General features: G+C 65.3%; 115 protein-coding genes, 2 tRNA genes, 1 other RNA gene and 1 pseudogene (2 of these 119 cut by a window edge). 60 read left to right on the plus strand and 59 right to left on the minus strand.

The window, feature by feature from the left end:
* The 5 genes in view from cysW to DNA98_RS05060 are tightly spaced (at most 12 nt apart) and all read left to right on the plus strand, a layout consistent with a single transcriptional unit that may run on beyond the window.
* Positions 1-142, plus strand: the 3' portion of a protein-coding gene (gene cysW, locus DNA98_RS05040) for a sulfate ABC transporter permease subunit CysW (RefSeq protein WP_110527143.1). The gene continues 710 nt to the left of window position 1, outside the view; 142 of the gene's 852 nt are visible here — the last part of the coding sequence; its start codon lies off the left edge, out of view; the stop codon is at positions 140-142.
* Positions 126-1,103 (plus strand): sulfate/molybdate ABC transporter ATP-binding protein, encoded by a 978-nt coding sequence (locus DNA98_RS05045; RefSeq protein WP_110527146.1) that lies wholly within the window; start codon positions 126-128, stop codon positions 1,101-1,103. The genes cysW and DNA98_RS05045 overlap by 17 nt, the downstream gene beginning before the upstream one ends.
* Positions 1,104-1,105: 2 nt before the next feature.
* Positions 1,106-1,762 carry a bifunctional precorrin-2 dehydrogenase/sirohydrochlorin ferrochelatase gene (locus tag DNA98_RS05050; RefSeq protein ID WP_110527149.1) on the plus strand — a complete coding sequence of 219 codons (657 nt, stop codon included), beginning with the start codon at positions 1,106-1,108 and terminating at the stop codon, positions 1,760-1,762.
* On the plus strand, positions 1,759-2,508 hold the full coding sequence (gene cobA / locus DNA98_RS05055; protein WP_110527152.1) for a uroporphyrinogen-III C-methyltransferase: 750 nt from the start codon (positions 1,759-1,761) through the stop codon (positions 2,506-2,508). Before DNA98_RS05050 ends, cobA begins: the two co-directional genes overlap by 4 nt.
* 12 nt (positions 2,509-2,520) lie before the next feature.
* Entirely contained in the window at positions 2,521-4,209 is a 1,689-nt protein-coding gene (locus DNA98_RS05060; protein ID WP_110527155.1) for an NADPH-dependent assimilatory sulfite reductase hemoprotein subunit, read from the plus strand.
* 167 nt (positions 4,210-4,376) lie between these two features.
* Here DNA98_RS05060 and DNA98_RS05065 read toward each other — a convergent pair whose 3' ends face one another.
* A complete protein-coding gene (locus DNA98_RS05065) occupies positions 4,377-5,099 on the minus strand; it encodes a GntR family transcriptional regulator (protein ID WP_110527158.1) in 723 nt (240 codons plus the stop codon).
* 129 nt (positions 5,100-5,228) lie between these two features.
* On the opposite strand from DNA98_RS05065, the gene DNA98_RS05070 reads away from it, so the two are divergent.
* The 36 genes from DNA98_RS05070 (at position 5,229) to DNA98_RS05240 (ending at position 41,038) form a co-directional block, all read left to right on the plus strand.
* On the plus strand, positions 5,229-6,383 hold the full coding sequence (locus DNA98_RS05070; protein ID WP_110527161.1) for an ABC transporter substrate-binding protein: 1,155 nt from the start codon (positions 5,229-5,231) through the stop codon (positions 6,381-6,383).
* 3 nt (positions 6,384-6,386) lie between these two features.
* Positions 6,387-7,241 (plus strand): branched-chain amino acid ABC transporter permease, encoded by an 855-nt coding sequence (locus DNA98_RS05075; protein ID WP_110527164.1) that lies wholly within the window; start codon positions 6,387-6,389, stop codon positions 7,239-7,241.
* The gene (locus DNA98_RS05080) at positions 7,228-8,904 is read left to right on the plus strand and encodes an ATP-binding cassette domain-containing protein (protein WP_110527167.1); all 1,677 of its coding nucleotides are present in this window, start codon (positions 7,228-7,230) and stop codon (positions 8,902-8,904) included. Before DNA98_RS05075 ends, DNA98_RS05080 begins: the two co-directional genes overlap by 14 nt.
* Positions 8,901-9,599: an ABC transporter ATP-binding protein gene (locus DNA98_RS05085; RefSeq protein ID WP_110527170.1), complete on the plus strand. Its 699-nt coding sequence runs from the start codon at positions 8,901-8,903 to the stop codon at positions 9,597-9,599. The genes DNA98_RS05080 and DNA98_RS05085 overlap by 4 nt, the downstream gene beginning before the upstream one ends.
* Positions 9,596-10,018 (plus strand): nuclear transport factor 2 family protein, encoded by a 423-nt coding sequence (locus DNA98_RS05090; protein ID WP_110527173.1) that lies wholly within the window; start codon positions 9,596-9,598, stop codon positions 10,016-10,018. The genes DNA98_RS05085 and DNA98_RS05090 overlap by 4 nt, the downstream gene beginning before the upstream one ends.
* A gap of 11 nt (positions 10,019-10,029) precedes the next feature.
* On the plus strand, positions 10,030-10,824 hold the full coding sequence (locus DNA98_RS05095; protein WP_110527176.1) for an SDR family NAD(P)-dependent oxidoreductase: 795 nt from the start codon (positions 10,030-10,032) through the stop codon (positions 10,822-10,824).
* Positions 10,821-12,188 (plus strand): FAD-binding oxidoreductase, encoded by a 1,368-nt coding sequence (locus tag DNA98_RS05100; protein ID WP_110527179.1) that lies wholly within the window; start codon positions 10,821-10,823, stop codon positions 12,186-12,188. Before DNA98_RS05095 ends, DNA98_RS05100 begins: the two co-directional genes overlap by 4 nt.
* Positions 12,181-12,588: a VOC family protein gene (locus DNA98_RS05105; protein WP_110527182.1), complete on the plus strand. Its 408-nt coding sequence runs from the start codon at positions 12,181-12,183 to the stop codon at positions 12,586-12,588. Before DNA98_RS05100 ends, DNA98_RS05105 begins: the two co-directional genes overlap by 8 nt.
* 47 nt (positions 12,589-12,635) lie before the next feature.
* Positions 12,636-13,655: a VOC family protein gene (locus DNA98_RS05110; RefSeq protein WP_110528255.1), complete on the plus strand. Its 1,020-nt coding sequence runs from the start codon at positions 12,636-12,638 to the stop codon at positions 13,653-13,655.
* A gap of 12 nt (positions 13,656-13,667) precedes the next feature.
* Positions 13,668-14,426: a cyclase family protein gene (locus DNA98_RS05115; protein ID WP_110527185.1), complete on the plus strand. Its 759-nt coding sequence runs from the start codon at positions 13,668-13,670 to the stop codon at positions 14,424-14,426.
* A gap of 2 nt (positions 14,427-14,428) precedes the next feature.
* On the plus strand, positions 14,429-15,361 hold the full coding sequence (locus DNA98_RS05120; RefSeq protein ID WP_110527187.1) for an amidohydrolase family protein: 933 nt from the start codon (positions 14,429-14,431) through the stop codon (positions 15,359-15,361).
* Positions 15,358-16,359: a fumarylacetoacetate hydrolase family protein gene (locus tag DNA98_RS05125; RefSeq protein WP_110527190.1), complete on the plus strand. Its 1,002-nt coding sequence runs from the start codon at positions 15,358-15,360 to the stop codon at positions 16,357-16,359. The genes DNA98_RS05120 and DNA98_RS05125 overlap by 4 nt, the downstream gene beginning before the upstream one ends.
* A gap of 17 nt (positions 16,360-16,376) precedes the next feature.
* Entirely contained in the window at positions 16,377-17,423 is a 1,047-nt protein-coding gene (locus tag DNA98_RS05130) for a fumarylacetoacetate hydrolase family protein (protein WP_233493094.1), read from the plus strand.
* On the plus strand, positions 17,420-18,547 hold the full coding sequence (locus DNA98_RS05135) for an FAD-dependent oxidoreductase (RefSeq protein WP_110527195.1): 1,128 nt from the start codon (positions 17,420-17,422) through the stop codon (positions 18,545-18,547). The genes DNA98_RS05130 and DNA98_RS05135 overlap by 4 nt, the downstream gene beginning before the upstream one ends.
* Positions 18,544-19,557 carry an SMP-30/gluconolactonase/LRE family protein gene (locus DNA98_RS05140; protein WP_110527198.1) on the plus strand — a complete coding sequence of 338 codons (1,014 nt, stop codon included), beginning with the start codon at positions 18,544-18,546 and terminating at the stop codon, positions 19,555-19,557. Before DNA98_RS05135 ends, DNA98_RS05140 begins: the two co-directional genes overlap by 4 nt.
* Before the next feature lie 73 nt (positions 19,558-19,630).
* A complete protein-coding gene (locus DNA98_RS05145; protein ID WP_110527201.1) occupies positions 19,631-20,590 on the plus strand; it encodes an NAD-dependent epimerase/dehydratase family protein in 960 nt (319 codons plus the stop codon).
* A 523-nt stretch (positions 20,591-21,113) separates the two neighbouring features.
* Positions 21,114-21,647 carry a DUF2939 domain-containing protein gene (locus DNA98_RS05150; RefSeq protein WP_110527204.1) on the plus strand — a complete coding sequence of 178 codons (534 nt, stop codon included), beginning with the start codon at positions 21,114-21,116 and terminating at the stop codon, positions 21,645-21,647.
* Between the two features lie 111 nt (positions 21,648-21,758).
* Complete coding sequence (locus tag DNA98_RS17755; RefSeq protein WP_158531605.1) at positions 21,759-21,926, plus strand: hypothetical protein; 168 nt, start codon at positions 21,759-21,761, stop codon at positions 21,924-21,926.
* Between the two features lie 23 nt (positions 21,927-21,949).
* Positions 21,950-23,545, plus strand: a complete 1,596-nt coding sequence (locus tag DNA98_RS05155; protein ID WP_233493096.1) for a tetratricopeptide repeat protein — start codon at positions 21,950-21,952, stop codon at positions 23,543-23,545.
* A gap of 180 nt (positions 23,546-23,725) precedes the next feature.
* The gene (locus DNA98_RS05160; protein WP_110527207.1) at positions 23,726-26,965 is read left to right on the plus strand and encodes a CRISPR-associated endonuclease Cas3''; all 3,240 of its coding nucleotides are present in this window, start codon (positions 23,726-23,728) and stop codon (positions 26,963-26,965) included.
* A gap of 47 nt (positions 26,966-27,012) precedes the next feature.
* Positions 27,013-27,759, plus strand: a complete 747-nt coding sequence (gene cas5c / locus DNA98_RS05165; protein ID WP_110528261.1) for a type I-C CRISPR-associated protein Cas5c — start codon at positions 27,013-27,015, stop codon at positions 27,757-27,759.
* Positions 27,759-29,600: a type I-C CRISPR-associated protein Cas8c/Csd1 gene (cas8c, locus tag DNA98_RS05170; RefSeq protein WP_110527210.1), complete on the plus strand. Its 1,842-nt coding sequence runs from the start codon at positions 27,759-27,761 to the stop codon at positions 29,598-29,600. Before cas5c ends, cas8c begins: the two co-directional genes overlap by 1 nt.
* Before the next feature lie 24 nt (positions 29,601-29,624).
* Positions 29,625-30,605 (plus strand): type I-C CRISPR-associated protein Cas7/Csd2, encoded by a 981-nt coding sequence (cas7c, locus tag DNA98_RS05175; RefSeq protein ID WP_110527213.1) that lies wholly within the window; start codon positions 29,625-29,627, stop codon positions 30,603-30,605.
* A 2-nt stretch (positions 30,606-30,607) separates the two neighbouring features.
* Positions 30,608-31,822, plus strand: a complete 1,215-nt coding sequence (cmr1, locus tag DNA98_RS05180) for a type III-B CRISPR module RAMP protein Cmr1 (RefSeq protein WP_110527216.1) — start codon at positions 30,608-30,610, stop codon at positions 31,820-31,822.
* A complete protein-coding gene (cas10, locus tag DNA98_RS05185) occupies positions 31,819-33,297 on the plus strand; it encodes a type III-B CRISPR-associated protein Cas10/Cmr2 (protein WP_110527219.1) in 1,479 nt (492 codons plus the stop codon). Before cmr1 ends, cas10 begins: the two co-directional genes overlap by 4 nt.
* The gene (gene cmr3 / locus DNA98_RS05190) at positions 33,278-34,411 is read left to right on the plus strand and encodes a type III-B CRISPR module-associated protein Cmr3 (protein WP_110527222.1); all 1,134 of its coding nucleotides are present in this window, start codon (positions 33,278-33,280) and stop codon (positions 34,409-34,411) included. The genes cas10 and cmr3 overlap by 20 nt, the downstream gene beginning before the upstream one ends.
* A 2-nt stretch (positions 34,412-34,413) precedes the next feature.
* A complete protein-coding gene (gene cmr4 / locus DNA98_RS05195) occupies positions 34,414-35,208 on the plus strand; it encodes a type III-B CRISPR module RAMP protein Cmr4 (protein ID WP_110528264.1) in 795 nt (264 codons plus the stop codon).
* Entirely contained in the window at positions 35,205-35,597 is a 393-nt protein-coding gene (cmr5, locus tag DNA98_RS05200; protein WP_110527224.1) for a type III-B CRISPR module-associated protein Cmr5, read from the plus strand. The genes cmr4 and cmr5 overlap by 4 nt, the downstream gene beginning before the upstream one ends.
* A gap of 170 nt (positions 35,598-35,767) precedes the next feature.
* Complete coding sequence (gene cmr6 / locus DNA98_RS05205; protein ID WP_233493098.1) at positions 35,768-36,610, plus strand: type III-B CRISPR module RAMP protein Cmr6; 843 nt, start codon at positions 35,768-35,770, stop codon at positions 36,608-36,610.
* Entirely contained in the window at positions 36,607-37,656 is a 1,050-nt protein-coding gene (locus tag DNA98_RS05210) for a putative CRISPR-associated protein (RefSeq protein WP_110527227.1), read from the plus strand. Before cmr6 ends, DNA98_RS05210 begins: the two co-directional genes overlap by 4 nt.
* Before the next feature lie 2 nt (positions 37,657-37,658).
* Positions 37,659-38,315: a CRISPR-associated protein Cas4 gene (cas4, locus tag DNA98_RS05215; protein WP_110527230.1), complete on the plus strand. Its 657-nt coding sequence runs from the start codon at positions 37,659-37,661 to the stop codon at positions 38,313-38,315.
* Positions 38,312-39,331 (plus strand): type I-C CRISPR-associated endonuclease Cas1c, encoded by a 1,020-nt coding sequence (gene cas1c / locus DNA98_RS05220; protein WP_110527233.1) that lies wholly within the window; start codon positions 38,312-38,314, stop codon positions 39,329-39,331. The genes cas4 and cas1c overlap by 4 nt, the downstream gene beginning before the upstream one ends.
* Before the next feature lie 2 nt (positions 39,332-39,333).
* Positions 39,334-39,633: a CRISPR-associated endonuclease Cas2 gene (cas2, locus tag DNA98_RS05225; protein WP_110527236.1), complete on the plus strand. Its 300-nt coding sequence runs from the start codon at positions 39,334-39,336 to the stop codon at positions 39,631-39,633.
* Positions 39,634-40,014: 381 nt separating this feature from the next.
* Positions 40,015-40,512, plus strand: a complete 498-nt coding sequence (locus DNA98_RS05230) for a hypothetical protein (RefSeq protein WP_110527239.1) — start codon at positions 40,015-40,017, stop codon at positions 40,510-40,512.
* On the plus strand, positions 40,473-40,760 hold the full coding sequence (locus tag DNA98_RS05235) for a hypothetical protein (protein ID WP_110527242.1): 288 nt from the start codon (positions 40,473-40,475) through the stop codon (positions 40,758-40,760). The genes DNA98_RS05230 and DNA98_RS05235 overlap by 40 nt, the downstream gene beginning before the upstream one ends.
* Before the next feature lie 5 nt (positions 40,761-40,765).
* Positions 40,766-41,038 carry a hypothetical protein gene (locus DNA98_RS05240; RefSeq protein ID WP_110527245.1) on the plus strand — a complete coding sequence of 91 codons (273 nt, stop codon included), beginning with the start codon at positions 40,766-40,768 and terminating at the stop codon, positions 41,036-41,038.
* 250 nt (positions 41,039-41,288) lie between these two features.
* On the opposite strand, the gene DNA98_RS18335 is transcribed toward DNA98_RS05240, so the two are convergent.
* From DNA98_RS18335 to DNA98_RS05265, 6 genes are all read right to left on the minus strand, one after another.
* Complete coding sequence (locus tag DNA98_RS18335; RefSeq protein ID WP_255418278.1) at positions 41,289-41,423, minus strand: hypothetical protein; 135 nt, start codon at positions 41,421-41,423, stop codon at positions 41,289-41,291.
* A 203-nt stretch (positions 41,424-41,626) separates the two neighbouring features.
* Positions 41,627-41,968, minus strand: coding sequence for a hypothetical protein (locus DNA98_RS05245; RefSeq protein ID WP_110527248.1), 342 nt, complete (start codon positions 41,966-41,968; stop codon positions 41,627-41,629).
* Positions 41,969-41,992: 24 nt separating this feature from the next.
* On the minus strand, positions 41,993-43,534 hold the full coding sequence (locus DNA98_RS05250) for a transcription antiterminator BglG (protein WP_110527251.1): 1,542 nt from the start codon (positions 43,532-43,534) through the stop codon (positions 41,993-41,995).
* Position 43,535: 1 nt separating this feature from the next.
* Positions 43,536-44,045: a hypothetical protein gene (locus DNA98_RS05255; RefSeq protein WP_110527254.1), complete on the minus strand. Its 510-nt coding sequence runs from the start codon at positions 44,043-44,045 to the stop codon at positions 43,536-43,538.
* Positions 44,045-44,737: a hypothetical protein gene (locus DNA98_RS05260; RefSeq protein ID WP_233493099.1), complete on the minus strand. Its 693-nt coding sequence runs from the start codon at positions 44,735-44,737 to the stop codon at positions 44,045-44,047. Before DNA98_RS05260 ends, DNA98_RS05255 begins: the two co-directional genes overlap by 1 nt.
* Positions 44,738-44,999: 262 nt before the next feature.
* Positions 45,000-49,994: a RecQ family ATP-dependent DNA helicase gene (locus tag DNA98_RS05265; RefSeq protein WP_110528271.1), complete on the minus strand. Its 4,995-nt coding sequence runs from the start codon at positions 49,992-49,994 to the stop codon at positions 45,000-45,002.
* A 290-nt stretch (positions 49,995-50,284) separates the two neighbouring features.
* On the opposite strand from DNA98_RS05265, the gene DNA98_RS05270 reads away from it, so the two are divergent.
* Positions 50,285-50,539, plus strand: a complete 255-nt coding sequence (locus DNA98_RS05270; RefSeq protein WP_233493100.1) for a thermonuclease family protein — start codon at positions 50,285-50,287, stop codon at positions 50,537-50,539.
* 462 nt (positions 50,540-51,001) lie between these two features.
* Here the strand turns inward: DNA98_RS05270 and DNA98_RS05275 are convergent, their stop codons facing one another.
* Together DNA98_RS05275 and DNA98_RS05280 are read right to left on the minus strand one after the other, a co-directional pair.
* The gene (locus tag DNA98_RS05275; RefSeq protein WP_158531606.1) at positions 51,002-51,640 is read right to left on the minus strand and encodes an SMI1/KNR4 family protein; all 639 of its coding nucleotides are present in this window, start codon (positions 51,638-51,640) and stop codon (positions 51,002-51,004) included.
* A 48-nt stretch (positions 51,641-51,688) separates the two neighbouring features.
* A pseudogene (locus DNA98_RS05280) lies at positions 51,689-52,554 on the minus strand (transposase).
* 403 nt (positions 52,555-52,957) lie between these two features.
* Between DNA98_RS05280 and DNA98_RS05290 the strand changes: the two are divergent.
* Positions 52,958-54,181, plus strand: coding sequence for an ATP-binding protein (locus DNA98_RS05290; protein ID WP_110527265.1), 1,224 nt, complete (start codon positions 52,958-52,960; stop codon positions 54,179-54,181).
* Between the two features lie 16 nt (positions 54,182-54,197).
* Here DNA98_RS05290 and DNA98_RS05295 read toward each other — a convergent pair whose 3' ends face one another.
* The 5 genes from DNA98_RS05295 to DNA98_RS05315 all read right to left on the minus strand — a co-directional run bounded on the left by DNA98_RS05295 (position 54,198) and on the right by DNA98_RS05315 (position 62,100).
* The gene (locus DNA98_RS05295) at positions 54,198-54,590 is read right to left on the minus strand and encodes a single-stranded DNA-binding protein (RefSeq protein WP_110527268.1); all 393 of its coding nucleotides are present in this window, start codon (positions 54,588-54,590) and stop codon (positions 54,198-54,200) included.
* A gap of 35 nt (positions 54,591-54,625) precedes the next feature.
* On the minus strand, positions 54,626-56,389 hold the full coding sequence (locus DNA98_RS05300) for a GMC family oxidoreductase (RefSeq protein WP_110527271.1): 1,764 nt from the start codon (positions 56,387-56,389) through the stop codon (positions 54,626-54,628).
* Between the two features lie 22 nt (positions 56,390-56,411).
* Complete coding sequence (locus DNA98_RS05305; RefSeq protein WP_110528274.1) at positions 56,412-57,194, minus strand: gluconate 2-dehydrogenase subunit 3 family protein; 783 nt, start codon at positions 57,192-57,194, stop codon at positions 56,412-56,414.
* A gap of 107 nt (positions 57,195-57,301) precedes the next feature.
* A complete protein-coding gene (locus DNA98_RS05310; protein WP_110527275.1) occupies positions 57,302-60,646 on the minus strand; it encodes an efflux RND transporter permease subunit in 3,345 nt (1,114 codons plus the stop codon).
* Positions 60,643-62,100, minus strand: a complete 1,458-nt coding sequence (locus tag DNA98_RS05315; RefSeq protein WP_110527278.1) for an efflux RND transporter periplasmic adaptor subunit — start codon at positions 62,098-62,100, stop codon at positions 60,643-60,645. Before DNA98_RS05315 ends, DNA98_RS05310 begins: the two co-directional genes overlap by 4 nt.
* A 347-nt stretch (positions 62,101-62,447) precedes the next feature.
* Between DNA98_RS05315 and DNA98_RS05320 the strand changes: the two genes are divergently transcribed.
* The gene (locus tag DNA98_RS05320; protein ID WP_110527281.1) at positions 62,448-63,380 is read left to right on the plus strand and encodes a site-specific integrase; all 933 of its coding nucleotides are present in this window, start codon (positions 62,448-62,450) and stop codon (positions 63,378-63,380) included.
* A gap of 8 nt (positions 63,381-63,388) precedes the next feature.
* Here DNA98_RS05320 and DNA98_RS05325 read toward each other — a convergent pair whose 3' ends face one another.
* Together DNA98_RS05325 and DNA98_RS05330 are read right to left on the minus strand one after the other, a co-directional pair.
* Positions 63,389-64,135 carry a GGDEF domain-containing protein gene (locus DNA98_RS05325; RefSeq protein ID WP_165363953.1) on the minus strand — a complete coding sequence of 249 codons (747 nt, stop codon included), beginning with the start codon at positions 64,133-64,135 and terminating at the stop codon, positions 63,389-63,391.
* Complete coding sequence (locus DNA98_RS05330) at positions 64,132-64,614, minus strand: carboxymuconolactone decarboxylase family protein (protein WP_110527284.1); 483 nt, start codon at positions 64,612-64,614, stop codon at positions 64,132-64,134. The genes DNA98_RS05325 and DNA98_RS05330 overlap by 4 nt, the downstream gene beginning before the upstream one ends.
* Positions 64,615-64,780: 166 nt before the next feature.
* On the opposite strand from DNA98_RS05330, the gene DNA98_RS05335 reads away from it, so the two are divergent.
* Positions 64,781-66,607, plus strand: coding sequence for a PAS domain-containing protein (locus tag DNA98_RS05335; RefSeq protein ID WP_110527287.1), 1,827 nt, complete (start codon positions 64,781-64,783; stop codon positions 66,605-66,607).
* Here DNA98_RS05335 and DNA98_RS05340 read toward each other — a convergent pair.
* The 3 genes from DNA98_RS05340 to DNA98_RS05350 form a co-directional block, all read right to left on the minus strand.
* Complete coding sequence (locus DNA98_RS05340; protein WP_110527289.1) at positions 66,498-67,481, minus strand: DUF4388 domain-containing protein; 984 nt, start codon at positions 67,479-67,481, stop codon at positions 66,498-66,500. The genes DNA98_RS05335 and DNA98_RS05340 overlap by 110 nt on opposite strands.
* Positions 67,482-67,545: 64 nt before the next feature.
* Positions 67,546-67,728, minus strand: a complete 183-nt coding sequence (locus DNA98_RS05345) for a hypothetical protein (protein WP_110527292.1) — start codon at positions 67,726-67,728, stop codon at positions 67,546-67,548.
* Positions 67,721-68,779, minus strand: coding sequence for an ATP-binding protein (locus DNA98_RS05350; RefSeq protein WP_233493101.1), 1,059 nt, complete (start codon positions 68,777-68,779; stop codon positions 67,721-67,723). The genes DNA98_RS05345 and DNA98_RS05350 overlap by 8 nt, the downstream gene beginning before the upstream one ends.
* Positions 68,780-68,888: 109 nt before the next feature.
* Here DNA98_RS05350 and DNA98_RS05355 point away from each other — a divergent pair, with 109 nt between their 5' ends.
* Together DNA98_RS05355 and DNA98_RS05360 are read left to right on the plus strand one after the other, a co-directional pair.
* Entirely contained in the window at positions 68,889-69,320 is a 432-nt protein-coding gene (locus tag DNA98_RS05355; RefSeq protein ID WP_110527295.1) for an antitoxin Xre/MbcA/ParS toxin-binding domain-containing protein, read from the plus strand.
* Positions 69,321-69,785: an RES family NAD+ phosphorylase gene (locus DNA98_RS05360; RefSeq protein WP_110527299.1), complete on the plus strand. Its 465-nt coding sequence runs from the start codon at positions 69,321-69,323 to the stop codon at positions 69,783-69,785.
* Between the two features lie 218 nt (positions 69,786-70,003).
* Here the strand turns inward: DNA98_RS05360 and DNA98_RS05365 are convergent, their stop codons facing one another.
* The 4 genes from DNA98_RS05365 to DNA98_RS05380 all read right to left on the minus strand — a co-directional run bounded on the left by DNA98_RS05365 (position 70,004) and on the right by DNA98_RS05380 (position 74,397).
* Positions 70,004-72,241 (minus strand): right-handed parallel beta-helix repeat-containing protein, encoded by a 2,238-nt coding sequence (locus DNA98_RS05365; RefSeq protein WP_110527302.1) that lies wholly within the window; start codon positions 72,239-72,241, stop codon positions 70,004-70,006.
* A gap of 20 nt (positions 72,242-72,261) precedes the next feature.
* Positions 72,262-72,855, minus strand: a complete 594-nt coding sequence (locus DNA98_RS05370) for a hypothetical protein (protein ID WP_110527305.1) — start codon at positions 72,853-72,855, stop codon at positions 72,262-72,264.
* A gap of 88 nt (positions 72,856-72,943) precedes the next feature.
* Complete coding sequence (locus DNA98_RS05375) at positions 72,944-73,831, minus strand: hypothetical protein (protein WP_110527308.1); 888 nt, start codon at positions 73,829-73,831, stop codon at positions 72,944-72,946.
* The gene (locus tag DNA98_RS05380) at positions 73,831-74,397 is read right to left on the minus strand and encodes a TetR/AcrR family transcriptional regulator (RefSeq protein WP_110527311.1); all 567 of its coding nucleotides are present in this window, start codon (positions 74,395-74,397) and stop codon (positions 73,831-73,833) included. The genes DNA98_RS05375 and DNA98_RS05380 overlap by 1 nt, the downstream gene beginning before the upstream one ends.
* Before the next feature lie 124 nt (positions 74,398-74,521).
* Here DNA98_RS05380 and DNA98_RS05385 point away from each other — a divergent pair.
* From DNA98_RS05385 to clpX, 5 genes are all read left to right on the plus strand, one after another.
* A tRNA-His gene (locus DNA98_RS05385) sits at positions 74,522-74,598 on the plus strand.
* A 60-nt stretch (positions 74,599-74,658) separates the two neighbouring features.
* Positions 74,659-74,743: transfer RNA gene (locus tag DNA98_RS05390), tRNA-Leu, on the plus strand.
* Between the two features lie 172 nt (positions 74,744-74,915).
* Positions 74,916-76,127, plus strand: coding sequence for a trigger factor (gene tig / locus DNA98_RS05395; RefSeq protein WP_110527314.1), 1,212 nt, complete (start codon positions 74,916-74,918; stop codon positions 76,125-76,127).
* A 146-nt stretch (positions 76,128-76,273) separates the two neighbouring features.
* Positions 76,274-76,864 (plus strand): ATP-dependent Clp protease proteolytic subunit, encoded by a 591-nt coding sequence (locus DNA98_RS05400; RefSeq protein ID WP_110527319.1) that lies wholly within the window; start codon positions 76,274-76,276, stop codon positions 76,862-76,864.
* Entirely contained in the window at positions 76,851-78,050 is a 1,200-nt protein-coding gene (gene clpX / locus DNA98_RS05405) for an ATP-dependent Clp protease ATP-binding subunit ClpX (RefSeq protein ID WP_110527322.1), read from the plus strand. Before DNA98_RS05400 ends, clpX begins: the two co-directional genes overlap by 14 nt.
* A gap of 440 nt (positions 78,051-78,490) precedes the next feature.
* Here the strand turns inward: clpX and DNA98_RS05410 are convergent, their stop codons facing one another.
* The 3 genes from DNA98_RS05410 to purH all read right to left on the minus strand — a co-directional run bounded on the left by DNA98_RS05410 (position 78,491) and on the right by purH (position 82,879).
* A complete protein-coding gene (locus tag DNA98_RS05410) occupies positions 78,491-79,774 on the minus strand; it encodes a hypothetical protein (protein ID WP_110527325.1) in 1,284 nt (427 codons plus the stop codon).
* Between the two features lie 19 nt (positions 79,775-79,793).
* On the minus strand, positions 79,794-81,089 hold the full coding sequence (locus tag DNA98_RS05415) for a hypothetical protein (protein WP_110527328.1): 1,296 nt from the start codon (positions 81,087-81,089) through the stop codon (positions 79,794-79,796).
* 281 nt (positions 81,090-81,370) lie between these two features.
* Positions 81,371-82,879 (minus strand): bifunctional phosphoribosylaminoimidazolecarboxamide formyltransferase/IMP cyclohydrolase, encoded by a 1,509-nt coding sequence (purH, locus tag DNA98_RS05420; protein WP_110527331.1) that lies wholly within the window; start codon positions 82,877-82,879, stop codon positions 81,371-81,373.
* A gap of 43 nt (positions 82,880-82,922) precedes the next feature.
* On the opposite strand from purH, the gene DNA98_RS05425 reads away from it, so the two are divergent.
* Both DNA98_RS05425 and rnpB read left to right on the plus strand, forming a co-directional pair.
* Entirely contained in the window at positions 82,923-83,327 is a 405-nt protein-coding gene (locus tag DNA98_RS05425; protein ID WP_110527333.1) for a GatB/YqeY domain-containing protein, read from the plus strand.
* A 51-nt stretch (positions 83,328-83,378) separates the two neighbouring features.
* An RNA gene (gene rnpB, locus DNA98_RS05430) (RNase P RNA component class A) lies at positions 83,379-83,769 on the plus strand.
* Positions 83,770-83,841: 72 nt separating this feature from the next.
* Here rnpB and DNA98_RS05435 read toward each other — a convergent pair.
* The 33 genes from DNA98_RS05435 to DNA98_RS18480 all read right to left on the minus strand — a co-directional run bounded on the left by DNA98_RS05435 (position 83,842) and on the right by DNA98_RS18480 (position 106,976).
* Positions 83,842-84,219 (minus strand): hypothetical protein, encoded by a 378-nt coding sequence (locus DNA98_RS05435; RefSeq protein ID WP_233493103.1) that lies wholly within the window; start codon positions 84,217-84,219, stop codon positions 83,842-83,844.
* Positions 84,220-84,404: 185 nt separating this feature from the next.
* Positions 84,405-85,040 (minus strand): hypothetical protein, encoded by a 636-nt coding sequence (locus DNA98_RS05440; RefSeq protein ID WP_110527339.1) that lies wholly within the window; start codon positions 85,038-85,040, stop codon positions 84,405-84,407.
* Positions 85,041-86,636, minus strand: a complete 1,596-nt coding sequence (locus tag DNA98_RS05445) for a phage tail protein (protein WP_129865623.1) — start codon at positions 86,634-86,636, stop codon at positions 85,041-85,043.
* Positions 86,636-87,736: a baseplate J/gp47 family protein gene (locus tag DNA98_RS05450; protein WP_110527344.1), complete on the minus strand. Its 1,101-nt coding sequence runs from the start codon at positions 87,734-87,736 to the stop codon at positions 86,636-86,638. Before DNA98_RS05450 ends, DNA98_RS05445 begins: the two co-directional genes overlap by 1 nt.
* Positions 87,729-88,112: a hypothetical protein gene (locus tag DNA98_RS05455; protein WP_110527347.1), complete on the minus strand. Its 384-nt coding sequence runs from the start codon at positions 88,110-88,112 to the stop codon at positions 87,729-87,731. Before DNA98_RS05455 ends, DNA98_RS05450 begins: the two co-directional genes overlap by 8 nt.
* Positions 88,113-88,114: 2 nt before the next feature.
* Positions 88,115-88,354 (minus strand): hypothetical protein, encoded by a 240-nt coding sequence (locus tag DNA98_RS05460; RefSeq protein WP_110527350.1) that lies wholly within the window; start codon positions 88,352-88,354, stop codon positions 88,115-88,117.
* A gap of 18 nt (positions 88,355-88,372) precedes the next feature.
* Positions 88,373-88,636, minus strand: coding sequence for a hypothetical protein (locus DNA98_RS05465; RefSeq protein ID WP_110527353.1), 264 nt, complete (start codon positions 88,634-88,636; stop codon positions 88,373-88,375).
* Positions 88,629-89,300, minus strand: coding sequence for a hypothetical protein (locus tag DNA98_RS05470; RefSeq protein WP_110527356.1), 672 nt, complete (start codon positions 89,298-89,300; stop codon positions 88,629-88,631). The genes DNA98_RS05465 and DNA98_RS05470 overlap by 8 nt, the downstream gene beginning before the upstream one ends.
* On the minus strand, positions 89,300-89,917 hold the full coding sequence (locus DNA98_RS05475; RefSeq protein WP_110527359.1) for a hypothetical protein: 618 nt from the start codon (positions 89,915-89,917) through the stop codon (positions 89,300-89,302). Before DNA98_RS05475 ends, DNA98_RS05470 begins: the two co-directional genes overlap by 1 nt.
* Positions 89,910-92,324 carry a phage tail tape measure protein gene (locus DNA98_RS05480; protein WP_110527362.1) on the minus strand — a complete coding sequence of 805 codons (2,415 nt, stop codon included), beginning with the start codon at positions 92,322-92,324 and terminating at the stop codon, positions 89,910-89,912. The genes DNA98_RS05475 and DNA98_RS05480 overlap by 8 nt, the downstream gene beginning before the upstream one ends.
* Complete coding sequence (locus DNA98_RS05485) at positions 92,321-92,818, minus strand: CHAP domain-containing protein (protein ID WP_158531607.1); 498 nt, start codon at positions 92,816-92,818, stop codon at positions 92,321-92,323. The genes DNA98_RS05480 and DNA98_RS05485 overlap by 4 nt, the downstream gene beginning before the upstream one ends.
* Positions 92,819-92,879: 61 nt before the next feature.
* Positions 92,880-93,110: a hypothetical protein gene (locus tag DNA98_RS05490; RefSeq protein ID WP_110527369.1), complete on the minus strand. Its 231-nt coding sequence runs from the start codon at positions 93,108-93,110 to the stop codon at positions 92,880-92,882.
* A complete protein-coding gene (locus tag DNA98_RS05495) occupies positions 93,107-94,348 on the minus strand; it encodes a phage minor head protein (protein ID WP_110527372.1) in 1,242 nt (413 codons plus the stop codon). Before DNA98_RS05495 ends, DNA98_RS05490 begins: the two co-directional genes overlap by 4 nt.
* Positions 94,335-95,903, minus strand: coding sequence for a DUF935 family protein (locus tag DNA98_RS05500; protein WP_110527375.1), 1,569 nt, complete (start codon positions 95,901-95,903; stop codon positions 94,335-94,337). The genes DNA98_RS05495 and DNA98_RS05500 overlap by 14 nt, the downstream gene beginning before the upstream one ends.
* A gap of 55 nt (positions 95,904-95,958) precedes the next feature.
* Positions 95,959-96,387 carry a hypothetical protein gene (locus DNA98_RS05505; RefSeq protein WP_110527378.1) on the minus strand — a complete coding sequence of 143 codons (429 nt, stop codon included), beginning with the start codon at positions 96,385-96,387 and terminating at the stop codon, positions 95,959-95,961.
* 155 nt (positions 96,388-96,542) lie between these two features.
* Positions 96,543-97,823: a terminase large subunit domain-containing protein gene (locus tag DNA98_RS05510; protein ID WP_110527381.1), complete on the minus strand. Its 1,281-nt coding sequence runs from the start codon at positions 97,821-97,823 to the stop codon at positions 96,543-96,545.
* Between the two features lie 232 nt (positions 97,824-98,055).
* Positions 98,056-98,589, minus strand: a complete 534-nt coding sequence (locus DNA98_RS05515; protein WP_158531608.1) for a phage protein Gp27 family protein — start codon at positions 98,587-98,589, stop codon at positions 98,056-98,058.
* Between the two features lie 184 nt (positions 98,590-98,773).
* Positions 98,774-99,118, minus strand: coding sequence for a hypothetical protein (locus DNA98_RS05520; protein ID WP_110527386.1), 345 nt, complete (start codon positions 99,116-99,118; stop codon positions 98,774-98,776).
* A gap of 18 nt (positions 99,119-99,136) precedes the next feature.
* Positions 99,137-99,394 (minus strand): hypothetical protein, encoded by a 258-nt coding sequence (locus tag DNA98_RS05525; RefSeq protein ID WP_129865622.1) that lies wholly within the window; start codon positions 99,392-99,394, stop codon positions 99,137-99,139.
* Positions 99,395-99,500: 106 nt separating this feature from the next.
* Complete coding sequence (locus DNA98_RS05530; RefSeq protein WP_129865621.1) at positions 99,501-99,893, minus strand: hypothetical protein; 393 nt, start codon at positions 99,891-99,893, stop codon at positions 99,501-99,503.
* A complete protein-coding gene (locus DNA98_RS05535; protein ID WP_110527391.1) occupies positions 99,890-100,678 on the minus strand; it encodes an HTH domain-containing protein in 789 nt (262 codons plus the stop codon). The genes DNA98_RS05530 and DNA98_RS05535 overlap by 4 nt, the downstream gene beginning before the upstream one ends.
* A complete protein-coding gene (locus DNA98_RS05540) occupies positions 100,665-100,937 on the minus strand; it encodes a hypothetical protein (protein ID WP_110527393.1) in 273 nt (90 codons plus the stop codon). The genes DNA98_RS05535 and DNA98_RS05540 overlap by 14 nt, the downstream gene beginning before the upstream one ends.
* Positions 100,915-101,178, minus strand: a complete 264-nt coding sequence (locus tag DNA98_RS05545) for a hypothetical protein (RefSeq protein ID WP_110527396.1) — start codon at positions 101,176-101,178, stop codon at positions 100,915-100,917. Before DNA98_RS05545 ends, DNA98_RS05540 begins: the two co-directional genes overlap by 23 nt.
* Positions 101,175-101,684: a hypothetical protein gene (locus tag DNA98_RS05550; RefSeq protein WP_110527400.1), complete on the minus strand. Its 510-nt coding sequence runs from the start codon at positions 101,682-101,684 to the stop codon at positions 101,175-101,177. The genes DNA98_RS05545 and DNA98_RS05550 overlap by 4 nt, the downstream gene beginning before the upstream one ends.
* On the minus strand, positions 101,681-101,980 hold the full coding sequence (locus tag DNA98_RS05555; RefSeq protein ID WP_110527403.1) for a hypothetical protein: 300 nt from the start codon (positions 101,978-101,980) through the stop codon (positions 101,681-101,683). Before DNA98_RS05555 ends, DNA98_RS05550 begins: the two co-directional genes overlap by 4 nt.
* A complete protein-coding gene (locus tag DNA98_RS17625; RefSeq protein WP_129865620.1) occupies positions 101,970-102,230 on the minus strand; it encodes a hypothetical protein in 261 nt (86 codons plus the stop codon). The genes DNA98_RS05555 and DNA98_RS17625 overlap by 11 nt, the downstream gene beginning before the upstream one ends.
* A gap of 96 nt (positions 102,231-102,326) precedes the next feature.
* Positions 102,327-102,635, minus strand: a complete 309-nt coding sequence (locus tag DNA98_RS05560; RefSeq protein ID WP_129865619.1) for a hypothetical protein — start codon at positions 102,633-102,635, stop codon at positions 102,327-102,329.
* A 67-nt stretch (positions 102,636-102,702) separates the two neighbouring features.
* Positions 102,703-103,131, minus strand: a complete 429-nt coding sequence (locus DNA98_RS05565; protein ID WP_110527409.1) for a hypothetical protein — start codon at positions 103,129-103,131, stop codon at positions 102,703-102,705.
* Positions 103,128-103,499 carry a hypothetical protein gene (locus DNA98_RS05570; RefSeq protein WP_110527413.1) on the minus strand — a complete coding sequence of 124 codons (372 nt, stop codon included), beginning with the start codon at positions 103,497-103,499 and terminating at the stop codon, positions 103,128-103,130. The genes DNA98_RS05565 and DNA98_RS05570 overlap by 4 nt, the downstream gene beginning before the upstream one ends.
* Before the next feature lie 63 nt (positions 103,500-103,562).
* Positions 103,563-103,793 (minus strand): hypothetical protein, encoded by a 231-nt coding sequence (locus DNA98_RS05575; protein WP_110527416.1) that lies wholly within the window; start codon positions 103,791-103,793, stop codon positions 103,563-103,565.
* Positions 103,790-104,641, minus strand: a complete 852-nt coding sequence (locus DNA98_RS05580; protein ID WP_110527419.1) for an ATP-binding protein — start codon at positions 104,639-104,641, stop codon at positions 103,790-103,792. The genes DNA98_RS05575 and DNA98_RS05580 overlap by 4 nt, the downstream gene beginning before the upstream one ends.
* A 47-nt stretch (positions 104,642-104,688) precedes the next feature.
* Positions 104,689-106,623 carry a DDE-type integrase/transposase/recombinase gene (locus tag DNA98_RS05585; protein ID WP_146237982.1) on the minus strand — a complete coding sequence of 645 codons (1,935 nt, stop codon included), beginning with the start codon at positions 106,621-106,623 and terminating at the stop codon, positions 104,689-104,691.
* A 107-nt stretch (positions 106,624-106,730) separates the two neighbouring features.
* Positions 106,731-106,976 (minus strand): helix-turn-helix transcriptional regulator, encoded by a 246-nt coding sequence (locus tag DNA98_RS18480; RefSeq protein ID WP_129865618.1) that lies wholly within the window; start codon positions 106,974-106,976, stop codon positions 106,731-106,733.
* 84 nt (positions 106,977-107,060) lie between these two features.
* On the opposite strand from DNA98_RS18480, the gene DNA98_RS05590 reads away from it, so the two are divergent.
* From DNA98_RS05590 to DNA98_RS05615, 6 genes are all read left to right on the plus strand, one after another.
* Positions 107,061-107,741, plus strand: a complete 681-nt coding sequence (locus DNA98_RS05590) for a LexA family transcriptional regulator (RefSeq protein ID WP_158531609.1) — start codon at positions 107,061-107,063, stop codon at positions 107,739-107,741.
* 121 nt (positions 107,742-107,862) lie between these two features.
* On the plus strand, positions 107,863-108,432 hold the full coding sequence (locus tag DNA98_RS05595) for a hypothetical protein (protein ID WP_110527428.1): 570 nt from the start codon (positions 107,863-107,865) through the stop codon (positions 108,430-108,432).
* 123 nt (positions 108,433-108,555) lie between these two features.
* Positions 108,556-108,891 (plus strand): hypothetical protein, encoded by a 336-nt coding sequence (locus tag DNA98_RS05600; RefSeq protein WP_129865616.1) that lies wholly within the window; start codon positions 108,556-108,558, stop codon positions 108,889-108,891.
* Between the two features lie 5 nt (positions 108,892-108,896).
* Positions 108,897-109,886 carry a phage protease gene (locus DNA98_RS05605; RefSeq protein ID WP_110527434.1) on the plus strand — a complete coding sequence of 330 codons (990 nt, stop codon included), beginning with the start codon at positions 108,897-108,899 and terminating at the stop codon, positions 109,884-109,886.
* Entirely contained in the window at positions 109,886-110,296 is a 411-nt protein-coding gene (locus DNA98_RS05610; RefSeq protein WP_110527438.1) for a hypothetical protein, read from the plus strand. The genes DNA98_RS05605 and DNA98_RS05610 overlap by 1 nt, the downstream gene beginning before the upstream one ends.
* 13 nt (positions 110,297-110,309) lie before the next feature.
* Positions 110,310-110,487, plus strand: partial view of a Mu-like prophage major head subunit gpT family protein gene (locus DNA98_RS05615; protein ID WP_129865615.1) — the start only. The gene runs 737 nt beyond the window's last position; 178 of the gene's 915 nt are visible here — the first part of the coding sequence; the start codon lies at positions 110,310-110,312; its stop codon lies beyond the right edge, outside the window.

A 110,487-nucleotide genomic window follows, 5' to 3' on the forward strand; every position in this document is an offset into this window, starting at 1 on the left:
CCTATACGTGGAAATGCTCTACAACGAGTATCAGGGGGTGGCCGCTTTCGCGGTCGCCTCGCTGCTGACCTTGCTGGCTTTAGGGACGCTTCTGGCCAAGAGCCTGTTGACCTGGAGGATCCGCCATGAACATCAGGGTTGAGAACCTCAGCAAGCGCTTTGGCAACTTCACCGCGCTAGAAGGGGTCAGCCTGGAGGTCCACAGCGGCGAGCTGGTGGCGCTGCTGGGCCCTTCGGGGTCGGGCAAGACCACGCTGCTCAGGGTCATCGCCGGCCTCGAGGTACCCGATTCGGGCCGGGTATGGCTAGACCATGAGGACGCCACCCGCCGGCCACCGGGGGAACGGCGGGTGGGCTTTGTCTTTCAGCACTACGCCCTCTTCAAGCACATGACGGTGTTCGAGAACGTAGCTTTTGGGCTTCGGGTACGCCCCCGGGCCAGCCGGCCTAGCCGGGGTGAGCTCGAGGCGAGGGTACACGAGCTCCTCCGCCTCGTCCAGCTTGATTGGGCAGCGCGTCGCTACCCCACCCAGCTCTCGGGCGGTCAGCGCCAGCGGGTGGCGCTGGCCCGGGCCCTTGCGGTCGAACCCAGGGTGCTCCTGTTGGACGAACCCTTCGGCGCACTGGACGCCAAGGTGCGGGAGGAGCTGCGCCGCTGGTTGCGCAGGCTGCACAGCGAGATTGGTTTGACCAGCATCTTTGTCACCCACGACCAGGAAGAAGCGCTGGAGATCGCCCACCGGGTGGTGGTGTTCAACCGGGGGAGGATCGAGCAAATCGGCACCCCCGAGGAGGTCTACGACCATCCGGCCACCCCCTTCGTATACCACTTCCTGGGACGCTCGAATGCTTTGGCCAGCGGCTTTGTTCGCCCCCACGAGTTCGCGGTTTCGGCCCGGCCCGCGGAGGGCTACCGCCCGGGCGTGCTCCGACACCTGCGCCTGATCGGGGCGGTGGCGCGGCTGGAGGTGGAAACCCCTGAGTCTGAGGGGTTCGTCGAGATCGAACTGCCCAGGGCGGAGCTGGGGCGCTTGGATCTAGGGGAGGGATCGGTCATCTATTACAGGCCTCAACGATTTAAGCAGTTTGCGGAGGTGAACTAACGATGCCCTACTACCCGGTGCTGCTGGACCTGCGGGATAAGCGGGTGCTGTTCGTGGGCGGGGGCTGGGAGACGGAGGCCAAGGTCAAGGGGCTCTTGGCGGTGGGGGCCAGGGTGACGCTGATCTCCCCCCTCGAGCACAAAGGCCTCGAGCCCCTGGCCCTCGAGGGTCGGATCCACTGGCTGCGGCGGGGGTATCGGCGGGGGGACCTGGCGGGCTTCTCCCTGGTGATCTCCCACCCCAGCGATAAATCGCTCAACGCCCGCATCGCCCAGGAGGCCAGGGAGCGGGGGGTGTGGCTCAACGCGGTGGACGACCCCGCCCACTGCGACTTCATCCTGCCCGCCGTCCACCGCCAGGGGGAGTTGGTGATCGCGGTCTCCACCGGCGGGGCGGCCCCGGCCTTGGGGGTGCGCATCAAGCAGCGGCTGGCCCGGGAGTTCGGCCCGGAGTACGCGGAGTACCTGCGGCTGCTGCGCTCGCTGCGAGCGGTGGTGCAGCAGACCTACCCCCAGGACTTCGAAGCCCGCAAGGCGGCCTGGTACCGCATGGTGGACAGCCCCGCCCTGGAGCGGGTGGCGCGGGGTGACCTCGAGGGGGCCAGGGAGGTCTTGCTGGCGGCCTTGCGCCACGGTCCTGAAGCGGAGGTGGCCTGGTGAGGGGCAAGGTGTACCTGGTGGGGGCGGGCCCGGGTGACCCCGAACTGCTGACCCTCAAGGCCCTGCGGGTGTTGCAGGAGGCCGAGGTGGTGCTCTACGACCGCTTGGTGGGCGAAGGGGTCTTGCAACTCGTCCACCCCGCCGCTCAGCTCCTCTACGTGGGCAAGGAGCTGGGCCAGCAAGAATGCGTGCAGGGCGAGATCTTCCGGCAGATGCTCCACCACGCCCGCGCGGGGCGGAAGGTGGTGCGGCTGAAGGGGGGCGACCCCATGGTCTACGGTCGGGGGGGAGAGGAGTGGGTGTTTCTGGCTCAGGAGGGCATCGCGGTGGAGCTGGTGCCCGGCGTCAGCTCGTCTTTGGCCCTGCCCGGCCTGGCGGGTATCCCGCTGACCTTGCGGGGGGTGGCGGGGGGCTTCGCGGTGCTCTCGGGGCACGCCCAGGGGGGGGTGCTGCCCGGGTTCAGCCCCTACGCCTCCATCGACACCCTGGTGATCCTGATGGGGGTCAAAGCGCGGGTCCAGATCGCCCGTGGGCTGATCGAGGCCGGACGCTCGCCGCAGGAGCCGGTGGCCTTCATCGAGAACGGCTCCACCCCCCAGGAGCGGGTGGTGACCGCCACGCTGGGGGAGGTGGCCCAAGGGGGGGTCGAGGTGCGATCCCCTGCGGTGTGGGTCATCGGAGAGGTGGTGCGCTTACGGGAGCGTTTGCGGGCGGCGGAGCAGGCCGCCGCGAGAGCTTTGGTTTAGGGAGAAAAAGCTATGTCAGAAGCCAAGCTGTCCAAAGTCGAATACGTAAAGATCGCCAGCCACCGCCTGCGCGGGCCGGTCGATGCCGAGCTCAACAACGGCAGCGACCACTTCAGCGAAGAGGGCTACCAGATCCTCAAGTTTCACGGCATCTACCAACAGGACGACCGCGACGTGCGCAAAGCGCGCAAGGCCCAGGGCCTGGGGCCGGACTACTCCTTCATGATCCGGGTGGCGATACCCGGCGGGGTGCTCACGCCCGAGCAGTACCTCGCCCTCGACCGGCTGGCCGACGAGCTGGGCAACGCCACCCTGCGCCTCACCACCCGCCAGGCCATCCAGTACCACGGGGTGCGCAAGGGCGGCCTCAAGCCGCTGATTCAGGTCTTGAACCGGAATCTTCTCACCACCCTCTCGGCCTGCGGGGACGTGGTGCGCAACATTGTGGCCTGCCCCGCGCCCTTCGTGGACCGCCAGCGTGCCGAGCTATACCGCTACGCCAAAGCGCTCTCCGAGCGGCTCAAGCCCAAAACCCGCGCCTACTACGAGATCTGGCTCGATGGGGAGAGGGCCGCCAGCCTGGAGGAGGCCGAGCCCCTCTACGGCGACACCTACCTGCCGCGCAAGTTCAAGATCGGCTTCGCCTTCCCCGGTGACAACTGCGTGGACGTCTACACCCAGGACATCGGCATCGTCCCGGTGATGGGGGAGGGGGGGCTCGAGGGCTTCACCCTGCTGGTGGGGGGCGGGCTGGGCCAGAGCCACGGGGCCAAGGAGACCCACCCCGTCCTGGCCAAACCCCTCGCCACCGTTCGGCCCGAGCAGCTATTCGAGGTCGTCGAGGCCATCGTCAAGGTGCAGCGCGACCACGGGCGGCGCGACGACCGCAAGTATAGCCGCATGAAGTACCTGGTTGAGGCCTGGGGCCTCGAGCGCTTCCGGGCCGAGGTCGAGCGCTACGTGGGCTACGCCCTGCCCGAAGCCCGGGCGCTGGAGTGGCTCTCCGGCGACGACCACCTGGGCTGGCACCCGCAGGGCGACGGCAAGCTGTTCTTCGGGCTGTTTGTGGAGAACGGGCGGGTCAAGGAAAACCTGCGCGCGGCGATCCGCGAGGTGGTCGAGCGCTTTGCCCCCGAGGTGCGCCTCACCGCCCAGCAGAACCTGCTCTTCGTCGGTATCGATCCTTCCGACCAGGCCGCCCTCGAGGCCATCTTCCGCGACCACGGGGTGGCCCTGCCCGGCACGCTCCCGCTCGTCGTGCAAAACGCCATGGCCTGCCCGGCGCTGCCCACCTGCGGCCTGGCCATCACCGAGAGCGAGCGGGTGATGCCCCAGGTGATCCGCCAGATCGACGCGCTGCTGGATAGGCTGGGGCTGAAGGACGGCCCCATCCCCCACGTCCGCATGACCGGCTGTCCCAACGGCTGTGCCCGGCCCTACAGCGCCGAGGTGGGCCTGGTGGGGCGCAGCCTGAACTCCTACACCCTCTACCTGGGCGGCAGCCCCTTGGGCACCCGGCTGGGGGAGGTTTACCTCGACAACGTGGGGCGCGAGGAGATCGCGGCTAGGCTGGAGCCCGTCCTCGAGGCCTACAAGCGCGAGCGGCGGGAGGGGGAGGCCTTCGGCGACTACTGCCACCGGGTGGGGGTGAAGGCGCTTCAAGAACGCTTTAGCGACCGGGAAGCTTCGTATGGGCGCTGATTGTTACCCGCCTACACCTTGGCTAAAGCCTTAGGCTTCTCTGGCGGGGCAGTTAGAGACCTTGCGACGTGAGGCGAGGAACCTTGGACTAGAAGCAAATTCGGCGGGGCGTTCACGCCAACCCCGCCTACAGGGGCAAGGCGTTGGTCTTGCCGGCGATGGGCTTGCTACGTCGAGGGGGTTTTGCGACAGAGCATATCCAGCACGGTGTTGAGTTTTTCAGGAACATAACCAGGCTCTAGCTGTGCAAATGCCACTAGGGCCGTATGGGTGTAATGGCGGGCCATGCATTCTATGGCGGCTTCCACATCATAGCGGATAGCGGCGTCTAACATGGCCCTATGTTCAGCTTGTCGAAGCTGGCCACCCTCGGGCCTGGCGCGGAAGAAAGAAAGACGGTAGCGCTCAGCATGGTCGTAAAGCTGGGCGATTTCTTCCAGCCAGCGCGGCCCTGCTGCTCGTACGAAACGTAAGTGAAAAGCCCGATGAGGAGCGTCCATGCGCTCGATATCCTGGGTGCGGATGTAGTGTTCTATTTGGGCATAAAGGCCTTCCAGCTCAGCGAAATCTTCCGAAGTGAGGAGGGGAATGGTCAGGCGCATGGCCATGGCCTCGAGAGTGATGCGCAGGGTATAGATCTCCTCGGCGTCGGAAACCGAAAGTTCGGCAATGCGCACCCGGCGGTTGGGTTCTTGTACCACCAAACCTTCCCGCTGTAGCAAGCGCAAAGCCTCGCGCAGGGGAGTACGGCCAACCCCTAAATCGCGGGCCAACTCCAGCTGGCTGGTGACTTGGCCTGGGGCCAAGCTGCCGCGCAGGATAGAGCTACGCAACCGGTCGTGGATGAGCAACACGTTCTGTCCATCGCGGCCTGCGGGTGTCTTATTCATAACCCACTGCTCCAGTTTAACATTGTTGACACAGAATCACAAAGTGTATATAGTTTTTGCAAATGCACACATAGAGGTGGATTGTGCTTAGAGACACCGCGGCTCAACGTTCGTCGAAAGGGGGAGGCCATGAACAGGTTTTGGCAGGCTGTCTTGGTGTTAGGCCTATCTCTGGGGGGGTTGGGGCAAGCCCAATCCCAGCCCATCCGGGTAGGGTTTATTGGAGGCCTGAGCGGGGGCTTCATCCAACCCGAACCTCCTCGCATTGTGGAGGCTTACTTTGAGCGGATAAACGCTCAGGGGGGGATTCAGGGACGCAAGCTCGAGCTGTACGTGGAAGACGACAAGACCGACCCCGCCGCGGCCAGCCAGGCTGCCCGGCGGCTGGTGGATAGCCTGGGGGTGGTGGCTCACGTGGGCAGCGCCAGCGCGCTGGACTGCAGCGTGAACGGGGCCTTCTATGCGCAGCGGGGCCTGGTCTCCATCCAGGGTACCGGGGTAGACCCCCTCTGCTTCCGTAACCCCAACATCTCCGCGGTGAACACCGGACCGTTTGTGGCCACTACGCTGGTGCTACAGTACGCCGCGCAAACCCTGAAAAAAGAGAAGATCTGCGCCTTTTTTACCCAGCTTCCGGGCCTCGAGCCGGCTTACCGCGAGGCGGTGGCCGAGTTCGAGCAGATTACCGGGAAGAAAATCTTGCTGCAGGACTACAGCTACAAGCCCGGGGACGACCCCACCCCGCTGGTGCTGCGGGTACGGCAGGCTGGATGTGAGGCCACGCTCTTTGCGGGAAGTGACGCCTTCGCCATCTCTTGGATGAACGCGGCTCTGGCCCAGAACCTCCTGCGGGCTACCCAATGGCTCTTCCTGCCTTCTACCTATACCGAGGCTTTCGCTCGGGCTATGGGCTCGCGGGCCAACGGGGTGCAGGTAGCCTCCGAGCTCGAGCCCTACCTGGGTAACAGCCCTGCGCTGAACGACTGGCGCGAGCTCTCCCGCCAGAACAACATCCCCCTCACCTCCTTTAGTCTGGCCAGCTACTTGGCCGCGGAGATCTTCGTCAACACCCTGAAGACCATCCAGGGGGAGATCACCCGGGAGAGCGTCACCGCGGCCTTCAAGCGCATGCGCCCCTATCGCACTCCCCTGCTGGGCGACCCCTACACCTTTGGTGATGCCCCGGCCCACCGCTCCAACCAGAGCATCAAGATGCTCGAGCTGCGCGACGGGACTTACCGCCTCGCCTATCCGGGCTGGATCCGCCTGCAACGCTCCCGTTAGGCCATGCTGCAAGCTGCGTTAGCCGGTCTGCTTTCAGGAGGCGCCTACGCCTTGCTGGCGGTGTGTCTGGTGCTTCTTTACCGCATGACCGGCACCCTCAACTTCGCCCTGGGGGCTACGGGGGTCTTCGGCACCTTTGTGATGTTCAGTCTCCACGAGCAAGGTCGGCCTCTGGGGCTTGCGGTGGGGTTGGGGCTGTTGGTCTCGTTGGGAATAGGCGGCCTGCTGGGTTGGGCGATGGTCCGCTGGTTCGGCGAGGCCCCGCTCCAGGTGCGCTCGAGCGTGACCATCGCCTACTTGATCGCCCTCCTCACCTTGGGCTTTTGGATCTTCGGCACCAACCCTAAGCCAGTGCCCCACCTGGTGGGGTTTGGCGGGGTGGAAATCCTGGGGCTGAGGGTTCCCTTCGCCACGCTGGTCACCCTGGGGCTAGCGGGCCTTTTGGCTGTTGGGGTAGGGCTTTTCTTGCGGCGCACCAGGGTGGGCGTCTGGCTGCGGGCCTTGGCCGAGCGGCCCACCGCCGCCGAGCTTTTGGGGGTGCCGGTCGGGGCCCTCACGGTGGGGGTCTGGGCCTTTGCTGGCGGGGTCTCGGCCCTGGCCATCATGCTCATCGCCCCCAACCGCTCGCCGGAGTTCGGGGTGCTCTCGCTGCTGGTGCTGCCCGCTCTAGCCGGGGCGCTGGTGGGCCTTTTTAGGAGCTTCCCGCTGGCCTTGGCGGGAGGGCTGGGCATCGGCCTCATCGAGGGGGTGGCCTCGAGCCTACCTATCGCCCCTTATCGGCAGGCCCTTTGGTTTTTGGTGATGCTGGCGGCCTTGCTCTGGTCGCAGCGCAAGGAAGTGTGGGATGCGGCGCGTTAGCGGGTTGGGTTGGGTGGGGCTGTTGCTGCTGGTCGCCCTGCCGGGGCTAATTTCGGGCTACTGGCTCTTCCTGGCTACGGGGATACTCATCGCCAGCCTCCTCACCTGGAGCCTGGGGCTTCTGGGCGGGATGGCCGGCTTGGTCTCGCTCTGCCAGCTTTCGCTGGCTGGGGTGGGAGGTTGGGTGGTGGCCTACTTCAACGCCAACGAACTGCCAGTACCCTTTGTGCTCCAGGTGCTAATTGGGTCCCTGACGGCTTTGGGTATCGGGGTGCTTATCGGCCTACCCTCGCTGCGGGTGCGAGGGATTCACCTGGCGGTGGTCAGCTTGGGCTTTGCCGCGGTGGCCGACCTCTTCTTTACCCTGCTCAACTTTCCCGGGGGGGTGATCGGCAAGCCGGTGGTGCGTCCGGGATGGCTGACCTCTGACGCGGCCTACTACTGGTTCTGCCTAGGGGTCTTGCTCTGCTGCATGGGCCTGGGTCTTTGGCTTTACCAAAGCCGCTGGGGCAGCGCCTGGCTGGCGGTTAAGCACTCAGAGCGGGCTGCCGCGGCCATGGGGATCAATGTGAGCGGGGCCAAGCTCTGGGCCTTTGCCTTGAGCGCGGGGATGGCCGGGCTCGCGGGGGGGCTGCTGGCCGGGCTCTTGGGGCTGCTCTCGGCCAGCAACTTCGCCCCCACGGGCTCGCTGGTTCTGTTCGCCAGCGCGGTGATGGTGGGGGCGCAGTACCCTGCGGGGGCTTTCTTGGCCGGGGGGATGAGCTGGTTGGTGCCGGAGCTCCTGAGTCGGCTGGGCCTCTCGCAAAACCTGGGCAACTTGTTCTTTGCCTTCGGGGTCTTGATGGCCCTCAAGGCCGGGGGCGGTGTCTTCGAGGTGGCGGTGCGCAACCGGGGGCGGCGCACCGAGGCCAGGCCGCTTCCCACCCCTGGCTCGAGCCTCCCCCCCCGGCCTGGCCCCAGGCCCGTCCTGGAGGTGCGGGGCCTCTCGATGAGCTATGGCCCGGTACAGGCCCTCCAGCGGGTGAGCTTCGCCCTCAGAGAAGGGCAGGTGCTGGGCCTAATCGGTCCCAACGGGGCGGGCAAGTCGAGCCTGGTGGATGCGGTGAGCGGCTTCGTGCCCTATCAGGGAGGGGTGCGCTTCTTGGGGCAGGCCCTGGAGGGACTTTCGCCCAGCCAGCGGGCCCGGGCAGGGCTGCGGCGCAGCTTCCAGCAGGACCGCACCATCCCCGAGCTCGGGGTGCAGGCCTACCTCGAGCTCGCCGCTGGCCGACGCCTCACCCCTGCCGAACTCGCCGAGGCCCAGGCCTTCGCCGGGTTAGACGATCCGAAGGTGCCCCTTTACGCCTTGGATGTGGGCACCCGACGGAGGCTGGAGGTGGCCGGAATCCTGGCCGCAAGGCCCCGGGTGGTGCTTTTGGACGAGCCCGCAGCCGGCCTTTCGGTCCACGAGAGCCGCGCTTTGGCCGAGCGCATCGCCCAGATACCGGCGGTGTACGGGGCGGCGGTCTTGCTCATCGAGCACGACATGGAGGTGGTGCGGCGGGCCTGCGACGAGGTGGTGGTGCTGGACTTTGGGGTGGTGATTGAAGCAGGCCCCACCGCTATGGTGCTCTCCAGCCCCAAGGTGGTGGCGGCCTACCTGGGCGAGGAGGTGGCGGTGTGAGCTTGGAGGTGCGCGGGCTGCATGTGGCTCGAGGCCAGGCCCCGGTGGTGCGGGGGGTGAGCTTCAGCGCACCACCGGGGGAGGTGACGGCGCTTTTGGGCCCCAACGGGGCGGGCAAGACCACGCTGCTCGAGGCCCTTTCGGGCATCCTGCCGGCACAGAGGGGAGAGGTATGGCTTTTGGGGGTTCGGGTAGAGCGAGCCTCGAGGGTAGCCCGCTCCCGGGCCGGGTTGGCCCATGTGGAGCAAGGCCGCTCGGTCTTTCCCGGACTCACGGTGGAGGAGAACCTGTGGGTAGGAGCCAGAGCTGGCTTGGAGGAAGCTTTTCGCCTGTTCCCCGAGCTGGAGAAGCGCCGCCGGGTACTGGCGGGACGGCTTTCGGGGGGGGAGCAGCAGATGCTGGTGCTGGCCCGAGCCCTCTTGGGCCGGCCACGGGTGCTGCTCCTCGACGAGATGTCGCTGGGGCTGGCCCCGCTGGTGGTGCGGCGGCTAATCGGGGCTGTGGAGCAGCTGGCCCAGGCCGGGTTGGCGGTGCTCTTGGTAGAGCAGTTCGCCCCCCTGGCCTTGGGCATCGCCCAACGGGCCTTGGTGATGAGCCAGGGGCGGCTTGTCTACAGCGGTCCAGCCCAAGGCCTGCTGCGCGAGCCCGAGCTATTGCAAGAGGCCTACTTGGGCCGCTTGGAGGCAAAACCATGACCCGCGAGCGCTACGAAACGTACATCTGGCGTTTCAACGCTCAGGACCTAAGCGTTTTTGAGGAGTTTCTCTCCCCCAGGGTGCGGGTGCTCAACGGCACCTTAGAGCTGCTAGGCCGCGAGGCCGTGCAGGCCCACTACGCCCGGATTTGGCACACCTTTCGCGAGACCCTAGATATAGAGCGTTGGGTGGCTGACGGCGAGGGCCTGGCGGTGCAGATGCGGGCCCACTTCCAGACCTTGCGCGACGACCCTGCCTCACCTTTCGGCCCGGTGGCCGCTGGGGAGTGCTTCGACTTCGAAGGCATCGTGCTGTACCGGGTAGAAGAGGGCCGCTTTAGCGAGATCCGGGTGGCCTACAACCGCTTCACCCGTACCGACCGGGAAGGCCGCCAGCGGGAGCTGGGCATCCCCCACTAGGAGGTGTGGCGATGCGGCTACCCCCTTCCGCCGACCCCAAGGCCTGCTCCGCGCGCTTGGCGGGCAAGGTGGCCATTGTGACCGGTATCGGCAGCGGTATCGGCAAGTCCTGCGCACTGATGTTCGCCCGGCACGGGGCCCAGGTGGTGGGCTGCGACCTAGACCCCGCCACTGCCCAGGCCACCTGGGAGGAAGCTCAGGCCGAGGGGCTCGAGCTAAAAAGCCTCCACCCCTGCGACCTAACCCGGCCCGAGGAGGCCCGCCGGCTGGTGGAGTTCACTTTGGCCTGCTTTGGACGCCTCCACATCTTGGTCAACGCGGCGGCCTGGGCGGCCTTTAAGCCGGTGGAGGAGCTCAGCTACGAGGAGTGGCGGAGAACCCTGGCGAGCGAGCTCGACCTGGTCTTCCTGCTCTGCAAGGCTGCCTGGCCTTACCTGAAGCAAGAGGGCGGAGCCATTATCAACTTTGCTTCGGCTAACGCCTACCGGGTGCTGGAAAAAAGCCCTGCCTTGGCTCACTGCGCGGGCAAAGGTGGGGTGCTGGCTATGACCCGACAGCTGGCGCTGGAGGGCGCACCTTTTGGCATTCGAGCCAATACCATCTCCCCGGGACTGGTGATAACCGGGGCTACTCGGCCGGTTATTGCCGACCCTGAAATTCACGCCCTGTGGCTCAAGGAACACATGCTACCCCGCTTTGGAACCCCTGAGGACGTGGCCTGGGCGGCGGTGTTTCTGGCCTCAGACGAGGCGGGCTGGATTACCGCCGCCGACCTTGCCGTGGATGGAGGCACGAGAGCGCTATGAGCTTTAGTGGAGCTGTTTTTCGTAAAGGCGAACCCGGCTATGAGGAAGCCCGTGTGGGGCGCATCTTCAACGGGCGCAGACCCGAGCGCTACCCCGAGCTCATCGTCTTTGCCGAGGACGAGGAGGACGTGGTGCGGGCGGTGCGGTTGGCCCGGTCCCAGGGGCTGCGGCTAGCTATACGGGCCGGAGGACATAGCTGGGCGGCCTGGAGCCTGTGGGAGGGGGCTTTGCTCCTCGATCTCTCCCGTATGCAGGAGATGGCCTACGACGAGGCCACCGGGGTGGTACGGGTGGCCCCCGCAGTTAAGGGAGGGGCTACCCTGGCCCCCTACCTCGAGGCCCGTGGGCGGATGTTCCACGGCGGGCACTGCCCCACGGTGGGGTTGGGGGGCTTCCTGCTGCAGGGTGGCATGGGCTGGAACTGCCGCGGCTGGGGCTGGGCTGCGGAGGCGGTGATGGCGCTGGAGGTGGTCACTGCCGAGGGAGAGCGGGTCTGGGCCGATGCCGAGAGGAACCCCGACCTCTACTGGGCCGCCCGTGGGGCCGGGCCGGGTTTCCCGGGGGTGGTGACCCGGTTTTACCTACAGACCCGCCCCCTGCCTAAGGCCCTTACCCAAACCACCCACATTTACCCGTTGGATTACACCGCGGAGGTGCTAGCCTGGCTCCAAGAGATCCACGCCCAGGTAGACCCCCGGGTAGAGCTGGTGGCCCTGAGTCTAGTGCCGCCAGGCTTAGGCCATCGGGCCTTAGTAGTGCACGGCCTGGCCATGGTGGATAGCCCCGAGGAGGGCCGGGCAGCGCTGGCTTTGCTTGAGACCTGTCCCGTGCGGGAGAAAGCCCTGGTACGCCAGGTGGCCGAGCCCACTAGCTTCGAGGATGAGCGGCGCGAACAGCTCAGGCAGAACCCCGAGGGGGCCCGCTACGCGGTGGACAACGCCTGGGTCGCTGGCCCCCCGGAAGCGGTGGTACCTCGCCTGGTGGAGACCTTCACCACCCCCCCTACCCCCGAGACTTTCGCCTTGTGGTTCAGCATGGCCCCGTTGCGTCCCCTGCCTGACATGGCCCTTTCCTTGCAGAGCGAGATCTACTTCGCTCTCTACACCATCTGGCGTGACCCCACCGACGACGTGCGCTGCCGGGAGTGGCTAGCCCAGCAGATGGGCCGCCTCGAGCCCGTCACCCTGGGGCAGTACCTAGGCGACTCCGACTTCACCACCCGTGCGCTGCGCTTCATGCAGGAGGCGCACTGGGCGCGCTTACAGGCCATCCGAGCCCAGCGCGACCCCGCAGGGCTGTTTGTCTCTTACCTGATCCAAGACGAGCGTACCTTGAATAAAAACCCCTGGGAGTGCCATGTTTGAGCTATACCCCCACCACCTGGGCCTGAGCGTGCCCAACCTGGAGGAAAGCCTCGCCTGGTACGAACGGGTGCTGGGTTTTGTCCGGGAGAAGACCCTCTACCTGGAGGCCATCCCGGCCCGGGTGGCCTTTTTGCGGCGGGGGGAGTTCCGCTTGGAGCTTTTCGAGGTTCCCGGCGCGAACCCCCTGCCCGAGGAGCGTAAGACCCCTCACGCTGACCTCAAAACTCATGGCACCAAGCACCTGGCCTTCGCGGTGGAGGACGTGGAAGCGGCAGTGGAGGAACTCAGGAGGAGAGGGGTGGAGGTGGTCATGCAGGCCCGCATCGAGGGGGGGTCCATGGCCTTTATCCGTGACAACGCAGGAAACCTGTTCGAGCTGGTACAGGCTTCCTCGTTCTAAGGAGGTTGGTATGCAAGGAGTTCAAGCCGCTTTTGCAAGGAGGCAACATGCCTAGGTGTTTTTTGTCCCAGCTTATCCACGTGGAGCTCATCACCCCAAAGCTCGAGGAGTCCTTGGCCTTTTTTACCCGAATCGGGGGGCTTTACCTGGTGCACCGCGAGGAGGGGCGGGCTTATCTGCGCTGCTGGGGTGATCACTACACCTACAGCCTGATCCTCAGCCAGGGCGAGCTTCCGGGGTTGGGGCACGCGGCCTGGCGCACCTGGAGCGCTGAGGACTTGGAACAAGCCGTGCGCAACATCGAGGCTAGCGGCGTGAGCGGAGAGTGGGTGGAGGGGAGCTTCGGTCACGGCCCGGCCTACCGCTTCCGCGCGCCGGGGGGCCACCCCATTGAGCTGGTTTGGGAAGTGGAGCGGTACCAGGCTCCCCCCGAGTGGGCCTCCACCTACCCTGAGCGGCCCCAGCGTTTCGCCGGAGGGGGGCTGGAGCCGCGCCAGCTCGACCACCTGACCGTGGCCAGCCGCGATCCGTATGGCGACGCGGAGTGGTTCCGCCGGGTGCTGGGCTTTCGCTTTATGTGCTACAACGGCCTGGAGGACAACCCCGACTTGGTGGTCTTTTCCATGGTCACCACCAACGAGAAGAACCACGACCTGGCCTTCGCCAAAGACATGTCTCCTATCCCCGGGCGGCTGCACCACTTGGCCTTCTGGGTGGACAACCGCGAGCTGCACCAGCGGGCCGCCGATCTCCTGCTGGAAGCAGGGGTGTCACTGGAGTATGGCCCCGGCATCCACGGCATGGGCGAGCAGACTTACCTCTATTTCCGCGAACCGGGCGGAGTACGCATCGAGGTAAACACCGGTGGGGTACGCAACTACGTACCGGATTGGGAGCCGGTGCGCTGGCGGCCTTCTCAGGGTTCCAACACCTTCTACCGCAACGCTGCCATGCCCGACTCCATGCTGGAGGCCTTCCCTCCCGCCGACAAGGTAGCCGCCGCTGACCTCGAGCTCCTCCCCGACCGCCAGCAGTTCAACCCCTGGGGCAAGCGCGGCCTGGGCTAAGGGAGGGGCGCCATGCGCTTGATTGACCTTTCAGCGCCCATTCAGGCCACCCCTCCTGAGATGCCGCCGTTCCAGCGCATCAGCATCGAGTTCTCCGACCACCAAGCGGGCCTAGAGGAAGTGAAGGCTCTTTTTGGCTTGGGGCCTGAGCACCTGCGCCGGGGTGAAGCCTGGGCGGTGGAGACCATCACTCACCTGGGCACCCATAGCTCCACCCATGTGGATGCCCCCTACCACTACAATTCTGTAATCGGCGGTGCGCCCGCACCCCGCGTCCACGAGCTGCCGCTGGAGTGGTTTTTTGCCCCAGGGGTGGTGCTGGAGTTCCGCCATAAGGCCGACGGGGAGGCCATCACTCAAGAAGAGGTGGAGGCCGAACTAAGGCGCATCGGCCACGCACTACGACCTTTGGATATCGTGCTCATGCGCACCGGGCGGGATGCCTTCTACGGTGCCCCCGACTACTGGACTAAGGGTCCCGGAGTCACGGTGGAGGCCACCCGCTGGCTCTTCGCCCAGGGGGTGCGGGTGATGGGGATTGACGCCTGGGGCTGGGACCGGCCCCTCCACCTGCAGGCCAAGGAAGCGCTCGAGAAGAACCAGCCCGGCATCTTCTGGGCTGCTCATCAGGCCGATCTGCCCTACGCCCAGATCGAGCGGCTGTGCAACCTAGGGGCCCTGCCCAGCACCGGATTTCGGGTGGCCTGCTTCCCCTTGCGCATCGTGGGGGCCAGCGCCGCCCCGGCCCGAGTGGTGGCCATTGTGGAGTGAGTATGCGCTTGGATCTGCATGGACACCTCGAGCCCCCCCTTTACACCCAGATGGTGGCCCGGGTTTTGGGCCCGGCCCCGGTACCGCCCTGGACGGCGGAAGAGCAGCTTGAGATGATGGCCCGTTACGGCATCGCCGCCACGGTGGTCTCGCTCCCCCCGCCGGGGGTCTTTCTGGGCGATGGGGCCCAAGCCCGCGAGCTGGCTCGAGCCACCAACGAGTTCTATGCCTCCCTCTTGCGCCGGTACCCCCACCGCTATGCGGCCCTGGCCGCACTACCGCTGCCCGATGTGGGAGCTGCACTAGAGGAGCTGGCTTATGCGTTAGATGACTTGGGTTTAGACGGGGTGGCCCTCTTCTCCCAGGTGGGGGGGCGCTACCTGGGGGACGAGCGGTTTGAACCACTCCTGGCCGAGCTCGACCGGCGGGGGGCCTATGCCTTTGTCCACCCCACCCTACCTCCCTACCCAAACCCTTTGCCCCACCTGCCTATCTGGTTGCAGGAGTTTCCCTTCGAGACCACCCGGGCCATCGCTCATCTGCTTTATACGGGGGCCTTTCACCGCTACCCCCGCATCCGCTTCCAGTTCGCCCACCTGGGCGGGGCGGCCCCTTTCCTGGCTCACCGCCTGGCCTCGCTGGTGGCGCGGGCCCCGGCTTTGGGCCTGCAGGAGCGGGTACCCCAAGGACCCCTCGCCTACCTGCAACGGCTGTACTACGACACCGGCCTCTCCAACCACGCCCCGGCCCTGGCCGCGGCGCTCGAGGTGACTCCCGTAGAGCAGATCGTCTTCGGCACCGACTGGCCCTACGCGGCCCTGCCTGAGGGTCCCGACCCCGCTCCAGGGCTTGGCTACCTGGGCCCGCACAGAGCCCGGGTGGAAGGCGCTAACGCCCGGGCCCTGGTGCCCCGGCTTTTCGAGGTGAACCCATGAGAATCGCCCGTATGCAACTTCCCGCTCCCGATGGCCCCGAGGTGCGCATCGTGGTGGCCTTCCGGCGTGAGCCTGGCCGCTGGGTGGACGTCCGCCGCGCCGCCCGGCTGAATTTTGAGCGCAAAGGGGCTACCCCTATGGCCGCCCAACGGCTGGCCCAGGCTTTGGTCCCGAGCAGCCTGAGCGCAGCCTTGGAAAACGGTGAGGCCTTCTTAGAGGCCCTGGCCCGGGCCGCCGAGGACACCAGCGGCGAGGCCATTGCCCCTGAGGGCCGGCTGGTGGCTCCCCTAGACCCCAGCCTCTACCGCGACTTCCTCTCCTTCGAGGTACACTTTACCAACGCCGCCCGCCTGCATAACCACGGGGTGGCCCCGGTGCTCTACGAGATGCCCGTGGGCTACATGGGCAATGCCCACGCCTTCATCGGCCCCGACGAGGAGGTGCCCTGGCCCTTTTACGCCAAGGAAAAGATGGACTACGAGCTCGAGCTGGGCATCGTGGTGGGACGCGGGGGGCGCAACCTGAGGCCAGAGGAGGCCACTGGGCACATCCTGGGCCTCACCATCCTCAACGACTTCAGCGCCCGCGATATCCAGCTGCGCGAGATGCAGGGCCGACTGGGGCCGGCCAAGGGCAAGCACTTCTGCAACGCGGTGGGGCCGGTGATCGTGACCCTGGACGAACTGCCCTCGCGCGACCTCCAGATGACCGCCCGGGTCAACGGTGAGGTCTGGTCGAGCGGAAACAGCGGCAGCATGCTCTGGTCGCTGGAGGAGCTGGTGGCCTGGGCTTCGGCGGGCGAACCCTTGCCTGCCGGAGCCCTTTTAGGTAGCGGGACGGTGGGATGGGGTTGCGGCATGGAGCTGCAGCGGTATCTGAACCCCGGGGACGTGGTGGAGCTCGAGGTGGAGGGGATCGGGGTGCTGCGCAACCGCCTGGGCCGACCCCCTGCCGAAGGCTGGCTCCCCAGCCCCAAGACCCCCCACCTCGAGGTGTAGGAGGGAGCATGTCCCTTATGCCTTTTCATTTGGGTACCTTTCAGGCTGCCGGTGGACCTCCTTTTGCCGGGCTGGTGCAGCAAGGGCAAGTGGTGGCGGTGGCCGCCCTGAGGCCCCTCTGCCGCCGGCTGGGCTATGAGCTATTCCAGCCGGAGAGCGTGCTCGGGCTTCTAGAGGACTGGCCACGCAACTATCCGGCATTGGTGCGGGCAGTGGAGGCCATCCGTGCCGGGGAGGCCAAGGAGCTGCCCTTTATCGCCGAGACCCAGCTCCAAACGCTACCCCCGGTCTACCTGCCGCGGCAGATTTTCTGCTCCGGAGCCAACTACAAAAAGCATGTGGTGGACCTGATCGTGGCCCAGGGGGGGCCTCACCTTGCCCATATGAGTCCAGAAGAGCGGCATGAATGGGGACAGCGCCGCATGGACGAACGGGCCTCGAGGGGCCAGCCCTTCGTCTTCACCAAGCTGCCCACCAGCATCATTGGCCCCTACGACACCCTCTGGCTACCCCCAGAGGTGGAGCAGGCCGACTGGGAGCTCGAGCTGGGCGTGGTGATGGGCCGCCCGGCACGCCGGGTGCGGCGCGAGGAGGCCCTGGAGTACGTGGCTGGGTATGTGGTGGTCAATGACATCACTGCCCGCGAGCTCGTCTACCGGCCCGACATCCCCGAGATGGGGATGGACTGGCTGGCTTCCAAGAACGCCCCAGGCTTCCTCCCCATGGGCCCCTACCTCACCCCGGCGGCTTTCGTGGCTGATCCACAGAACCTCACCCTTACCCTCAAGCTCAACGGCCAGGTCATGCAGCACGAGTCCACCGCGGACATGATCTTTGGAGTGGCCCAGCTCATCGAGTTTATCTCGGCCCATGTGCAACTTCTGCCCGGGGACCTGATCTGCACCGGTTCCCCGGCAGGCAACGGCATGCACTACAGCCGCTTCCTACAAAACGGTGACCTGATGGAGGGCAGCATCACTGGCCTGGGTACCCAGCGCACCCTCTGCCGCTTGGAGCAAGTGCCCAGCGCAGCCCCAGCAATCGCAAGCAAGGAGGTCGGATGAGCGTCCATAAAGTGCTGATCGTAGGTGGGGGAATCGCCGGGCTCTGCACCGCGGTGGGCCTCAAGGATAGCGGCATCCAGGTCGAGATCGTCGAGCAAAACCCAAAGTGGGACGTCTACGGGGTGGGCATCATCCAGCTCGCTAACGCGCTCCGGGCTTTGGCTGCTTTGAGCTTGGCTCAGGAAGCCCTTGCCCAAGGGTTTCCCATGTCCGCCCTAGTGATGTGGCGGCCCGACGGCATTCCCATCGCCACCCTGCCCCAGCCCGCCATTGCCGGCCCCAACTTCCCTCCGCAAAACGGCATCGCCCGGCCTCGGCTGCACGCCATCCTGCAAAAAGCCGCCCAAGCCGCAGGGGCCCAGGTGCGGCTGGGCCTGAGCGTGCAAACCCTGGAGCAGGGCGAAGGGGGGGTCAGGGTTACCTTTACCGACGGCAGCCAAGGGATCTACGACCTGGTGGTGGGGGCCGATGGGCTGCGCTCGAGGGTACGCCAGCTGGTCTTCCCCGAGGTGCCCCCGCCCCAGTACGAAGAACAGGTGGTCTGGCGCTACAACCTGCCCAGGCCCCCCGAGGTGGACAACATCTGGATGTGGATGGGGGAGCCCAAGGTGGGGATTGTGCCATTGGGCGCCGAACTTATGTACATGTTCATCACCGATCCAGCCCCCGGCCAGCCCCCCCGCTACCCCGAGGCGGCCTTGGCCGAGGAGATGCGCAAGCGCCTGGACGGTTACCGGCACATCCCGCTGCTGGCCCAGCTGCGTGAGCAGATCACCGAGTCTAGCAAGGTGGTGCTGCGCCCCTTCGAGACCATCCTGGTGCCGGCTCCCTGGCACCGGGGCCGGGTGGTGCTGGTGGGCGATGCAGCCCACGCTATGACCGCCCATATCGCCCAGGGTGCGGCTATGGCCATCGAGGACGCGGTGGTTTTGAGCGAGGAATTGCGCCGGGCGCCCAGCCTAGAGGCCGCCCTGGAAGCCTACAATCGCCGCCGTTTCGACCGGGTGCGCCGGATGGTGGAGATGTCCCGCCAGCTCTGCATCTGGGAGCGTACCCACGACCCCGAAGCCGACCCCGTGGGGGTGACCCGGGCCTCCATGGAGCTGGCTGCTCAGCCGATATGAGCCGGAATCCGCTACAAGGCTTTCGGGTTGAGCGTAACCAGATTGGCTTCGTAGGCCACGACCTGCAACGCCCCGAGTGTATTCTGGCCGAGCCGGACGGTACGCTCTGGGTGGCCGACGCCCGCGGGGGGGTGGTGCATATCGACCCGGATGGCCAGCAGATCCTCATTACTCCCAAGACGCAGCCACAGGAGGCTTCCTTCGAAGAGCGCTACGTGGAGGCCAAGGGCTCGCTGCCCAACGGGCTCTGCTTCGACCAGGAGGGGAAGCTCATCGTCGCCAACTGGGGCACCAACGCCATAGAACGCATGTCCCGCGATGGCCATCTGGAAACCCTCTACACCGAAGTAGATGGGAAGCCCCTAGGCAAGGTCAACTTCCCCCTGCGCGACAGCAAGGGGCGCATCTGGTTCAGCGTGACCACCCGTACCGAGCCCTGGACCGAGCAGGTCAACACCAAGGTCAGCGATGGCTATATTGGCCTCATCGACGAAAAGGGCATCCGTGTCGTGGCCGAGGGATTTTGCGGCACCAACGAGATCCGCTTTGATGCGCAGGAGGAGTGGCTTTATGTGGTGGAGAGCACTGCCCGGCGCATCACCCGGCTTCGCCACAAGGACGGAAAACTCTTCGAGCGTGAAGTCTACGGACCGCAGGAGCTCGAGGGCCACCCCGACGGCTTCGCCTTCGACGCCCATGGTAACCTCTGGGTAACCCTGGTCTTCTTGGACAAGCTCATCGCCATTACCCCCGAAGGGGAGGTGCTGGAGCTTTTGGACAACTCCAACCCTGAGGCCAATGCGGTCTACGAGCGGCACTTCCGGGCCGGTACCCTGACCCCTGGGATCATGGCCGCCAACCACGGTACCCTTTGTCCCTGGATGGCTAGCTTGACCTTTGGAGGGCCCGACCTGCGTACGGTCTACCTGGGTAGCCTGCGGGGTACCCGAATTCCTTTCTTCCGCAGCCCGGTGCCGGGTCAGCCGATGATCCACTGGCAAAGGAGGTAGGCTTGCATTCGACCTTGGTCAAGCCGGAGGTTTCTTTCTCGAGCAAAACCCGGTGGTGAATGAGGAAACTGCCATGAATATCTGGATTACCGGTGCCGCGGGTTTTGTGGGTTCCCGCCTGGTGCGGCTTTTGCTGGAGGAGGGGGCGGTGGACTTCGCCCATCTGCTTCTGCTGGATCGGCGCTCTGACCAGATCTACGCCGACCCACGGGTAGAAGCCATGAGGGGGGACTTCTTTGACCGGGAGTTGCTCGCGGCGGCCTCGGCCTACCCCCCGGATTGGGTCTTCCATTTGGCCAGCATTCCCGGGGCCCTGGCCGAGCGCGAGTTCGCCCTGGGCCAGCGAGTCAACCTGGAAGGTACCCTGGCCCTGCTCGAGGCCCTGCGCAGCTTTAGGCGTTCTCCGGTGGTGGTTTTCGCCAGCAGCGTGGCGGTCTATGGATCGCCCCTGCCGCCATTGGTGGACGACCAGACCCCCGCCTCTCCCAGCTCGAGCTACGGCACCCAAAAGCGCATTGGGGAGTTACTGTTGCAGGACTACACCCGGCGGGGCTACCTGGACGGGCGGGCCCTGCGCCTGCCTGGAATCGTGGCCCGCCCACCTGGCCCCTCAGGGCTGGCCTCGGCCTTCATGAGCGAGCTTTTGCGCCACCTAGAGGCCGGGATTCCCTACACCCTCCCGGTCTCCCCCCAGGCCGCCATGTGGTGGATGTCGGCCCGATGCGCTGCGGAGAACCTGCTGCACGCAGCCCGGCTGCCGTTGGCCTCCCAGGAGCCCCGGATCTTCTTGTTGCCTGCGCTTTGGGCCTCCGTGGAGGAGGTGGTGGCCGAAGGAGCGCGGCTTTTTGGGAACGACCGGAAGGAGATGGTGCGTTATCAACCCGATCCCGAGCTCGAGGCCCGTTTTGGCCGCTACCCACCCCTCGAGGCAAAGCGGGCCTTGGCCCAGGGCTTCCACCACGATGAGAGCCTTACGAATATGATGGTGCGGGCGCTGGAAGATTTCTCGAAGGCGCTGCGCCAGGATCGTTGATATTTCAAGGATGGCCTGACCGGCGCACTGTTGCAGAGACCTAGATGCCACCCTCCCCTAGCAGGGGAGGGCTGAGTTTTATCGTATATTGCGCAAAGATATTTAGCCTATAAAGAGAAGACAACCTGCTAGATATGCGGCGTATATAGACTATATGGATATTTGCTGGATAGGCGATTATTACACTTCGGCTGAGCAAAACCGCGTGAGACGAACCCGCTGCTGGGCGGGGTGGAGGAAGGCTGTGGTGGAGTGGGGACCAGATGCAGACTGCTTCGAACGGGGTTGCACTACCTGGGCTTACACGCGAACCACTTCGTGCTTGACCGGTTATCTGCTTTTGGATATCGGCCTGATGGTGTCGATGTGGATCTCCCGGTGGTTCGCACACGGTAGGGGGAAGGCGGGGTGGTGGTAAACCGCTTGGGCCCAAAAGCGCCCATCTACGGCCCGCCTGCTGGATGTGGCAGCCCGCACCACAGTGGGCTAGTTCTCACCGCACCACAAACACAAGGAGGAAAGGATGAGCGTTGAAACCCAGGAAAAAGCAACCCCAACGCTCAAGAAGCCGGGGTTCTGGTTCGTAGTGTTGGCTGGGCTGCTGCTGCTGGCCTACGCCTGGTTTTCGCCCTATCTAGCCTTGATAGGCATTCAACGGGCCATTCAGAGCAACAACGCCGCGGCCCTCGAGCGCTACATCGACTTTCCCCGGGTGCGCGAGAGCCTCAAGGCCGACTTCAACCGCCTATTGGTAGAGCAGGCCCAACAAGACCAGACCGGCTTTGGGGCGCTGGGGCTGTTGTTCGCGGCTCCCTTGGTGGATCAGATGGTGGATGCCTTGATCACCCCCGAAGGCCTGGCCAGCATCGGTACCGACCAGGAACCGCAGAAGGGCGATCTCGAGGCGGTTGGCGACTGGCGCCTCAGGCGAGAGGGGTTTTCCCGGGCCTTGCTACACCCCAAGGATAACCCCGACGAGGGGCTTTTGATGGAACGGCAAGGTCTGGGCTGGAAGGTAGTACGGCTACAGATCAAGACCCTTCCCCAAGCCCGGTAAAAAGGCAGCCCGTCTTCAGCTTCTCCCAGGTCCCCTCGCCTCGCGGCGCGTGACGTACGGCGCTCTTGTGGCGCGCAAGGATCATGCGCGGGGTGGCCCGAGGGTGTGGGTGTGGGAAACGATCCTCTCCTCACCCGAAGGCTCGGCCATTGCGGCTTCAAGCGTTTTGCTCTGCTGGGGGTTCTGCTGGCGCTGCTCTTGGCGGCTTCGGTGTTGGCCCCCTCTCCACAGCCCCTCATCGCCGATGGCGACGATCCCAAGATCGGTACCGGCGGCTAGGCATCGGCTACAATGAGTAGGGCGTGAGAAAGATCCCCCTCGAAGATGCTCGGATCAGCCTCGAGGCCCTGCTGGACTCGGCCCGCACGGCCCCGGCGCTTCGGCTGTTGGAAGAGCTGATTAACCAGGCGGCGACCCATCAGGCCGCGGAGAAGGTGGCAGGGCTGTTCGATCTGCTGCCCGAAGGGCTGCTGCAACGGGAGGTCTCCTTCGGGCAGCTCTACGCCGCAGCGCTGTGCCGTTCCCGGCAGGCCGATAGGCTGCTGGCCTACCTCGAGACCCTCACCCCGCCGATTCCCCCGGCCCTGCAGACCTACCGGGCTTGGGCTCTGTTGCGGAAGGAGCGGTATGCGGAGGCCCTGGGCCAGCTCGAGGCCCTCCAGGGCTGTGAGGTCGGCGACCGGGGGCTCTACTGGCGCACCAAGGGGGAAGCGCTCTTCCGCCTGGGCCGGGCCGACTGGCACCAGGCCTTCCTGAAGGCCAGGGAGCACCTGAAGGGCTCGGCGCTGGGCCGCTGCTTGGTGGACGAGGGCGGGCTGCTCTACCTCGCGGGCCAGCGCTCGGCGGCGCGGGTGCTCTGGGGCGAGGCCCTGGCCTACCTGCGCGACGATCCCTACTACCTGGCCTGGACCCGGCACAGCCTGGGGATGGCCCTCATCAACGACCGCCCCGAGGAGGCCGAAGCCCACCTCCTCGAGGCCGTCCGCCTCAGCCGCAAGGCGGTGGCGCGGGAATTCCAGGCTCGGGCCCTGTGCGGTCTGGGCGCCGTGCGCCGCGCCTTTGGCGAGTGGGAACGGGCGCTGAGCAGCTATCGGGAGGCAATCCGGGTGGCCCGCGAGCGGGATGACCGCCAGCAGGCCCTGTGGGGCTACGGCCACACCCTGCGCCTGCTGGGCCGGCTCGAGGAGGCCCTGGCCCAGCTCACGCTGGCGCGGGAACTCGACCCCTCCCCGGCGACGAGCTGGCTCAACGCCGACATCGCCGCGGTGCGGCTGATGCTGGGGGACGCCAGGGGAGCCCGGGAAGCCCTGAGCCAGGCGCTTTCGCTGGGCGAACGCGGGAAGATCGTGCGGCGGGTGGTGCAGGCGGCCCTGGGGCCAGCGGAAGCCGCCCGCTCCTGGCTGGAGGGCCTCGAGCCCACCAAGCTCTGGGTGCGGGAAGAGCTCCACTGCTTCCCCGAGCTGAGGGCCCTCCTGGCCGCGCCCGAGCTGGGAGGGCAGAGGTACTGGGTGGAGGTCAACCCCTTTGGCGCGCTCGAGGTCAGGGTCAATGGCCGCCCGGTGCCGATCAGCCCCACCGGCAGGCCGGGGGAGTTGTTGGTCTTCCTGCTGGAGAATGGCGGGAGCGCCGGGGTGGAGCAGCTCCTCGACCAGCTTTACCGCGACAACCGGCCCCAAGAGCGCAAAGCGCTGTGGGAGACCGCCGAACGGCTGCGGAGGGCGCTGGGGTGGAAGGGGAGCGTGCGGGTCAGGGGGGGAGTCTACCGGCTCGACCCCGAGGCAAAGTGGGTCTACCGGGATCGGCCTCCCCCGGGGGCGGGTGAGTTCATGGTGGGCCACTACGCCAACTGGGTTCAGGAGCGACGCCACAGCCTGAACTGGGTGATCGAAAGGGACTGAGGCCATACGCTATACGCAAGGTGCTCCCTCCCCTAGCAGGGGAGGGTTGGGGTGGGGTTGGTATACGCTGTACGTCGTAAATCTTGCTGCCAGACCGCTAAAGATTCTTGCGCGGCTTTTCCGTTCGCACGCTGATATGGACGATTGACGGACGCGTGTGGCTAGACTTGTGGCTGCGGTATGGAAACCAACGCTGCGGATTCGCTCAGGGCCTCCCACGAGAAAGCCCTGCGGCTGGTGCGGATCCTCGAGCTGCTCAGGCTCAAGCCCTGGACCGCCCAGCAGCTCGCCGCCGCCCTCGGGGTCAAGAAGCGGGCGGTGCTGTACTACCTCGAAGACCTGCGGGGGCTCGAGCCCCACCTGGGCTTCCGCCTGCTGCATGACGAGATCCGGCACACCTACGCCCTGAGCTCTGGCGTGGTGCTCAGCGACATCGAAAAAGTGGTCGCGCACACCGCCCTGCGGATGCTCTACCACCACTCGCCCGGTCACAACCAGCAGTACCTCGAGGCCATGCTCAAGCTGGCCCGCGGCCTGCCCGAGCCGGCCCGGACCATCGCGCAAAAGAGCGCCGAGGCCATGGCGGCGCGGGAGCCCGGCCTCGAGGGGGGCAACCTCGAGAAGATCGCCAACGCCTGGTTCCGCCGGCAACTCATCCGCTTCGAGTACCAGCTCCCCGAGCGGCGCGATCCCGTGAGCTTTGAGCTGGAGACCTACTTCATCGAGGTCTCGCGGGCCAACATGGCCGTTTACGTCATCGGCCGCGAGCGCAGCTACAAGAACGAGCTACGCACCTTCAAGCTCGCGCGGATGCGCTTCGTCACCCTGATCGGTCCGACCGAGGCCTACGAGATCCCCGAGGGCTTCGACCCCAAAGAGTACCTCTCCGACGCCTGGGGCGTCGTGGGGAGTGGGGGCAGGCCGGTGCGGGTGCGGCTGCGCTTCTCACCCCAGGCCGTCCAGCGCATCCGGGAGGGGGGCTACCCCAACCTCAGAGAGCTGGAGGAGGGCGACGACGGCAGCCTGGTGGTGGAGCTCCGCGTGGGCGCCGACGAGGAGGGTTTCCCCCTCGAGCTGCTCTCCTGGATTCAGGGTTGGGGGCCGCGCGTGGAAGTGCTGGAGCCGGAGGTGTTGCGGCAGCGCTGGCTCGAGGAGGCCCGGGCGGTGGTGGAGCGCTACGCCTCGAGCCGGCCCCACTACTGGGCCCATACCCACCCCGATCCCTCCCGCTGGCAGCCCTTGCGGGAGCACCTGGGCCGCGTGGCCGAGCTGGCTGCGGCCAGGGCGCGGGCTTTTGGCGAGGCGGAGAAGGGGTGGCTGGCCGGCCGCCTGCACGACGTGGGCAAGTACGGCGACCTTTTCCAGCGCCGGCTGGAGGGCAAAGAGCGGGGGCTGGACCACTGGTCGGCGGGAGCCCACCTCGCCTTGTTCGAGTACTGCGCGCCCCAGGTGGCCCTGGCCATCCAGGGCCACCACATCGGCCTGCAGAGCGGGGCCAAGGAGAGCCTCAAGGAGATGCGGCTACGGGAGGATGGCCGGGGTTTCCCGGGCGAGCTGCGCCTGAGCGAGGCCCGGTTGGAGCTGCTCAGGGAACGCTGGCAAGCCGACGGCCTCGAGCTGCCCCCACCCCGCCAGGCCCAGATAGCCCTTCCGCAGAACGCCGCGGCCATGCTCGAGACCCGCATGCTCTTCTCGGCCCTGGTGGACGCCGATTTTCTGGACACCGAAGCCCACCTACGGGGGCCGGAAGCCCGCCCCACCCCGCCCCCCCTGCAGGCCGCGCGAGCCCTGGAGCGGCTCGAGGCCCGCCTGCAGGAGCTGGCCCAGGACCAGGGCTTACCCTCAGCCATCCGCCGACTTCGCCAGCAGGTCTCTGAGGCCTGTGCAAGGGCCGCACAACAAGACGCCCGCCTCTTTACCCTCACCGCCCCCACCGGCAGCGGCAAAACCCTGGCCATGCTGCGCTTCGCCCTGCGCCGGGCTGTGCAAGACCCCCGCATACGGCGCATCGTGGTGGTGCTCCCCTACCTGTCCATCCTCGACCAGACCGTGCGCATCTACCGCGAGCTGTTCGCCGATTTTGGGCCCCACTACATCCTGGAAGACCACAGCCTGGCCTACCGCCCGCTGCGCAAGGATTCCTCCGACGAGCAAGACCTACAGGAGCGCGAGCGCCGCCTCTTGAGCGAGAACTGGGAGGCCCCCATCGTCCTCACCACCCACGTGCAGCTGCTGGAGAGCCTGCACGCGAGCCGCCCCGGGGCCTGCCGCAAGCTGCACAACCTGGCCGGGAGCGTGCTGCTGTTCGACGAGGTCCAGACCCTGCCCACCCACCTGGCGGTGCCCACCCTCAAGACCCTTTCGCACCTGGCCAGCGACAAGTACGGCGCGGTGGTGGTCTTCGCCACCGCCACCCAGCCGGCCTTCGATAGCCTGCACAGCAAAGTTCAGGAAAACGAACCGCAGGGCTGGCAGCCGCGGGAGATCGTACCGGACCCGGCTGCGCTCTTTGGCCAAAGCCGGCGAGTGGCGGTGGAATGGCGGCTCAAAAACCCCACCCCCAACCCGGCCCTGGCGACCCTGCTGGAGGCCGACCCCCAGGCTTTGGTGGTGCTCAACCTCAAGCGGCAGGCCCATAGGCTCTTTCGGCTGGCCCAAGAACGGGGCCTGGAGGGGCTTTATCACCTCTCCACCGCGCTGTGCCCGGCCCACCGGAAGAGGGCGCTGGAGGAGATCCAGGCCCGCCTGGAGGCCGCTCAACCCTGCCGCCTGATCGCCACCCAGGTGGTGGAGGCCGGGGTGGAGCTGGATTTCCCGGTGGGCTACCGGGCCTTGGGGCCCTTGGAGGCCATCGCCCAGACCGCGGGCCGGGTCAACCGGCACGGCCTGCGCCCGGAGGGGCGGCTGGTGGTCTTTTGGCCCGAGGACGAAGGCTACCCCGACCGGGCCTACGCCCAGGCCGCCGGGCTCACCCGGGCTTTGCAGGCCGAGGGGGGCCTCGAGCTCACCCCCGAGGCCTTCCGCCGCTACTACCACAGCCTCTACGGGCTGCAAAGCGTAAGCGACCCCGAGATCGAAGGGCTCATCAAAACCCAGAACTACGCCGAGCTGGCCCGCCGCTACCGGATCATCGAAACCTCGGCGGTGAACGTGGTAGTCCCCTACGACGACGAGGCCCGGGCGCTGATGCAGGAGGCGCGCGAGCGCGGCATCGCCGCGGACTGGATCCACCGGGCCCGGCCCTACGCGGTGCCCTACTTCCTGCCCAAGGGCGGCCCGCCGCCTTTCCTGGAGACGGTTTTTCTGCGCTACGGACGGGCCGAGGCCCCCGACTGGTACCTGTGCCCGGACCCTGCCCTCTACGACGCCTCCCTGGGCTTCATCCCGGAGGAAGGGAGCGGCGTGGGGTTGGTCATATAGACCCGAGGGTTTGTGGGAGTGCGGCTATGTTGCTCAAAGGAGGAGCCATGCGAAGGTTTAGCCTGGAAGTCTGGGGGGAGCTGGCCTGCTTCACCCGGCCTGAGTTCAAGGTCGAGCGCTTCAGCTACCCCCTCATCACCCCCAGCGCGGCGCGGGGCATCTTCGACGCCATCTACCTGGACTTTGACCCACAGGGCAAAAGGCCCCTCATGTACTGGCAGGTGGAGCGCATCGAGGTGCTGCGCCCGGTGCGCTACATCAGCCTCATGCGCAACGAGGTCAAGGAGAAGGCCAGCCTGCGCAACATCCAGACCTGGATGAAAGACCCCTCGAGCTTCGAGCCCCTCTACGCCGACGCCACCAAGGACGACACCGGCCAGGACACCAAGGGCCGCACCCAGCGCCAGACCATGGCCCTCAAGGACGTGCGCTACCGCCTCACCGCCCACGCGGTGCTCTACCGCGAGGAGCACGCCCTGCGGCAGAAGATCGAGCACAGCTTCGAGCGCCGGGCCAGAGCCGGGCAGTGCCTCTACCAGCCCTACCTGGGCTGCCGCGAGTTCACCGGCTACTTCCGGCTGGTGGAGCCCGGCGAGGAGGCCCGGCCCGTGCCCTACAGCGAACGGATCGGCTGGATGCTCTACGACGTCTTCGACCTCTCGCGCCCGGGGGCGCCGCTGCGCACCGACAAGGGCGAGAAGCCCCAGATCAGCCTCTTCGAGGCCGAGGTGGTGGAGGGGGTGCTCGAGGTGCCCCCCTACGAGAGCCCGCAGGTGAGAAAAGGAGGTGTGTGATGCTGGCACAGCTTGTGGAATACGCCCGGCAAAAAGGCCTGGAGGCCGAACCCGGCTTCACCACCAAGGAGATCCGCTGGCTGGCCGCGGTGAGCCCAGCGGGGCAGTTGACCGAGCTGATACCGCTGGACCAGGCTAAAACCGCCCCCGACCTCTCCCAGCCGGAGATGATGGCCCTGCCCGGCTACCTGAAGGTCGAGCAGGCCGCCCACTTCCTGGCCGACACCTGCGCGGTGGTGTTCGGCTTGGCCGAGCGGGACGCTCAAGGGGAGCCCAAGAAGCCTGAAGAGCACGCCAAGAACCTGCTAAAGCAGGCCACCTTCCGGCTGCTCATTCAACTTGCGGCCAAAGATGTGCCGCTGCTCGAGCCCATCGCCCGGGCGCTGTCCGACCCCCAGCAGGTGCAGGGGTTTTTGGCGAAGCTCGAGGCCCAAGCCCAGAAAAAGGGCGCGGAAAAGCTCAAACCCACGGATAAGATCTCCTTTTTCGTGCAGGGCCGCTGCGTGCTGGACTTCCCCGACTGGCACGGCTGGTGGCGGCAGTTTAGGGCCCAGGCCTTCCCCCGGTCGGGCGCGGCGGGCCAGATGCCCTCCTTTGCCAGCGGGGGGCTGGTCACCCCGGCCCCTACCCACCCCAAGGTGACCAAACTGGGCGGGAGCGCCTTTGGCCACGCCCTGGTGACCTACGACAAGGAGGCCTTCGAGTCCTACGGCCTCTCCCAAGGGGAGAACGCGGCGGTAGAGGAGGAGGCCGCCACCGCCTACCGGGCCGGGCTGGACGCGCTGTTGGAGAAAGCCGAGACCCTGGGCGAGATGAAGGTGGTGGTCTGGTACGACCGCGAGATCCCCGAGGAGGACGACTTCTTCCACGACCTCTTCGCCCCCGGCAGCGAGGCTGAGGAGCTACAGGCCCTCGAGCGCGCCCAGCGGGTGCTGGAGGCCCTCAAAACCGGCCAGGCCCCCCCGGAGATTCGCCACAGCCGCTTTTTCGCCGCCGCCCTGAGCCCGGCCTCGGGAAGGGTGATGGTGCGCGACTGGCAGAACGGCAGGTTGGAAGAGTTCGTAGAGGCGGTAAAGACCTGGTTCGAGCACCTGGCCATCGTGCGCCGCTCGGGCGACCGGCCCGCAGCTCTGCCGGGGCTTAATCGGCTCTTCTTGAGCCTGCAACGCCCCAAGGCCCCCGAGCAACGCCTCGACGACTACCTCAAGCCCATCAAAACCCTGCAAGTGCCCCTGTGGCGGGCGGCCCTGAACCCCAAGCTGCCCATCCCCTATGGGGCCCTGGCCCGCGTCATGGAGTCCCACACCGCCGAGGTGATGACCGGGGCTTTCAGCGAGGCCCTCCGGGCCCAGAAGCCCGACGCTGCGGCCCTGGGGCGGATCTACGCCCGCATGGGGCTGTTGAAGGCCTACCACATTCGCAAAGGAGGAAGCATGAGCGCCGAACTCGACCTAAGCCACCCCAGCCCGGCCTACCACTGTGGCCGCTTGATGTGCCTCTTGGCCCAGATCCAGGAGGCCGCCGCCGACGCCGAGATCAACGCCGGGGTGATCCAGCGCTACTACGGCGCGGCCAGCAGCACCCCGGCCCTGGTGCTGGGCCGCCTCACGCGGCTCTCGCAGCACCACCTGGCCAAGCTGGCCAAGGACTCCCCCGGCTTGGCCCACTGGTTCAACACCCGGCTGGCCGAGGTGTGGAAGGCCCTGGGAAAAAACCTTCCCCGCACCCTGAGCCTGGAGGAGCAGAGCCTATTCGCCCTGGGCTACTACCAGCAGCTCGCCGCCAGCCGGGTCAAAAAGGACGGCCCCGAAACCGCCCAAAGCCCGCTTTTCCAGGAGTAAACCCACGCCAGAAGGAGGCTTGATATGTCCAATCCCATCCAAAACCGCTACGAGTTCCTGCTCTTCTTCGACGTACAGGACGGCAACCCCAACGGCGACCCCGACTCGGGCAACGCCCCCCGCGTAGACCCCGAGGACGGCCACGGCCTGGTGAGCGACGTGGCCCTCAAGCGCCGCATCCGCAACTACGCCCAGGCTGCCGGAGCTCCCATTTTTGTCCAGCACGGCACCAACCTCAACCGCCCCATCTTCGAGGCCCACGAAAAAACCGGCGGCTTTACCGGCGCCAAGACCAAGGACAAGGTCGAGGCGGCCCGTCGCTGGATGTGCGAGCAGTTCTTCGACGTGCGCACCTTTGGCGCGGTGATGAGCACCGGGGCCAACGCCGGGCAGGTGCGCGGCCCGGTGCAGATCACCTTTGCCCGCAGCCTCGACCCCATCTTCCCCGCCGAGTTCAGCATCACCCGCGGCGCGGTGGCCGAGGACGTCAAGAACGCCAAGACCCTGGAGGACTACCTGCGCTGGGAGGCCGAGCAGCCCGAGGACAAGCTGCGCACCATGGGCCGCAAGAGCCAGGTGGCCTACGGCCTCTACCTGGCCAAGGGCTTCATCAGCGCCCACCTGGCCCAGGGCACCGGATTCAGCCAGGCCGACCTCAAGCTGTTGGTGGAGGCCCTGCTCAACATGTTCGAGCACGACCGCAGCGCCAGCAAGGGGCACATGGCCACCCGCCGGCTCTACCTTTTCCAGCACGTGGGCAACGGCGACCCCAACAACCCTGAGCAGAACCGGCGCCAGGCCATGCTGGGCTGCGCTCCCGCGCACCGCCTGCTCGATCTGGGCCAGGTGGTCTCGGTGCGCCGGCTCGACGAGAGCCGGCCACCCCGCCGCTTCGCCGATTACGAGGTACAGGCCGACCCCGCCCGGCTGCCCAAGGGGGTGCGGATGCTCGAGCTGGACTACTGGGACGAGGCCAAGTTTGAAACCGGCTGGGTGGGGGCGTAGCGATGCCAAGGACGATCAAAATTCCAGCCCCAACCCTTACCGAGCCAAAACTAGAGACCTGGACGCTCAAGCTTAAGACCATCACCCCCCTGTTCGGCGGCAGCGCCACCCCCCGCGAGGTGGACCCTGAAAACCCGGTGCGGGCGGCCAGCGTACGCGGCCACCTGCGCTTCTGGTGGCGGGCCGTGGCGGGGGCGGCTGAAAAGCTGTTCGAGGCTGAGGAGGCCATCTGGGGCAGCGCTGAGAAGCACGGCAAGGTAGCCCTGCGCGTCCTCGAGCCCAACGCCGGACAGCCTGTAAGGCCCTCGGAGCTCGTACCGGACAAGGGCGCGGCAAAAACCGGTCCGATGGAGCGGTTCTTTTTGCACCCTTTCAACGAAAACAAACGCGAGGGCTTGCCAGAGGCCAGCGGGCTAAAGTCGGTGGAGTTCACCCTGGAACTCGACGTAACCCAGCTTAGCCCAGAGGAAAAAGAGCAGCTCAAGACCGCGCTGCGTGCCTGGATTGCCTTCGGGGGGGTAGGGGCCCGCACCCGGCGGGGGGTGGGGGCGCTCGAGGCGCTGAGCGATGTCTCGGAATGGCTGCCTGCAAGCCCTAACCAGCTCAAAGCCTGGTTTGTGGTTTCACCCATAGCGGAACCCCAGCACACCACCCTGGCCGGTGCGGTGATCTGCCTGGGGCAGCCCCACAAGCCCAACGCCAACGATCCCTACAAGGGGCAGGCCCCCTGGCGCGAGCTGGGCCGTTTCTGGGCGCGTTTTCGCAAGGGCCATTTCCTGGAAGACCCCCAGACTGGGCAAACCATGAAATACACCCCCATGGCCGGGGGCAAGTGGCGCGATCACCAAACCTTGAAGAACCTGGGGCACCACCAGCAGGAAGTTGCCCTCGTCAAGCCTTACCTGGGCCTGCCCATCGTCTACCAGCGTCTGGGAAATAGCTTCAGCGGCACCCTCGAGGCCCCCCACCCCCAGGGCCGGCGCATGGCCTCGCCGGTGATCCTCAAGCCCATGGCCTTTGCCGATGGCAGCCTGCGGCCTGCGGTGATCATCCTCCGTGCCCCGGCTCCCGAGCAGATCAAGATCGGGGGGCGGGAACTAAAGCTGCAGCTTCCCGAGCACGACCCCGTGCTGGATGCGCTCGAGGCCGGCGACGCACTGGAAGCGGTGCGCAAGGCCGCCCGCATCCAGGGCTTCGCCGTGGAGGTGCGCCTATGAGCCACCTGCTCTCCATCTCCCTCGGCCCGGTGCAGGACTTCATCGCCGCCGCCCGCCGCACCGCCGACCTGTACGCGGGTTCGCAAATCCTGCAGGAGCTGAGCAAGGAAGCTGCAAGGCATCTGGCCAATAACGGCGCTACGCTGATCTTCCCCGCCGACAAAGACGCCGACGGAGCCAACAAGATTCTGGCCGAGGTAACGGCAGACCCCAAGCGGCTTGCCGAGGAGACCAAAAAAGCCGTTCAGGAGAGGCTCTTGGGGCTTTGGAACGAGACCATCGGCAAACTCCCCGCCGAGCAAAGAAACCTGATCGACCAAGCAAGGGCCAAAGAGCAGCTCGGGAGTTTCCTCGAGTTCTACGCCGCTTGGGTTCCCCTGGACGGCGACTACCCCCAAGCCCGCCTGGCGGTGGAGCGCCTGCTGGCCGGGCGCAAGGCCCTGAGGGATTTTCTGCCTACTCAGCAAAACGACGACGGCGTGCCTAAGTCGGCCCTGGACCCCGCCCGCGCGGCGGTCATCGACCCGCGCCGCTGGGCCGGGGTGAATATCCGCCTCGAGGACGGTACTTACCGTCCCCTGCGCATCAAGCCCACCGAGCACCTCGACGCCCTCTCGCTGCTCAAGCGCTGCTACGGGGCTCTCAAGTCCGGGGTGGTGGTGGACACCCGCACTATGGCCCGGCGCTCCTGGAGGCCGGAAGCAGAGCCCGACGAGCGCTACGGCGAGGAAGACGACCATATCCCAGAGCCTCAGCCCTACCTGGCCATCCTGGTGGCCGACGGCGACCGCATGGGCGAGCTCATCGCCCGCCAGGACGACCCCCAAGCCCACCGCGGGCTTTCTCGCACCCTGGATGGTTTTGCCCGGAAAGCTCGAGCCATCGTGCCCCAATACGGCGGTTTCATGGTCTACTCCGGCGGCGACGACGTGCTGGCCTTTTTGCCGGTAAACCGGGCGGTGGAGTGCGCCAAGGAGCTCTCGGATGCCTTCCGCCAAGAGGTAAAGGGCACCCTCTCGGCGGGAGTGGCCCTGGTACACTACCGCGAGCCGCTCTCCATTTCTCTGCAAAATGCGCGGGATGCGGAGAAAGCCGCCAAGAACGGCGGGCGCAACGCGCTGGCGGTGGCCCTGCACACCCGGGGCGGCTCGCCGGTCGCGGTGGTGCAGCCCTGGGACGAGCTGTCCTGGGGCGAGCTGCTGGAGGCCTACCAAAACCGCCAGATTACCCGCGGCCTGGCCCATGAGCTGCGCGATCTGGTGCTGGAGTGGCAAGACGGGATGCGGGCCGATTACCTGCACAAAGAGGCCCAGCGGGTACTGGGCCGCAAAGAGGCCCGCGGCCTGCGCATCCCCGCCCCCACCGCCGACACCCCCACCTACCGCAAGGCCCTGCTGCGCTTTGTGGATCAGCTCATCATCGCCCGCTTCCTGAGCGGGCTCGAGGAGGAAGCCCATGCCGGAACGGGTGCTTGAGATCCACGCCCTAAGCCCCTTGCTCTTCCGCGATGGCCGGCCTTTCAGCGCCGCCGACGGCACCGAGACCGCCGCCCAAAGCCTGCCCCTGCCCCTACCCAGCACCCTGGCCGGGTTCGTGCGCACCCAGGTCGGCCTGGCCGCAGGTATGGGTTTTAGCCACCAGGAGCTGCAAAACCTGCACGGCCTGCAGGTGTGCGGCCCCCTGCTGGCCCGGGGGGGCGAAATTCTGCTGCCCGCCCCGCGCGACGCGGTGATCTACAAGGAAGGCGAGAAGCCCCAGCTCATGAAGCTGCGCCCCTTTAGCCCGCCCGAAGGCGCCGGTTGCGACCTGCCGGGAGGTTTGCTGCCCCTCGAGGTCACCCAGGACGTCAAGCCCGAGAGCGGCTACAACTTCTGGACCGCGGGCGAGATGGAGCGCTGGCTCTTGGATGAGGAAGTGCTTCCTGCGGAGAAGATCTCCGGCCTGCCCAGCGAAACCCGGGTGCACGTGGCCATGGACCCCGCCAAGGGCAAGGCCCGAGAGGGGCAGCTATTCAGCGTGGCCTACCGGCCCCTCGAGACGGGCAAAGGTCCGGAAGACTACCGGCCTGCTTCCCTGCGGGTACGGCTTTCCTTGTCCAACGGCTGGACGCCAGCCCGCATCGGCTACCTGGGGGGTGAGCGCCGCCCGGTGGCGGTGGAGGTGAAGGAGGGCCTTTCCGAGTACTGGTACGACTGCCCCGAGGGCCTCAAAAAGCGCTTTGCCGGGCTGGGCAAAGGGGCCCGGGTGCGCTTGGTGCTGGCCACCCCGGCCCTCTTCGAGGGCGGTTGGAGACCGGGCTGGGTTGAAAAATCGGGCACCGGCGAGCTCCACCTGCCGCGCGGCCTGAGCAAGGTAAGGCTGAGGCTGGTCGCGGCGGCAGTGGGGCGGCGCGAGCCGGTGAGCGGCTGGAGCCTGCGGGCAAAACAGCCCAAGGCGGTGCGCTGGATGGTGCCGGCGGGTAGCGTGTACTTCTTCGAGGTGTTGGAGGGCAACCCGGCTGACCTACTGGAAAGCTGGCTCAGGCCCGTAAGCGACGACGAACAAGACCGCAAGGACGGCTTTGGCCTTGCGCTGTGGGGAGTGTGGTGAAGATGCAGGTGAAGATGATTTTCTGGCAGGCCCTCACTCCGGTGCACCCTGGCACCGGGCAGGACTCGAGCAGCGTGATCGACCTTCCGGTAGCCCGCGAAGCCGCCACCAAGTTTCCGGTTATCCCGGCCAGCAGCCTCAAGGGGGTGCTGCGCGATGGCCGCGAGGACGAGGGGGCCAACAGGATCTTTGGCTCGTTGGAGAAGGCCGCCGAGCTCACCCTCACCGACGCGCGGGTGCTCTTTTTGCCGGTGCGCTCGTATGCGGGCACCTTCGCTTTTCTGACCTGTCCGCTGGTGCTGGAGCGCTTGGGGCGCGACCAGAAGGCCCTGGGGCTTCCCGGCCTGCAAGCGCCCATCCCCACACCCCAGCAGACCGAGGCCCTGCTGCCGCAGGAAAGCGAGATTGTGCACAACGGCCAGGTGATCCTCGAGGACATCGACCTCACCGCCAAGCCTGGTGCGGTTAACGACCTGGCGAAAGAGCTGGGCCAACGGGTTTTTGGCCCCGAGGCCGCATACTTCCAAAAGCGCTTTGCCCTGGTTTCCAACGACGTGTTCTCCTATTTCTGCGAAACCGCCCTGGAGATCATCGCCCGGGTCAGGCTCAATTCGGACTCCAAAACCGTGGAGCGGGGCGGGCTTTGGTACGAGGAGGCCATCCCGGCAGAGACCGTTTTTTCGAGCTTCGCCATTGGCACCGACGGCTTCGAGGAGCTCGACCGTTCCTTTATCCAGCTCGGCGGCCAGGCCAGCGTGGGCCGGGGGCTGTTGCGGCGGCTGGGGGGTGGGGTATGAGCCTGGTGACCCGCGCGCAGGAGGATATGGAACTCGCGCTAAAACTGGTGAGCCAGGTTGAGGAGGACTTCAAGGATAACAAAGGCACCGGAACCAAAGGACGCTATCAGGCTTTATGCCAAGAATTCCCGGTCATGGTGCGTACTTCGGGGCTTTGTCAGGCTATTGCCTTCAGCGAGGCAAAAAAGGGTGATGAAGAGGGTTTGCCCAGAGCCCACAAACTCTTGCTGAACCATGTCGAGAAAATTCTTGGCTCAGGAAACGGCTCGATACTTGAAAAAATCCGAAAGGCATCAGCCATTGAATACATGCACATGACGCGCAGAGTCCTGGATTCTTGGGTTTACTTCAAGCGGTTCTCCAAGAGCGTGCTCACGGTGGAGGATTAGCGATGGGGAACATACGTAGAGAGCGTTTGATTGGTTTGGAAACTCCGGGAAGTCACATTGGGCTGGCGCTGAACACTTTACTGCCAACTCACGATAAACCAAAATCGAGCCAGGAAGAGCATCCCTATTCCAAGTTCGTAAAACGACTTGCTGATTCCAGCGTTCCTAAGGTGTACGAAGAAGCTTACAAGCGCTGGAAGGCAACCCTCGAGGACGCAATCTGGCTCGAGGCCACCACCCGCGCCCCGCTGGCCATCGGCCTGGGCAACAGCAGCCCGCTGGAAAACGGTCTAGCCTTACACCATACCTACGGCGTGCCCTATCTGCCGGGCAGCGCCCTTAAGGGGCTCTTGCGCCGGGCCGCCGCGCGCTATGGCCTGAGCGAACCAGAGAAAGAGGTTCTGCTAGGCGAAGGCCCCGACCCCAAGCAAAAGAAGCCGGGGAACGCCGCATATCTGGTCTATTGGGACGGCTGGCTACACCCCGATAGTAAATCGCCCTTCCAAAAAGACGTCATCACCGTACACCATCCGGATTACTACGGCACACGCGGAAAAGCCTGGCCCACCGACTTCGACGACCCCAACCCGGTGGCCTTTCTCTCGGTGCGGCCTGGGGTGAAGTTCCATATTCCCATCACCTGCCCCGCCGAAAACGCCCAGGACTGGCCCCACAAGGCTGCCGAGCTGCTGGCTTGGGCGCTGGAGCACCTGGGTTTGGGCGGCAAGACCAACGCGGGGTATGGGTATTTTGCGGTGAAGCTGCCGGAGAGGCCCAAAGGAGACCGGGAGCAGGCCTTGGAGCTGTTGGAGTCCTACCGCGCCCGCATCGAGAAGATAAAACCCAGAAACGAGCGCCAGGAGCTGGACTTCTTCCTGCGCGAGCTGGCCGATAAACCTCCAACGGTGCGCAAGCCTGTGCTGGAGGCCATCAAAAAGCACCTGCAAGACTGGAAGATTTGGAACCCCGGCAACCCCCAACACGCCCGCATCCAGGAGCTATTGGATATATGAGCACCGTCATCCTCACCACCGTAGGCACCAGCCTGTTGATGAACGCCCGGCGCGAGGCGAAGGTCGCCGACCACGAGATCATGGAATACCTTTCTCGCGACCCCAAATCTGCCAGCGCCGAGACCAACTCGCTTTTGCGCATCCGCCAGCGGGGGGACTCGGTGGTGCTACTGCATAGCGATACCCCCGAAGGGGAGCGGGCAGCTACGCTGCTGGAACTCTATCTGCAAGACCAAAAGGTGGAGTGCCGCAAAGTGCGCATTGTGGGCCTGGCCTACGAGGCCCAGGGCTTTGTGGACTACGGCCTTAAGCACTTTGTGCAAACCCTGGCGGCGGAGATTCGCCGGGCCAAGCGGGAGCAAAAAGAAGTTATCATCAACGCCACCGGTGGCTTCAAGGCCGAGATTGCCTACGCCACCGCGCTGGGGCTGGTGTTCAAGGTGCCGGTTTACTACATTCACGAGAAATTCGGTGATGTCGTGACCCTCCCCCCGTCCCCCTTTGGTTGGGACAGCGAACTCATTGCCTGGAACCACGAGTTTTTCGACTGGATCGACGCCGAGCTGCGCCCCAAACGCGAAGTGGAGTCCCGGGCCGCCGGCTTACCCGAGGCGCTTCGGGTGCTGCTCGAGGATTTTGAGCTAGACGGCCAAGTCTATACCAGCCTCTCGCCTCTGGGCCAAGCCTACCTCGAGGCCTTCCGGGGCGAGCTCGAGCAGGCCCAGACCATTCCCATCTACCTCGCACCCAAGGCCAGGCGCACCTGGGAGGGCCTCGAGCCTGCCGAAAAAGAGCGCTACCGCAAACTCCTGCAACGCCTGCGCCTGCCCAACCGTGCCGCCAACAGCGAGCGCAAAAGCGGTGGGGGCGATGCGCTGGGCTTCCCTAAGGGCAACACCGACGAGCGGGTGTTCTACGCCGAAAAAGAAGGGGCGCTCTATGTATTCGCCCTTACGCACCATGGTCCGGAGTATGACCGAATGTGCCAGGAGGGCTTTCGCTGGTCCGATTACGCCGACCATGACTTCACCCTTTGGGAGGGCTAGTTTTGGATGACTTGGACGACCTTCTGCCCCAGGCCGCCCTCTCACCTCCCACCGGGGGCGAACCCCTGCCTATCAGCGCCCTGGCCCAGTACACCTACTGCCCCCGCCGGGCAGCGTTGATTCTGCTGGAGGGCGAATGGGAGGACAACGAGTACACCCTGCGCGGTGCGCGCGCCCACGAGCAGGCCGACATTCCTGAGGGGCTGTTGCGTGAAGGGGTGCGAATCGAGCGAGCCTTGCCCCTCTGGTCCGAGCGGCTGGGGTTGGTGGGCCGGGCGGATGTGGTGGAGTTTGTGGAAGGTGCGCCCTATCCGGTGGAGTACAAGGTGGGCCGGCGCTGGCCCCGCGAGCTGGCCCGCAAAGCCGCCGAGGTGCAGCTCTGCGCCCAGGCCCTGTGCCTGGAGGAGATGTTCGGCCAGAGCGTGCCGGAGGGGGCCATCTTCAGCAAGGCCAGCCAGCGCCGCCGGGTGGTGCGCCTGACCCCCGAGCTGCGCGCGCTCACCCTGGCCACCCTTGGCGCCTTGCGCAAGCTCATGCAACAAGAGCGCCTGCCCCCACCCACCGCCGACGAGCGCTGCCGCCACTGCTCGCTCCTAGCGGTGTGTATGCCCGAAGTGCCCCAGGCCCTGGCCCTCTGGCGGGCCCAGCAAGGATCATGACCACCGAGCTGCTGAACACCCTCTACGTCCAGACCCAGGGAGTCTATCTGCGCCTCGAGGGCGATACCCTGCGGATTCAGCACGAGGAGGTAACCCTCCGCAACGTGCCGCTGCACCATCTGGGAGGGTTATCGCTGTTTGGCAACGTGCTGCTTTCGCCCTTCTTGCTGCACCGCTGCGCGGAGGAGGGCCTCGAAGTGGCCTGGTTCACGGAGTCGGGCCGCTTTCAGGGGCGGCTTGCGGGGCCGGTCTCGGGAAATGTGCTGCTGCGGCGTGCTCAGTACCGGGCGCTGGACAATCCTTCGACCTGCTTGTACCTGGCCGCGCGCTTTGTGGAGGGCAAGCTCAGGAACGCTCGGCTGGTGCTCCAGCGGGCGGTGCGCGAGCGGGGCGAGACCGAGGCGCTGAATCAGGCCCTTTTTGAGCATGAAGCGGCCCTGCGCCAACTTCCCCAGGCCCGCTCGGTGGACGAGGTGCGGGGCCTCGAGGGGCAGGCCGCAAGTGCCTATTTCGCGGCCTTTGGCGACCTCTTGCTCTCGGGCGAGTTTCGCTTCGATGGGCGCAACAAACGCCCCCCGCGCGACCCGGTGAACGCCCTGCTGGGCTTTGTGTATGCCCTACTCACCACCCAGTGCACCGCCGCCTTGGAAGGGGTGGGGCTCGACCCCCAAGTCGGCTTTCTGCATGCCCTGCGATCCGGGCGCAATGCCTTGGCCCTGGATCTGCTCGAGGAGTTTAGAGCCTGGTGGGCCGACCGGCTGGTGCTTTCGATGATCAACCGCAAGCAGCTATCTCCAGAGCACTTCGAGGAGCGCCCCGGCGGTGCCGTTTTGCTGAACGAGGAAGGGCGAAAGGCGGTGATCGTAGCCTTTCAAGGCCGCAGGCAGGAAACCCTACAGCACCCCTTGTTCAAAGAGCCCGTACCCATCGGGTTGCTGCCCCACATCCAGGCCCGCCTGCTGGCCCGCTACCTGCGGGGCGACCTGCCCGAGTACCCCCCGTTTGTAGGAAGGTAGGCATGGAACGGCTAGATATTCTGGTTACCTACGATGTGAACGTGACCTCTGAAGAGGGCCAGGCCCGGCTGGCCCGCGTGGCCAAGGTATGCAAGAACTTCGGCCAGCGGGTACAGATGTCGGTGTTTGAGTGCCGGGTGACACGGGCCCAGCTCGAGGATATGGAAGCCAAGCTCCTGAAGATCATCGAACCGGACAAGGACAGCCTGCGCATCTACACCCTGCCCGGAGGCCGGGAAAAGTGCTTGCGGGTTCACGGCCAGGACAGGTACACCGACTTCGACGATCCTTTGGTAGTCTGAAGTTGCGCGAACCCCAAGCAAGCACCAAAACCCGGGGGGGTTCGCGCAAGCCGAGAAATCGGCTAGGGGACATTGAAAACCCGTTTTCCCCTCACCTTCCCCCACCCTGCGTCGGAACCCTTTTTAGGGGGGTTCGCGCAAACGGCCCCTTGAGCGCCGTCCAGCACGCGCGCTAGAATGGGCCTGTCGCACTCGGGCGAAAGCTCGAGTGAGGATTGAAACAGCCGGGAGGAAGGGGAGAGGCGCGCCTGGAAGGCTCCTCCCGAGCACGCCCCCCAGGAGGGCTTCGGCCGCGCCCCCACCCGGCAGGAGTGGAGCCCGGACCCCCGGGACTACCACCCCGAGCTTTGGTGGGCCTACATCCAGGCCCTGGGCCGGGGGATGCCCGGGGCCGACGCCCACCTGGCCGCCATCGCCCGGGGGGAGCGCCCTCCCCAGGCCACGGACTGGATGCTGGCCGCCGGGCGGGTGGCGGTGGCCGCTTTCTCCCGCCGCCCCCGCCCCCTCTCCCCCGGGGACCGGCAGCTCCTGGGGGCCAACCTCGAGGCCCACTGGCGAAAGCGCCTTTTGGAGCGCCAGCTCGCGGGCGTTTCCGCCGACGAATACGAGGCCGTGGCCCGCCGGGCCGCCTTGGACCCCGAGGTGGGCGTGGTGGCCTACAGGGGGCCGCGGGGCCCGGTGGTGGCCCTCCTCTCCCGCACCGAGGCCGTGGTGCCGGAGGAGGAGCGGGGGGAGGCCTGGCTGCCCGTCTGGTTCGTGGTATACTCCCTGCAAGGCGCGCTGGTCACGGCCTACATGGCATCCTCCCTAAGCGCCCTGTGGATCCCTGAGGACGCCGTATGGATGCGCAAACCCTCCTGGTTCCCCACCCCCTCCTAGACCCCGAGGGCTACGCCCGGTGGCACTGGGGGGCTTACCAGGCGCTCCTTTCTGCCCCCGAGGAGGCCGGGGAGGCCGACTGGGCCGAGTGGGGCCTCATGGTGGACGCCCTGAAGCGGCTTGCCGCCCACGACCCTGAGGCCGCCCTATCCCTGGCGCGGGAGATCTGGGACGAGCGCGAAAGGCTTCAGGCCCTCGGGATCCGGCTCCCGGACTGGGAGGCGTGGCGGGCCCGGTTGGGCCTCTAGGCCCTATGGTCCAGCCACATCTGGCTCAGGAAGAACCCGCAACTCGGCTCCTAGAGCGGGCGGAGAACCGGTGGGCCCTCATCCGCGATGCGCTGCGCAACCCGGAGGACTGGGACGACCTGGATTGGCAGGGCGAGGTGGCCGAGCTCGGGGCGCTCTACACCCTTCTCGGGCGGGTTCGCCCTTCCACGCCGGAGGAGCGAGAACGTTGGACGCGCCTGCTGCGGGAGATCCGCGAATCGGCCCAGGAGTTCGGGTTCAACCCGCCCCCGCTCTAGTTAGCCCTCGCATCCATCCAGACCTCCAACTTCGCCTGGGGCAGTGGGCAGCCCTTCACCCCGAATCGAGCCCAGCCTATCCGTCCCTGGACACATTCTGCGTGGGAACAACGTCCAGGACGGGCTCGAGACGCTTCTTTCGCCGAGCGAAGCGAGGGGTGGCGCTTCTTTCGCCGAGCGAGACGCTTCTTTCGCTGCAAGCCGTGGGGTGGCCGCCGCCCGAGTAAAACGAAAGATAAGGCCTCACAGCTTACGCCGAAAGAAGCCTCGCCAGGGAGAAGGCTTTGGGCGGCGGGGGCTCGAGGGGGTGCCCGGCGGGTTCCTGGGGGCTGGCTCGAGGAAGAGCCCAGGGCCCCGGCACCTCGGCGTGATCTACCTGCGCCACAGCCCCTATCCCCAAGGCAGACTCTGGACCGGCTCCTTGAGGAGCGCACCCGCCGCCTTCTGTCCCGGCTGTAAATTTCCCCTAAGTGTTATTAGCGGAAATTTGCAAGGTCTCGAGGGTGGGGCAGAACTGCTTTCCCGCTGTCTACCCTTTGTATCCTTCATCCTAGGCCACCAAGAGTCTTCAGGGAGAGGAACCAGCGATTAGCCACCGCCTCGTTCACCAAGGGCCACACCCGTACCCCGCTGCGCGGCGAAAGAAGCGCCACCCCACGGCTTGCGCCGAAACAAGCGTCTCGCTACCCCGCCTACCGGCGGCGAAAGAAGCGTCTCGCTCGGCGAAAGAAGCACCTCCACCGGCTGCAGCTCGGGACTAAAGACCAGCCGTATCTCTGGCGGTACCTCAGCCAGAGCTCGGCTGAAGGTGAGGTAGAGGATGCGCCACCCCCGGAGGGCGCGGGCCACCGCCACCAAGGTGAAGGTCTTGCCCGCTCCGGCTGAGGTGCGGGCGGCGTTTACCACGGCGAGTTGTTCTGGAGTGAGCATCGTTAGGATCCCAATTCGTACGGTTTAACCTGTTTTGGTAGAACGCTCCAGCCCCAGGCCAAGCCGCCACCAGTTCTGGGGCCACCCCCTGGGGGCGAGAGCAAGAGATAGGACTTCGCTTCCCAGGCACACTTCGACTCGTAGGGGGACCAGCTCACTCCGTGCGACCAGGGTACCCTGGGCTTCAGTCCTCACCAATTCCTCCTCCCGTACCAGGCGCTCTCCTGCCAGGACTCGAGTTCGTACGGCAAAGCCCGGGGGATGGGTGCGAACGAAAGCCCCCTGGGGTCCGACCCAGGCCTCGAGGCGTACCCTCACCTCAACGGGCAACACTGCGATCCGGCGCCACTCGTCCCCTCGGCCGTCGGTTCTCACCTCCACGACGAGTTCGTCCTTTGGGGCTGACCCCTCCCCAATCTTCTGCGCCAGCTCCTCTGGCCTCTCCCTTGCCTCCCCCTCGGAGGCGAGCAGAAAGCGCAGAGGGTGCTGAGCGGGGTCGAAGCCGATAGGGCGCACCTCCAGGGGCTCACCAAGCTTCCAGACGAGTTCGGAGAAGCGAATGGCGAAAGCCTGGTGGTGCAGGCGGAAGCGCACAATCTCGCCTTCCTCGAACGAGACCTCGAGCTCTTCGGGGATGGGGTCTCCCTCGGTGGTGAAGCGGGGCACCCAGTCAAAGCGCCTGAAGCGCCCATCCTCCAGCGTGAGCTTCCCATAAACCTTCCATCCCTCCAGCAGGGGCTCTCGGTTGAGCGTGGGTCGGATCTCCTCGAGGCTGGGGAGGGACTTCAAGAGCTCGACCCTCACCTGCTTGTGCCCGAGACGGGTGCTTTTTTGCCTGGCGGCTGGCTTATCTCCCCTTAGCTCCCAGTAGAGGTCGTGTAGGGCCTTGTCCGAACGGTTGAAGAGGAGGCGCACGGGGTCGGGCTCTCCCAGGTAGAGGCCGGCCTCTTGGAGAAAGCCCAGGACCGCTCCCTCGTCGCATAGATCCGGGACCGCCTCCTCTTCAAGCAGGAGTTCCATGGCTGCCTGGAGCTTGCGGAACACTCGCTCGTATGGCTGGGCTCTTTCAGGAAGCACCCCGGTTTGATAGAAGGCCAGGAAAGAATCCTTGAGCGCGTTCAGGCGCAGGGCCTTGAAGTGGAAGATCGCATCCAGGGTGCCGATGAAGTCCCGAGCGCCGTTTTCGTGGAATTTCAGGCAGCGCGATGTCTCGTCATGCCAGTCCAGAACCCCCCACAGGCGGTCGTACTCGACTTGGGTAGGGAGATGACGCCCCTCAATCCCCAGATCTTTCAGGAAATTCGGCCAGAAGGCCCGGTCGTTTTCCGGCACCTCCCGGTAGAGGAAATAGCCTCGCAGATAGCCTAGGAGCACGTGGGCGGGGATCAGTACTTGGTTTTGTGAGCGAATGGTCTCCAGCAGATTCCTCCATCGCTCACCCCGCCACACCTGACGCATGAGGGGTTTTACCCCTTCGTAGTCCTCCTGGGCCACGCGGGCCTGCGCTACCCCTCCCTGTTCCACGGCCTTATTCAGGTTCAACGCGTGGATCCACGGGTCAACCACCCTACACCCCCTCCCCCTCCAGCCAGGTGAGCAGGGCCCACTCCAGCACCAGGCCGGTACGCACCCGCCGCCAGTCGGGCGCCTCACCGCCGAGCGCCCGAGAAAGGGCCACCTCCCGCTCTGCCCAGATCGCCTTGAGCCAGGGCTCCAGCCTGCTCCCACCCAGCTTACGAGCCTCCTCGATCAGCGTCCGGTCCCAGAGCTCGAGCGCCTGCGCCAGGTGGTGAAAGAAGTCCGCCCCCAGTACGGGCCGCGAGGCCAGATTCAAGGCCTCTTTACAGCGCCTATGGGCTTCTTGCTCCTCCCTTAGGCTTTGCTCGAGTTTTCTGACCCGCTCCTCGAGGGCTCGAAGGGCCTGCTGTTCTTGCTCTGCCACAGCCTGCTTTAGGCTTACAATCTCTTCGGCTTGCTCATCTAAACGCTGCTCCAGTCGCTTTTTTTCCGCCTCCCAGCGCTGTCTATCCTCCTCCCACTTTCGCTCATACCACCTCAGCGCCTCTTTGCAGTCCATCACTCCTCCCTCAGGCGGGGCGAGGAGGGGCGTTGCCCTTCCTGGAGCAGCGCCTCCAGGCGGAAGGCGTGGGTCCTTAGCCAGCGAGCGAGGGGGAGGCTGGCCAGGTCTAGCAGCAGCTTCTCCAGCCCCACGAGCACCATCCCCTCCGGTTCGCCCACGAGCAGCTCACGGTTGCTGTGGCGGAGGGCGGGGTGATCCTCCCCCTTGAGAAAGGCCCAGTATCCCTCGATAAGGGCGATCACCCGCTCTTCCGCCTTATCTCCGAGGTTTGGGTAATCCAGCACCAGGACCCGAAGGAGGGCCTCCTGCGGGAAGGGCTCGGGAAGGGTCTCCTTGAAGCTACTGAGCCCGGCGAGCTGGGCCTCGAGGTGCTCCTTCTGTACCGCGATGCCCTCGAGTTCCCGTACCCTGGCCTCTAGCTCATCCACACGCTTTTTGTAGCCCTCAAGCTGCCCTTCCAGCGCCTCTTTGTCTGCCTCCACCTTCGCGAGCTCAGCGCTTAAGCGATCCCTCTCTTCAGCAACCCGCGACAGGTCCTTGCGCAAGTGCGCCGCTTCCTCCAAGGCCCTTCCTTTGGCACTCTGCGCTTCCTGTACTGCCCTTTGTTCCTTTTGAAGCTTGGCTCTGAGCTTTTCAGCCTCGTCGGCCTTTTTCTGGAGCTTCTTCTGGCTTTCCCGCAGCCTGTGCAAGAGGTCTCGATCATGAGCGGCTGGCTTCTGGGCTCCTTCGTCAGGTTGCGCGGATGGCGGCTTTGGCTTGACCTCAACAGCCTCAACAACGATTGTTGCCTGAGGTGGGTTCTTCGCGGATTGTTTGTCCGGGCTTGGGGTGGCGAGCGTTTCCTTGAAGTTTGGAGACAATGCCCCCAGGGCTTTTTTCAAGGAAGACACAGAGCCTTTGGCCTCGGTTGGAAGGCCGAGGACCTTTCGCGCCGCTTCCTTCAGGATCTCCTCAAGCTCCGACATCCGCTACCTCCCGCCGCAGCCGGCGCTCGTGGCGAGCCCAGCCCCGCTCGGTAAGCCCGTAAAGCGGGCTGCCCTCGTACGCATCCTTTGACTCGAGATACCCCTGCTTCAGTGCCTCCTCGAAGGCGCGCTCCAGCTCCTTGGGCTTGATGAAGGAGAGGTGGCCGAAGAAGCGGTTGTCCGTGTACTTGCGGCCCAAGGAGCCGCTCTTGCCCCGGTCCTTGCCCCGCAGGGCCATCAGGGTGCTGCGCCTTCCCAGATACATGTAGCGGGCTTCCGGCGACCGGGCGCTTTCCTCGGCCAAGGCGAAGAAGGCCAGCAGCGTGTCCAGGGGGCGGTAGGCCCGCTCGAGTTCCTCTTCATCCAGCCCCTCCAGGGCTTCCCAGGGACCAGCATCCTTGGTGCAGATGTCGCAGACCCCGCAGCCACCAGGAGACTCGCCTAGGTGATTGAGGAGGACCTGAGCACGGCACCGTCCGTTTTCGGCATAAGCCTGCACCCTGCTGAGGCGTTTCTTGGACTGCTCCCTTAACTTTCCCTGCTCCTCTTGCCAGTCCAAGTAACCACTCTTCAGATGATCGCCCGCCTGAATGCGGAGCAGGGGCTCTCGGTAGTGGTAGAGGTGGATTTTCCGTTCCCGGAAGAGCTGATAAAGCTTCCGATCCAGCTCCAGGGCTTCCTCCGGGGAAATGCGGGAGAAGTCCAGCTCGTCCCCTCGCTCGCTACCCTTGTAACCGGCCTTGTAAAGCAGGGCCAGGGCTTCCTGCGTCAGGTGCTCTCTTAAGACGTCGCTAGACTCCAGCAGGAGGGCCTTGCCCAGCGGAAAGTCATATTCCAGAATTCCAGCGCGCTCGAGGCTGGAGAGGGTGCGTTCGAGATTCTCCAGGCCTACTTCCCGCCGAAGGGGTGCGGCAGCCTCTTCCTCCTCTTCGTCCTCCTCGAGCAGATCCTCCTTCACTTCTTCTTCATCGGGCTCTTCGTAGATTTTCCGGTAAATCTCTTGGCGGTAGCCGACAAGAGCCCTTCTCTCCTCTAAGAGGCGGATGAGCTGCTGGACGAACTTCTCATGGGCCCGCCCACCACCGTGGTCCACCCCCACCATCCACTCCAGAAAGCCCCAGTCCGACCTGGTATGCAGCAGCAGGCAATAAGCCTCCTTTCCATCCCGCCCTGCGCGCCCCGATTGCTGGACGTACTCCTCCAGGCTGCGCGGGGGCCGCCAGTGGACCACCAGGCGGATGTTCGCCTTGTCGATGCCCATACCGAAGGCGGTGGTGGCCACCATGACCCGGGTCTCGCCAGAAGTGAAGCGCTCCTGGGCCTCGCGGCGGGGAACCGGACCCAGCCCCGCGTGGTAGGCCTCCACCTCCAGGTTGGAAAAGAGACGGCCCAAGGCCCAGGCCAGTCGCTCGGCCTCGGCGCGGGTGGCGGTGTAGACGATGGCGCTGCCTCCTTCCCCACACTCCGTAAGCCAATGAAGGGCTTTGACCAAGACCTGGAACTTGCCCACTTCCCCCTGCACCTTCTTCACCACGAAGCGAAGGTTGGGGCGGTGGAAGCTCTCGGGCTTGATCCGCTGGAAGGCTTCCAGCTTAGCGGCCTTCTTCAACCGCTCCAGGTCCTTCGGGGTCAGGGTGGCGGTGAAGAAGCTCTTGGGGACCCCCTCCAGGGCCTCCAGCTTCTCCAGGGCTTTGAGGTAGTCCGGTCGGAAGTCAAAGCCCCACTCCACTAAGCAGTGGGCCTCGTCAAACACCACCCGCCGAAGCCTGCCCCTGGCGTGTTCCTCTTGAATCAGCTTCCAAAGAGCCTCGCTCCGGTTAAGTCGCTCGGGGCTCACGTAAAGAAGCTGTACCCGCCCGGTGCTGACCTCATCCAACACGCCCCTTTGCTCCCCCGCGCCCATCAGCGAGTGCACCGCACCCACTGGCAAGCCCAGCTCCAGAAGCCGGTCAGCCTGGTCCTTCATCAGGGCTACCAGAGGGGAGACCACCAGGGTAAGACCCTGCTGCATAAAAGCGGGAAGCTGGAAGGCCAGGCTCTTGCCGAAGCCGGTGGGGAGCAGAGCTACCAGGTCTTCTCCTTCGAGGGCCGCCTGGATGGCCTGGGCCTGTTTGGCCCAGCGGTCCTCATCCACCAAAAGTCCGTAGACTTCCTGCGCGATGCAACGGGCTTTTTCCAGCGGCTCGAGACCGGATTGCAGGATTTCCCTGAGCCGGCGCAGCGCCTCCTCTTCCAGCTCGTCCTGGGGGAACCAGGCCCGGTCAACCCCTAGGATGTTCGCAATCCGGTCGTAAAAGTCCTTCCGGTCCTTGGGGAAGTGTCGGTGGACACCCGGCGGCAGGGCGCGGTAAAAGACCTCCTGGTAAGCAGCATTGAGTAGCCTCTTGTCCCATAGGATGAAGGCGCCATCTCCTACCTCTCGCTGATCCCGGATGAGCCGACCGAAGGCTTGAGCGAAGGAGAGGGCGGCCTTGGGCAGGTAATAGTCCCACCATTTGTCCAGCCCTTGCTCATAGGCCCACTCCATGCGCTTGGTCAGGAGCAGCGAGGGCAGGGGGAAGGGGATCCGCTCCAGGCTCACCAGCTTCAAAGCCGGGAAGTCCACCCCTTCCATGTAGCTCCGCGAGCCTAAGGCGGCCACCGGGGCCTCGGGGTCCTGCTTGATGCGGCTGGCCACGTCCTCTCGCTCCTTGCGGGTGAGGGGGGCCAGGAGGTGCGGGTGCTCTTCGAGGGCCTCCTTGGCCTCTTGCAAGCGCCTCAAGCTGGTGAAGAGGGAGAGGCTGCGGTGGGATCTGGGTACGAGCACTCTCAGCTCCTCATGGAGCATGCGTTGGAAGCGAGGCAGGGTGCTTTCGCGGGCCTCCGGGAGGTGGCGGGGCACCAGGAGGTGGGCCTTATCGTAGGGCAGGGAGGGGGGCAGCCGCCGAGTCTTGATTTCCTTCAGGCCCAGCACCCGCTTAAGCAGCCCAAAGCCCTCGGGGTCTTGCTCGGTGGGCACGCTTAGGGTGGCGCTGGTGAGGATGGTGCTTTTGAAGCGGGGCCATAGCTTTTCTTCGAGAGTACGCGAGACGTCGATGGGCTGAGCCAGGTGCCGCCAGCTCCCGGTGGTTGGATCCCACTCTGAGAGGTGGAGCCGGTTGGGGTCGGGCTTACCTTGAGGCGACGCCAGGATCTGGCGTCGCTCGAAGAGAAGATCCAACGCTCCTTTGAGATACTCCCGAATGGGCGCCAGATCGCGGACCATGAGGCTTTTCGGGTCCTGGCCGATGGCCTCGAGCGCTTCCTTGAGTTCACGAAGGATATCGATGAGCAACCGCTCTTCCCGGTTGATGCGAGGCCACTCCTCGAGCCTTCGCCAGGTGCCGCTCAGCCCCAGGCTAAGGCCGTAGCGCTGGTCCCCCGAACCCCGGTTCTTGATGAAGGCCACCAGATGACGGGAATAGTTGTCCAAGGCCTCGCGCAGTCTGGGAAGCAACTTCTGGACGACCTCGTTAGCCTTGTCCCGCTTTTCCTCGGACAGCTCGGCCAGCCGACGGTCATCCTTGAGGAGGCCCCGGTCCTTCTTGGGATGGGCCAGGCGGTTGATCCGGTGGGTGAGTTCCTCGTGGTCCAGGACCAGAGTGAGGGCTTCGGTGGCGGTGTCCTCGAGGTGGTGAGCCTCGTCGAGCACTAGATGGGCCTCCTCTGCGGGTTCTTCTTCCCTCTCCTCTTCCCGCAGAAAGCTGGCCAGAAGGTACGCCTGATTCGTCACCAAGATTTGGGCGCTCTTACGCCGAGCGAGCTGTTTCTGGAAAGCACAGGTGTGGAAAAAGGGACAGTCCACCCGGCAGCGGCGGGGATTGGTGCCTACTCGGTCTCTCGCCTCGCGGAAGCCCCGAGAGAAATGCCAGTAACCGGGGAGGGCCTCGAGGTCGTGCCCCCCTAAAGCCGCATAGTGCAGGAGCAAGCCCACCGCAGCCCTGAGTTCTTCGTCCTCTTCCTTCCTGGCGTCCAAGAATAGCTCGAAGAGGGCCTCAGGGCAGAGAGTGTCGCGAGGACTTTTGACCAGGGCGGCCTTGACCTCATACCCCTTCTCGCCCATCCCCTTAAGCTCCTCCAGGGCCTGGGCCTGGAGTACTTTGGTATGGGTAGCCACCCAGGTCTTTTCACCCCGGTGCAAAGCGGGGTAGAGATAGCCCTTGGTCTTTCCGGTGCCGGTAGGAGCCTCGAGGAGCACTCGGTGCCCACCCTGCAGGGCCCTTTCTACCTCTTCGAACATCTGCTCCTGGGCTGACCTCCTCTGAGGCAGGAGGTCTTTCCCCAGGCGCGAGGGATGCGGCAGGGGTCGGCCCTCGTACGAAACCGACTCCACCAAAGCGGGTGTGGCCAGGAGTTCCTTGACCTGGACTGAGGTCTCCGGGAAGAGTTCCCCCTCGGTGAGCCCAAGCTCCCGCCAGGCTCGGGCCACCCCGTCGGGCAGCTTTTGCAGCACCAGCCCGGCCAGGACCCTCCAGGTAGCCTCCACGTCGGCCTGGGCCCGGTGGGCGCCCTCCAGTGGTGCGCCGGTGAAGTAGGCGTGGAGATCCCCCAGGCGGTAGCCGGAAAGCCCCTGGGGTGGAGTGGGAAAGACTAGCTGGGCCAGGCGCAGGGTATCCAGAGCGGGTTTCTTCGTAGGAGGGAGATTCAGACCAACCTTCCCCAGGGCGCTCTCTAGGACGGGTAGGTCGTAGCGCAGCAGGTTGTGGCCGAGGAGGGGGCGGTCCCCGATGAAGTCCAGGAGTTCCTTGAGTGCTTTCTCCGGCGGCACTTTTCCCCGCTCGTACTCGTCGAAGGCGATGCCGGTAAACTGGAAAGCTTCGTGGTCGGCCTTGAGTGGTTCTGAGGTAGCTGCGTACCAGTGGCAGGTCCGGCCTTCCGCGTCCTGAGCAGAGATCTCCAGGATCTCAGCTTCCTCTGGGTTTGGGGAGGTGGCCTCGAGGTCCAACGCTACGTAGGGTTTCATGATCGGTGAGCTTTTTTCGATAACAATGGCTGTGAAGCCTTCCAACATCGACACCCTGCGATTTTTCTGGCGCGCACTCCACATTAAGCTCGTGAAATGGGCTCGAACACCACTAAAGCGGAGCCGAAGTGCACCTGCCCTTGGCGAGGCAAAGCAAGAATACTACCATTCTAAACAGCATGTTGCGACTTTTGACGTGCCTCCTGATCCTGCTCAGTCTGGCCTTAGCCCAGCAGAGCGTGGTGGGCCGGGCCAGCGTGGTGGACGGCGACACCCTGGAGATCTAGGGGGTGCGCATCCGCCTGTGGGGAGTGGACGCGGTGGAGTCGGGCCAGACCTGCCTGGACGCGGCAGGGAAGGTGTGGCCTTGCGGGCGCAGGACAGCTTTCACCCTCGCCGACTTCATCGGGCCGCGCACCGTGAGCTGCACCCGGCGCGACACCGACCGCTACGGGCGGATGGTGGCGGTGTGCCTGGTAGGGGGTGTGGAGATCAACCGCTGGCTGGTGGAGCAGGGCTGGGCGCGTTCGCGGGCCAGACGCTGAGCGACTCCCGCTGCCCATAGCCCCTATGCCGCCCGTGACCCTGCCCTGTGCCCTGTTCCTATCCGTCGAGCTGAAGGAGGGTAGGAGGGTTAGAGCCAGGGTAGGAGCGAAGCGCAGCCCGAAGAGGACCGGCCTCTGTCAGCGGCGGGGCCGGCCTTCTCCTTGCTGCCAGGCCAGCAGGGCCACGCCGCCAGGAGCGCTGCCCGGCCCAGCAGCAGCCCCATTTCTGGGAGGAGGGCTGGGAGGCCGTGGACGGTCTCGAACGAGGAGGCATAGTCCTCCCGGGGCCAGGGATAAGGAGCGGCCTGGAGTCAAGCACCCCCAGCGACGCAGCCACAAAGGCCATGGGCGGGGCCAGGGTCAGCCCGAACGCGATGCTCCACCAGTGGCGTGCCTACTGCCTGCATGTCTCCATCCTCCTACCGGCCCACCCGAAAGCAGGCACGCCGCGCCCCGCGGCCGCTAGCCGCCGCCTGGCCGCACCTGGGTGTACAGGACCCTGGCGAGGGGGGAAAAGTCTCCCGACACGAACTCCAGCCAGGGGTGGCGTGACATCTGCAGGTCCTCCTGGAGGATGAAGTTGCCGGAGCGCAACTGGTTGAGAACCGCAGCGAGCATCTCCGAGAGCGAAGGAAACGCCACCTCAGCCTCGGGCAGGTCGGCCCCGAAGACGAGGATCTGCCCGAATGTCCCGGATGGCCCCGGCCTGACGTCAAAGCCAATATAGTTGCCGGAGCCGTCGGCCAGGAAAGGGATGTGACCTGTCCCGGGGAAGTCCTCGCTCAGCCGGGGGTCGGCAGGGGAGGGGCTCTGCACGATGCCCGAATCGCGCAGTTCGAGGAGGGCCCGGTACTCCTCGGCAATCTGGTCCAACCGCAGGAGGTCGGCACCGAAAAAGACGCCGTTGCTGAGGTTGTCCCTCTGCCCGTTGTGCCGCGTGTACAGGTGGCGGATCTGCTCCGGGAAACGGGTACCGGTCAAACGCTCGACTCGTGAGAAGTCCTTGGAGGAGGCAGGCGGGCCCAGCCGCTCGATGAATGAGGGGTGGAGACGCGCGAGCTCCCGCAGGAGACTATCGAGGGTAGACTCAAACTCATCCACAGTGGGCTCAACCGATTCTATCAAACCAGTCATCAATTGAGATAGGACTTACGCAGTTGGGAAGAGTTCATAAGAGGGATGTGCCAGATAGGCTCGGATGGCGTCTCGAATAATGGCTGCCTTCGCCGTCCGCAAACGATAAACCTCCAACCTCAAGAAAGCCTGCAAGGAGAGCGAAAGGTGCTTGAAATAAGCCTCTGCTTTCCGCACCACAGCATCCCTTCAGCGCACGAGGATCCAGCGTGGCCCTCTTTTCCTCCGTCATCTCCAGGTCGTTCGTCACCCAGTATTCCGCACCCCCGTCTTTGGGGACCGTCCGGAATACCTTCACAAACCCACCCTTCCTGCTTGAGGGATGTCCAGGCTGGCCATCGGGGTTCACCATCCGGTTGCTTTTGCGCCTGCTCAGGAAAAGCCAGCCAAAAGAAGCGATGCGCTTGAGGTTCTCCAACCCCGAATACCAACTGTCCATCAGGACATACGCCGGCTGAAAGCCTCGCGCCTTGGCTTCCACCAGCATTTCCTGAAAATGCTCGTTCTTGGTCTTGTGGGAGATGGGTTTGTCGTAAACCCGAAAGTCGCAGGGAATGAGGGCTTTCCCATCCGTCCAGAGTAAGGTCAAAAGGGCAATCCCCTTCACCACCCGTTGGTGCTTGCTTTTGGGTGTAGGGCTTATCTAACGTGGTATCCTCCAACACCAAAAGCCCCCGCTCTTTTTGTACAAACGCCTGTGCTTCCTGCCACAACGCCATTGTGTCTAAGGGCTGTCTTTGCAGCAGGCGGGGGAAGGCATCGTGAGATGGGGTATCGGGGCTTTCGGGTTGACATCGGGCCGCCTCGGTGCAGGTGAAGGTCTTCTGAGCGGCAATGAGGAAGTGAATGTAGTCCAACTCGTCGCACTTGGGTGGATTCATGGGTCATCCCCTCCTTTTGAAAAGTCCGTCTTTCTGAAGCCTAAATATCATGACGAAGGGGTTCGCAGTCGACTGTGTAACCCCTAGGCGGTTTTACGAGGTCGGCGGTTTTATACCTGTCAGAGACGGGATGCGGGCCACCATGTGCGGGCAGAACCCGAACCAGGGCCGCATCGGCGCCCTGAAGGTGCCCAGCTTCTTGAGTGGCGATGGCCTGCTTGACCTGGGCGCCGTTGCTTTGCCCGAAGGGCAAACACGTCTTGGGGCGGGTCAGAGGTCTTTCCGCAGTCACGCCCGCGATTGGAGGAGTCCCCACGGGCGTCCGGTTTACAAGTACGGGATTTGGCTGAAAATCAACCACTAAGAAGTTGATTTTCAGCCGGAAAGCGAATAACCTCGAGGCATGTTCCCCCGCTACCTTGCCCAGCCCCTGAGGGAGGCCCTCAGGGCCCGGCCCGTGATCCTCCTCCTGGGTGGCCGACAGGTGGGCAAGTCCACCCTGGCCCAGGCCCTGGTGGCCGAGGGGCTTTTGGATCGGTACCTCACCCTGGACGACCTCACCCTGCTCGCCGCGGCCACGGAGGACCCCCAGGGCTTTCTCGCCGGCCTCCAGGGCCCGGTGGTCCTGGACGAGATCCAGCGGGCCCCCGGCCTCCTCCTCCCCCTGAAGGCCTGGGTGGACCGCGATCGGCGGCCAGGCCGCTTCCTCCTCACGGGCTCCGCCAACCTCCTCGCCCTGCCCAAGGCCGCGGGGTTCCTGGTGGGGCGGGTGGCCCTCTTCACCCTCTGGCCCCTCTCCCAAGGGGAGATAGAGGGTAGGCGCGAGGGTTTCCTTTCCGCCCTCTTCGCCGAGGAGCTTCCCCCGGTCCAGGGGGAGGGAAGGCTGCCCCTGGACCGCCTTCTCCGCGGGGGGTATCCGGAGGCCGTCCTCCTTTCCCCGGAGCAACGGGGGGCCTGGTTCCGGGACTACCTGGTCACCCTCCTCGCCCGGGAGGTGCGGGAGCTGAGCCAGATCGAGCGGGTGGCCGAACTCCCTCGGCTCTACCGGCTTTTGGCCAGCCGCCCCATGGACCTCCTCAACTGGGCGGAGCTAGGGCGGACCTTGGGCCTGGCCGCCACCACCCTGAAGCGCTACTTTGCCCTCCTCGAGGCTCTCTACCTGGTGCACACCCTTCCTCCCTGGCAGGCCAACCTGGGTAAACGCCTGGTGAAAAGCCCCAAGCTCCTGCCCACGGATACCGGCCTGGCCCTCCACACCTTGGGGCTGGACGAAAAGCGGCTGGAGGCGGACCGCACCCTGCTCGGTGGCTTTCTGGAGGCCTTCGTGGCCATGGAACTCCTCAAGCAGCTGGGGTACGCCCCCTTCTCCGCCCAGCTTTTCCACTACCGGAGCCACACGGGGGAGGAGGTGGACCTGGTGCTGGAGGGGCCGGGAGGCCGGGTGGTGGGCCTGGAGGTCAAGGCGCGGGGGAGCGTCCACCCGAAGGACCTCCACGGGCTCAAGGCCCTGGCCCAGGCCCTGGGTCCCCGCTTCCACCGAGGGGTGGTCCTCTACCTGGGGCGGGAGGCGGTCCCCTTCGGGCCCAGGCTCCACGCCCTGCCCCTCGAGGCCCTCTGGAGGCTTTAGCGCTCCCGGGGTGGAACTATTGTTCCCGACACCACCACCCGCATCTCCCAGGCCCCTCAAAGCGGATCAACGTCACATAGCCCTGCCGTTTTCCCTCCACCCCTTCCTCCTCGTATTGCCAGGCCCCTCGGCTGTACTTCACCTGCTCGGGAAGGCCCGCTCGAGCCTGAAGGTGGCGGCGCTTCCAGCGGTAGCCGAAGGCGTAGACGTACTCCCCCTCCAGGCTAGCCCCCAGGAAGGCCCAGTCAAAGCAGCGATGGCACTCCAGGGGCAGCACGAAGCCACCCGGAGGCGGGGGTGACGGGCGAAAACCCTTGGCCCCCCAAGCCCTGAGGTCTTCCCGCCAGGTCTCGGGGGTGGTTTCGATTTCGACGGTGTGGCCGAGGGGGGTTTGTAGGACTAGCCGCATGCTTCTACCCTAGCAGCCGCCCGCGGATTTTTCTTCTAGACCAGAGGCCCGGGCCGCTTGAGGTAGAGCTTCTTGATCGCGTCGGCGGTCCAGTAGGCCAGGGCCCCCACGGTACCGGTGGGGTTGTACCCGGCGTTTTGCGGGAAAGCGCTGGCCCCCACCACAAAAACGTTGGACACGTCCCAGCTCTGCAGGTATTTGTTCACCACGCTATTTTTGGGGTCGGTGCCCATGATGGCCCCGCCGCAGTTATGCGTGGACTGGTAGGGCACGATGCTGTAGTGCCCAGAAAGCCCCCGCGCCACGAGGGTTTTGGGGTTCATGGCCCTGCCGATCTTTTCGCACACCCCTGCCAGGTACTGGGAAGCCTTGATCTCGTTGGGGCCCCAGTCGTAGGTCATGCGCAATAACGGCAACCCGTAGGCATCGCGGTAGACCGGATCGAGGTCGAGGTAGTGTTCGCGGTAGGCCATATCGGCCCCCTGCGCCCCAATCCCGAAGGAGCGGTTATAGTACTGGGCTACGGCCTTTTTCCAGGCTGAACCCCAGCGGGGCGTTCCGGGAGGAACCGGCCGCGACTGGATGGGCCGAGCCCCGGTATTGCCCACGGTGATGCTGGCCCCGTGGATGAAACCCAACCCTGTGTGGTCGAAGTTGTCGCCGTTGAAGTCGTCGATGGCCACGCCCACCGAGCCCGTGCCCATGAAGGAGTTGAAGATCTTGTCGTCGAAAAACAGCGTCGCTCCGGCGCTGGCCTGGTAGGTGTAGTTGCGTCCCACCACCCCTTCCCCTTTGACCGGGTCGTAGGGTTGACCGATGCCGGAGAGCAGCAACAGGCGCACATTGCCCAGGGTGTAGGAGGTGAGGCAGATGATCTCGGCGGGTTGCTCGAACTCCTGCCCGCTCTTGAGGTCGAGGTAGGTCACGCTGAGGGCGCGCTTCCTGCTCGAGTCCAGGTTGATCCGGAGCACGTTGGCACGGGTTCTTAGCTCAAAGCGGCCCGACCTGAGGGCGACCGGGATCACGGTGATGTGGGGGCTGGCCTTGGCGTTGACCTCGCAGCCGAAGCGCTCGCAGAAGCCGCAGTAGATGCAAGCCCCCAACGTCTGGCCGTCGGGGTTGGTGTAGGACTGGCTGAGCGTGGCCGAGGGGCGAGGGAAAGGATGGTAGCCGAGTTCCTTGGCTGCCTGCTCGAACAGCCAAGCGGCGTAGGTGGGTTTCAGGGGAGGGGTGGGATACTCCCGGGCGCGAGCTCCCTCGAAGACGTTGCCGCCCGCGATCTTCTGACCCCCGAGGTTGCCGGCTTTGCCGGAGATGCCGCAGGTATACTCGAACTGGTCGTAGTAGGGCTCGAGCTCGTCGTAGGTGATGCCCCAGTCCTGGATGAGGCTGTTTGGCGGCAGCGCTTGCTGGCCGTAGCGGGCCAGGGTGCGGCTTTTGATTTCAAAGTCGTAGGGCAGAAAACGCCAGGTCTGGCCGTTCCAATGCACCCCTGCCCCGCCCAGCCCTTCGCCGGGCAAAAAAGAGCCGTACTGGCGCATGGGCCGGGCGGTCTGGTTGAGGTTGTTGCGAAAGGTGATGGTCTCGCGGGAGAGGTCTTGCATCAGCTCGTACCGCAGGGCGTAGCGCAGCTCGTCGTGAATGCTCGGCATGACGAAGCTGCCCTCGGTGCTGCGGGGTTCTCCCCGCTCGAGGCCCACCACGCTAAGCCCGGCGGCGGTGAGCTCTTTGGCCAGGATGCCCCCGGTCCAACCTACGCCGATCATGACCGCGTCTACCGGTTTGAGTCTGGTTGCCATGGTGCTTCCTCCGATTGGCCACTCAGGGTTGGTGTTTGGCCAGGGGTGTGTGGATGGGATGGCCGTGCTCGTCGAGCTGGGCCCTACCCTGCATCACGTCGGCGATGCCGACCGGTTCGACTTGATAGGGTTGGCCGTAGTTGCCCACCACCCCCACGTAGGCCGCGGCCACGCCAGGGAAGCCCACCAGCTTCCAGCCCACCTTGTCCCGGTTGCCCCCATAGATGGGATCGGCAAAGAACCCTTCGATGGCGTTGCCCAGCAGCAGGTTGAAGAACTCGCTGATGGGGGCGTCCGCGACCGGAAGCTTCCCCCCGTCCATCGCGGCGAGCACCTCGTCCTGTTGTTGGGTTGAAAGCTGGTCGAAGGGGTTGCCGTACTGGGCTTGGCAATAGGCATTGACCTTCTCGATCCCCAAACGGTATAGCTGGCGCGGGGTAAGGGGAAGTTGATAGCCCTGTTCAGGGGCGCTCTCGCCAAAGGGGCCTTGCATGTACCAGCGCCCCGCGTTGCCATAGCTGCCGCTGAGCTGCTGGTCGATGTAATAGGCGCAGCCCGCCTCGAGCCCTCCCGGCCCCAGCTCATCTGCGGGGATCAGCCGGGCCACCGCGGCCTCGACGAAAGCTGCCTCGGCGGGGGTGAAGTAGGTATAGGCCTGGGGGGTTTGGGCCAGGGCTTTGGCCGGAGCCTGGGCCAAAGGAGGTGGGGCGAACCCGCCTCTTCCGGCCTGGACTTGGGCTTTGCCCGGCAAGGCCCCCATGACCCCCACTAGGCCCGCGACCTTGAAGAAATCTCGCCGGTTCATCCCCATGCGCCACCTCCTTCTGAGCGGACAGCGCACGATGTAGTTGGGGTTGTTCGCTCGAAGCTCTATGAGCTTAAGCCTTTGGCCGAGCTTCGTCAAACGGTGCCCTAGTCGTCGGCCGCGGGGGCGGGGTGCAGCGGCACGGATGAGGGCTCGACGGGGGTGCGCTGGCGCTCGAAGAGGTAAAAGGCAGCAGGTACCACAAAGAAGGTCAGGATGGCGGAGAACAACACGCCGCCCAGGATCACCACCCCCAACCCCCGGGCATACTCGGAGCTTTCGCCCTGCCCCAAGATCAGCGGGAAGCTGATGACCAGGACGGTCGTGGTGGTCATGACGATGGGTCGAAAACGCAGCCTGGCCGCGTCTACCAGCGCCTCGCGAAACTCCATCTTACCCAGCCGCTCGACCACGAAGTCGAGGTAGAGGATGGCGTTTTTGGCCGAGAGCCCGATCAAGAGCAAAAAGCCCATCACGCTGAAGATGTCCAGGCTGCCGCCGGCGATGAAAATCGCCCACAGCGCCCCTGCCACGGCCAGCGGGACCGGGAGCAGCAAATACAGGGGGTAGCGGAAGCTGTTGAACTGGGCCCCCATCACCAGGTACACCAGGAACAGGGCCAGCGCGAAGACCTGCACCCCCAAGCTGCTCAGCTGGCTGGCCAGCGCCGCTTGGCTGAACTGGTCGGCGCTCCCTAGCGAAACTTGATTGTCGAGGATCCCCGCTTGGGTGAGCTTCTGGGTGAGCTGGCGCTGGAACTCGAGCTGGCTGGGCGCCCCCGGGGCCAGGCTGATGTTGAGGGTGCTGGTGTAGAGCCGGTTGGTGCGGCTGATGTTGGTGGGGGTCTGGGCCTGTACCAGGTGGCCGAGCTGGCCCACGGTAAGGTTGGTTTGGAGGGCGGGAGCGTAGATGGGCAGCGAGAGCAGGGACTGGGCGTCGCGGAGGTATAGGGGATCGAGCTGTACCTGAATGGGGTAGTTGATCCCGTTGACCTCGACGCTGCCGGCCTGGCTGCCGCTGGTGTAGGTTTGCAGGGCGGCGGCCACGCTGCTGGCGGTCAGGCCGGTGCCGCTCATGCGGCTTGGATCGGGGATGAAGCGGTTTTCCACCGTGGTCTGCGAGAGGCTGGTGGTGGCGGAGAGCACGTTGGGGTCAGCTTGCAGCAGCTCCAGGGCCTGATTGGTGCGGGCGTTGAGCAGCTCCAGGCTCGGGGAGGCCAGGTTGACCTGCAACGCCGAACCCTGCCCCCGGAAACCGCCCCCCGCGCTGATGAAGACCCGGGCCGAGGGCTGGTCTTGCAGCAGCCCGGAGAGGGCGCGCTGCCACTGGGGGATCAGGCTGAAGATGTTGGCCCGCTCCCCGCGCGGGGCGAGCTGTACGGTCAGGCTGGCCCGGTTGCCGCTCACCTGGGTCTGTACGCTGCGCACCTCGGGGCGGGAGAGCAGGTAGCCTTCCAGGCGGGCGGCGAGGGCGTTGGTGGTGTAGATCGAGGTGCTCGAGGGGAGGTTGAGGTTGACCTGGGCCCTGCCGCTGTCGTTCTGGGGAACGAAGTTAAAGGGAATCTTGGGCCCGATCCACACCACGGTGAGCACAAAGAACGCGGCGGCCGCGGCCAGTATCCAGCCGCTGTAGTCCAGCAGTCCCCGCAGCCGATGGGCGTAGCCCTCGCGCACGTAGGAAAGGGCGGCCTCGGTGAGGCGGTGCAGGCTGGTGGTGAGGGCCTCGAGCAGGGTGAGCACGAGGCTGATCAGGTAGTACGCCACCCCCAGCGCCAGCGGGTAAAGGAGGAGCCCCAGCAGCCCGGCCACCCCGAACCGGTGGACCAGCACGGCGGCGGCCACCACCGCCCCTAAAAGGCCCAGCCAATGCCGCCAGGCCCGCCACCCCCAGCCCAGAGCGCGCGGCCACTGGGTAAGGCTATGGCCCAGGTCGGCCCAGGTGCGCGGATGGCTATCGGGGGTGTAGGCCATGCGCACGGTGAGAAAGAGCAGCGCTTCAAACCAGGACAAAAACACCGCGGCGGCCAGGCCCAGCGAGAACTGCTGCAGGTAGAACCCGGCGAACCCTCCCAAAAAGCTCACCGGCACCACCACCGACAGCAGCGAAAGCGAGGCCGCGGCCACCGCGCTGAAGACCTCGCTGGCCCCCTTCAGCACGGACTCGGTGCGGCTAAAGCCCAGCTCGCGGTAGCGCTCGACATTCTCCGCCACCACGATAGAGTCATCCACCACGATGCCGATGGCCACGATCAGGGCCAGCAAGGAGACCAGGTTGAAGGTAAACCCCAGCAGGCTGTAGAGGGCCGGGGCCGCCGAAAGCGCGATGGGGATCGCCAGGATCACCGTAAATGCGGTGTTGAGCCGCCCCAGGAACAACAGCACCACGATCGCCACCACAAGGGCGGTGTTGAGCAGCTCGTGGTAGGTGGCGTTGATGCTGGCGGTGATGGGGACAGTGGTGTCGTTGGAGTAGGTGATCTGGTAGCCCTGCGGCAGCGGGGTGCGGGCCAGGGTCTGGCGCACCGCCTGGGCCACGGCTACGGCGTTGGAGCCCTGGGTTTGCTGGATGGAAAACAGCACCACCGGTTGCCCGTTGACCCGCACGTAATCGTTGCTGGCGCTGTTGTCCCGCACCGTGCCCAGATCGCTCACCCGGAGGCCGCGGCTCGAGTCCACCAGGATCTGCGCGAGCTGCTCGGCGTTGCTGGGGATGTTGCGGGTGGCGAAGGTGAGGGTGTTGCCTTGGCGGGTGATGTTGCCGATGGGCTGGTTGACCGCGCCGTTCAGAATGGCCTGGGTGACCTGCTGCGGGGTGATCTGATAGTAGGCGAGCCGGCTCGGGTCGAGCAGCACCTGAAACTGCCGGCTGAGCCCGCCGGTGAGGGTGACGTTGGCCACCCCGTCAATGCGCTGCAGGATGTTGATGAGGGTGTTCTGGGCGTAGTCGTAGACCTGTTCCAAGCTGTCCCCGCCCCCGGAGAGGCCGAACTCCAGGATGGGCAGCGCGGTGGGATCGAAGGTGCGCACGGAGGGCGCGCCCACCCCGGAGGGAAAGCTGCGCGCCAGCGCCGAGACCTGGGCGCCAACCTGGTTGGCCACGGCGTTTGGGTCCACGCCGGTGGTGAACTGCAGGATGACCCGGCTGAGGCCCTGGCTGCTGCTGGAGTTGAGGTTGGTGATGCCGGCCAGGTTAGAGACGCTGTTTTCGATCACCTGTGTGACCTGCTTGTCCACCACCTCCGGGCTGGCCCCCGGATAGCTGGTGAAGATTGCCACCACCGGGATGTTGGGGTTGGGCAGCAGATCGACTCCCAGGCGGCTGGCGGCGAGCAGGCCGAAGGCCACCACCGCGGCGAAGATCCCGACGCTGAAGACGTAGCGCGCCACCGAGAACCCCACCAGGGGGTTGACCCGGTTGAAGAGCTGGGTTTGGAATTCCTTGAGGGGCCTCATGGCTGGCTTCCTCCCGGGGAGCTCGAGGGTTGCCCTGGGTTTTCGACGTTGGGCCTGCGGGGTGGTTGCGAAGAGCCACTTTGGCGGAAGCTAGAACCTGAAGATCGGCCCTGGCTACCGCCGCTTTGCTCCTGTCCATAGCTAGGGCTGGGGGACTCTACCTTAGCTACGCTCACCCCGTCCAAAAGCCCCGGCGGCGGGTTGACGATGACCTCCAGGTTGGGGGCTAGCCCGCGTACCGCTGCCTGGCTGCCCGCTTGCGCCAGTACCGTAACCGTCTGCGCCCGCGCCTTGCCCCCTTCCACCACGAAGACAAAGCTGCGGGTACCGTCATTCTGCAGCGCGGTGATGGGAACCAGGGTCCCCTGAGCCAGCCGCACCGGGTAGGTGAGGGTGCCCACCGCGCCCGCCGGGGAAGGATCGTTGCCCAGGATGCGGGCGGTGAGGGAGACGTTGGCGTTGGCGCTCGCCGGAGGAGCGGGGTGTTGGTCTACTTTGACCTGGAAGCTCTGGGCATCGGTGCTGAAGCTCAGCGTCTGACCCGGGCTGAGCGAGGCGGCGTCGGCGGGCGGTACGCTGAAGCGCACCTGGCGCTCTGGGCTCACCAGGGTGAGGGGCTGGCTGCCGCTGTTGACCGTCTCCCCCACCGCCACGTTGATGGCCGCTACTTGTCCGCTAAACGGGGCCCGCAGGGTGGCGTTGGCCAGGTTGATCTGGGCTTGCTGGAGCTGGCTCTGCGCCTGGGCGACCGCCACCCGCAGCTGGGCCAGGGTTTCTTGCCCCGCCCGCCGATTGGCGGCCAGGGCGCTTTGGGCCGCTGATAGGTTGGCCTGGGCGGTGTCGAGGTTGGCCCTGGCGTTGTTGAGCTCGCTTTGCGAGATGCCCCCCAGCTGGTAGATCCGCTGCGCCGCCTGATAGGCCATCTGGGCGTTGTTGAGGGCGGTTTTGGCGGCCTGGAGTTGCTGCTCGAGCTTCAGCGTGGCGTCGCGGGTGGCGTTGGTCTGAGCGGTGAGGTTGATCTGGGCGTTTTGTACCGCGAGCTGCGCGTTCTGCACGGCTATGCGGAGCTGGGTGTCGTCGAGCTGGATCAACGGCTGCCCGGCCTTAACCACGTCCCCTACATTTACCAGGATCTGGCTGACCACGCCCGAAATCTGCGGCGAGACCCGGCTCTGGACCACGGGCTGCACGCTGGCCATGGCCTGACGCTGGGCTACGAGCGTGCCTGCTCGGCTGGTGTCGGTTTGTACCGGCACGGTAGCGCTTCGTACCATCCCCTGCCGCCCGGGGAATCCCCCCGTGACCCCCGGGCCGGCCGCTCCGCTGCGGGAGTTGCTGGGGCTGCTGCTGTTAGGGCTGCTGCCGCGCAGCATATAGCCCCCCACACCAGCGGCCAGCATCAGCAGGATCACCCCGATCCATCGGCCCACCTCTCTTCCTGCGTGTGCTTGCATAGTTCCTCCTATCCTATGCCGTTCCGCGCCCTCGCCCAAGCCCTGGCGGCAGGCCCGGCGAACCCGGGCCCAGTCTCGGGGCGGCCCGTGTAGGCCCGGGGAACGAAAGGTGAAGATCGTGTGTAGAAGAGGGGTGGCTCCCTGCTGGCGCAGCAGCTTACCAATTATCGTAGCAATAATATTTGTTTGGCCCCCACCCTCCTCCCCTCATCCCTCCCTTCCCAGCTTTTTGCCGCACTCGCGCGCGCTCATGCACAAGCCCGTGCGCTTACAAAGGGGAGACAGAGAGAAACGGGGGAGTAAGGGGTTGTGGTCGCAAACTAATATGTATGATATAATTGTTGGTAATGCTGCTCGAGGCCACCCCCTACGACGATCCAGCCCAGCGAAAGCTGCGGGTCGAGGAAGCCCTCTCGCGCTGGGACCGCACGGTTCTGGCCGAGGCTGCGGTCTATGCCCACCGGCTTTTCCGCTGGCACGAGTCCCAGACCCTCGCGGTGCTCACCAACCTCTTCTACTGGCTGGCCGAGCAAGGCTACGTCTGGCCCCGGCTGCCGCAAAACGCCCTGCTGCTGTTCTGGGAGGAGTGCACCACCCGCCATCCTCCCCTTTCCCAGCGCCCCTTGCGCAAAAACACCACCCTCTACGCCTGGTGGCGGGGTCTGAAGCGGACCCTGGAGGTCCTCCAATGGGCCGGGGTGGAAGTACCCCGGCTGGAGATGCCGCCCAAACCGCGCTATGCCCTGGTGCGCCCCTACCTTTCCGAAGAGGAGTTCGCGCGCTTGCTGGAAGCCGCCCGCCGCCACCCCGAGGGGCGCCTGCGGCGGCTGGGCGTGGCCCTGCTATACCTGCTGGGAGAGAGCGGGGCCTGGCCCAAAGAGGTCTTTGCCCTCCGGACGGAGGACTTCAACGGCCAGACCCTGCGCATACGCGGCCGACGGGCCAGGACGTTGCCCCTTTCCCGGGAGGCGGCCAGGGCCATCCGCGACTATCTGGAAGAGCGCGAATCGGTGGCTTCCCTGGCGCCCATCCCTCCCCCCTACCTGTTCCTGCGCATGACCAACAAAAGAGGGGGGCTGGGGCGGCCTTTGACCATGAACAGCCTCAACGCCCTCTTGCAGCGGGTGATGGAGCTGGCCCAGGTCTTCCCCGAGCAGATCGTCGGCTCGCTGCGCTGGCGAGCGGTGCGAAGGTACCTGCGCGCCGGATTATCCCCGGCCGAAGTGGCCGCCCGCACCGGGCTGGCCTCGGTGGCAGAGCTGGGAAGGCGGAAGGAGTAGCGCCCCGATCAGCCCCCGGCCTTCCGGCGGCGCTTGTGCTCGTACATGCGGGCGTCGGCCAGCGCCAGCAGGCTCTCCCCCTGGGCCTCCTCGGCCCAGGCCACCCCCAGGCTCGCGGGCAGGCCGGCCAGGGCGTGGTGAAGCCGCGGCGAATCCGCCCGGTTTAGGACCACGGCGAACTCGTCCCCGCCGATGCGGTAGGCCTCGAGGCCCTCCTCCTTGAGGGCGCGGGCCAACCCGACGAGCAGCCGGTCCCCCGCCGGGTGGCCCTGGGTGTCGTTGACCCGCTTGAGCCCGTCCAGGTCCAACAGGGCCAGCCCCCACCCCTCGGGGAGGCCCCCCTCCAACCGCCGCGCAAAGGCTCGGCGGTTGCCCAATCCGGTGAGCCAGTCGTAGCGGGCCTGGCGCTCCAGCTCCTCGCGGTAGCCCGCCCCCTTGAGGGCCGCGAGCAGGTAGTCGAGGTAGAGCGCCGCCAGCCGCAGCTCGGTGGGGTCGTCGATGCCGGGGTGCTCCAGCCGCAGGTAGAGGGGCTGGGGCGGCCCCGGGAAGTAGGCCCCATACCCCCCCGGCACCCGCCCGCGGCCCGCCAGGTGCACCCCCGACTCCGGCGCCAACACCATCAGCCGGGCCCCCTGGAAAACCCAGCCCACCCCCCGCTGGGCGTGCGCGAGCACCTCGGCGAAGGCCAGGCCCCCGTAGCCCACCACGGTCTCGTGGAGGAGTAGCAGGCGCAAGAGGAGGGGCTCGAGGCTCACAGCGGATCCACGGGGATCTCCAGGAGGTCGGTCCAGGTGTTGACCAGAGCAAACAGCCCCACCACCGCCACCGCCTCCTGCACCTCGGCCTCGCTCAGGCCGGCCTGGCGCAAGCCCTCCAGCAGCTTAGGGCTAGGGGAGGCGGCCGCGGCGTGGGCGAAGTGGAGCAGGGCCTGCACCTTCTCCGGCAGCCCCGGCGGCACCTCGCCCCGCCGCAGCGCCGCCAGGATCCCCTCCTCGGTCCCCTGCACCATCAGGGCGTGCAGGTGCACCTCGGCGGCGTAGCGCGAACCCCGGGCCCGCGAGGCGAGCACCCCCATCATCTCCTTGAGGGTGCGGGGCAAGGCCCCCCGCAGCACCACGTGGCGGAAGGCCTTCCACAAGGCGGTCTGTAGGTCCTCGCTCTGGGCCTGGGCAAAGAGGTTGGGCACCAGGCCGAAGCCCAGCTCCTCGGCGATCTCGCGGGTTACGTTCTGCATAGGGTTCACCCCCTGATCCCATGTTATCCCGCGGGTCCGGCCTTCCGGTTCTTCGATCACACGCCCGGCCGGAGGCCCTCCGGGCCGGCGCGTTCAGCCCGGAGGGTGGGGTCTGAACCAGGAGGCCGGGCGCACCCGGCTATGATCAGAGCGAGGGGGGAGCTCCGTGGAGGATAGGGTCTTGCTCAGCGCGGTGGAGTCCACGTTCACCGGGGTGGTCATCGCCGATGCCCGAGCGCCCGACTGCCCGGTGATCTACTGCAACCCGGCCTTTGTCGAGCTCACCGGCTACCCTCAGGAGGAGGTCCTGGGGCGCAACTGCCGCTTTCTCCAGGGACCCGCCACCGACCGGGAGGCGGTGGCACGGGTGCGGCAGGCCATCGCCGATGGGCGCAGCACCCGGGCGCTGCTGCTCAACTACCGCAAGGACGGTCGGCCCTTCTGGAACGAGCTGCACCTCTCTCCAGTGTGCGACGGCGACGGGAACCCCACCCACTTCGTGGGGATCCAGCTCGATGTGACCGAGCGGGTGGAGGGGTTCCGCCTGCTGGAGCGGGCCTTGCGGGAGTGGACGGCCACGCTGGACGCCCTGCCGGAGATGGTGTTCCTCACCGACGGGGCAGGGCGGCTGCGCCGGTGCAACCTGGCGGCCTCGGAGTTCTTTGGCCTGGGCTTCAGGGAGCTCATCGACCGCAGGCTGGCCGAGCTGTTCGGGCAGGAGGAGGGCCTCTTTCGCGGCGCGGGGGGAGAGTTCCGCCTGGGGCGCAGCTGCTACTCCGTGGCCAACCACCCGCTGCCCCGCGCTCAGGGGGGACAGGTGCACGTGGTGCGGGACATCACCGCCCAAAAGGCCCTCTCTTCCCAGCTGGAGTGGCTCCTGGCGGCGGTGGAGCAGGCCGCGGATGCGGTGGTGGTCACCGACCTGGAGGGGCGGATCGAAAGCCTCAACCGCTCATTTCGGGCCAAGACCGGCTGGTCCTCCGAGGAAGCGCTAGGCATGGAGCTGTTCGCCCTGCAGGGGGTCCCGCCAGAGGTCGCCGCCCAGGTGCGCCGGGAGGTGGAGGAGGGGCGGGTGTACAGCGGCCTCTACCAGGCCCGCCGGCGCGGCGGCGAGGTCTACTGGGAGGAGGCCACCGTCTCCCCGGTCAGGGAGGCGGGCGGACGGGTGGTCAAGCTGGTTCATATCCAGCGCGACGTGAGCGAGCGGCGGCGGCTCGAGGCCATCGCGGAGGCGGTGAACATGGCGGAGAACCTCGGCCAGGTCTTCTCCGGGCTGCGCCACGAGCTGGGCAATCCCATCAACTCGGCCATGACGGCCCTGAGCGTGCTGCGGGAGAACGCTGCCCGCTGGCCCACGGCGCAGGTGCTGAGCTTCGTGGAGCGGGCCCTGGTGGAGCTGGAGCGGGTAGCCTATCTCTTGCGTACCCTCAAGACGTTCAACCTGGAGGCGCTGGAGCTGGAGCGGCTCGAGCTGGGCAGATTTCTCCGGCGATTGTTGCTCCTGGTGCGGGAGGACCTCGAGCGCAAGGGCATCCAGCTCACCCTCCGCCCCCCTGAGGAGGAGGTGGTGGCCTGGGCCGACCCGCGTGCGCTGCACCAGGTGCTCCTCAACCTGCTCAGCAACGCCGCAGAGGCCCTGGAGGGGCACCCCCTGCCGGAGATCTCCCTGGAGTTCTGTCGGCGGGGGAGGAGGGTCGAGGTGACGGTGGGCGACAACGGCCGGGGGATGGGCCCGGAGGAGCTGGCCCGGCTGTTCAAACCCTTCTACACCACCAAGCGGCAGGGGAGCGGCCTGGGGCTGGTGATCTCCCAACGGCTCATGGCGGGGATGCGGGGGACCCTCTCGGTGCAAAGCGAGCGGGGGCGGGGCACCCGGGTGACCCTCACCCTCGAGGAGGCCAGCGGCGCAGCATCGCCTCCAGCTGGAGGCGAACCAGGGCCAGCGGTCCCGGCCCCTCCAGGAGAAGCCCCAGCAGGCCCGGAGGGGTTCTGAGGGGGCGAAAGAGCAGGGCGAGGCCCGGACCCCAGAGGGCGATCTCCTCCACCTCCTCCCCCGCCAACCCTGCGGCCATCTGCCAGGCCAGGGCCGCCACCGGGGCAAGGCCCGCCAAGGTCTGCGACGAGCTCCCCGTGGCGGCCAGCACCTGCCCTCCCGAAGGGTCCAGCAGCGCGGCCGAGCGCACCCCCTCGAGGCCGAGCAACCCTTCCAGAGGAAGGGCCGGGCCGCGTCGGCCCTCGTCCTTGCGCCGGGCGGCTTCCAGGAGGACCGCGGTGAGGGGGATGGGGGTCCCCTTCACCCCTTGCTGAAGCCGGCTCACCTCGATCTGAACGTCTTCCCAGGCCAGGACCTCCCAGGCCGCCTCCTCCCCCCGCAGCTCCCCCGCCTCCGCCCCCACCAGCTGACCGGCGGCGCAGTGCAGCACCCCCACCTTTCCCCGGGCCTCCACCCAAACGCTGCAGGTTTTGCGCTCCACCTCGATGAGCTGCAAAAACCCCGGCAGGGTGATGCCGCGAAAGCTCCCCGTGGTCGCTTCGGCCAGCACCCGGCGAATGGTCTGCACCAGGTGGGCAAACTCGATGGGCTTTTCGATGTAGCCGCAGGTCAACCCCGCAAGGCGGCGTTCGGTCTCGGCGCTGCCGAAGGCGGTGACCACCACGATGGGCAGGCCGGGGAAGACCCGGGCGGCGTGGGCGATGAGGGCGAAGCCGTCCATCCCCGGCATGCGCAGGTCGGTGACCAGCAGGTCGAAATCGACCTGCTCCAGGAGCTTTGCCGCCTCGCGGCCATCCGCCGCGTAGGGGCGCAGCCCCTCGGCCAGGCTGCTGAGGAATAGCAGCTCGTAATCGACGATGAGCACCCGCTTCACAGGTGTCCTCGGAGGTACCGTCGAGCTCGCTGAGGTGCGCGGGGGAGTCCCGCCCCCCTCTTTTCTACAAAACCAGTTTGCTCTCCACCTCCGCCAGCTTCAGGCGGGCCAGGGCAAGGTTAGCCCGCCCTGGGTCGAGCACGTAGGAGAAGAAAAGATAGGGGTACTTCTCCCCCAGACGGATGAGGTGGTACTGCTTGCTCAACGAGATGAGTATGTCCTCGATGCGGTCTTGCAGACTAAACATAATCGCATGGCCTGATTTGGGTAAGGTGGTTTGTAGATTCTAGTTTGTTCACTGAGTAGTCGCGGGGAAGCACATCAGCTATAGGTGATAGAGGATCTGTGTCTGACTGCATGGCTGCGTACGGCTCAAGCATGGCTGCCTCCTGTCCCGTTTGACCCCTTTGCGGCCCCTTCAAGACATACCGCGTCCCCTTGCCGGTTTCCCCCACCCGCTCGAAGATGCCCGCCTCCGTCAGTTGCTCCAGGTCACGGCTGGCGGTGCACTTGGAGACACCCGCGACCTCCTGGTACTCACGGTTGCCGATGCCGCCGTGCTCCTTGGCGTACATCACCCCCCATACCTGTCTCTCGGAGAGCCCCCGCGCCCGCAGCAGCTCGGGCGTGTAGGCGTCCTTGAGGAAGGTCAGGCGGAACCCACCGGCCTCCTCGGCCATCTCCGGCTCGGGGAGGCCCTGGTCCCGGAGCGCCTGGCGGATGCGGGTGATCCCCGAGCCCCAGCGCTCGACCAGCCCGGCGTAGTACAACACCTGGGCGATGGCCGGGTTGCGCAGGCGGGAGGGGTGGTCCTCCCGGCGGAGCACCTCCACGGTGAGGCCGCCGTAGAGGGTGCCGGGGTTCCACAGCGAGAGCCGGTCAGGGTAGAGCCGCACCTGGATGTCGCCGGAGTCGGCGTAGTCCCGGTGCATCAGGGCGTTGAGCACGGCCTCGCGCAGGGCCTCGATCAGGGCCTTGAGGTAGTCGTCGGGGACGATGCGCTGCCCGACGGCGGTGGCGTTGAAGTCCACCACGTCCACCACCCCGGAGAGCGCCGGGTTGGCCTGGGCCACCGCCCGCACCGCGTCGGTGAGCCTCTCGCCCAGGCCGCCCTTGGGCAGGGTGCGCAGGTAGCCCCGCACACGGTCGTCGGTGGGGGCCGCGTCGCCCCAGGGGAACTCGGGCAGCACCTCGAAGCTCACCGGGCTGTCGGGGAAGACCAGCTTAGGGGGGAAGCCCGAGTCGTCGAGGCGGAAAGGATAGACCCACCGGAATGAGAAGCCCTGCGGTTCAGGCACAGGGCCCCCCGAGGCCGACCGGCGCTGCGCCCACCAGAGCGGATTGGAAGGCTCGACACGCATCCGCCAAATGGACGTTGTAAGATTCCAGACGGAACGGTGAGACGCCATGACCGCGACCCCGCACGACCCCGCCCTCGAGTCCCTCGCCCTCTTCGGGCTGCACCCGCGCGACACCCAGGAGGGCATCCGCTACCTGCTGGACGGCCTGCCCGCGGAGGGCTGGGACCGGCTGCTGGAGCGCTTGGGCGTGGGCGAGCGGCACCTGGCCTGGGTGGTGCGCATCCCGCCTACCACCCTCCACCGCCGCAAGCAGAGCGGGCGCTTCACCCCGGAGGAGAGCGAGCGGCTGTGGCGGCTGGCCCGGCTGGTGGCCCACGCCGCCCAGGTCTTCCGCACCCCTGAGGGGGTCGCGCGCTGGTTCAGCCGGCCCAACCGGGCGCTGGGCGGGGCCACCCCGCTGGAGTACGCCCGCACCCCGCTGGGGGCGGAGGAGGTGGAGCGGGTGCTCGAGCGCATCCTCGACGGGGGACCCGCCTAGATGCCGCGGCTGCAGGCCTGGCGCCTGGTGGCCCGCCACCGGGCCGAGACCGCCTTCGACGGCGAGGGCAGCTTCCGCTACGGCAACCGCTGGAACCACCCCGGCACCCGCGTGGTGTACCTGGCCTCCACCGCCAGCCTGGCCGCGCTGGAGGTGCTGGTCCACGCCGAGAGCTACGCCGAGCTACCGGAGTACCTGGCCTTCCCGGTCAGCTTCGACGCCGAGCTGGTCCTCGACCCGCCGCGCCTGCCCCCCGACTGGAGGGCCGATCCCGCCCCCCCGAGCACCAAGGAGCTGGGCAGCCGCTGGGCGGCCGAGGGCGCCAGCGTGCTGCTGAGGGTCCCCAGCGCGGTGGTGCCCTGGGAGCACCACTACGTGCTCAACGTCTCCCACCCGCAGTACCGCCGGGTGCACGTCGGCGAGCCCCGGCCCTTCGCCTTCGACCCGCGCCTACTCAAGGGCTGACCGGCGCGCAAAGGGGCGGAGCCTCAGAGGTCCTCCCGCCCCGCCATGACGCAGACGGAAAGCCCGTCTAGCCTGCGAACTTCTCCAAGAGCGATCCCATCACCAGCAGGTTGTCGCCCCAGATCAGCTTGTCGGGCCAGACCAACTCAGTCTGGTCTCGCGATGATGCCGTCGGGGCCGAAGCGCGGGCCCTGGGTGGGGACGCTCCCGGGGGCGGCCTAGTCCCGCTCCACCGCCCCGATGTCGCACTTGCCGTTCTGCGGCTGCGGGCGGCTGACCCCGCGGGCGTCGGTGGCGACCGAGTTGCCGTCCAGGTCGGTGCAGGCCGAGGGCGGCACCTGGTCCAGCACCGGGCTGCCCGACTGCGGCAGGTGGGTCTGCACCGGGCCGCCGTTGTCGGCCAGGGGGTTCAGTTGGGGGTCTTTTGGGCTGGAACCCGTGCCCACCAGGTCGGTGCCCTGAGCGCTGAAGTTGCAGTCTGCGTTGTTCCCGACGAGGTTGTACCCGCTGCTGGTGATGGTGTAGGAGCCGCCGCCGCTGCAATCCGGCCCACTGGAGGTGGCGGTGTTGCCCGCCAGGATGACCCCTTTGAGGGGGACGCTGCCGCTATAGTAGGCGAAGAAGTACAGCCCTCCGCCGCTGGAAGCGGTGTTGTTGGTGAGGGTGGAGAAGGCGACCTTCAGGGTGCTGCCGCCGTAAATCCCCCCGCCGTTGCCCGTGGCGCTGTTCCCGCTCACCGTCACGTTGGTCAGGGTGCCGCCGCCGTAAATCCCCCCGCCGTTCGTGGCGCTGTTCCCGCTCACCGTCACGTTGGTCAGGGTGCCGCCGCCGGCAATCCCCCCGCCGTTCGTGGCGCTGTTCCCGCTCACCGTCGTGTCCTTCAGGGTGAGGGTACCGGTGTTGTAAATCCCCCCGCCGTTACGGGCGCGGTTCCCGCTCACCGTCACGCCCTCCAGGGTGAGGGTGCCGCTGTTGGCAATCCCCCCGCCGTCAACCGTGGTGCTGTTCCCGCTCACCGTCACGTTGGTCAGGGTGAGGGTGCCGCTGTATTCGTTGGCAATCCCCCCGCCGTCGCCCGTGGTGCTGTTCCCGCTCACCGTCACATTGGTCAGGGTGAGGGTGCCGGTGTTGAGAATCCCCCCGCCCCCGTTCCCGCTCACCGTCACATTGGTCAGGGTGGCGGTGCCGTAGTTGCGAAGCCCCGTCCCCGGGTTATCGCTCAGGGTGCTGTCGGTGAGGGTGAGGCTGCCCCCGTTGACGAAGATCCCGTTCTTCCCGTTTCCGCTCACCGTCACATTGCTCAGGGTGGCGGTGCCGCCGTTGATGTAGGCCCCGGCGTCGAGGTTGTCCTTGAGCGCCACCCCGTCCAGGGTCAGGTTGCCGTCGCTGAACACCCCGAAGGCATTGTTGGGCGCCTTCCGGAGGGTGAGCCCCTCGATGCGCACCGTCTTGCCGCTGTACACCTTGATCAGCCCCGTGGTGCCGTTGCCGTCCAGGATGGTGCTGGCCTGGCCGGCCCCGCGCAGGGTGATGTTGCCGTTCAGGTCCAGGTCGCCGCCCCCCTCGTCGTTGCCGGTGAGGGTGAGGGTGTAGATGCCCGCCGGGATCTGGACGACCACCGGGTCGGAGAGGTGGTTGGCCTCCATCACCGCCGCCCGCAGCGAGCAGTTCTGGCTCGAGTCGGCGCAGGCTTGGTCGCCGGGGGTGGCGTCAACGGTGTCGGCGGGGGTGTTGACGGTGAAGAGGAGGGCCGGGTCCACCGTCAGGCTCAGGGGGACGGTGCGCTCCAGGCCCCCCGAGGTGGCCTTGAGGGTCAGGGTGTAGCTCCCCGCCGGGGTGCCGGCGCTGGTGGCGAGGGTCAGGGGCTGCTGCACGCTCCCCGGGCCGCTCACGGTCAGGCTGTTGGGGGAGAGCGTCACCCCCGCCGGGGGGTTGACCAGGGAGAGGCTCACCGTGCCGGTGAAGCCGTTCTGGGGGGTGAGGGTGAGCTGGGTGGTCTTGCTCTCGTTGCGCAAGGCGCTGAGGCTGCTGGGCGAGAGGGCGAGGGTGAAGCCGGGGGCGCCCTGCACGGTGAGGGTCAGGCCGGCCTCCCGGGTCTGGCTGCCGCCGGTGGCCCGCAGCTTGAGGTTGTAGGTGTTCACCGCCACGCCCGAAGCCACGCTAATCGTCAAGGCCTGGTTCACCGGGCTGCCGCCGGTGACGCTCAGGCTGGCGGGGGAAACGGTGATCCCCGGGACAGCGTTCCCGCTGCCGTCCACCAGGGCCAGGTTCACCGTCCCGGCGAAGCCGTTCTGGGGGGTGAGGGTGAGCTGGGTGGTGCCGCTATTCCCCTGGGTCACCGTGAGGCTGGCGGGGTTGAGGGCGAGGGTGAAGCCGGGCGGGGGGGTGCTGGGGCATCCGGTCAGAAGGAGCAGCAGGCCCGCCGCGGCGAGCATCCTGGTGAAAGGGTGTCCCATGGTCTCTCCTCCGGGCGGGCTCAGAACTTGATCGTCCCGGTCCCCCCGCCCCAGGTGACGGTGAGGGTGCAGCCCTCCAGGTCCGGGATGCTCTGGGTGGTGAGGGTGGCCTCGAGCGTGGCGGTGTTGGAGCTGCCGTTCTTCAGGATGTTGAGGAGCGTGTTCAGGTCGGAGAACGTCATCGAGCCGTTGTAGATGCTCCCCACGCTCACCGCGCCCCCGCTCACGCTGACCGTGAACGAAGCCCCCCGCACGCTGGCGGTGGCGCTGCGGGGGTTGTTCTGGGCGTCGGTGTCGGAGACCGTCGCGGTGGCGTCCAGGGTGACCTGGATGGAGCTGGGGAGGGGTTTCGGGCAGTCGTCGCCGAAGTCGATCTTGGCGATGCTGGGGTTGAAGGTGAAGCCGGTCGGGGTGGCGGGCAGGTTCAGGTTCTGCAGGTTGTCGAAGGTCGCCCCCACGGTGGTCCTGCCTTCCACCTGGGCGCTGGGGCCCAGGGTGAAGGTGCTCTGCTTTCCCTCCAGGCCGAAGGGGTTGTTGATGGGCGGGGAGCTGATGAGGCCGCAGCCGGCCAGCAGCAGGGCGGTGAGGGGGCCTAGGATGGCGATGCGTTCCATAGGTTTCCTCCTGGGGTGTGTACGGTCGATCACAGTATACCCCGCGGTTTGGGCTCCCGGGGGTTATCCGTGCCCGGCCAGCCGGGCGCTAGGCGGGGGGGCGGGGCCAGCGGTGGTAGGCGAAAAGGAGCAAAAATATGAGCCCCAGCGCGGGTTCCGGATGGAAAAGGCAAGAGAGGGCGAAGGCGTGGAAGAAAAGGGGCTCGAGCGCCCGGGTGGGTCGCCGCCGGAACACCCGGAAGAGGGTTCGCCCTTGCCGTAGCGCGAGCAACAGGAGATAAAACCCGTACGCCACAAATCCAGCCAGCGGGGGAACCGGGGTGTTGAGCAGGTTCAGCCCCACGCTTCCTAGCGCCAGGAGGCGGGCCGTCGAGAGGAGGAGGTCGGTGGTCCCTTCCTCCAGGGTAGCTTCCAGCTCGAGCGCTTCCCAGCTTTCATGGGGTTGCCCCAGGTGGATGCGCCGCCCCTCGTGCCCACCCAGGTAGATTTGCGGGTCGGTGACCCCCAGCGCGATCAGCGCACCGGGGTCGCGCTTTAGGGTTAAAAAGGCCCAGGGGTCTAGGGGCAGCCAGGCTCCCTCGTGCCAGACCTCCAGCCAGTGATGGAGTTTTCCGTCCAGCAGTACCCCCACGGCCCGGCGCACCAGATATCCTTCAAGCTCGAGCCGGGTTTTGGCCCACTCGCTGACCATACGGGCGGAATCCTCGGGGGCTTCTTCTAACAACTCGGCCAGATGGGCCAGCCCTGGCTTTCCCACCGGCTCGAGGCGGGCCTCTCCCCATATCGAGACCTCCTGCTTAGGCCCTAGGGTGTAGCCGCTGAAGAGGTCCTCCCCCACCAACTGGCTCTGCACGGGACGGAAAGAGAGCGAAACCCCCCGCACCTGTTGACCAGGCCGGTCGGTGGGAATGGGCAGCAGCACCGGGAGGGGCTCGCTACGAATATTCTTGAAGCTAAAGCTGAATCGAACGCGCATTATCGCTTGAAGCCCTCGAGCAGCATCTCCACGAAGGCGTCGGCAACCTGCCGAGCGCTTAGGCGCCCTTGGGGGTTGAACCATTGGTACGCCCAGTTGGCGCCGGAGAGCGCCAACACCGCGGCCAGCTTGGGATCCAGGTCTTTGCGGAACTGGCCGTTTTTGATTCCTTCGGCGAAGATCTCGCGGTAGACGTTTTCGACCCGGTTGCGCCGCTGGGCGATGGCGTGGTAGCGCTCGGGGGAGAGGTGTTTCCACTCGTTGAAAAACACCGTGGCCAAGTCCTTATTGCGGGCCACCACCTCGAGGTGACCTTCCAGGGCTAGCCGCAATTTTTCCGCTGGGGGGGCGCTCGAGGCCAGCACCGGGGCCAGCGCCGCGTCGAACTCGTCCGCTGCTCGGTTGACGATTTCCCACAACAGCTCTTCTTTGCCCGCGATGTGGGCGTAAAGGCTGCCGCCCTGGAGGCCCAGTTCACGAGCCAGATCGCGCATCGAGGTGGCGTGATAGCCCCGGCTGCTGAATAAAGCCCCGGCTCGAGCTAGGATTTCTTCTCGGCGGCCCATAACAAACAATCGTTAGTTTACCGCATCCTCCTAACGCCCCTACCCGCGCAGCCATCCTTGACGCGCCCGGCGCTTGCGCCTACAATAGCGTTTGCTGTAGAGCGGGTTGCGGCCCGCCTTCGTGGTGAGTGTAGCTCAGCTGGTTAGAGCACTGGTCTGTGGAACCAGGGGTCGTGGGTTCAAGTCCCATCACTCACCCCAAACAGGTTGCAGCGCACGGGGGTCAGGGTTCAGTGGCCCCTGTGTCCTCATCCTGAGCGCGCGAGGATGGTGGAATTGGTAGACACGCCAGACTTAGGATCTGGTGCCGCAAGGCGTGGGGGTTCAAGTCCCCCTCCTCGCACCACACCCCCGGCCCCAGTGGGCCGGTTTTTTGATACGGGTTGAGGCCGGGCAAAGCTAACCTCGAGGTTTGCCCCTTGTGGCCGGGGTAGCTAAAACCTCGCATAGCGAGTACACTGTAACGCTGGTAACTCCGGACTGCTGGTCTGGACTGGAACTCTAGATGAGGTGTCAAGGTGGCAGAGATTCTCGAGCGTGAAGGCTATCGCGTGAAGCTGAAAGTTGAGGTTCCGGCCGCGGAGGTCAACAAGGCCTACGACGCCGTGTTGCGGGAGTATGCGAGCAAGGTGCGGGTTCCGGGGTTTCGCCCTGGTAAAGCCCCGACCAAGGTGATCGAAGCCCGGCTGGGCCGCGAGAGCCTGCTGGAGGAGGTCAAAGAGCGGCTCCTCGACGCCAGCTACCCCGAGGCGGTGAAGGAACTCGAGCTGTTCCCGGTGGGGGTCAAGCTGCTCGAGGCCCATCTGGAGCAAGGCCAGCCCTTCACTTATGTGGCCGAGGTGGAGAACTACCCCGAGGTCAAGCTGCCCAACTGGCGGGAGTTCAAGCTCGAGGTTCCCCCGGTCGAAATAACCGACGAGATGGTGGAGCAAGCCCTTCAAGAGCTACGCCAGCGGTACGGAGAGCTGGTGCCGGTGGAGCGGCCCATCGAAGCCAAGGACCAGGTTTTTATCGAGACCGAAGACGGGGCCCGCTTCCCCGTAGATATGGAGAAGGCCCTCGAACACGTTCGAGAGGCCTTATTGGGTAAGGCTGCGGGCGACGAGGTGATGGTCCCGGTCAAGGATGGGGACGCCGTGGTCAAGGAGCTCAAGACCAAGATCCTCGAGGTCAAAGCCCTACAGCTTCCCGAGCTCGACGACGAGTTCGCCAAAACCGTGGGCGAGGAGAGCCTGGAGGGGTTGCGTGGCAAGGTGCGCCTGAGCCTGGAGGCTCAGGCGGCCCGTACCGTGCAGGAGGCCAAGGCCGAGCAACTTTTGGAGAAGCTCGCGGAGGGGCTCGAGGCGGAGATTCCCCCCACTATGCTGAACCGCGAACAGCAGCACCTCCTGGAGCACATGGCCGAGGACCTGCAAAAAGAGAAGACCACCCTGCAGGATTACCTCAAGAAGCTCGAGGACGAAGGCAAGCTGGAAGAGTTCCGGGCCGACCTGAAGGCCTCCGCGGAAAAACGTATCCGCCGGGCGCTGGCGAAGGAGAGGCTACAAGAGGAGCTTGGCACCGAGCTCACCGAGGAGGAGTGGAACGCCTACCTTTCGGACATGGCGAGGGCTTACCGCACCAATGTGGCAAGCTTGAAGAAGGAGCTGGGTGAGGAAACCCTCGAGCGCCTGCGGGTGCAGCGCACCCAGGATAAGGCTTTGGCCGAAGCCCTGCAAAAGCTCGAGTAAGGTCGTTCGGGCTCCGTTGAATGTGCCCCGGTAGATTGAACCGGATTTCGGCTGACACCAGAATAAAGCCGTAAACGACTACCGGGGTTTTCAACGTAAGCGATGGCCCTTTGTCTCAAAGGTTGGCGCTTAGAATGGGAGGCAGTATGGTAGTTCCCTACGTCATCGAACAAACCACTCGGGGAGAACGGGTTTACGACATCTACTCCCGCCTGCTGAAGGATCGCATCATCTTTTTGGGTACGCCCATTGACGCCGCCGTTGCCAACACCATCGTGGCCCAGATGCTCTTTCTCGATGCGCAAAACTCCCAGCAGGACATCCGGCTTTACATCAACTGCCCAGGTGGAGAGGTGACGGCAGGACTAGCCATCTACGACACCATGCAGTTTGTGCGTTCCCCCGTCTCCACAATTTGCGTGGGGATGGCGGCCAGCTTCGGGGCGGTGCTGCTGGCAGCGGGAGCGCCGGGTAAGCGTTATGCCCTGCCACACGCCAACATCATGATCCACCAGCCCTGGGTTTCGGGAGGCTTGGGCGGGCAGGTCTCGGACATCATGATCCGGGTGGAGGAACTGGCCAAGAATAAGCGGCTGCTGAACGAGATTCTGGCCAAACATACCGGCCAGCGGGTGGAAAAGGTCGAACGCGACACCGACCGCGATTACTTCATGAGCGCTCCCCAGGCCAAGGAGTACGGGCTGATCGACCAAGTGGTGACCCATGAAACGGAGTAAGCCCGCCTGTAGCTTCTGTGGCCGCCAACACCCTGAGGTGGCCCACCTTATCGAGTCACCCTTGGGCGAGGTGTACATTTGTGACGAATGCGTGGGGCGGGCGGTGCAGATCCTGGAGGATGAATCCCCCAAACCCCGCTTTCAAGGTCCCCAGCGGCTTCCCAAGCCCGTCGAGATCAAAAGCTTCCTCGACCAGTACGTTATCGGACAGGAAGGTCCCAAACGGGCGCTTTCGGTGGCGGTCTACAACCACTACAAGCGCCTGATGCACCCTGAGGCCGAGATTCAAAAGTCGAACATCCTGCTTATCGGCCCCACCGGGACCGGCAAGACCCTCATGGCCGAGACCTTGGCGCGGATGCTGGATGTACCCTTCGCCATCGCCGACGCCACTACCCTCACCGAGGCCGGGTATGTAGGCGAGGACGTGGAGAACGTGTTGCTGCGGCTTTTACAAGCGGCCGACTTCGATGTCGAGGCTGCCGAGCGGGGTATCGTCTACATCGACGAGATCGATAAGATCGCTCGCAAGTCGGAAAACCCTAGCCTGACCCGGGATGTCTCGGGCGAGGGAGTGCAGCAGGCTTTGCTCAAGATCATCGAAGGAACCATAGCCAACGTGCCACCACAAGGTGGGCGCAAACACCCTCACCAGGAGTTCGTGCAGGTCAACACCAAGAACATCCTGTTTATCCTAGGCGGGGCGTTTGATGGGTTAGACCGCATCGTCAAGGCCCGGGTAGACCAGCACCCCATCGGTTTTACCAAGGCCAAGTTTAATCCGGAAAAGCTCGAGATCATCCCCGAGGACCTCGTGCGCTTTGGCCTGATCCCCGAGTTTGTGGGGCGAGTCCCGGTGGTGGTAGGGCTCGACGCGCTCGACGAGGAATCATTGGTGCGCATCCTTACCGAGCCCAAGAATGCGCTGGTGCGTCAGTATCAAGAGCTCATGCGGATGGAAGGGATCGAACTCAAATTTACCCCTGCCGTCTTGCGGGAGGTAGCGCGACGGGCGCTCAAGCGCGGTACTGGGGCTCGAGGCCTACGCGCGGTGATCGAGAAGGCTATGGTGGACCTGATGTACGAGGCTCCCGGGTCGGGGGTTTGGGAGATCGTCGTAGACCTTCCGCACCTGGATAAACCCCTAGCGGCTTTAGAAGAAGCTCGGTTGCGGCAGGCTTCCTAAGAGGTGGGATAGGAGAGACCCCCCGTTTGTAGCGCGCGGGTAGAAGGGACACCCAAACCCGGGTGTCCCTAGCGCACTGGTATGGGGCCTCGTGCGGCTTCACGCCTTGTGTTGTACGCAATACGCAAAACGCAAGACGTGACTTAGGTCATACGCCATACGCAAAACGCGGGGGTAGATTCCCTATTGGGACGGGCTACGCCCGTACACCCGAGGGACGATCCCCTATCGGGACCGGCAGAGCCGGTACACCCGGGGTAGATTCCCTACCCCGCCTACCGGCGGCGAAGGAGACGCTTCTTTCGCCGAGCGAAGCGAGACGCTTGTTTCGGCGTAAGCCGTGGGGTGGCGTCTCGGGACGAGCAAAGCTCGTACACCTAGGAGACGATTCCCTATCGGGACCGGCGGGGCCGGTACACCTGTCGGGCCTGGGTGCTGCGTCAACAAGGAGGCACCGGCTCACTCGCCGCCTTCTCGGTGAGGGTCGCGGCGTCGGAACTCTGGCCCACCACCACGCAGAGGGTGTAGTCCACGGCGGGGGCGAACTGGGCCCCCTGGGCCTTTTGGCCATAGCCGAAAGGCTGAGCCAGCCCATCGCCTGCGTAGACCGTGCCGAGCGAGGTTCCGTAGAACGACGACGAACCCCAAGCGATCTTCTTACCGGTGGTGGGGTCATTGCCCTGCAGGCTATAGTTGAGCGACTGGTAAGGCCACTGCCAGTCCGGGGGCAGGGTGTTGCCGGTTTTCCCCCTCGAGTCCGCCCACCCGTCGGTGAAGAGGCTCTGGCCGGAAGGCAGGGGCTCGAACAGGCCCATCTCGTACTTGCCGCCGAAGATCAGGACGTGAAACCGGGCCTTCTTCCAGGGGGTATTCCAGGTGAAGGGGGTCTGCCAGGTCAGGCCACCGGCTTTGGCGGCGCTGAACTTGTAGAACCCGTCGGCCCAGGCGATGGAGGTAGCTACCGTGCCGGCCCCGGCATCGAAGTCTAAAACCCCGTAGGGCCCGCGCAGGTCGAAGCGCAGTGCGTCGGGCGGAACCTGAGCGGCCTCGAGGTCATACCTGTAGCGAATCCGGGGGTAGTCCTTGCCCGCCGTGAAGGTCCAGGTGATCTCGAGCGGGATCAAGTACTTCCGGTGCCCATCGAGCGGGGTGCGGTCTTTGGGACTGCCGTCTTGGTTGAACTCGACCGGCACGGGTTGGAGGGTACCCCAGCGGTAGTAGATCTGCTTGAAGGTGTGGCTGGCCGTCGGCGCGGTGGCCCCCACCGCCAAGCTCACCGGCCCCTCCGTCACCGGGAACTCTTTTCCCAGCGGCGAGTCGTCCTCACCGTGTTTGGAGGCCACACTGCCCTGGCTGCCGTCGGTGAAAACGCGCCACTGCTCGTGCGAAACGAAGTAGCCGAAGCCGCCGTCCGGGTCACCCGGAGCGTTCACCAACACCCGAACCCCATCCTGGATGTAGCTGAACTGTACGGCGTAGCCTCCGTGCCCCGAGTTGCCACCCCCCTCCCGTTTGAGCGACACGCTGCGCTCCAAGCCCTTGGAGTCGGTCCACACATAGCGGTCCACGGCGACGTTCTGCCCGCCGATGCGGAGGGTGGCGCTGTCCCGGCGGACCTGGCCGGGCGTGGGCGGGCCGGGCTCCGGGTCGGAAGCGCCGCCGGGGCAGGCGGTGAGGGTCAGGGTCAACGCGAAGCCGAAGGTCAAGAAGCCCAGTTTGGTCATAAGCTTGCCCTTTGGTGGTCTAGCGCAAGGGTAGGTTAGCCGGAGCCATGTTGAAAGCCAGGCCATAGGGGGGGTGGTTCAAGTCAGGGCCGCTGAAGCTGCGGTCTGGCTTGACCTGCTGCCCCAGCCCGCTTGTTTGGCTGGACGGAGCGTACATCAACAAGAGGTTTTGGCTGCCGTTGAAATCCGTGACCCAGAGGTTGCCCTCATTATCGAAGGCCATGGCCCCGAACAGGTAGGAGGGGGTGTCGGTTTGGAGCTGCACGTCCGGCTTGGCAGCGGTGCTGCTCAGCTCGCTTTTGGGGTAGCGGAACAACCAGTCGAGGGTGCTGACCCAGAGGTTGCCGCCCGCATCAAAAGCCAGCGCGTAGGGGGCGATAGGGGTGGTGTCGGTTCCGCCGGTGAGGGTGAAGTCTGGGGCCGGGCTGCCGCTGCTGGCGATCTTGGAGGGACGGAAGCCATACACCTTGTTGGCGCTGGTGGAGCCGTCGGCGACCCAGAGGTTGCCCGAAGAGTCAAAGGCCAGCCCGGCGGGGTTGTAAAAGATTTTTTGCAGGGTGCGGTCCGGGGTGAGGGTGGTGCTCGCCGAGGCCAGGGCATAGGCCGAAAAATGAACCACCTTGCCGCTCGTAAAGTTGGACACCCACAGCCCACCCTCCTCATCAAAGGCCAAGCCAAACGGCCCGTCAAAGTCGGCGCTGGTGAGGACTCGAGCGGGTTTGAGGTCGGGGTCATTGCTGTCCAGTTGGGAAACGGTGTATTGGATCAGTTGATTTTGCCGACGGCTGACGACCCACAAATTCCCGCCCGCGTCAAAGGCCAAATCTTGCGGATCGTCCACCGAGGCATCCTGACCGAGTCTGGTGGTGGCCCTCAGGGCGGGGTTACTCATGCCAAGGCCGCCGCCGTCGTAGCCCAGGATCAAAGGGGTCCCTGAGTTGATGAAATTCATACCCACCCAGACCTTCCCGCTGCCCGGAGCTTGGACATAGGTCAGCTTGGCTTGGGCGCTGCCGCTGACCACTACCGTCTGGGGGTCGGCGCTATAGGCGGTGTCGATGATCGCGCTGCCGCTCTTACGAACGCTCTGGGGCAGCAGATAGTAGTTGCCCGGAGCGAGCGAGGTGAGGGTGGTGCTGGCGGTTACGGTCTGCCGGTAGTTGTTGGGGCCGAGCACCACTACGCGGGGGTTCACCCCACTCGGGGCCACCAAAGTGATCTGTAAGCTGTTGAGGCCGTTGCTGTCCCCGTTGCCACTGCATGCCGAGAGCAGCGCTCCCAGCCCTAAAACGAACCACGCCATGCCCTTGTTCATCTTCCTCCTCGAGGGGGGCGATCGGGGTCATCAAACTTGGTCGAACCCGGCCCTTTCGGCAGCCCGAAACCTGCAAGACAGCGCAGATCGAGGCAGCATTTCCCCCTTCTTACGCAGGGTGCAACAGCCCTGGTCAGATCTGGGTAAGAAAAAAGCCGGGTTCCGCCGATCCTCCCATCGCCCAAAGCCCCTGGGGCGGGGGAGGGCGAAGCGTCCTACCTGGGATGCAGCAAATCCGCCCCCCGGAAAAGATCGCCCAGGGCGCGGGGTCTTCTCTGGAGTCAGTGCTTGAAATGCCTCGAGCCCGTAAACACCATCGCCACCCCTAGCTCATCGGCGGCGGCGATCACCTCCTCATCGCGCTTGGCCCCACCAGGCTGAACGATGGCAGTGACCCCAGCGGCGGCGGCGGCGCGCACCACATCGTCGAAGGGAAAGAACGCCTCGGAAGCGAGAGCTGCCCCCCGGGCCTTCGCGCCCGCATTCAGGATGGCTCGTTCCGCCGCCCAAATGCGGCTCACCGCGCCGGTGCCGATGCCCACGGTCACGCCGTCCTTGGCCAATACGATGTTGTTGCTGCGGGCGTGTTTGCCCACCTTCCAGGCGAACTCCAGGTCCCGCCACTCGGCCTCACTGGGCACGCGCCGGGTCACCACCCGAGGAGCGAGCTCGCCCCAGCTACGCAGATCCCGGTCTTGCACCAAAAACCCACCGACGAGGGGACGGTACTCGAGCCCTCCTATCCGCGTAGGGTGGGCCACCAATACCCGCAGGTCGGGTTTCTTGGCCCGGTACCATTCCAGGGCTTCCTCGCCGACCGCCGGGGCGATCACCACCTCGAGAAAAGTTCCCCGCATAGCCTGGGCGGTCTCGAGGTCTAGCGGGCGATTCAGGGCCACCACCCCGCCGAAGACCGAGAGCGTGTCGGCGTCTCGAGCACGTTCCCAAGCCTCTTTTGGGGTCTCCCCCACCGCCACCCCACAGGGATTGGCGTGCTTGACCGCGACGCAGGCTGGCTGGGTGAACTCTTGCACCAGGAGCCAGGCCGCCTCGGCATCGGCGTAGTTGTTGAAGCCCATCGGCTTCCCTGCGAGCACCTGGGCATCGAGCACCGGGCCGGTCTGGCCCTCGAGCCGGTAGATGGCCGCATCCTGGTGGGGGTTCTCCCCGTAGCGCAGGGGGGTGTCCTCCTTCAGCTCAAGCCCCAACACCTTTATCGGCGGGAATTTCTCTCCCTCAAGCCAGCTCGCGATCGCCGCGTCGTAGGCTGCGGTGTGAGTGAAGGCTTTGTAAGCCAGGCGGCGGCGAAAATCGTTGGTGATCCCGTTGCGTAAGGCTTCCAACACCGCTGCATAGTCCGCCGGGTCGCACACCGGCAACACCGCAGCGTGGTTTTTGGCCGCCGCTCGCAGCATGGCTGGGCCGCCAATATCTATGTGTTCCAGACATTCCTCAAAGGAGGCCCCCCGAGCCAGGGTCTCACGGAAGGGATACAGGTTCACGCAAAGCAAGCTGATCCGGGCGATGCCTTGCCGCTCGAGCTCCCTTTGGTGCTCGGGGGTAGGTTTGGCGAGCAACCCGGCATGGATCGCCGGGTGAAGGGTCTTGACTCGGCCTTCGAGGATCTCGGGAAATCCGGTGACTCTAGAGATGTGAATCGCCGATAGCCCTGCCGCCTCGAGGGCTTGGTGGGTTCCCCCGGTGGAAATCAGCTCAAAGCCCAAGCCCGCCAATCCCTTGGCGAACTCGATTAGTCCAGTTTTGTCGGATACCGAGATCAGTGCCCGCATAGGGCAATCATACCTGGGCCGGCTTTCGTGTACCCTGATACTCATGGGCACGAGCATCTACGACCAAGTCAAGAAAGACATCATCGAGGCCATGAAACGGGGCGACACCGCGACGCGGGACTATGCCCGGGTGGTGAAGGCCGAGTTCGACCGCAAGGGGGACGGCAGACCCCTCGAGGACACCGACGCGGTAAAGATTCTCAAAGCCCTCAGGCTTACCGCCGAGGAGAACAAAAACGCCTTTGAAATCGAGTATCTGGACCGCTACCTGCCCAAGGAGATGAGCGAGGAGGAGCTCGAGGCTTGGATTCGCACCCACATCGACTTCTCCAAGTTCAAAGTGCCCCTGGCAGCAGTGGGAGCGGTGACTAAAGCCTTAGGGCCTGTGGCCCCTGGGGAAAAGGTGCGCAAGGTCATCGAGAAGATCAGCGCCGGACGAAGCCAATAGCCCCGGCTGAGCGTGACAAGTAAGGTCTTTCTGCGCTACAATAGAGTGCCTTGGGAAAGGGGCACGGTCGCGGATGGGCAACCATCTGAGGAAAGTCCGGGCTCCATAGGGCAGGGTGCCAGCTAACGGCTGGGCGGGGTAACCCGACGGAAAGTGCAACAGAGAGCAGACCGCCTAAGCTCGCCCGAGACCGGGGCCTACAACCCCTCGCTCGCGAGCCGGCAAGGGTGAAACGGTGGGGTAAGAGCCCACCAGTGCTGGTGGAAACATCGGCAGCTAGGCAAACCCCACCCGGTGCAAGGCTAGCCCGCGTAAGCGGGTAAGGTAGGGAGGGCTTGCCCGGCCCGTACCTGCGAGAAACAGCCGCTCGAGGTCGCTGGCGACAGCGATCCTAGATAGATGACCGTGGAAACAGAACCCGGCTTACACCCTTTCCCGGGCTACCCCCTCCACGAGGAGGGGGTTCACTCTATTTCAGCCTGGCTGAAGCGGGCCACAAGTATCCCCTCTGCCTTCACCTTCTCGCGCTGAGGTCGTTCACCATAAAGCGTATGGACTGGGTTTTGTTTTGCCAGCTCACCAAGACACCCACGATCCGCTGATCCGGGGGAGGGGGTGGCTGACTGGGCTTGTTCTTGATCATAAGCGACACCCTCTGGCCTAGCTGCACTTGCTGTGGATAGAGGCTAATCTCATACCCCGAGGATTCTGCGGTGAGAAAAAACCACTGGTTGTCCAGCGCAGAATCGGCAGCCTGGGTCTTGCGCAGGATGAAATCGATGAAATCGCTGTCGAAATGTTTGGTGACAGTGACGCGGCTGTCTATGGTGTAGCAAGAGAGAGAGCCGATTTGCCAATAAGCCTGGGAAGAGCTGCGAGAATCCTCAGGCACAAATGCCTCAACCTCAGCAGGGCCCGGACACGGGCGGATCAAGGTGCATGCACTGAGGCTAAAGGTGAGTGATATCAAGATCACCGCTCTCATACTGTCATGTGCCACGCTATTTGTCAGAAGTGAACCACGCTATTTGTCAGAAGTGAACCACGCTATTTGTCAGTAGCACCCCCAGCGTGAGGCTATTTCAATCCGTATAGCTCTAGCCGAATCACTGGCGCAAGGGTGTATAGGTCGCTGCGAGAATAGTCGAATGTAAGCACGTCTCCTGCTTGAAGGGCCAAAATATCCTCATGTAAAACTCCGTAGCTTCTTCCGTCCGGGGAGTAGCTGGTGGCCTCACGTCCCGAGAACGCCCACCCCGATGGCGTGTACAGCATATTCACAGTCGTTGTGTCATAACTTCCGTGCTCCGCCCAAAACATTTCAACGTTGTTACGCTTTATGCGGCAACGTACCTGGCTTACGAACAAGCGCAACAAATATAGCTCGCTGCGCGGAACGGACAGTTGTCCAGAGTTGTACATGTTGAACGGATCGTCGATTTCGTTGAAGCTAAACGCGTAGTACACAGGGTTCAAGTCCGGAGAACTTTGGCTCAACGCCGCGTCCTGCTGGTACAGCTTGACGTAGTAACTCGTGGATTCTAATGTGTCGAGCCGTCCGTTTATATCAAGGATTTCAGATTTCAGGTACTGGCTGCGGTTAGCCAAAGCCTGAAATGCGGGGCGCAGCGATGCGGCGGTACGCCGGTCTACCCCGTCCACCGGAACGCTGACGTTTGGATCAAACGTACTGGATTCGGTCAGGTTTTCCATTTAAGTCCTCCTGTAGATCTCGACAATTTCCCCTTCGTCCCACACGCCGTCGTCTTGCCACAGCTCATCTGTCTCTCCCCAAATGGCACCTCCGGTTATGTAGAAACAATATGCAAGGACGCTGTGGGCCGCCTTTAGGGAGTTAACCACTCCCAAAATGCGCGCTCGCTCGTCGGCGCTGAGCTGTACTCCCCACAGCATTCCGTCGTCCTCCCAAATTCCATCATCCGCCCAATTCGGCACGCTCTGAGGGTTAGTGGGCCTTAATGTCAAACTGAACTCGGCCCAGCGCGCCGGGATTGAGCGAAACAGTTCATAGATTTTGGCCGTATATCCCAGGATGGCCATTGCATTTTCCAAACCGCGCACCGTCCCCGAACGGTACCACCAGTCCCAGGCCCGCAGCAGCCGAGCTCGGTAGGCATCGGCCCCCTCGGATGGGTAGCGCGGCATGCGCCGGTCCTGACCGATGAGGGCTAGGGCGTCGTCGGGAGCCGCGGTGATATAGCGCGCGCGCACCGCCAGCACCAGCCAGTCCACCAGCCGGTCCTTGGCCCCTCCCAGCTCCTCCTGCCACTGCCGCCCCCAGTCCTGTTGCAGCCAGGGGGGTGAGAGATCGCGCTGGTAGGCCCGGTAGAGGCCAAACTTCTTTTCATCAGATTCAACAATAGAGATATTGACGGTTACCCTCTCCCCAGCCTCTCCGACATCAATCGTTACATATTCATAACTCCCTGGCAATGCGTCAGGATTGATGAATATTGTTAGGGTGGCTGTATTGCCCGTAACTGCCGGGGGAGAAATCATTGCACGTACGTTTGGCGAGGATATAAGAGTAAATTCGATGACTCCTTGATATTCGTTGTTTGCCCCCCGAAAAATATCTACGTAGATGTTCACGCTGTCGCCTGGGCGAGCTTCTATGTTGGATTGGGAAAAATCAATCGAGAAAGTGTTTTGTTGCAAATTATAAATCCAAATCGTATCGGCGTCGCCGTAAAACGTTCCTACTGGCAATAGCTGATTTGGAGCCGCCCAGGGATTATAGTCCCTGCGGAATACTTGTAATATTTTAGCATTGCCCACCTCGGCAATTTGGGACCACCCGGTGGGGGCGGCCACGCTTTCTGCAGCAAACGCGGCAATCCACTCTCCGCCGAAGTATGGGGGATTGGTTGGGGGATTGGGCGGATGAAACTCCGGCGCAAACGATTGTCCTAACGCGATTTGTTGGTAAAAGCTATTCCACCCATCGTTTTGCTCGTCTAAAATGACAAGCAAATCCGCGGTTGTGCCCGGGGGGAGGAAGATTTCAGCGGCGACATCGCCGCCGTAGTATAAACGAGGATGCCAAACGAATTCTCCAATGAATACCAGTGAATTGTTTGAATCAACAAAAACGTTTGCGTCGCTAACGGCCCAGGCGTCCTGGTCGGGGTTTGGGTACAACCGCAACCCGAACCGATCCAAATCGCCTTGTACGTTGGTCGCTACCACTACTGCGTGATGTAATTGCGCGGCGTTTATCGGGTAGGGGTACACCAGCATTAAACTGTTTACACCGGATGCCTGCGCGGATAGAGTAAAGTTGGTCATTACACCTCCATCCACTGCAAATCCAGATTGAGCACCGCCACCTGGCTTGGCTCCAGCGCGGTGTCGCTCGAGCCGCTCAGGGGCACCACGTTGCGCACGTGCTCCACCATCAGCGCCTCGATGATCGCGGCGTGGTAGAGCGTTCCACCGATCTCCAGGCCACGCTCTAGTGCGGCCAGGGCTGAGGTGACGGCGGCCTGAGCCTGGGCTTTGTAGCCCGAGTACACCTCGACCCGGTACGAGCGAGCGATGGTGATCGGCGTGGCCGCATAAACCGCCACGTTGGCAGTAATGCTTCGATACTCCTGGATCAGGGCGTTGGCCCTGGCCACGGCCTCGGAGCTCAGCCCACCCTCGCCCCACAGGATCACGTCCACCGTCCCCATCCCGCGGGGGTGCTGGTCGAGGATTTTCACTTTGGTGATGGAAGGGTCGGCGTCGCGGGCGTAGGCCTCGTAGAAGTCGCGCACCCGGCCCCGGCTCAGTTTGGCCCACTGCAACCGGGCGCGGCGCAGCAGGGACGCGTCGGTCTCGGCGTCGGCCCCGAGCGTGAGGATGGCGTCAGGTGGATTGGTCACGCTCACGCCGGGCAAGGGGGTGACCAGGAAGCGGATAGTCCCGCCTGGGACGTTGTATTGCGCTCCAGGGCCTTCGGCCTCGAAGGTGAGCAGTAGGGTGCCGCCGGGGGGAAGCGTACCCCCCTCGGTGTTGTTCCACAGCAGGCCGCCCTGCTGTGCGGAGGAGGCCCAGAGTTGGCGCTCGGCGATGGTGTAGGGGCCGGCCCAGCCCTCGGCCCGCAGCTCCAGCTTGCGCACGTTGCGCACCGCGGGGTAGCGCTCGAGGCCGAAGAGGTCAAAGGCCCAGGCGTCCAGCCAGCCCCCTTTGGCCAGGCTGCCGTAGCCTCCCTTGGCGATTTCGATGGCCATCAGGTACAGGTCGGCCAGCGCCGCCGCGTCCACCTCCAGCAGGGTGCGCTCCCAGCCGCCGGAGTACCAGTCGTTGGTGACGAAGCCACGCCCGGCCAGGGCCGTCAGCAGCTCGCCGAGCACTTGGTCGGCGGATTTGGGGGAAAGGAGTTGTTGCAGGCTAATTTCAGGCACGTAGCACCTCCACACGCACCTGATCCACGGCGAGGATCAAGGCGAAGGGGCCGCCGTCGGTCTCCACCTCGAGCCGCAGGTTCAGGCTGCGCTGCGCCAGCAGGTCGGGGTTGAGTACCGTGGCCGTGGCACTCAGGACTCGAGGGTCCTTCTCGCACTCCGCCGCGGCGAGCTGCTCGATTTCGTAGACCTCCTGTGGCCCTACGGCGGCGCCCACGTACTCCCGCAGGTCAAACCCGTAGGTAGGGTCGTAGAACAGGCCCCCTCGAGGGGTGATCAGCCGACGTAGCAGTGCGGCGGCGAGGTTGTCTGCCCCGCTGAGGATGGTAAACCCCTGTTGGGTGATGGCCCCGATGTCCGTGCCGAAGTCTGCCATAGCTAGACCCCCTTGACCGCAGTAGATGGCTGTAGACCCCCAGGGCCGTACACCGCTACCGGAAATACCGCAGCATCGCCGCCGAGCTGGATGCTGGCCGCGTTGACGGATACCGCTAGACCCGCCACCTCCACTTCACTCCCCCGGACCACCACCGAGGCCAGCGGGGAGAGCAGGCTGATGGACCCGGCCTCCGCGTCCAGGCGCACTCTATAGCCCTCGGGGGTGGCCACCTCGAGCACGGCCAGGCTGCCCGTCTGCTATAGGTGGGCGGCGGGTTGTGCGGGATCGCCATTCTCGAAACTTAGCAGCGTCCGCGCACCCGGCCGCACCTTGACGTATGCGCCGGGCAAAAACACCCGGAGGGGCACCCGCACCAGCAACGGCAGCTTGGCGTCGTCGGGCTCGAGGTCCAGCGTCATGTCGCCGTGGTCAACCAGAACCCTAGCCGGGTAGAGCGCCTGGTAGTCGATACGCCCGTCACGGGTGATCTCACGCAGAGCCTGCTTCAACCGCTCACGCACAGAGCACCTCCGTGCGCAACTCCGGACCGATCAGGTGGAGTACCCGCTCCACCCGGCCCAGCTCGGTGAGCTTGCCCGCCACATACCCCTGAAGGCGCACGCCGGGCAGGAGGGAGGGCTCGAGCTGGAGCTGATACTGCCGCAGCAACGGCATTGCCTCGACCACGTCTACCGACCTGTCGTACCCCGGCCAATTCTCCTTGCCCACCCACACCTCGCCGCTAGGCAACACACGCCAGGCACGCCCGGGGAACTGCTCCAGCACCTGACTGAGCGCCAACCGCGCCGGCCCCCCCATGCGGCTCCAGGTGGGTAGTAAGGTTGGCAGGTCGATTTCTCCCGCCTTCTCGCGGCATTCCGCCAGCGTATCGCGCACAACGACGTCGGCCCGAACACCCCGATAGAACTTGGGCCGCACGTCCATGTCGAGCTTCCCGGCTCCGCCTACGACCAGCACCGACCACCACCCCCCGGCTGCGCCCACCCTCAGACAGGTGGTAGCAAACGCCATATCGGCCAGGATTAGGGATACCGAGTCTCCTACCCTGATCGGGGCTCTGCTGGCCTCGACGGCCAGCAGGAGCCTGGCAGTGAGCCTGCCTACGCGGGGAATGCTGAGGTTGGCGCGGGCGATCGGATGCCGATTTGCCATCAACAGCGCCATCACCGACCCCCCGTGATCTGTTGCGCGAAATTGAACCCTGCCTGGAACTGCTTCTCGAAGTAGGAGCTGGGCGGGTTTTTCTGGGCTTGCTTAGCAGTGGGCTGGGCTCCGGGCTTGCGCGGGTCCGTACCATCCCCGCTCGAGCTGGGCGACGACTCCGTGCCAATTTGACCGACGTTGACCCGAGCTTGGGCGTACTCGGGGAAATACTCCCGGAGTTCGATCTCCAGCGAGTACCCCTCCCGGCTGTAGTCCGGGGCCCGGATGGACGCGATGTAGACGTCTTTTAGCCCATGTAGGCTGAGGTTCGGGTGCAGGGCATTGAGAGGCTGGATCGGGTCGCCCTTGCGCCGCCGGTACAGGTCCAGCACGGCCCGGAGCTTTGAAAACTCTTCAGCGTCGATCACCTCCACGCGGACGGTCGCTTTTCCGGCCCTCCAACCCAGCTCGAGCGCTCTCACCCCCTCCTGACCGGGCACGCTCACCTCATCGACCTCGGGCGCGCCGGGCTCCACGTCAACATTGACAACGCCGGGCACCGTTACGCGCCCCTTGGGGCCGACCAGGATTAGGGTTTCCCACAGTTCGGGGTTGATGAAGGGGTTAGGACTAGCCATTCAGGCCCTCCTCGATGGCAAGCTCTTCGATGGCCAGGAGCACCCTTTCGGCGGACAGCTCCGCCACGCGCTCCGCAAATTCCCGGGCCTCAGCTCCCTTGGGAACAGACAGGTAGAACTGGTTGGTGATGTGGTAGGTACTCCTGCGGTTGGAGCGGACGGCTACTGGCAAAAGGCCCAGCCCTTCCCGGGCCTCCAGCGCCAGCGGCATCTGGAGGGTGGGGATGGTCGCCAGGTTTGCCACCGCCGCCGAAACCTCGGGGAGACCGGCGCTGATGCCCTGAGCCATGCCCACCGGGAGCATGAGCCCCAGACTGGCGAAGACCCTCGAGGGCGACCGAATCCCCAGAAGCCGCTTGAAACGGTCAATGACGTTGCTGGCGATGCCACTCACCGCCTCGACCGCGCCCTTTACCCCGCTGCGGATGCCGTCGGCAAATCCGATTAGGAGGTTCTTCCCATACTCGACAAACTTCGGCCCCAGCAGTTGCAGTGGGGCGGTGAGGGTCTGGCTCAGGCCCTGCATGACCCTGGCCGCACCCGCGCGAATCCGGTCGAAGTCTCCCGTGAAGAGGCCCACCGCGATGTCGATGAAGCCGCTGATGATGTTGGTGATGCCCGCGAGGCCCTGGGTGAACACGGCAGCGATGCGGGTCAGGCCGATCGTCACAATGCCCACGATGAAGCCCAGGACCCAAGCGAACAGCCCCCCTAGCCAGCGCAGCCCCCCACCTGCCCGCTGCAGGCCCGCCTCGAGCACTGCCCCGATGGGCCCGATCGAGGTCAGGACGTTGGCCCAGGCCTGGTGCAGCTGCCCGAAGGTGCTGACCAGTGGGGCCAGCGCGGAGGCCACCTGCCTGCGGAAACCGTCCACGTGGTTCCAGGCCCACACAAAGGCAGTGCCCAGGCCCACCACGGCGGCGATCATCAGGCCGATTGGGTTGGTAAGCAGGGCCGCGGCCAGCCCGCGCGCCGCGCCCGTGAGGGCGATGATGCCCAGGCGCAGGGCCGGGATAGGGCCCCCCAGGCTCTGGAGCTGGAAGCGCAACAGGGCCAAGCCCAACGAGAGCAGGCGCCCGGTGCGCTGGACGTCGAGCATGGTCTGGCGGAGGAAGGCCATGCCGATCCGCGCCTGGGCCGAGGCGTAGCCGATCCCCGCGAGCGCGGCGACCGCCAGTCCGCCGCCGAGGGCGAGCGCCGACAGGCCGATCACCACCCCGACGAGGACGTTGCGCAGCAGGGGGAAGCGCTCGAGCAAATCCGTGACCCAGTTCAACATTCCCGCTCCCGCCTCGAGCACCCGCTGGACCGGCGGCAGCAAGGTGTTCCCGACGGTGACGCCCAGGCTCTTCAGCGCGTTCACGAACAGCTGGAGCTTCGACTCGGTGGTCGCGACCCGGCTGGCGAACTCCCGGGCGACGCTCCCGGCATACCCCTGGCGGTTCGCCATCTGCCCCAGGTTCTTCTCGATGTCGGGCAGGACGTTCACCAGCGCGGCGATGTCGTCGCTGTACTCCGCCCCGAAGAGCAGTCCCAGCGTGGTGGGCATGTCCTTGGCGCCCCGGACAGCGCGCATGAACCGCAAGAGTGCTCCGGTAGCGTCCTGCTGCATGGCCGTCTGGATCTCGGCGGCGCTCAGGCCGATGGTCGCCAGCCCCCGCTGGAAGTCCTTGCTCTGGATCGACGCCGAGCCAAGGCGGTTGATCAGGGTGGAAAGCCCCGTGGAGACGACCTCGGGGGAGCGGCCGGTGGATAATATCGCCGAGGAGAACGCGGCGACGTCTTGCCCGGCCATGCGGAACTGGTTCCCCACCGGTCCCACCCGGCGCAGGGTCTCGAGGATGTCCGGGGCCTTGGCCGCCGTCGTGTTGGAGAGGTGGTTGACCGCATCCGCCAAGCCCATGACGTCGGGCTGGGTCAGCTTGAAGATGTTACGGAGCTGGGCCAGGGTGTCCCCCGCCTCGCCCGCGCCGATGTCGAAAGCCACCGCCGTCTTAGCCACGTCGCGCACGAAGCCGCTCAGCTCGGCCAGGGGAATGCCGGCCTGACCCCCGGCGGCGGCGATCTGGGTGAGCTGGTCGATCGAGAGCGGAATCTCGCGCGAGAGGCGGCGGAGGTCGTCGAGCAGCGCCTTGGGGCCATACTGGGGCGTAAAATCAACCACTTTGCGCACGTCGGCGAAGGCGGATTCCAGCCTCATCGCCTCGCTGGTGGCGCCCGCCAACGGCGCCGCCAGCAACGCCCCCACGGCGGCGATGCCCGCACCGGCCTGCATGCGCTGCATGGCCTCGTCAGCCAGCGCCACGTGGTGCTGCAGCGCCTGGATCCGCCCCAGCGTCCGGGTGATCGGCCCGCTGAGCCGGTCGGCCAGGTCCACCAGGACTTGCAGCCGGTAGAGGCCGTTCACGCGATTCTTGCCCTCCCAAGGCTTCCAAAGTCCTCCGGCAGCCGGACCACTGTGGTGATGCGGTCCCACGCCTGCAGGGGAGTAACCGCCAGGGCCCCTCCACCCTGTCCGTATTTGCGCTGGCGGCTCTTGGAGGCGGTGTTTTCCACCACATACAGCCGGCCATCGCGCTCGACCACCACCCCCACATGGCCATAGGGAGCGGAAGCGTCGCTAAAGACGATGTCGCCAGGCTTCAGGGGATTCTTGCGGTCGATAACAACGCTATAGCCCAGCTTCCTGCAGGCCATCTCGGCATCCACGGCCCAGCGGCGACGGTACTCCTGCGCTGTCATGCCCTTGGCTAGGAGGGCGTAGAGTTGATATGCGGGCAGATCCAGTGCCTCTTCGATTACATCCCGCACGAAGGCCAGGCAGAAGAAGGGTCGTCGCTCGGTATCGGGCTCGCCGAGCGCGGCCAGGGCCTTGTTGGCGATCTTCTCTCCGACAGTCACACGAGCCTCCAGCAAAGAAAAACAGCCCCCGAAGGGGCCGCTAGGGTATCCACAGTGTACCTTAATCGGCTGGGCTCTGGTCTATGGAGGCTAGCAGCTTCTCCACCCACTCTCGCTTGGCCATGACGATGAGGGGCTCGAGCTGATCCAGGTCATACTGGGCCGCGACCAGGGAACTATGCCATAGCTCCTTGAACTCCGCAAATCCCAGCCTGCCCGCTTCCTTGAGGCGGCGCGCCTCGGCGGCCAGTACGTTGAGCCGCTCGAGGTTGGGTTGGGGAGGGGCGATCATGGCAAACCAAGCTCCTTCCGAGCCTTCTCAATCATAGCATGCCCGGTCGGGTCGAAGGCAAACAGCGTACGAGCGGCAAAAGTGTGCGCTGCGAAGCACTCACAGAAGTATTCTTCCCAGTCACGCCGTGCCCGCAGGCTGATCGCTGATCCACTCCGATACGCCTCCTGGACCAGGGCGATGAAGCCCTCCCGACCCTTGAGGTCCACGAGCAGGTGGTGGCCGATCTCGTGAATCAGGGTACGGCGCAGGGCCTCCACCAAAGTTTCTCCGGTCGCTGAGAAGGTCTTGAGGCGGGCCGGACGGAAGTCCTGATTGATCGTTTGTGCGGGGCGTGCGCTATTGAGCACCAGGTGCTGCTCGTCCTCCAGGTAATACCCCAGAAGCACGTTTTCCCCCTGGCCGGGTAGAGGTTGAATGTCAAGGACTGCCAGGGGTCGCTTGCGCAGATACTCGCTGAGTCCAGCTTGGGCCAGAGCCCGGTAAACTGCGTTGGTGTCCGCGCTTGAGAGAACGCTTCTGCCGGCCAAAAACTGTTCCCCTAAGCGAATTTGCTCGGCCCGCATGGAGCCCATCCTATCCTGCTCATACTGAAAGGCCGCCCATAGCTCAGGATCGTAGTCCGATGCTCTGGGTCGCCATCCTTCCACATCCGGAGGCCTGCCGAAGCCCTCGAGCGGGGGCTGGTCGGGCACGGTCTGGCTGACGCGTCCTCGTGCTTGCTCCGCCGAGTAGGTCACCAACGCCGTGCGGCAGCGGAAGTGCAGGGGCGGAATATGGTTAGTCCAGAATGGATCATCCGCCGGGCGCACCACCCCGGCGAGGTTGCGGCAGATGCTGGAGGTGCGGCCATCGAGAACCACCTCGAGGCCCCAGTATGGCCGGGAGTCCCGCAGCTCGTTGGCCGCCCGCCAGCGCCCGGCCCCGTAGGCCATCTGCAGGTTGGTATCGAAGATGGTCCGCAGGCGGTGGGGGCTCTGCCCTCCCCAGGCCCGGGCTACCTGCTGACTCAGCCTCTCCCGGAACCTCTCGAAGGTTTCCCCCTCCGCCAGAGCGGCGTCCAGCGCGTTCATGACCTCCTGCACCAGGTCGAGCCGGGCCAAGCCGGCTACGAAGAACGCCCGCCGGCGGGCGGCGTCGCTCAGGGCACGGAACTCGGGGTCGGTGACGGGGAGCCTCGAGCGGAAGAACTCGAGGGCCGCCTCCGGGTCAACCGCGATGCTCTCAACCATCCACATCGGCGTCTTCTCGCTGGGCTAGCATCCCCGCCAGTTCGGCCAGGGTCACGCCCACCTCCAGCAGACGGCTGAGCTGGGAGACGTCGAGCTGGGGGAACAGCCGGATGAGGCGCCGCCTGAGGTCGTCGTATCCGTCGGCCTGGCGCACCTGTTCGAGCAGGAGGTCCAGCGGGTCCTTCATGGCCTCGCTGCCAAGGTTGAGCGCCTGACCTAGGAGCTCGAAGACGTACTGCTGTCCGTTGAGCACTCCACGGCTAGGTCGTGCGGATTCCAGGCTCACGCGGGTAGCCTCGAGGGGGGTCGGGCGCTGGGCGCCGGGCCGGATCAGGATACGCTCGTTGGCCTGCGGTGCGGGCAGGCCGAACTCCCGCTGCACATAGCTCTCGGGGATGGGTACGCCCATCTGCTGAAGGAGGTCTAGTGTCTCCGCGCGCTGCTTCTGGTCTTTCTCCTCCTCGAGGATGCCCTGAATCACCGGGGCCAGCTTTATTCTCTCGATGCCAAAATTGAAGGCGATAAAGGGTTTGGCGAGCTGTTCCCGCAGGGTTTCGCCGAGGGCCAGCGTATCGGCTTCCAGCAGGTCCATGCGGGTCTTGAGATGCACCTGTCCGAGGGCCTGGGTGCCGTGCTGGCCTTCGCTCGAGGTGAGGGTCTGTCCCAACACGGCCAGGGTCATCTCGCGGTTGGCCAGCTCGATCAGCTTTTCATAGACCTCTGGGCCACCCCTTTGCGCAGTCTCGATGATCTCAATCTCGGTATCCTTGCTGATCACTCCGGCAGCGTCGGTGCCGAGGTTGCGCACGGCGGCCTCCAGGGCATCCCGCTCGTCCTTCCCGGTCGCCGGGTCATACTTGCCCAGTCGATAGGGCTGTCCGTACAGCTCGCCGTAGGTCAACCAGTCTTTGAGCTCGTAGTGCTTGAAGAGGTACCACCAGGCGGTGGTACGCATCAATCCGGCCCGCGTGGGGGAGCCCGCCCGGGCCCGGTAGCGGTGCTCGATCACCTGACCGTACTGCGGCAGCATGCCCGTGGGCTCTTCCTGAGTGCGGATCTTAAAGCGCCTGAGGTTGAAGTCGTAGATGAGATGCTTAGCCCCAATGTGCTGGAACTGCGTGGGCTGCCACAGCCCGTCTACGCGCTCCCAGACCAACCCCACCATGCTCACGCCCTGCCCCAGGGCATCCAGCAGGTCCAGCATTAGCCCGCGCCAGGGCATGTCGGTCCACACCTCGCGGAAGGCGTCCGCGTAGCGCCTGGCCTCGCTGCTACTGTCCTTGGGCTCGACGCGCCACTCGAGGCCGATGCTGGCCAGCCGGCGATCCTGCATGAGTTTGAGCAGGGTGCCGTCGCGTTCCTCCATCTCCTCAAAAAGTTCAGCTTGGGTCTCGAGGTAGCCGTCGTCGGCCTCGCGTAGGATCTGGGCCAGGCGCTGCGGGGTCAGGCCCCGCAGCGGGTAGCTGCGCCACCTCGAGTCCAGTCCCAAGACCGGCGAGGGGGTCTTGTTGGTAGGGGGGCTGGAACTGATGGGGTTGCCGTACTGGTCGAGGATTGGCATAGTCCGCGCTCCAAAAAGAAGCAGCCCCCGAAGGGGCTGCTAGGTTACCGACAGTCTACTTCACTCGTGTGGGTTTAGTTGCAGTTCGCCCAGCCTTTTCCAGTTTCGCCCTGAGCCGTTCAATGCGCTCAGTCCAATCACCATGCCATCGTTGTCGGCGTGCCTCAATGCTGAAACTTAGGGCCTCCTCGAGCTGTCCCTGCTTTTCCAAAACGATCACCAAGCGCTCAAACCCCGGGTGACGGACGCCCGTCGCGCCACCCCTGCCGTATTTCCTGCGCATCGCCTCACGAACTTGGGGGGCAATTGCTACCATTGAACGCGCGGTCCCCAGGGCAGCTTCCAGCATCCCTGGCCGGTCACGGTGCTTGTACTGGAGCTCCATAAGGTCCATCAAGGCAAAGTGTCGTTCCAGGACGCCCGAGGCTGTTTGCGCAGCCCGCTTCGCCAGCTCGAGTTGGCGATCAAGGTCAATGGGATCCACGTTGGTCAGTATATGTCCAACCTGGCTCACGCTTTCTGTCAGAACTCCCCAGGCATTAGGAGCCTTTTTACGGGGCTCCGTGGGCAGGCCGGTCCAACCACCGGCCCCCCGCGTGCCGGGGCATTTGCCGCCCCATCGGCGGGCCAGCGGGCCGCTCAGTACAGCCCCTCGTGGCCACCAAACCGGCCCTTCAAGACCGTGCGATATTCCACCGGCCCCCTCGGGCGGGTCGCCGCGTGCATGGCCAGCGCCTTAGCCCAGAAGTGGTCGGCGTGGCCCTGCTCGTTGCGCTCGGCATCATAGCGCACGTTGCCCGCACTGGTGACGATGCGCTTTACCGAGTGAATGGATTCTCGCAACGATTGGTTGTTGGCCGGAATGCGCACCTTGCGGTCCTCGAAGGCCAGCCGCAGGCTTTGAGCGAGGTCGGCCTTGACCTCGAGGTTGAACTCCACCGGCTCGACCCTCCAGCCGAACTTGCGCCGGGCCTCCTCCGCCAGCATCATGCCCAGGCCGGTGGCGTCGATCGCGGCGCGGCGGACACGTGGCAAGTAGCTCAGCAGCACCTCGAGCTGGGTGGCGAAGGGGGTGCTCCGCAGCTCGATGATCTTGCGGCAGTAGGCCACGTCACCCACGATCTCATCAATCCAGATCACCGTGAGGTCGCGCCGACGCCCAATGTCCATGCCCAGGTAGGCGCGGTCAGGGTCCCATTCCTCGGCCAGGCAGCCCGCGGATTCAGCGGCCAGGATCAGGTCGTAGGGGATGAAGGCCGTGCTCTCCTCCACGAACTCCAGGAGATACTCCTGCTGCCAGGCGATGGGATCGGCGATAGCCTCCCGCAGTTCCTCCGGGTCAATTTGCAGCCCCTGAGCAACCGCGTCGTAGATGGTGACCCGATGGCGGCTCCAGATCTCTCCCCCGCGCTCCCAGAGCTGGAAGAACATGTTTCCCTTGCCGTTGGGCGTGCTCACGATGCGGATTCGGTAGCTGGGATTGCGGGTGATGGTGGGGAACAACGCCGTCCAGATCGCCTTGGAGTCCTTATGGAAGGCGAACTCGTCCAGGAAGACGTTACCCGAGTAGCCGCGAGCGGTGTCGGGGTTGGCCGGGAGGAAGATGTGCCGCGAGCCGTTGGGGAGGCGAAGCTGGAGCTGAGTGTACTTCTCCCCGCTATCGGCCAGGAAGTAGTCCTCCATCGCCTCGGCAGCGATGCGGTAGGCTTCGAGGTGGAGCTTGGCCTTCTCGGCGAGCTCGAGGCTCTGCCGTTCTCCACGGCTGAGATAGATCCACAACGCCCTGCGCTCGAGGGAGTCATCCACCGTCTCGAGCGTCCCCGCGAAGCTTTTCCCGCTCTGGCGCGACCACATGCCGATCTTGAATCGAGATTTGTCCTCGATCCAGAGCTTCTGGTAGGGCAGAAGAATCCCACTCATGGCCGCACCGGGGTGTGGCCTCCTCCCCCCACTTTAGTGGGGGGCAATATAGCCTCCACACTCCCTTTTCTGTAATCAGCCGAGAAGCGTACGTAATCGATGATGAATAGATCGGCTGGTATGCCCCCACGCGACAGCCACACATACCAGAAGGCGCGACGGAAGGCACGGCCCCTATAGACCTTCAGCTCGATATTGCCGTTAGTGGCGGTATTGGGGTCCGACATAGCACTTAGGGGGTGATGCCGTAGAGCTCCTCGCGGATGACCCGAAGCACCTCGGGCGTAATGCCCGACTGCTTAGAGAGCTTTTCCTCGACTTTCTTGGCCACGTCCTCGGTAAGCAGGCGTTCGGTCTTCTCCAGGCGCAGTGCGACTTCGGCCGAACGCACCGCGAGGTTGAGCGCCTTGATGGGGTCGAGGTCCTCGAGCTCGGTATCCTCGAGCAGCCGGAGCGCCTTGTGGGCGATGACGTTAACCACGGCGCTGTGCAGGGAGAGCTGCTTGCCGGTGGCCCTGGAAATGGCGTCCATGACCTGCTGGGTCTCGAGCGCCTGACCCAGGGCAGGCAGCAGGTGGTTGTTCCGATGGCGCGAGAGCCCGCCTACGCTGATGTCCAGGCCCTCCGTAGCCGCCCACTGCACGATCTCCTCGTATTTGTAGGACATACCGCCCGGCTTGCGCTCCTCGCCCAGCAGCCGGGCGTCGATCCGCTCCCGCAGACTGGATTGGCAGATCTTGCAGCGGGTAGAAGTGACATAAATCATCGCAGCCATCCCCCGATCGCCACCAGCAGGGTTGTGGCTCGTACAACCCAGGCCAGCCAACGACGTCGCGTATGGTCGGCCTCGAGCAGTTTCACCAGGCGGCCCATATCGGCCTCGATAGCCGACAGCCGCACATCCGTCGCAGTACGTAGCGCTCGGAGTTCTTGCTCAAGGCGCTCCGCGTTCACCGTCGCACCCGCACCAAGACGCCGGGATCCGTCGTGGTCCCGTCATTAACATCGATTCCCGCTGGCAGGAGCCGCACCCACTCGAACGACCCCGAGCCATCCATTTTCCAGCCCACCTGGACATACTGCTTGCCCTCGAGGTAGCGCAGGGCATTGTGGAGTTCAGCATCAGCGGGCAGGCTCCGTAGCTCCTCGAGCGTGCGGGTCAGCTCGTAATGCCCAATGCAGTAGGGATCGTCGGGATTGAGGGCATCGCCCTCAGCGGCGACGTGGATCACATAGAGGATCAACCCTCGCAGCATCCGGGCACGTTTGGGGTCACGCTTTTGAAACACGCTCATCGTCGTTTTCCCTCCGTATTACTTGATCCACCCAGCAACCGTGCTCCTGATGTCGATAATGCCTATCAGCAGGGCCAGCACGAGCACCAGTAGCCTGAAAAACCACTCCGTTTGCCACCAGCGCAGTGTGGGCTTTTCCTTGGCTTCAATCTTGCGGATGAGCTTGATCGTGAGCAGTTTTTCCCGCAATCGGTCGAGGTGATCCGGGTTAGTACCGGGCGACTTTTCCAATTCTGCGAGCATACCCTCAACCAACTCGAGTTCCAGATCATCCACCGCGCCTCCCGGGCCAAAGAAAAGCAGCCCCCGAGGGGGCTACCAGGTTAAGGCTAGTGTAACAGGTCAGGCTGGGAAAGCGGGAGGTTTTGACAAATAGCGTGGATCAGGTTGGACATGGCCGCAACAACCGCCCCAGCTTGAGCGCCAGCTCAGCCAGCGACTCGGATACGTTAGCCCGCTCGACGCGACCCCGGTCACGCCGCGCCCGGAACACCGCCCGGTAGCGGGTGGTCGCCAGGTGCTCCTCCAACTCCTCTCGCTCCCAGGGCTCGAGGTTATCCAGAAAGCGCTCCATGTCCCACCGCCACAGCCGCAGGGTCTCGGCCTGGATCAGGCCGGGCACCGGGCGCACGTGCACCTCAAGGTAGCTGGCACGGTGAGGATTGTGCCCCCCCAGCACCTTGACCCAGGTCTTGCGCTCGTGCGCCACCATCCACAAGGCGTGCATGGCCCACTCGGCCCGCCACATCGCCACCGGGTTCGAGCTCCCCCTCACCGGCGCACCTCCTGCCAGACACGCCCGGTCCACTCCACGAGGCCCAGGTCGCGCAGCTTGGCCAGCCGCCGATCGGCTGTCTCCTTCGAGCGCCCGATGGCCTCCGCCAGCTCCTTGGCCTCAATGCTGCCCCCTCTGGCCCGGATCACCTCGAGGGCCTGGGTCAGGTTAGGCGCCAGGGTCAGGCGGGTGGTGGTCTCCTCCACCCGGTGGTGGTGCTCGAGTTGGCTCATGAATCCGGGGGCAGGATTGACCGGGGTCATGACCTGGGGCGTCACCTCGGTCACTGCTTGGGTCATGGGCATGACCGGGGTAGGTCGTCGGGGTTTCGGTTTTGTAACCGGGGTCATGACCTGGGGTGTCGCCTCGGTCACCGCTTGGGACATATGGAGTAGCCCCCCGATGACCTTGCCGATGACCAGCCCGGCCAGGGGAAACGCGCTCGCGGCCAGTAGGGTCAACCACCACTCGAGCCCCCACAACTCTGAGGGGGCTGCCAGCCACATCGAACGCCAGTTGCCGACGAACACGATCAGTAAAAACGCGATGTTGCCCCAGAAGGCGTAGCAGGCGACCTCCTGCTTTTGGTAGATGCGGGAAACCATGCCAGTGGACAACACGAAGAGCTCCAATGCCACGGCAATACTCCAGGCAATGCCGGGCGGCAGGCTGCCGTTGTACTGGGCATAGAACGCGGCGAGGTGCGGGGTGGAAACCACGGCAGCCAGCACGTAGATGCCCAGCAGGGCGACGATGATCAAGCGGGTATGGTCAAGCCGGGGCATCCCATTCCTCCATTGGTGGCACGGGCCTGAGTTCTGGGAAGGCGGCGTTGATGGCCTGGCGAGCCTCCTCCGCCGTGGGGAAGACGTATTGGGGCACGTGGTAAACGGTGTAGTAGGGCTGCACGTCGTCGCCAAGGCGGGTCATGCAGATGCACCACACCAGCCCCACCCAACCACTCTGGCGAGGGTCGTAGGCGACGGATAGGTAGTACTGCTGATCGTTGAGGTAGGGGATGTTATTCCGCTTGATCCTGATCACGTCGCATCTCCTTTTCGAGGCGCTCCAGACGGACTTTCATCGCCTCGGCGGTGGCGATAGCCCGCTCGAGGTCTCCCTGCTGGGCAATGATCTGACGCACCCGGTCGAAGGCGGGGGTGGGGTCGATGACCCCACCCTCCTGCATGACCTGGCGCAGTTCGGTCCGGTAGCAGTCGATGATCTCGGCGATCTCCAACAGGGCGCTACGGCGTCCGATGGGGTCAGGGGTTATGGTGATCATGGCGTTCCCACCTCTAATCCCAGGTATTCGGCAGCCTGCGCCACTGCCCGCTCGAGCTCCCTGCTAGCCCGGCGCTGGGGCAGGGCGGCCAGGGTCAGCACCCGCAGCAGTTGCTCGGGCGAGGTACTGGCCTCCAGCAGGGTGGGCTGCTTCACCGGGTCCAACCCCTCTCCCGTACCCCGCACGAAGGCCTCGGCCAAGGCCGAGTAGCGCTGGTAGGTGGTCTCGAAGTAGGCAGCCAGGAACAGGATGATGCGACGGGCCCGGGCCACCTCCGCGGGTCCGGCTCCCACCAGGTCCACCAGGTGGTAGCGCTGGTCCTCGGGGTCGAAGCCGATCACCTTGAGGTGGGGTGCGGCCTTCTCACTGGCCAGGGCCACGGCGTCGCGGGCCTTGCGCTCGTCGGTGCCTAGCCGCTGATGGAGCTGCTCGCGGCTGAGCCCTGCATGAGCCTCGGCCAGGACGCGGTAGACTTGGCGGGCGAGCTCGAGGTCGGTCGCGTTCATGCGCCCACCGGCTCCACTTCCACCCGCACGATTACGCGGCGGGACAGAGCTTGCAGCATGGTCTTCTGGGTGACCTCGAGCCAGCACTTCGCGCTGGGGCTCCAGGTCGCGAACAGCGGGAAGACCTCGCTGTGGTTGTAGCCCGGAATAGCCGAAGCCCCCGAGGCCAGGCTCGGGGTTTCGACCAGTCCCAGGTAGCGCACCCGCCAGCCTTCACCATCGGCGAAGTGCACCAGGCATTCCTGGCCATCCTGGTTGGCAATGATTTCCAGCGCCTCATCGGGGCTAATCCTCATGGACGCACCTCCAGCAGGGAATGTCCCACGCTACCCGGCCGGTGCCGCCGCAGGTCCCGCACGGGGCGGAGCGGGCCAGCCGGGCCAGAAGCTCCCGGACCTCCGCCTCGTCCCGGTAGAGCTCGGCCATGAAGGTGTGGCCGAGTTTTTCGCAGATAGTAGCCCGGTGGCGCAATTCCTCGGGTCCATGACCCCGCACCTGGGCATGGTGGCGAATACGGTCAAGTGGGCTAATGAACGGGGCGTTCATAGCTCCTCCCGCTGGGCCGGCGGCTGAAGGGCCTGCAGGGCCGCGCCGAGTTCCTTGGCGGCCGATTCACGGGCATCCCGCGGGCGGGCGGGGTAGTCATCGGATCTCCACCCCCTTCATGCGGTGCGGGTGACGCAAGACCTCCTTGGCGGTCTCGTCGGAGCCTTTGCCCACCAGCGGAAATAGCTCAAGACTGGCAGCGTAGGCTGCGGCATGGCGGCGCAGGGTGTATTGGAGTTGCATAGGCTCGATCTGCCGGGTCTCGCCCAGTTCGTCAGCCACCCGCCACAGCTCACGGGCCAGATCGCGCAGGTTGAACTCCAGGACCTTGTAGCCAGGAACCGTGATGCTGTCGGCAATCTGATCCACGGTCTCCGGGTTATTCAGTTTTTCCATCTCGGCCATGTGAAACCTCCGGCCAAACATCAATCTGATGAGCTGAGCCGTGCGGCTCTTGTCGGTACGAAAGCGCTTATGCGACATGGGAGCCATGCTTCGCGACAAATTCGGCGAGCTGGCGGTCGGAGAAGATCTGTTCCAGTAGCCTGGCGTAGTGGCCCTCGAGGGCCGCCCGTAGGCTCTGGTGCTCACGGCGCAAGGCCTCGATGTCGGCCTCGGTCTTGTCGATTGCCACCTGCAACTGGCGCAGCCGCTTCTGGTATTCCACGTAGTCGGTGTCCTCGCAGACGGCCAGGAGGAGGTAATCCTCCTGGGCCGCCGCGCCCTTGATCTGCTGGAACTCCACGCGGGCCCGGGCCCGCACCCGCACCTCAGCCGCGCGGCGCTTGAGGTTGTCCTCGGTCTCGCGCTTCTCCGCGCGGTGGCGGGTCAGGGTGCGCTCGAGCCTGTAGATCTCCTCCGGGATCGCCAGTACCCGGGCGATCTGTTCGTTGAGCGTCACGGCGTACCTCCCCTGCGGAGGCGCAGCTCCGCGGCCGTCATCCGGTCGAGCGCCTCGCCTGATTCGACGGGCTGCAAAAGCACCCGCCGGATCACCTGTCCGTACTTGCCCCGATGGGTCTGGATGCGGGTCTCGACCCGGATGACCGCCACGGTGACAATCCGTCCCATGTCGCCGCTGCCGGGGTCGAGGTTCTCGAGCTCGAACACCTCCCCCTCACGGATCCAGTCCAGGTCCGCCCGCAGGTAGTTGAGCGGCTCTCGGGGCCAATCCCCGTTCTCGTCGGTCAGGTACAGGACGGTCGCGGCATCCTCATGCAGCGGGATGCGCTCCGAACCCACCTGGGCAAATCGGCGTTTTTTTCCCATCACAACCCCAGCACCAAAACCAGCACGGCATAGAAGCCGATGATGAAGGCCAAGCCACGCGCCCTATCCATCGCTCTCCCCCCTTGCGAACCCCTCCCATGCCCCCAGCGCCCGGCGGACCGGGTCCCACGCCGCTACGACCAGCTCGGGGTCGTGGTAGTAGGCGCGGGCCCCGGTGAGGGCGGCCAGGCGCCGGGCCTGGCCCTGGTCGCCCACCGCCGGCCAGTTGACGTAGAGCGTGCCGGAGGGGGCCAGCACTGCGGCCCTCCCTCCGGGTAGCAGCAGGGCTGTCACGTGCGGCCCCCGCTGAGGTTGATGCGTTGGGCCGCTGTGAGCACGTGGCGCGGAGCGAAATTCTCCCGGCTCAGGCCCCTCTCGCGGTTTTTCGAGATGGCCCGGTCGATCTGGCGCACCAGCCGCAGCACGTCACGCATGACACCGCCGGTAAGCTCGTGCATCTTTCTGATGACCTCGGGCTTAAACCCGGCCATTTGCGGCATGCTCAGCAGCTCCTCGAGCTCCACCGGTTTGGCCTCCGCCACTACGCCGATGCGGCTCTCGATGTCGCGCCAGCGGCGCAGTAGCCGGGCGTAGTCCTCGGTGCAGACCAGGATGAAGGTGCTCCCCGACTCGTCGGCGAGGTATTTGAGCACCTCTAGGCTCTCCCGCGGCATCCGCTGGGCCTCGTCAATCACGGCCACGATGGGTCGCTTCATGAGCTGCTGGTGGATGATCCCGATCAGCGTCCGGAAGTTAGCCACCTTAGTGATGAAGAGGTTGGTGGCCAGCTCATCCAACAGGGCCTGGGGACCGAAGTCGGGCGGCGCGTGAATGTAGGCGGTATTGAGGTCGGGTTTGTCCTCCCTCAGTTTCTGGATGAAGCGGCGGCTCGTGATGGTTTTGGAGCAGCCTGCGGGCCCGGTCACCAGCGCAAAGGGAAACTGGTCCTCTACGGCGTCACGCAAGCGCCCGGCAATGATCGCCGTGGCCTTGGTCTGCACGTAGCCCTGGGTGGGGTCCTCGAGGGAGAAGCCGAGCTCCTCGCTGAGCGCCTCATCGATGAACCGGGAGAGCTCCTCAGGGTCCTTGAACAACAGCTGCACCGGAGTCTCGGTCTGTCGTGTATCCTTGTCCTGATCCATACAGTCTCCTTGACGTGGATTGCCTCTCGGTCTGCCTCCGGCAAGAGCTACAGACCGTTGGGGCTTAACGGGTCGTTGCCGAGGTCGTACTCCTCGTCGAGCACGAATCCCTCGGCCAGGAAATCCTCGAGTGCGCTCTGCATCTCGGCGCGGCTCTGCGCCTCGGGGTCGGCCTCGAGCCGGGCCTCCGGGGCGGCGAGATGGAAGGTCTGGGGTTCGGGTTTGGCGGCCAGGCGCTCGAGCACCCGGTCGTGCCGGTAGGTCGGGTCGGTGAACTGCCGCCGCACCTCCTCGGCGGCCTCGAGGATGCTCTTGACCTGGGCTCGGATCCGGCGCCGCATCTCCCGCGCCTCGTCGCTGCCCGCGGCGAAGTCCATCGGAACCAGGGGGCCCAACACCTGCAGCCGGTCGCCCACCGGCAGCGCGACCACCAGATTCTGGGCGGGCATCAGGTCGTTGACCAACAGCACCACCTCGTCCCCCTGGTGGGCGATGAGGCTGCCGTCGGCCAGGCCCCAGGTGCGGCCCTCGTAAACCACGGTGCCGTTGCCGCGCACCTTGCGGCGCTCCTGGCGGGAGAACACCAGGCTCAGGTCGCCGAAGTTGAAGCGGGCCCGGCTCGCAGGCGGCGCGGTCTCGAGGAACAGCTCCTGGTATGATTTGCCGCCCTTGCGGATCTCGCGGTGGTAATCCATCGTGAGCCATAGCAGGGCGGCGTTCTTGAACTCCTCTTCGGTGAGGAGTCGATCATTGGTATCGCGGGGATCTGGCCCCCCTTCGGCAATCCAGCGGCGGGTGTTGTGCAGCAGCCGGGCGATCTGCTGGTGGTCGCGCTCGGTGGTGTCCGGGCCGGCGTAGCCCGGAAGACCGCGCTCAAACGTGTTGTGGAAGACCCCGAAAAACCGCTCGATATTGCCGCGGCTGTGGCTGACGCGGGGCAGGGAGTGCTCGAGGCGAATGCCCAGGGTGCGGGCGATCTGCGCCGACTTCTCCGAGCGGTAAACCTTGCTGTTATCCCAATAGATGACTTCGGGCCGGCCCCAGATGGGCCAGAGCTGGGCCCAGCGGTCGGGCTTCTCCAGCAGGCCGAGCATCAGCATCCGGTCAGTGGGAGCCTGCCCCTCCTCCCGGCTGAAGACGAAGGCCGGGACCGCGCCGCTGAACACGTCGATCGCGGCGTGGATGCGTAGCCTCAAAATCTTGTCGCTGTAGGGGTCGTACACGAAGGTGTCGCAGCGGGTCATGTCGACCATCCATAGCTCGTTGGCTCGCTCGGCCAGCACCTCCCCCACCCACACCCGGCCAAACTCCTTTTTGCCCCGGTCGTCCATCAGCGCCACCCGGAACGCCGGGATGCGCTCCATCTGCCGCCGGACGCGCTGGATGGTGCCGGGGCTGAGGGTGTTGGTGGCGCGGGCCCGGGGATAGGGCTTGTATCGCAGGAGGGCCGGGTCGTTGAGTTCGATGATGCGGCGTATCCGCCGGGCGCTGTAGCGCGGGTGCATGATCCAGAGGGTCATCACCAGCCGCAGCAGTTCCTCCGGCAGGCGGGGAACCCCGCTATCGGTGCGGCGCTTGCGGGCCAGGCCGCTCTCCGGGTCACGGGCCTGGGCCAGCTTGCCCAGCAGGCGCCAGATGTGACGCTCGGATACCCCCCTACGGGCAGCCTCCTCGCGCACGCGCTGGGCGCGGGCCCCGTAGCCGAGTTGCTGCAGTTCGGCGTGCAGGGGCTGGAGCCACTCGAGCATCTGCTGAGCCCGCTGGCGCTGGTGTGTGGGGATGGCCTCGGGGTTGCGGAGGCTAAGCACGGTCGGCGCGAGGCCCGGGGTGACTTGGGCACCCCGCGAAGAGCCCCCCTCCTCGTCTGTCGGGTTGAATAAATGTCCCCACCGGTGCTCAGCTTGAACATCCTTGTCCAGGGCTCGAGCCAGGCTATCCAGGTCCACCACCCAGTACTTCGCCGCTCTCCCCTGGGGACGCACTTTCCGACGCTCCTCCCAAATCACACCGGGAACGCCCCTATAGCGCCGAATGGTTTTATCGGAAACCCCAAGCAGCCTCGCTGCTTCCACGACCGTAACGAATTGGGTCATTCCTCACCTCGCGATGTAGGCTGCATATGTTGAGGTTCGGAGGAAAAAAAACGGAGATCGAGGCCGTAGATGTCGGCCAACTTTTGGATTGTCATCAGCGTTGGGCGCTTCCCCCGCGAGCCGCTGAGGATGGCGTATACCGTCGAGCGGGCCAGCCCCGTCCTCCTCGCCACATCGCTGGGCGTGTCCCCATGCTCGAGCATTGCCTGCCGCAATTTCTGCCCCAGTGCCATGAACGTCATGCCTCACTTGTCCACATATGTAGACGCTGTTACCATGCTAGTCGTGTAGTCCACATGTGTCAACACTCTGCGGAGCAAAATCCTATGAGTCGAAAGTTGCCGTTGGAGGGCCCGTTTAATGATTGGATTGCGGAGCGGATGGATGAGCTAGGCATTCAATCCGTTGAGGAGTTCGCTCGGTACGCGAAAATTGGCCGAGCCACCATGCACAACGTTATCCGGGGCCGGGTTTCGCCCAAGGGTACCTGGGTCAAACCCTCCATCGAGACCCTCGAGCTGCTGGCGATCGCCCTGAACCGGCCGATCCAGGATCTCATATTTCGGCTCATGCCCAACGCTCCCGGCAGCGAGCTGATGACCACGCGCGCGCAAGTCCGGGTGCCGGTCGTGGGAGTAGTCGGAGCGGGTCCTGGTCAGGACATCGAGGTTGACGACGGGTATATCTTCGTCGAGTCCGCATTTGCGCGGGGGAAACGGCTGGCGGCCTACCGGGTCTACGGGGATAGCATGTGCGCCGGCCGCCGGCCGATCTGCGACGGAGACATCATCGTCGCCAACCTGAACGACAAGGGTGACTCCGGCTCAGTGGTGGTGGCCCGCCTGGTCGACGGCACCACGGTGTGCAAAGCGCTGAAGGTCGACAGGTTCGGGGCCCACCTGATGAGCCTCAACCCGATGTACACCAACAGCACCCCGCCGATGATCCCCGCCAGCGAGGTTGCCGAGATCGTCGGAAAAGTCATCATGGTCCAGGGACAGCTCTGACGCCCTGGTCCCCCTGAGGAGGCTGGAGGTTCCTCGAGTCCCTGCTCGAGGAAATGCCTGCGTAGCCCATCAGCACGAAATCTGAACCAGAGGCAGATGCGAACTGTTCTATAGTGGGTACATGCGAAACGTGGTCTTGCTGGGGTTCCTGGTGCTCGGGGGCCTGGTCCTCGGAAAGCCTATTAGCGACAAGCAGCTCGTCACAAGGTTGGTGCAGGCGGGGCGGGTCGTCCGCTTCGAGCACGTGCGCCTCGGTGCGCCGCTGGCCGGGCACAGCCTCGAGCGCAAGTACCGCCTGCAGGTCAGAGACCCCAACGACCAGGTGGTTATGGTCGAATGGTTCTTGGCAGTGGCGAAGGGCACCACGCATGTCTTCAAGTCCGGAGTCACACTTCCCCAGGGCTCGGACATCGGGAACAGCGGATTCGCCCTGGGCCTGGTGGTCGGCATCGTTCTGCAGAGCTGTCTCGGGGCGTCACCCGCTGTGGCATCCGAGATCGAGGGCTGGTTCGTCAGCCGAATGGAGGTGCTGCTGGAGCGCGGCCGGGGGCAGTACGAAAAAGCCTTCGGCCCGATTTACATGGCCTTCATTGGCAACGCGTCGTTCGGCATCGGCGAGCTCACCATCGCGATCAGCCGGGCGGGAAAGCCGGGCACCGGGTGGAACTCGTACTGCACCATCGCCCCTTGAGGGACGTCGCCACGCTGAGGGTGTACACTCAGCCCAGCGTTGCGTGGTAAACTCTCCATAACCTAGCCAGAGGACCCCCGGGGAACCCCCCTGGGGGTCCGGCTTTTGGTCAGAGGAGGGCGTGTGAAGCGAACCGCAACGATCATCCTGGCGCTGGCGTGTGCGTTGGTGCTGGCCCAGGGCCAAAACCACACCGGCCCTGCGTCGGCAGACCCCTGCCTGGTGTGGGGGCCGTTGATCTCGTTCTTCGTCCAGCTCGTCAAGGGTTGGATCTCCTGGGTCAGGGAGAGGCCGCAGGTGGTGGCGGGTATTTTCAGCGCGATCGCCACCGTGGTGAGCTCGCTGGGCGGCAGCGCCGACATCGTGGCGGTGTTGATCTGCTTTGCCACCACTCTTGGGCTCAGCGTCGGCACCTACGAGGTGCTCATCAAGCGCTTCGCCAGGCGGCCCGCTGCTTGAAGAGCATGGAGAACCGCTTCGCCCAGCTCCTCACCCGTATCTCCCTCTCGGAGGGGGCCCTGCCCGCGCGCGTGCCGCTTCACCCCTTCGGGGAGTTCACCGCCAACGGCGGGAGCATGCGCTTCCGCTTCGATGCGGACAGCCTCGAGCGGGTCAAGGCCCAACTGCGGGAGAAAGGCGTGCCGTTCGTGATCGACCTCCACCACGCCACCCTCAAGGTCGAGGAGGGCAAGGCCGCCGAAGCCCCTGCGATGGGCTTCATCCATGACGTGGAAGTCGAGGGGGACACGGTTTACGGGATCGTGGAGTGGACCCCACTGGGCCAGGAGAAGGCGGCACAGGGCGGTTTTGCGTTCATTTCCCCGGTGCTGTACTACACCGAGGATGGGCATGTCGTGGGCTACCACAGTCACGCGCTAACGAATCGGCCCGGCACCGACCATCAACGCCGGATCGGATTGGAGGAAAAGATGGATTGGCTCAAGCAAATGTTGGGCCTTCCCCAGGACGCTACCGACGAGCAGGTCAAGGCCGCGCTCGAGGCCGTCCAGGGAAAGGCCAGGCTGGGCGATCTGCTTATGCAGACGCTCGAGATCAGCTCACCCGAGCTGACGCCCGAGCTGCGCGGGCGCATCATCCGTATGGCGGCCAACGAGGGCCTGGTCGAACAGGTTAACCAGCTCCGCCAGGCGCTGGAGGCCCAGGCCTCCGAACGTAAGAAGGAGCAGATCGAGACCCTCATCCGGCAGGCGCTTGAGGACGGCCGCATCCCGGCTCAGGACGATGCCCGCATCAAGTTCTGGCGCGACCAGGCCGCCAAAGACCTCGAGGGCACCAGGGCCGCCCTCGAGATGATGCCCAGGCTGGTGCCCACCGCCCCGATCACCACCCCCGCCAAGCCCACCGACGGGGTCGCCGTACTCGAGGCCGACCTCCACGTCGCCTCGCTGCTGGGCCTCTCCGAAGACGAGCTCAAGAAATACGGAGGTAAGTGATGGCCGCTGCCACCGAAGCCCGCGACACCCCCCGCCGCAAGGGGGAAATTCTCAACCTGCCGGTCAAGGCCAACGTAAAGATTTACCAGGGCACCCTAGTGGTCCGCAACGGCGGCTATGCCGCCCCCGGCAGCACTGCGCTCAACCTGGTGGCCCTGGGCCTGGCCACCGAGACGGTGGACAACACCGGCGGCGCGGATGGCGCCAAGCGCGTAAACGTCGAGCCCGGCATCTACCGCTTCGACAACTCGGCCGCTGGCGATGCCATCGCCGAGACCGACATCGGCTCGGACTGTTACATCGTGGACGACTCCACCGTAGCCAAGACCAACGGCGGCGGCACCCGCTCCGTAGCCGGGAAGGTCTGGGCGGTGGACGCCGATGGGGTTTGGGTCAAGGTCGGGTTTTGACTGAGGTGATACCGTGATCATCAACTCCGCGAATCTGCAAGCATTGCGCAAAAACTTCCGCGCTCTGGCCGCACTCGGCATGAGCCAAGCCACCCCTCGCTGGAGCCAGCTCGCCATGCTGGCTCCCAGTACCACCGGTGAAAACACCTATGGGTGGCTGAAGGACATCCCCGGTATGCGCGAATGGGTCG

Source organism: Meiothermus sp. Pnk-1, assembly GCF_003226535.1.
Taxonomy (GTDB): domain Bacteria; phylum Deinococcota; class Deinococci; order Deinococcales; family Thermaceae; genus Allomeiothermus.

Coding starts and splice junctions, on each gene's coding strand:
- DNA98_RS05445 (WP_129865623.1), bottom strand. CDS start 86,636: ATGACCAACTTTACTCTATCCGCGCAGGCATCCGGTGTAAACAGTTTA.
- DNA98_RS05065 (WP_110527158.1), bottom strand. CDS start 5,099: ATGAATAAGACACCCGCAGGCCGCGATGGACAGAACGTGTTGCTCATC.
- clpX (WP_110527322.1), top strand. CDS start 76,851: ATGAAACGGAGTAAGCCCGCCTGTAGCTTCTGTGGCCGCCAACACCCT.
- DNA98_RS05310 (WP_110527275.1), bottom strand. CDS start 60,646: ATGAGGCCCCTCAAGGAATTCCAAACCCAGCTCTTCAACCGGGTCAAC.
- cas10 (WP_110527219.1), top strand. CDS start 31,819: ATGAGCCACCTGCTCTCCATCTCCCTCGGCCCGGTGCAGGACTTCATC.
- DNA98_RS05415 (WP_110527328.1), bottom strand. CDS start 81,089: ATGAACAAGGGCATGGCGTGGTTCGTTTTAGGGCTGGGAGCGCTGCTC.
- DNA98_RS05245 (WP_110527248.1), bottom strand. CDS start 41,968: ATGCTCACTCCAGAACAACTCGCCGTGGTAAACGCCGCCCGCACCTCA.
- DNA98_RS05490 (WP_110527369.1), bottom strand. CDS start 93,110: ATGATCGCCCCTCCCCAACCCAACCTCGAGCGGCTCAACGTACTGGCC.
- cmr5 (WP_110527224.1), top strand. CDS start 35,205: ATGAGCCTGGTGACCCGCGCGCAGGAGGATATGGAACTCGCGCTAAAA.
- DNA98_RS05555 (WP_110527403.1), bottom strand. CDS start 101,980: ATGAGGATTAGCCCCGATGAGGCGCTGGAAATCATTGCCAACCAGGAT.
- DNA98_RS05255 (WP_110527254.1), bottom strand. CDS start 44,045: ATGGACTGCAAAGAGGCGCTGAGGTGGTATGAGCGAAAGTGGGAGGAG.
- DNA98_RS05320 (WP_110527281.1), top strand. CDS start 62,448: ATGCTGCTCGAGGCCACCCCCTACGACGATCCAGCCCAGCGAAAGCTG.
- cas8c (WP_110527210.1), top strand. CDS start 27,759: ATGCTGGCACAGCTTGTGGAATACGCCCGGCAAAAAGGCCTGGAGGCC.
- DNA98_RS05345 (WP_110527292.1), bottom strand. CDS start 67,728: ATGTTTAGTCTGCAAGACCGCATCGAGGACATACTCATCTCGTTGAGC.
- DNA98_RS05360 (WP_110527299.1), top strand. CDS start 69,321: ATGCCGCGGCTGCAGGCCTGGCGCCTGGTGGCCCGCCACCGGGCCGAG.
- DNA98_RS05500 (WP_110527375.1), bottom strand. CDS start 95,903: ATGCCAATCCTCGACCAGTACGGCAACCCCATCAGTTCCAGCCCCCCT.
- cas1c (WP_110527233.1), top strand. CDS start 38,312: ATGACCACCGAGCTGCTGAACACCCTCTACGTCCAGACCCAGGGAGTC.
- DNA98_RS05440 (WP_110527339.1), bottom strand. CDS start 85,040: ATGGAAAACCTGACCGAATCCAGTACGTTTGATCCAAACGTCAGCGTT.
- DNA98_RS05495 (WP_110527372.1), bottom strand. CDS start 94,348: ATGTGGATGGTTGAGAGCATCGCGGTTGACCCGGAGGCGGCCCTCGAG.
- DNA98_RS05535 (WP_110527391.1), bottom strand. CDS start 100,678: ATGCCCCGGCTTGACCATACCCGCTTGATCATCGTCGCCCTGCTGGGC.
- DNA98_RS05595 (WP_110527428.1), top strand. CDS start 107,863: ATGCGAAACGTGGTCTTGCTGGGGTTCCTGGTGCTCGGGGGCCTGGTC.
- DNA98_RS05265 (WP_110528271.1), bottom strand. CDS start 49,994: ATGAAACCCTACGTAGCGTTGGACCTCGAGGCCACCTCCCCAAACCCA.
- DNA98_RS05590 (WP_158531609.1), top strand. CDS start 107,061: ATGAGTCGAAAGTTGCCGTTGGAGGGCCCGTTTAATGATTGGATTGCG.
- DNA98_RS05050 (WP_110527149.1), top strand. CDS start 1,106: ATGCCCTACTACCCGGTGCTGCTGGACCTGCGGGATAAGCGGGTGCTG.
- DNA98_RS05365 (WP_110527302.1), bottom strand. CDS start 72,241: ATGGGACACCCTTTCACCAGGATGCTCGCCGCGGCGGGCCTGCTGCTC.
- DNA98_RS05110 (WP_110528255.1), top strand. CDS start 12,636: ATGCCTAGGTGTTTTTTGTCCCAGCTTATCCACGTGGAGCTCATCACC.
- DNA98_RS05400 (WP_110527319.1), top strand. CDS start 76,274: ATGGTAGTTCCCTACGTCATCGAACAAACCACTCGGGGAGAACGGGTT.
- DNA98_RS05380 (WP_110527311.1), bottom strand. CDS start 74,397: ATGGGCCGCCGAGAAGAAATCCTAGCTCGAGCCGGGGCTTTATTCAGC.
- DNA98_RS05150 (WP_110527204.1), top strand. CDS start 21,114: ATGAGCGTTGAAACCCAGGAAAAAGCAACCCCAACGCTCAAGAAGCCG.
- DNA98_RS05210 (WP_110527227.1), top strand. CDS start 36,607: ATGAGCACCGTCATCCTCACCACCGTAGGCACCAGCCTGTTGATGAAC.
- DNA98_RS05330 (WP_110527284.1), bottom strand. CDS start 64,614: ATGCAGAACGTAACCCGCGAGATCGCCGAGGAGCTGGGCTTCGGCCTG.
- DNA98_RS18480 (WP_129865618.1), bottom strand. CDS start 106,976: ATGACGTTCATGGCACTGGGGCAGAAATTGCGGCAGGCAATGCTCGAG.
- DNA98_RS05605 (WP_110527434.1), top strand. CDS start 108,897: ATGGAGAACCGCTTCGCCCAGCTCCTCACCCGTATCTCCCTCTCGGAG.
- DNA98_RS05130 (WP_233493094.1), top strand. CDS start 16,377: ATGCCTTTTCATTTGGGTACCTTTCAGGCTGCCGGTGGACCTCCTTTT.
- DNA98_RS05580 (WP_110527419.1), bottom strand. CDS start 104,641: ATGGATCAGGACAAGGATACACGACAGACCGAGACTCCGGTGCAGCTG.
- purH (WP_110527331.1), bottom strand. CDS start 82,879: ATGCGGGCACTGATCTCGGTATCCGACAAAACTGGACTAATCGAGTTC.
- DNA98_RS05060 (WP_110527155.1), top strand. CDS start 2,521: ATGTCAGAAGCCAAGCTGTCCAAAGTCGAATACGTAAAGATCGCCAGC.
- DNA98_RS05095 (WP_110527176.1), top strand. CDS start 10,030: ATGCGGCTACCCCCTTCCGCCGACCCCAAGGCCTGCTCCGCGCGCTTG.
- DNA98_RS05295 (WP_110527268.1), bottom strand. CDS start 54,590: ATGCGGCTAGTCCTACAAACCCCCCTCGGCCACACCGTCGAAATCGAA.
- DNA98_RS05230 (WP_110527239.1), top strand. CDS start 40,015: ATGCCCGGGGCCGACGCCCACCTGGCCGCCATCGCCCGGGGGGAGCGC.
- DNA98_RS05105 (WP_110527182.1), top strand. CDS start 12,181: ATGTTTGAGCTATACCCCCACCACCTGGGCCTGAGCGTGCCCAACCTG.
- DNA98_RS05355 (WP_110527295.1), top strand. CDS start 68,889: ATGACCGCGACCCCGCACGACCCCGCCCTCGAGTCCCTCGCCCTCTTC.
- DNA98_RS05315 (WP_110527278.1), bottom strand. CDS start 62,100: ATGCAAGCACACGCAGGAAGAGAGGTGGGCCGATGGATCGGGGTGATC.
- DNA98_RS05455 (WP_110527347.1), bottom strand. CDS start 88,112: ATGGCAGACTTCGGCACGGACATCGGGGCCATCACCCAACAGGGGTTT.
- cmr4 (WP_110528264.1), top strand. CDS start 34,414: ATGCAGGTGAAGATGATTTTCTGGCAGGCCCTCACTCCGGTGCACCCT.
- cmr3 (WP_110527222.1), top strand. CDS start 33,278: ATGCCGGAACGGGTGCTTGAGATCCACGCCCTAAGCCCCTTGCTCTTC.
- DNA98_RS05305 (WP_110528274.1), bottom strand. CDS start 57,194: ATGAACCGGCGAGATTTCTTCAAGGTCGCGGGCCTAGTGGGGGTCATG.
- DNA98_RS05045 (WP_110527146.1), top strand. CDS start 126: ATGAACATCAGGGTTGAGAACCTCAGCAAGCGCTTTGGCAACTTCACC.
- DNA98_RS05120 (WP_110527187.1), top strand. CDS start 14,429: ATGCGCTTGGATCTGCATGGACACCTCGAGCCCCCCCTTTACACCCAG.
- DNA98_RS05135 (WP_110527195.1), top strand. CDS start 17,420: ATGAGCGTCCATAAAGTGCTGATCGTAGGTGGGGGAATCGCCGGGCTC.
- DNA98_RS05550 (WP_110527400.1), bottom strand. CDS start 101,684: ATGAACGCGACCGACCTCGAGCTCGCCCGCCAAGTCTACCGCGTCCTG.
- DNA98_RS05510 (WP_110527381.1), bottom strand. CDS start 97,823: ATGAGTGGGATTCTTCTGCCCTACCAGAAGCTCTGGATCGAGGACAAA.
- DNA98_RS05375 (WP_110527308.1), bottom strand. CDS start 73,831: ATGCGCGTTCGATTCAGCTTTAGCTTCAAGAATATTCGTAGCGAGCCC.
- DNA98_RS05235 (WP_110527242.1), top strand. CDS start 40,473: ATGGATGCGCAAACCCTCCTGGTTCCCCACCCCCTCCTAGACCCCGAG.
- cas2 (WP_110527236.1), top strand. CDS start 39,334: ATGGAACGGCTAGATATTCTGGTTACCTACGATGTGAACGTGACCTCT.
- DNA98_RS05080 (WP_110527167.1), top strand. CDS start 7,228: ATGCGGCGCGTTAGCGGGTTGGGTTGGGTGGGGCTGTTGCTGCTGGTC.
- DNA98_RS05410 (WP_110527325.1), bottom strand. CDS start 79,774: ATGACCAAACTGGGCTTCTTGACCTTCGGCTTCGCGTTGACCCTGACC.
- DNA98_RS05090 (WP_110527173.1), top strand. CDS start 9,596: ATGACCCGCGAGCGCTACGAAACGTACATCTGGCGTTTCAACGCTCAG.
- DNA98_RS05425 (WP_110527333.1), top strand. CDS start 82,923: ATGGGCACGAGCATCTACGACCAAGTCAAGAAAGACATCATCGAGGCC.
- DNA98_RS05370 (WP_110527305.1), bottom strand. CDS start 72,855: ATGGAACGCATCGCCATCCTAGGCCCCCTCACCGCCCTGCTGCTGGCC.
- DNA98_RS05560 (WP_129865619.1), bottom strand. CDS start 102,635: ATGGCCGAGATGGAAAAACTGAATAACCCGGAGACCGTGGATCAGATT.
- DNA98_RS05140 (WP_110527198.1), top strand. CDS start 18,544: ATGAGCCGGAATCCGCTACAAGGCTTTCGGGTTGAGCGTAACCAGATT.
- DNA98_RS05520 (WP_110527386.1), bottom strand. CDS start 99,118: ATGAGCGTGTTTCAAAAGCGTGACCCCAAACGTGCCCGGATGCTGCGA.
- cas7c (WP_110527213.1), top strand. CDS start 29,625: ATGTCCAATCCCATCCAAAACCGCTACGAGTTCCTGCTCTTCTTCGAC.
- DNA98_RS05300 (WP_110527271.1), bottom strand. CDS start 56,389: ATGGCAACCAGACTCAAACCGGTAGACGCGGTCATGATCGGCGTAGGT.
- DNA98_RS05125 (WP_110527190.1), top strand. CDS start 15,358: ATGAGAATCGCCCGTATGCAACTTCCCGCTCCCGATGGCCCCGAGGTG.
- cas5c (WP_110528261.1), top strand. CDS start 27,013: ATGCGAAGGTTTAGCCTGGAAGTCTGGGGGGAGCTGGCCTGCTTCACC.
- cmr1 (WP_110527216.1), top strand. CDS start 30,608: ATGCCAAGGACGATCAAAATTCCAGCCCCAACCCTTACCGAGCCAAAA.
- DNA98_RS05115 (WP_110527185.1), top strand. CDS start 13,668: ATGCGCTTGATTGACCTTTCAGCGCCCATTCAGGCCACCCCTCCTGAG.
- DNA98_RS05070 (WP_110527161.1), top strand. CDS start 5,229: ATGAACAGGTTTTGGCAGGCTGTCTTGGTGTTAGGCCTATCTCTGGGG.
- DNA98_RS05515 (WP_158531608.1), bottom strand. CDS start 98,589: ATGATTTATGTCACTTCTACCCGCTGCAAGATCTGCCAATCCAGTCTG.
- DNA98_RS05240 (WP_110527245.1), top strand. CDS start 40,766: ATGGTCCAGCCACATCTGGCTCAGGAAGAACCCGCAACTCGGCTCCTA.
- DNA98_RS17625 (WP_129865620.1), bottom strand. CDS start 102,230: ATGAACGCCCCGTTCATTAGCCCACTTGACCGTATTCGCCACCATGCC.
- DNA98_RS05470 (WP_110527356.1), bottom strand. CDS start 89,300: ATGGCGCTGTTGATGGCAAATCGGCATCCGATCGCCCGCGCCAACCTC.
- DNA98_RS05100 (WP_110527179.1), top strand. CDS start 10,821: ATGAGCTTTAGTGGAGCTGTTTTTCGTAAAGGCGAACCCGGCTATGAG.
- DNA98_RS05545 (WP_110527396.1), bottom strand. CDS start 101,178: ATGATCACCATAACCCCTGACCCCATCGGACGCCGTAGCGCCCTGTTG.
- DNA98_RS05290 (WP_110527265.1), top strand. CDS start 52,958: ATGTTCCCCCGCTACCTTGCCCAGCCCCTGAGGGAGGCCCTCAGGGCC.
- DNA98_RS05610 (WP_110527438.1), top strand. CDS start 109,886: ATGGCCGCTGCCACCGAAGCCCGCGACACCCCCCGCCGCAAGGGGGAA.
- DNA98_RS05075 (WP_110527164.1), top strand. CDS start 6,387: ATGCTGCAAGCTGCGTTAGCCGGTCTGCTTTCAGGAGGCGCCTACGCC.
- DNA98_RS05570 (WP_110527413.1), bottom strand. CDS start 103,499: ATGGGAAAAAAACGCCGATTTGCCCAGGTGGGTTCGGAGCGCATCCCG.
- DNA98_RS05160 (WP_110527207.1), top strand. CDS start 23,726: ATGGAAACCAACGCTGCGGATTCGCTCAGGGCCTCCCACGAGAAAGCC.
- DNA98_RS05145 (WP_110527201.1), top strand. CDS start 19,631: ATGAATATCTGGATTACCGGTGCCGCGGGTTTTGTGGGTTCCCGCCTG.
- DNA98_RS05475 (WP_110527359.1), bottom strand. CDS start 89,917: ATGGCTAGTCCTAACCCCTTCATCAACCCCGAACTGTGGGAAACCCTA.